General features: G+C 65.7%; 94 protein-coding genes (2 of these 94 running past the window's edge). 63 read left to right on the top strand and 31 right to left on the bottom strand.

Annotated features, from left to right (window positions below; genetic code table 11):
- The 10 genes from CV_RS13575 to accD all read left to right on the top strand — a co-directional run.
- Positions 1-109, top strand: the end of a protein-coding gene (locus tag CV_RS13575) for a DUF3955 domain-containing protein (protein WP_011136316.1). Its footprint begins 137 nt before the window's first position; 109 of the gene's 246 nt are visible here — the last part of the coding sequence; its start codon lies off the left edge, out of view; the stop codon is at positions 107-109.
- 487 nt (positions 110-596) lie between these two features.
- Positions 597-1,703: an aspartate-semialdehyde dehydrogenase gene (gene asd / locus CV_RS13570; protein WP_011136315.1), complete on the top strand. Its 1,107-nt coding sequence runs from the start codon at positions 597-599 to the stop codon at positions 1,701-1,703.
- Positions 1,704-1,832: 129 nt separating this feature from the next.
- Positions 1,833-2,843, top strand: a complete 1,011-nt coding sequence (locus CV_RS13565; protein WP_011136314.1) for an aspartate-semialdehyde dehydrogenase — start codon at positions 1,833-1,835, stop codon at positions 2,841-2,843.
- Between the two features lie 150 nt (positions 2,844-2,993).
- Complete coding sequence (locus CV_RS13560; RefSeq protein ID WP_011136313.1) at positions 2,994-5,261, top strand: FimV/HubP family polar landmark protein; 2,268 nt, start codon at positions 2,994-2,996, stop codon at positions 5,259-5,261.
- Positions 5,262-6,032: 771 nt separating this feature from the next.
- Entirely contained in the window at positions 6,033-8,495 is a 2,463-nt protein-coding gene (locus CV_RS22240) for a type IV pilus assembly protein FimV (protein WP_147296148.1), read from the top strand.
- A gap of 168 nt (positions 8,496-8,663) precedes the next feature.
- Entirely contained in the window at positions 8,664-9,452 is a 789-nt protein-coding gene (gene truA / locus CV_RS13550; RefSeq protein WP_011136311.1) for a tRNA pseudouridine(38-40) synthase TruA, read from the top strand.
- A gap of 34 nt (positions 9,453-9,486) precedes the next feature.
- On the top strand, positions 9,487-10,107 hold the full coding sequence (locus tag CV_RS13545; RefSeq protein WP_011136310.1) for a phosphoribosylanthranilate isomerase: 621 nt from the start codon (positions 9,487-9,489) through the stop codon (positions 10,105-10,107).
- Positions 10,094-11,296 carry a tryptophan synthase subunit beta gene (trpB, locus tag CV_RS13540; RefSeq protein ID WP_011136309.1) on the top strand — a complete coding sequence of 401 codons (1,203 nt, stop codon included), beginning with the start codon at positions 10,094-10,096 and terminating at the stop codon, positions 11,294-11,296. Before CV_RS13545 ends, trpB begins: the two co-directional genes overlap by 14 nt.
- Before the next feature lie 11 nt (positions 11,297-11,307).
- Positions 11,308-12,096, top strand: a complete 789-nt coding sequence (gene trpA, locus CV_RS13535) for a tryptophan synthase subunit alpha (RefSeq protein ID WP_011136308.1) — start codon at positions 11,308-11,310, stop codon at positions 12,094-12,096.
- A gap of 77 nt (positions 12,097-12,173) precedes the next feature.
- Complete coding sequence (gene accD, locus CV_RS13530; RefSeq protein WP_011136307.1) at positions 12,174-13,043, top strand: acetyl-CoA carboxylase, carboxyltransferase subunit beta; 870 nt, start codon at positions 12,174-12,176, stop codon at positions 13,041-13,043.
- A 45-nt stretch (positions 13,044-13,088) separates the two neighbouring features.
- On the opposite strand, the gene CV_RS13525 is transcribed toward accD, so the two are convergent.
- From CV_RS13525 to tsaD, 3 genes are all read right to left on the bottom strand, one after another.
- Positions 13,089-13,799 (bottom strand): substrate-binding periplasmic protein, encoded by a 711-nt coding sequence (locus CV_RS13525; RefSeq protein ID WP_043596305.1) that lies wholly within the window; start codon positions 13,797-13,799, stop codon positions 13,089-13,091.
- Between the two features lie 108 nt (positions 13,800-13,907).
- A complete protein-coding gene (locus CV_RS13520) occupies positions 13,908-15,812 on the bottom strand; it encodes an ATP-binding cassette domain-containing protein (protein WP_011136305.1) in 1,905 nt (634 codons plus the stop codon).
- Positions 15,813-15,858: 46 nt separating this feature from the next.
- Positions 15,859-16,884 carry a tRNA (adenosine(37)-N6)-threonylcarbamoyltransferase complex transferase subunit TsaD gene (gene tsaD / locus CV_RS13515; protein ID WP_011136304.1) on the bottom strand — a complete coding sequence of 342 codons (1,026 nt, stop codon included), beginning with the start codon at positions 16,882-16,884 and terminating at the stop codon, positions 15,859-15,861.
- A 116-nt stretch (positions 16,885-17,000) separates the two neighbouring features.
- On the opposite strand from tsaD, the gene CV_RS13510 reads away from it, so the two are divergent.
- The gene (locus CV_RS13510; protein ID WP_011136303.1) at positions 17,001-17,417 is read left to right on the top strand and encodes an OsmC family protein; all 417 of its coding nucleotides are present in this window, start codon (positions 17,001-17,003) and stop codon (positions 17,415-17,417) included.
- Between the two features lies 1 nt (position 17,418).
- Here the strand turns inward: CV_RS13510 and CV_RS13505 are convergent, their stop codons facing one another.
- Together CV_RS13505 and CV_RS13500 are read right to left on the bottom strand one after the other, a co-directional pair.
- Entirely contained in the window at positions 17,419-17,934 is a 516-nt protein-coding gene (locus tag CV_RS13505; RefSeq protein ID WP_011136302.1) for a NuoB/complex I 20 kDa subunit family protein, read from the bottom strand.
- A 43-nt stretch (positions 17,935-17,977) separates the two neighbouring features.
- Positions 17,978-18,880 carry a helix-turn-helix domain-containing protein gene (locus tag CV_RS13500; RefSeq protein WP_158303321.1) on the bottom strand — a complete coding sequence of 301 codons (903 nt, stop codon included), beginning with the start codon at positions 18,878-18,880 and terminating at the stop codon, positions 17,978-17,980.
- Positions 18,881-19,039: 159 nt separating this feature from the next.
- Between CV_RS13500 and CV_RS13495 the strand changes: the two genes are divergently transcribed.
- The 4 genes from CV_RS13495 to CV_RS13480 all read left to right on the top strand — a co-directional run bounded on the left by CV_RS13495 (position 19,040) and on the right by CV_RS13480 (position 22,166).
- On the top strand, positions 19,040-20,569 hold the full coding sequence (locus tag CV_RS13495; RefSeq protein ID WP_011136300.1) for a thioredoxin family protein: 1,530 nt from the start codon (positions 19,040-19,042) through the stop codon (positions 20,567-20,569).
- Positions 20,570-20,872: 303 nt separating this feature from the next.
- Complete coding sequence (gene arfB / locus CV_RS13490) at positions 20,873-21,280, top strand: alternative ribosome rescue aminoacyl-tRNA hydrolase ArfB (RefSeq protein ID WP_011136299.1); 408 nt, start codon at positions 20,873-20,875, stop codon at positions 21,278-21,280.
- Between the two features lie 62 nt (positions 21,281-21,342).
- The gene (locus CV_RS13485) at positions 21,343-21,546 is read left to right on the top strand and encodes a hypothetical protein (protein WP_043596301.1); all 204 of its coding nucleotides are present in this window, start codon (positions 21,343-21,345) and stop codon (positions 21,544-21,546) included.
- Complete coding sequence (locus CV_RS13480; RefSeq protein ID WP_011136298.1) at positions 21,543-22,166, top strand: 3'-5' exonuclease; 624 nt, start codon at positions 21,543-21,545, stop codon at positions 22,164-22,166. The genes CV_RS13485 and CV_RS13480 overlap by 4 nt, the downstream gene beginning before the upstream one ends.
- A gap of 41 nt (positions 22,167-22,207) precedes the next feature.
- On the opposite strand, the gene CV_RS13475 is transcribed toward CV_RS13480, so the two are convergent.
- Entirely contained in the window at positions 22,208-22,555 is a 348-nt protein-coding gene (locus CV_RS13475; protein ID WP_011136297.1) for a hypothetical protein, read from the bottom strand.
- Between the two features lie 214 nt (positions 22,556-22,769).
- On the opposite strand from CV_RS13475, the gene CV_RS13470 reads away from it, so the two are divergent.
- Complete coding sequence (locus CV_RS13470) at positions 22,770-23,540, top strand: class I SAM-dependent methyltransferase (RefSeq protein ID WP_011136296.1); 771 nt, start codon at positions 22,770-22,772, stop codon at positions 23,538-23,540.
- A gap of 164 nt (positions 23,541-23,704) precedes the next feature.
- Entirely contained in the window at positions 23,705-25,999 is a 2,295-nt protein-coding gene (locus CV_RS13465) for a heavy metal translocating P-type ATPase (protein WP_043596299.1), read from the top strand.
- Positions 26,000-26,050: 51 nt separating this feature from the next.
- Here CV_RS13465 and kdsA read toward each other — a convergent pair whose 3' ends face one another.
- Positions 26,051-26,899, bottom strand: a complete 849-nt coding sequence (gene kdsA / locus CV_RS13460; RefSeq protein WP_011136294.1) for a 3-deoxy-8-phosphooctulonate synthase — start codon at positions 26,897-26,899, stop codon at positions 26,051-26,053.
- Between the two features lie 101 nt (positions 26,900-27,000).
- On the bottom strand, positions 27,001-27,339 hold the full coding sequence (locus CV_RS13455) for a hypothetical protein (protein WP_011136293.1): 339 nt from the start codon (positions 27,337-27,339) through the stop codon (positions 27,001-27,003).
- A 131-nt stretch (positions 27,340-27,470) separates the two neighbouring features.
- On the opposite strand from CV_RS13455, the gene CV_RS13450 reads away from it, so the two are divergent.
- The gene (locus CV_RS13450; RefSeq protein ID WP_011136292.1) at positions 27,471-28,175 is read left to right on the top strand and encodes a glutathione binding-like protein; all 705 of its coding nucleotides are present in this window, start codon (positions 27,471-27,473) and stop codon (positions 28,173-28,175) included.
- A 26-nt stretch (positions 28,176-28,201) separates the two neighbouring features.
- Positions 28,202-28,816, top strand: coding sequence for a hypothetical protein (locus CV_RS22235; RefSeq protein WP_011136291.1), 615 nt, complete (start codon positions 28,202-28,204; stop codon positions 28,814-28,816).
- A gap of 39 nt (positions 28,817-28,855) precedes the next feature.
- Here CV_RS22235 and CV_RS13440 read toward each other — a convergent pair whose 3' ends face one another.
- The 5 genes from CV_RS13440 to CV_RS13420 are packed head-to-tail and all read right to left on the bottom strand — an operon-like array spanning position 28,856 to position 35,584.
- The gene (locus tag CV_RS13440) at positions 28,856-29,272 is read right to left on the bottom strand and encodes a hypothetical protein (protein ID WP_011136290.1); all 417 of its coding nucleotides are present in this window, start codon (positions 29,270-29,272) and stop codon (positions 28,856-28,858) included.
- A gap of 35 nt (positions 29,273-29,307) precedes the next feature.
- Positions 29,308-32,217 carry a bpX6 domain-containing protein gene (locus CV_RS13435; protein WP_052278836.1) on the bottom strand — a complete coding sequence of 970 codons (2,910 nt, stop codon included), beginning with the start codon at positions 32,215-32,217 and terminating at the stop codon, positions 29,308-29,310.
- Positions 32,210-33,982 carry a hypothetical protein gene (locus CV_RS13430; RefSeq protein ID WP_043596293.1) on the bottom strand — a complete coding sequence of 591 codons (1,773 nt, stop codon included), beginning with the start codon at positions 33,980-33,982 and terminating at the stop codon, positions 32,210-32,212. The genes CV_RS13435 and CV_RS13430 overlap by 8 nt, the downstream gene beginning before the upstream one ends.
- Positions 33,983-34,022: 40 nt before the next feature.
- Positions 34,023-34,472 (bottom strand): hypothetical protein, encoded by a 450-nt coding sequence (locus CV_RS13425; protein ID WP_011136286.1) that lies wholly within the window; start codon positions 34,470-34,472, stop codon positions 34,023-34,025.
- The gene (locus CV_RS13420; protein ID WP_011136285.1) at positions 34,469-35,584 is read right to left on the bottom strand and encodes an AAA family ATPase; all 1,116 of its coding nucleotides are present in this window, start codon (positions 35,582-35,584) and stop codon (positions 34,469-34,471) included. The genes CV_RS13425 and CV_RS13420 overlap by 4 nt, the downstream gene beginning before the upstream one ends.
- A gap of 344 nt (positions 35,585-35,928) precedes the next feature.
- Between CV_RS13420 and CV_RS13415 the strand changes: the two genes are divergently transcribed.
- A complete protein-coding gene (locus tag CV_RS13415) occupies positions 35,929-36,945 on the top strand; it encodes a glycosyl hydrolase family 18 protein (protein ID WP_043596291.1) in 1,017 nt (338 codons plus the stop codon).
- A 61-nt stretch (positions 36,946-37,006) separates the two neighbouring features.
- Here CV_RS13415 and CV_RS13410 read toward each other — a convergent pair whose 3' ends face one another.
- From CV_RS13410 to CV_RS13395, 4 genes are read right to left on the bottom strand one after another with little or no spacing between them, the layout of a single operon-like run.
- A complete protein-coding gene (locus CV_RS13410; protein ID WP_052278835.1) occupies positions 37,007-38,392 on the bottom strand; it encodes an efflux transporter outer membrane subunit in 1,386 nt (461 codons plus the stop codon).
- 5 nt (positions 38,393-38,397) lie between these two features.
- Entirely contained in the window at positions 38,398-41,502 is a 3,105-nt protein-coding gene (locus CV_RS13405) for a multidrug efflux RND transporter permease subunit (RefSeq protein WP_011136281.1), read from the bottom strand.
- Complete coding sequence (locus CV_RS13400; RefSeq protein ID WP_011136280.1) at positions 41,499-44,600, bottom strand: MdtB/MuxB family multidrug efflux RND transporter permease subunit; 3,102 nt, start codon at positions 44,598-44,600, stop codon at positions 41,499-41,501. Before CV_RS13400 ends, CV_RS13405 begins: the two co-directional genes overlap by 4 nt.
- A 15-nt stretch (positions 44,601-44,615) precedes the next feature.
- A complete protein-coding gene (locus CV_RS13395; protein WP_011136279.1) occupies positions 44,616-45,854 on the bottom strand; it encodes an MdtA/MuxA family multidrug efflux RND transporter periplasmic adaptor subunit in 1,239 nt (412 codons plus the stop codon).
- A 468-nt stretch (positions 45,855-46,322) separates the two neighbouring features.
- Between CV_RS13395 and CV_RS13390 the strand changes: the two genes are divergently transcribed.
- From CV_RS13390 to CV_RS13330, 13 genes are all read left to right on the top strand, one after another.
- Positions 46,323-48,182: a potassium transporter Kup gene (locus tag CV_RS13390; protein WP_227590040.1), complete on the top strand. Its 1,860-nt coding sequence runs from the start codon at positions 46,323-46,325 to the stop codon at positions 48,180-48,182.
- A gap of 248 nt (positions 48,183-48,430) precedes the next feature.
- The gene (locus CV_RS13385) at positions 48,431-49,957 is read left to right on the top strand and encodes an amino acid permease (RefSeq protein ID WP_011136277.1); all 1,527 of its coding nucleotides are present in this window, start codon (positions 48,431-48,433) and stop codon (positions 49,955-49,957) included.
- A 104-nt stretch (positions 49,958-50,061) separates the two neighbouring features.
- On the top strand, positions 50,062-50,763 hold the full coding sequence (locus CV_RS13380) for a MarC family protein (RefSeq protein WP_011136276.1): 702 nt from the start codon (positions 50,062-50,064) through the stop codon (positions 50,761-50,763).
- Between the two features lie 116 nt (positions 50,764-50,879).
- On the top strand, positions 50,880-52,013 hold the full coding sequence (gene yiaY / locus CV_RS13375; RefSeq protein ID WP_011136275.1) for an L-threonine dehydrogenase: 1,134 nt from the start codon (positions 50,880-50,882) through the stop codon (positions 52,011-52,013).
- A gap of 166 nt (positions 52,014-52,179) precedes the next feature.
- Entirely contained in the window at positions 52,180-52,563 is a 384-nt protein-coding gene (locus CV_RS22965; protein ID WP_011136274.1) for a DUF488 domain-containing protein, read from the top strand.
- Between the two features lie 74 nt (positions 52,564-52,637).
- Positions 52,638-53,081 (top strand): MarR family transcriptional regulator, encoded by a 444-nt coding sequence (locus CV_RS13365; protein WP_011136273.1) that lies wholly within the window; start codon positions 52,638-52,640, stop codon positions 53,079-53,081.
- Between the two features lie 163 nt (positions 53,082-53,244).
- Positions 53,245-54,429: an O-succinylhomoserine sulfhydrylase gene (locus CV_RS13360; RefSeq protein WP_011136272.1), complete on the top strand. Its 1,185-nt coding sequence runs from the start codon at positions 53,245-53,247 to the stop codon at positions 54,427-54,429.
- Between the two features lie 198 nt (positions 54,430-54,627).
- Positions 54,628-55,269: a TetR/AcrR family transcriptional regulator gene (locus CV_RS13355; protein WP_011136271.1), complete on the top strand. Its 642-nt coding sequence runs from the start codon at positions 54,628-54,630 to the stop codon at positions 55,267-55,269.
- 74 nt (positions 55,270-55,343) lie between these two features.
- Positions 55,344-57,797: an acyl-CoA dehydrogenase gene (locus CV_RS13350; protein WP_011136270.1), complete on the top strand. Its 2,454-nt coding sequence runs from the start codon at positions 55,344-55,346 to the stop codon at positions 57,795-57,797.
- Positions 57,798-57,910: 113 nt separating this feature from the next.
- Complete coding sequence (locus tag CV_RS13345) at positions 57,911-58,288, top strand: acyl-CoA thioesterase (protein ID WP_011136269.1); 378 nt, start codon at positions 57,911-57,913, stop codon at positions 58,286-58,288.
- Between the two features lie 177 nt (positions 58,289-58,465).
- Complete coding sequence (locus tag CV_RS13340; RefSeq protein ID WP_011136268.1) at positions 58,466-59,923, top strand: OmpP1/FadL family transporter; 1,458 nt, start codon at positions 58,466-58,468, stop codon at positions 59,921-59,923.
- Between the two features lie 421 nt (positions 59,924-60,344).
- Positions 60,345-62,720, top strand: a complete 2,376-nt coding sequence (locus tag CV_RS13335; protein ID WP_011136267.1) for a 3-hydroxyacyl-CoA dehydrogenase/enoyl-CoA hydratase family protein — start codon at positions 60,345-60,347, stop codon at positions 62,718-62,720.
- 194 nt (positions 62,721-62,914) lie between these two features.
- Positions 62,915-64,117, top strand: a complete 1,203-nt coding sequence (locus tag CV_RS13330; protein ID WP_011136266.1) for an acetyl-CoA C-acyltransferase — start codon at positions 62,915-62,917, stop codon at positions 64,115-64,117.
- A 164-nt stretch (positions 64,118-64,281) separates the two neighbouring features.
- Here the strand turns inward: CV_RS13330 and CV_RS13325 are convergent, their stop codons facing one another.
- From CV_RS13325 to CV_RS13315, 3 genes are all read right to left on the bottom strand, one after another.
- Positions 64,282-64,743, bottom strand: coding sequence for a hypothetical protein (locus tag CV_RS13325; RefSeq protein WP_011136265.1), 462 nt, complete (start codon positions 64,741-64,743; stop codon positions 64,282-64,284).
- Positions 64,740-66,542 carry a S8 family serine peptidase gene (locus CV_RS13320; protein ID WP_043596287.1) on the bottom strand — a complete coding sequence of 601 codons (1,803 nt, stop codon included), beginning with the start codon at positions 66,540-66,542 and terminating at the stop codon, positions 64,740-64,742. Before CV_RS13320 ends, CV_RS13325 begins: the two co-directional genes overlap by 4 nt.
- Positions 66,543-66,745: 203 nt before the next feature.
- Positions 66,746-68,203, bottom strand: coding sequence for a PilZ domain-containing protein (locus tag CV_RS13315; RefSeq protein WP_227590039.1), 1,458 nt, complete (start codon positions 68,201-68,203; stop codon positions 66,746-66,748).
- Between the two features lie 266 nt (positions 68,204-68,469).
- Between CV_RS13315 and CV_RS13310 the strand changes: the two genes are divergently transcribed.
- The 3 genes from CV_RS13310 to CV_RS13300 all read left to right on the top strand — a co-directional run bounded on the left by CV_RS13310 (position 68,470) and on the right by CV_RS13300 (position 72,612).
- Positions 68,470-70,599, top strand: a complete 2,130-nt coding sequence (locus tag CV_RS13310) for a patatin-like phospholipase family protein (RefSeq protein ID WP_158303320.1) — start codon at positions 68,470-68,472, stop codon at positions 70,597-70,599.
- 167 nt (positions 70,600-70,766) lie between these two features.
- The gene (locus CV_RS13305; protein WP_011136261.1) at positions 70,767-71,699 is read left to right on the top strand and encodes an esterase/lipase family protein; all 933 of its coding nucleotides are present in this window, start codon (positions 70,767-70,769) and stop codon (positions 71,697-71,699) included.
- Between the two features lies 1 nt (position 71,700).
- The gene (locus tag CV_RS13300; RefSeq protein ID WP_011136260.1) at positions 71,701-72,612 is read left to right on the top strand and encodes a lipase secretion chaperone; all 912 of its coding nucleotides are present in this window, start codon (positions 71,701-71,703) and stop codon (positions 72,610-72,612) included.
- Between the two features lie 60 nt (positions 72,613-72,672).
- On the opposite strand, the gene trpC is transcribed toward CV_RS13300, so the two are convergent.
- Entirely contained in the window at positions 72,673-73,470 is a 798-nt protein-coding gene (gene trpC, locus CV_RS13295) for an indole-3-glycerol phosphate synthase TrpC (protein WP_011136259.1), read from the bottom strand.
- Positions 73,471-73,624: 154 nt separating this feature from the next.
- Between trpC and CV_RS13290 the strand changes: the two genes are divergently transcribed.
- The 4 genes from CV_RS13290 to CV_RS13275 are packed head-to-tail and all read left to right on the top strand — an operon-like array spanning position 73,625 to position 76,754.
- Positions 73,625-74,809 (top strand): NnrS family protein, encoded by a 1,185-nt coding sequence (locus CV_RS13290; RefSeq protein ID WP_045050766.1) that lies wholly within the window; start codon positions 73,625-73,627, stop codon positions 74,807-74,809.
- A gap of 31 nt (positions 74,810-74,840) precedes the next feature.
- A complete protein-coding gene (locus CV_RS13285; RefSeq protein WP_043596282.1) occupies positions 74,841-75,272 on the top strand; it encodes a hemerythrin domain-containing protein in 432 nt (143 codons plus the stop codon).
- Positions 75,262-75,474: a DUF2249 domain-containing protein gene (locus CV_RS13280; protein WP_043596279.1), complete on the top strand. Its 213-nt coding sequence runs from the start codon at positions 75,262-75,264 to the stop codon at positions 75,472-75,474. Before CV_RS13285 ends, CV_RS13280 begins: the two co-directional genes overlap by 11 nt.
- A complete protein-coding gene (locus CV_RS13275) occupies positions 75,471-76,754 on the top strand; it encodes a hypothetical protein (protein ID WP_011136256.1) in 1,284 nt (427 codons plus the stop codon). Before CV_RS13280 ends, CV_RS13275 begins: the two co-directional genes overlap by 4 nt.
- Here CV_RS13275 and CV_RS13270 read toward each other — a convergent pair.
- Together CV_RS13270 and CV_RS13265 are read right to left on the bottom strand one after the other, a co-directional pair.
- The gene (locus CV_RS13270) at positions 76,730-77,425 is read right to left on the bottom strand and encodes a Crp/Fnr family transcriptional regulator (protein WP_011136255.1); all 696 of its coding nucleotides are present in this window, start codon (positions 77,423-77,425) and stop codon (positions 76,730-76,732) included. The two genes, CV_RS13275 and CV_RS13270, sit on opposite strands and share 25 nt — an antisense overlap.
- 181 nt (positions 77,426-77,606) lie before the next feature.
- Positions 77,607-78,365 carry an SDR family oxidoreductase gene (locus CV_RS13265; RefSeq protein WP_011136254.1) on the bottom strand — a complete coding sequence of 253 codons (759 nt, stop codon included), beginning with the start codon at positions 78,363-78,365 and terminating at the stop codon, positions 77,607-77,609.
- Between the two features lie 132 nt (positions 78,366-78,497).
- On the opposite strand from CV_RS13265, the gene CV_RS13260 reads away from it, so the two are divergent.
- The 6 genes from CV_RS13260 (at position 78,498) to CV_RS23820 (ending at position 85,473) form a co-directional block, all read left to right on the top strand.
- Positions 78,498-79,406 (top strand): LysR family transcriptional regulator, encoded by a 909-nt coding sequence (locus tag CV_RS13260; protein ID WP_011136253.1) that lies wholly within the window; start codon positions 78,498-78,500, stop codon positions 79,404-79,406.
- Between the two features lie 210 nt (positions 79,407-79,616).
- The gene (macA, locus tag CV_RS13255; RefSeq protein WP_052278911.1) at positions 79,617-80,729 is read left to right on the top strand and encodes a macrolide transporter subunit MacA; all 1,113 of its coding nucleotides are present in this window, start codon (positions 79,617-79,619) and stop codon (positions 80,727-80,729) included.
- Positions 80,726-82,660, top strand: coding sequence for a MacB family efflux pump subunit (locus CV_RS13250; protein WP_011136251.1), 1,935 nt, complete (start codon positions 80,726-80,728; stop codon positions 82,658-82,660). The genes macA and CV_RS13250 overlap by 4 nt, the downstream gene beginning before the upstream one ends.
- 3 nt (positions 82,661-82,663) lie before the next feature.
- On the top strand, positions 82,664-84,037 hold the full coding sequence (locus CV_RS13245; protein WP_080509023.1) for an efflux transporter outer membrane subunit: 1,374 nt from the start codon (positions 82,664-82,666) through the stop codon (positions 84,035-84,037).
- Between the two features lie 443 nt (positions 84,038-84,480).
- The gene (locus CV_RS13240; protein WP_011136249.1) at positions 84,481-85,218 is read left to right on the top strand and encodes a hypothetical protein; all 738 of its coding nucleotides are present in this window, start codon (positions 84,481-84,483) and stop codon (positions 85,216-85,218) included.
- A gap of 6 nt (positions 85,219-85,224) precedes the next feature.
- On the top strand, positions 85,225-85,473 hold the full coding sequence (locus CV_RS23820; protein WP_140411229.1) for a hypothetical protein: 249 nt from the start codon (positions 85,225-85,227) through the stop codon (positions 85,471-85,473).
- Between the two features lie 127 nt (positions 85,474-85,600).
- Here CV_RS23820 and CV_RS13230 read toward each other — a convergent pair whose 3' ends face one another.
- Together CV_RS13230 and CV_RS13225 are read right to left on the bottom strand one after the other, a co-directional pair.
- Entirely contained in the window at positions 85,601-86,101 is a 501-nt protein-coding gene (locus CV_RS13230; RefSeq protein ID WP_011136247.1) for a prolyl-tRNA synthetase associated domain-containing protein, read from the bottom strand.
- Positions 86,102-86,157: 56 nt separating this feature from the next.
- On the bottom strand, positions 86,158-86,721 hold the full coding sequence (locus tag CV_RS13225; RefSeq protein ID WP_011136246.1) for a TetR/AcrR family transcriptional regulator: 564 nt from the start codon (positions 86,719-86,721) through the stop codon (positions 86,158-86,160).
- An 89-nt stretch (positions 86,722-86,810) separates the two neighbouring features.
- Between CV_RS13225 and CV_RS13220 the strand changes: the two genes are divergently transcribed.
- From CV_RS13220 to CV_RS13200, 5 genes are all read left to right on the top strand, one after another.
- The gene (locus CV_RS13220) at positions 86,811-87,278 is read left to right on the top strand and encodes a DUF1348 family protein (protein ID WP_011136245.1); all 468 of its coding nucleotides are present in this window, start codon (positions 86,811-86,813) and stop codon (positions 87,276-87,278) included.
- A gap of 200 nt (positions 87,279-87,478) precedes the next feature.
- Positions 87,479-88,939 carry a TldD/PmbA family protein gene (locus tag CV_RS13215; protein WP_011136244.1) on the top strand — a complete coding sequence of 487 codons (1,461 nt, stop codon included), beginning with the start codon at positions 87,479-87,481 and terminating at the stop codon, positions 88,937-88,939.
- Positions 88,936-90,255, top strand: coding sequence for a TldD/PmbA family protein (locus CV_RS13210; protein ID WP_052278832.1), 1,320 nt, complete (start codon positions 88,936-88,938; stop codon positions 90,253-90,255). Before CV_RS13215 ends, CV_RS13210 begins: the two co-directional genes overlap by 4 nt.
- A gap of 375 nt (positions 90,256-90,630) precedes the next feature.
- The gene (locus tag CV_RS13205; protein ID WP_011136241.1) at positions 90,631-92,085 is read left to right on the top strand and encodes an aminoacyl-histidine dipeptidase; all 1,455 of its coding nucleotides are present in this window, start codon (positions 90,631-90,633) and stop codon (positions 92,083-92,085) included.
- Positions 92,086-92,196: 111 nt separating this feature from the next.
- On the top strand, positions 92,197-92,718 hold the full coding sequence (locus CV_RS13200; RefSeq protein WP_218567025.1) for a DUF2165 family protein: 522 nt from the start codon (positions 92,197-92,199) through the stop codon (positions 92,716-92,718).
- On the opposite strand, the gene CV_RS13195 is transcribed toward CV_RS13200, so the two are convergent.
- The 4 genes from CV_RS13195 to CV_RS13180 all read right to left on the bottom strand — a co-directional run bounded on the left by CV_RS13195 (position 92,700) and on the right by CV_RS13180 (position 96,325).
- A complete protein-coding gene (locus CV_RS13195; RefSeq protein ID WP_043596277.1) occupies positions 92,700-93,287 on the bottom strand; it encodes an ion channel in 588 nt (195 codons plus the stop codon). The two genes, CV_RS13200 and CV_RS13195, sit on opposite strands and share 19 nt — an antisense overlap.
- Complete coding sequence (dxs, locus tag CV_RS13190) at positions 93,287-95,137, bottom strand: 1-deoxy-D-xylulose-5-phosphate synthase (RefSeq protein WP_011136239.1); 1,851 nt, start codon at positions 95,135-95,137, stop codon at positions 93,287-93,289. The genes CV_RS13195 and dxs overlap by 1 nt, the downstream gene beginning before the upstream one ends.
- 68 nt (positions 95,138-95,205) lie before the next feature.
- On the bottom strand, positions 95,206-96,102 hold the full coding sequence (locus tag CV_RS13185) for a polyprenyl synthetase family protein (RefSeq protein ID WP_011136238.1): 897 nt from the start codon (positions 96,100-96,102) through the stop codon (positions 95,206-95,208).
- Positions 96,092-96,325, bottom strand: a complete 234-nt coding sequence (locus tag CV_RS13180) for an exodeoxyribonuclease VII small subunit (protein WP_011136237.1) — start codon at positions 96,323-96,325, stop codon at positions 96,092-96,094. Before CV_RS13180 ends, CV_RS13185 begins: the two co-directional genes overlap by 11 nt.
- Positions 96,326-96,477: 152 nt before the next feature.
- Here CV_RS13180 and CV_RS13175 point away from each other — a divergent pair, with 152 nt between their 5' ends.
- The 5 genes from CV_RS13175 (at position 96,478) to CV_RS13155 (ending at position 103,066) form a co-directional block, all read left to right on the top strand.
- The gene (locus CV_RS13175; RefSeq protein WP_011136236.1) at positions 96,478-97,314 is read left to right on the top strand and encodes an SDR family oxidoreductase; all 837 of its coding nucleotides are present in this window, start codon (positions 96,478-96,480) and stop codon (positions 97,312-97,314) included.
- Between the two features lie 179 nt (positions 97,315-97,493).
- A complete protein-coding gene (locus CV_RS13170) occupies positions 97,494-99,290 on the top strand; it encodes an ABC transporter substrate-binding protein (protein ID WP_011136235.1) in 1,797 nt (598 codons plus the stop codon).
- 51 nt (positions 99,291-99,341) lie between these two features.
- Complete coding sequence (locus tag CV_RS13165; protein ID WP_011136234.1) at positions 99,342-100,283, top strand: ABC transporter permease; 942 nt, start codon at positions 99,342-99,344, stop codon at positions 100,281-100,283.
- A gap of 13 nt (positions 100,284-100,296) precedes the next feature.
- Entirely contained in the window at positions 100,297-101,352 is a 1,056-nt protein-coding gene (locus CV_RS13160; protein ID WP_011136233.1) for an ABC transporter permease, read from the top strand.
- A gap of 10 nt (positions 101,353-101,362) precedes the next feature.
- Complete coding sequence (locus tag CV_RS13155; RefSeq protein ID WP_011136232.1) at positions 101,363-103,066, top strand: ABC transporter ATP-binding protein; 1,704 nt, start codon at positions 101,363-101,365, stop codon at positions 103,064-103,066.
- Positions 103,067-103,124: 58 nt separating this feature from the next.
- Here the strand turns inward: CV_RS13155 and CV_RS13150 are convergent, their stop codons facing one another.
- Together CV_RS13150 and CV_RS13145 are read right to left on the bottom strand one after the other, a co-directional pair.
- Entirely contained in the window at positions 103,125-103,499 is a 375-nt protein-coding gene (locus CV_RS13150; RefSeq protein ID WP_011136231.1) for a hypothetical protein, read from the bottom strand.
- 505 nt (positions 103,500-104,004) lie between these two features.
- Complete coding sequence (locus tag CV_RS13145) at positions 104,005-104,877, bottom strand: LysR family transcriptional regulator (RefSeq protein WP_011136229.1); 873 nt, start codon at positions 104,875-104,877, stop codon at positions 104,005-104,007.
- An 89-nt stretch (positions 104,878-104,966) separates the two neighbouring features.
- Between CV_RS13145 and CV_RS13140 the strand changes: the two genes are divergently transcribed.
- From CV_RS13140 to CV_RS13110, 7 genes are all read left to right on the top strand, one after another.
- On the top strand, positions 104,967-105,416 hold the full coding sequence (locus tag CV_RS13140; RefSeq protein ID WP_011136228.1) for a multidrug/biocide efflux PACE transporter: 450 nt from the start codon (positions 104,967-104,969) through the stop codon (positions 105,414-105,416).
- Between the two features lie 3 nt (positions 105,417-105,419).
- The gene (locus tag CV_RS13135) at positions 105,420-105,752 is read left to right on the top strand and encodes an SMR family transporter (protein ID WP_011136227.1); all 333 of its coding nucleotides are present in this window, start codon (positions 105,420-105,422) and stop codon (positions 105,750-105,752) included.
- A 292-nt stretch (positions 105,753-106,044) separates the two neighbouring features.
- Positions 106,045-106,803 (top strand): cellulose biosynthesis protein BcsQ, encoded by a 759-nt coding sequence (bcsQ, locus tag CV_RS13130; protein WP_011136226.1) that lies wholly within the window; start codon positions 106,045-106,047, stop codon positions 106,801-106,803.
- Entirely contained in the window at positions 106,800-109,358 is a 2,559-nt protein-coding gene (bcsA, locus tag CV_RS13125) for a UDP-forming cellulose synthase catalytic subunit (protein WP_011136225.1), read from the top strand. Before bcsQ ends, bcsA begins: the two co-directional genes overlap by 4 nt.
- Positions 109,359-109,360: 2 nt before the next feature.
- Positions 109,361-111,607 carry a cellulose biosynthesis cyclic di-GMP-binding regulatory protein BcsB gene (gene bcsB / locus CV_RS13120; RefSeq protein WP_080509021.1) on the top strand — a complete coding sequence of 749 codons (2,247 nt, stop codon included), beginning with the start codon at positions 109,361-109,363 and terminating at the stop codon, positions 111,605-111,607.
- Positions 111,607-112,755, top strand: coding sequence for a cellulose synthase complex periplasmic endoglucanase BcsZ (gene bcsZ, locus CV_RS13115; protein ID WP_011136223.1), 1,149 nt, complete (start codon positions 111,607-111,609; stop codon positions 112,753-112,755). The genes bcsB and bcsZ overlap by 1 nt, the downstream gene beginning before the upstream one ends.
- Positions 112,725-114,913 carry the 5' portion of a cellulose synthase subunit BcsC-related outer membrane protein gene (locus tag CV_RS13110; protein WP_043596272.1) on the top strand. 1,651 nt of this gene lie beyond the right edge of the window, so the window shows 2,189 of its 3,840 coding nt (coding positions 1-2,189); the start codon lies at positions 112,725-112,727; its stop codon lies beyond the right edge, outside the window. Before bcsZ ends, CV_RS13110 begins: the two co-directional genes overlap by 31 nt.

Raw genomic sequence — 114,913 nt, 5'->3', positions numbered from 1 at the left:
CGCCGGCGGCAGCTTTCTGATCGTCGCCAGCGCAGTGGTCGCCGCCGGCTATTTGATATGGCAAGGCTTGGCGGCCTGCTTTACCCGCAAGCGCAGGTTTTACCGCTAAGAATGGCTAACAAAATTCCTGATGCGGCGTTGCGCTGACTTGTCGTACTCAAGTACTGCCTGCGTCGGCGCGCCTTGCCTCAGCCGTAACACTGAGTTTTGTTAGCCACTCTTAAAGCGCGGCTGACGGTTTCCCCTGATGCCGTGCTTGCCTGGCCCGCTGCTTGGTCAAGCGGGGGGTGAGCCAGGCATGGCGCGGCATTGCCCAAGTCCCGGGCGCAATGCCGCCCAAACCTTGGTCCTCTGGGCGATGGCGGCGCCTGCCGGGCGCTTCCGGCATCCTTTGGCGCCGGTCTCAATGCCTGCCGGCAAGCCGTTCATCGCGGCTTAATCACTTGTTCTGCGGAACTTCACAATAAAAACGATTTACCCCATTGCCTGCCGTCGTGGCGCGCTGCACAATGGGGTAACAAAAATTTAACCGCCGCGCAGGCGTCAGCCGCGCGGCGGTCACGATTCGGACTTAGGACAGACTCGGGAGATTTCCAGTGAAAGTAGGCTTTGTAGGCTGGCGCGGCATGGTCGGTTCCGTGCTGATGCAGCGCATGCGCGAGGAAAACGATTTCGCGGCGATCGCGGAACCGGTGTTCTTCACCACCTCCAACGTCGGCGGCAAGGCGCCGGACATCGGCCGCGACGTGCCGCCGCTGAAAGACGCCGGCGACATCGACGAGCTGAAGGCGATGGACGTGATCGTCACCTGCCAGGGCGGCGATTACACCACCGAGGTGTACGGCAAGCTGCGCGCCGCCGGCTGGAAGGGCTACTGGATCGACGCGGCCTCCACGCTGCGGATGCAGGACGACGCCATCATCGTGCTGGACCCGGTCAACCGCGGGCTGATCGACCAGGGCCTGGCCAACGGCGTCAAGGACTACATTGGCGGCAACTGCACCAACTCCATCATGCTGATGGGCATGAACGGCCTGTTCCGCGAAGGCCTGGTCGACTGGGTGTCGTCCATGACCTACCAGGCGGCTTCCGGCGGCGGCGCCAACCATATGCGCGAACTGCTGAAGGGCATGGGCGCGATCCACTCCACCGTGGCCGAAGAGCTGGCCACGCCGTCGTCCGCCATCCTGGAAATCGACCGCAAGGTGGCCAAGGCCATCCGCGAGGACGTGCCGACCGAATATTTCGGCGCGCCGCTGGCCGGCGGCCTGATCCCCTGGATAGACAAGCAGCTGGACAACGGCCAGTCCAAGGAAGAGTGGAAGGGCCAGGCCGAGGTCAACAAGATTCTGGGCACTGCCAGCGTGGTGCCGGTGGATGGCCTGTGCGTGCGCATCGGCGCCATGCGCTGCCACAGCCTGGCGCTGACCGTGAAGCTGAAGCAGGATCTGCCGCTGTCCGAGATCGAAGCCATCATCAAGTCCGGCAACGACTGGGTGAAGTGGGTGCCGAACGAGCGCGAAATCTCGGTAAAGGAGCTGACCCCGGCCGCCATCACCGGCGGGCTGGAGGTGGGCGTCGGCCGCGTGCGCAAGCTGAACATGGGCGGCGAGTACCTGTCCGCCTTCGTGATCGGCGACCAGCTGTTGTGGGGCGCGGCCGAGCCGCTGCGCCGCATGCTGCGTATCCTGATCGAGCGCTGACGGGTAGAATAGGCGCCAGCCTGGGCCGGCATTGCCGGCCTCCACAGCATTCAAGGGCACTTCGGTGCCCTTTTCGCATTGCAATGCCGGCGGGGAGACGCCGCCGGCGGTAACGATAGGAACAAGATTATGTCGACTTCTCTGCAGATCGCCGTAGTGGGCGCCACCAGCCTGGTGGGCCAGGCCGTGCTGGAGCTGCTGGCCGAGCGCAATTTCCCGGCCGCCCGCGTGTTCGCGGTGGACAGCGCCGAGCAGAACGGCAGCACCGCCTCGCTGGGCAACCTGGAGCTGGACGTGCACCCGGTGGACGAGTTCAACTTCGAGAACGTCGGCCTGGCCATTTTCGCCGCCGGCGGCGACATCTCGCGCGAATACGTGCCGCAGGCGCGCGACGCCGGCGCGGCGGTGGTGGATTTCAGCTCCGCCTTCCGCAACGCCGCCGGCGTGCCGCTGGTGGCGCCGGCCATCAATGCCGCCGAACTGGAGGAGCTGGGCCGCGCGCCGCTGGTGGCGGTGCCCAATTGCACGGTGACGCCGCTGGCGCTGGCGCTGGCGCCGCTGGCGCCGCTGGGCATAGACCGGGTGACGGTGGCCACTTACCAGGCGGTATCCGGCAGCGGCCAGAAGGCGATGGAGGAGATGGCCGACCAGACCACCGCGCTGTTCTCCCAGCGCGACGCGGAAGCCAGCGTGTACGCCAAGCGCATCGCCTTCAACGTGCTGCCGCAGATCGGCGACGTGGACGACAACGGCGATTCGGAAGAGGAGCGCTCGGTGCGCGACGAAACCGCGCGCCTGCTGAAGCTGAAGCCGGAGCAGCTGGAAGTCACCTGCGCGCGGGTGCCGGTGTTCTTCGGCCATTCCTGGGCGGTTCAAGTCGAACTGCATAAGGAGTTTGACCTTGAACAAGCGCAAAAACGCCTGAAGGCGGCAGGATTGCAGGTGGTCGGCCGCGAGCAGCATGGCGGCTATGTGACGCCGATGGAGGCTACCGGCAACGAGATGGTGTGGGTCAGCCGCCTGCGCAAGCATGGCAAGGTGCTGAGCCTGTGGCTGTCCGCCGACAACGTCAAGGCCGGCGCCGCGCTGCATTGCGTGCGCATCGCGGAAATCCTGGCTGGACAAAGCGCGCTGATGTAAACGACGCGCACGGCATGCCAAGCCGGCATCTGTTGTGAAATCTGGCTAAACAACGTGCGAGGGCCTAAGATTGCAACAGTTGCACACTCGTCCCGCGGGGGGACGAGCGCCGATAACATCTGATAATGCGACAGTGCCGGAAGGTAGACAGTGAGAAATCAGGGAAAATTCAAGCTTGGCGTGCTGTTGATCGGCCTGGCGTACTCCGCGTGCGCCTGGGCCGGTTTGGGGAGGATTCATGTTCGCTCCAATCTGGGCGAACTGTTGAAGGCCGACATCGAAATGACCGGCGTGCAGCCGACGGAGCTGGATGCGGTCAGGGTGGGGCTGGCGGGTATCGAAACCTTCCAGGCTCTGAACGTCGATTACGCCAGCTCCCTGTCCTCGCTGCGCTTCGCGCTGAGTCCCAACACCCGCGGCGCGACGATACGCGTCAGCTCCACCCAACCCATCAACGATCCCTACCTGCGTTTCGTGGTCGAGGCCAAGGCGCCGTCCGGCCGCTCGGTCCGCGAATACACGGTGCTGCTCGATCCCGCCACCTACACGGCGCAGAACATCGTTCAGGATGTGCCGAGCTATGCCGACAGCGATCAGGCCAGTCGTTACCGCCAGGCCGAGCCGGCGAAGCTGGCGCCGGCCGCGCCGCGCGAACTGACGGTGCGCCAGGGCGCCACGCTGCGTTCGCTGGCGGCCAAGGTCAAGCCCAAGGGCGCGTCCCTGAGGCAGACCATGGCCGCGCTGGCGCAGGCGAATCCCGACGCTTTCGCCGATGGAGACGTCAACCATCCAAAACCCGGATCGAAGCTGCAGGTGCCGTCCGCGCGCAAGATGCGCGCCATGTCGGCGAGCCAGGTGGCCGGCATCCTGGGCGAGCCGGCTCCGGCGGCGCAAGCTGCGCCCGCCGGCGGCCAGTCCGGCGCGTCCGCAGCGGGCAAGGGCGGCGACGTGCTCAAGCTGGCGCCGGGAGACGGCGCGGACAATTCCAAGCTCAACGACCTGCAGCAGCAGATCAACGCCCGCGAAAAGGCCCTGCAGGACGCCACCACCCGCATCGCGGCGCTGGAACAGCAGCTGAAGGCGCTGCAAAGCAGCCTGCAGGCATCGGGCGCCAAGCTGGAGCCCATCGCCCAGGCCGCCGCGCCCGCGCCGTCCAGCTCGCCCGCCGCGGCGAGCGCGCCACATCCCGTGGCGGCGGCCAGCGCGCCCAAGCCGATGCCCAAGCCCGTTGAGAAGCCCCATCCCAAGCCGCCGGCGCATCCGGCGCCGCCGCCGGCCCCATCGTTGATGAGCAGAGTGTTGGGCTATCTGCCGCTTATCGGCGGCGGCGTGGCCGGGGTGGGTCTGCTGGCCTTGCTGGGGATCATGATCGCCAGGCGGCGCAACGCGGCGGCCGACGCCGCGGGCAGCGCCGCGCTCAGCCGCAATACGGTGGGCGGCCACGGCCCGAGCACCGTCGGCGGCAGCAATTCCTTCATGAGCAACTTCACGCAGGCGGCCGGCGCCATCGATGCGGCCGAAGTCGATCCGGTGGCGGAGGCGGAGGTCTACATCGCTTACGGCCGTGACCAGCAGGCGGAGGAAATCCTCAAGGACGCGCTGCAGAAGGACCCATCCCGCCACGAGGTCCGGATGAAATTGATGGAGGTGTACGCGGCGAGGCCGGATGTGGCCAGTTTCGAACGCCTGGCCAAGGAGATGCACGCCGCTTTCGACGGCAAGGGCGTGATGTGGGCCAAGGCGGCCGCCTTGGGCAGGGCCATCGATCCGAGCAACGCGCTGTATCAGATGCCGGAAGGCGACGCGGAGCCCTCGCCGTCTGCTGGCGGAGGCGAAGTGATCGATCTGGACCAGGAGCTGTTCGGCGAGGAAGCGCCCGCGCCGATCGAGGCGGCGCCTGCTCCGGCCGAACCAGCGCCGGCGCAGGAGCAAGAGGCCGACCCGCTTGCCGCATTGTTCGATACGCCGCCTGGAGGCGCCGGGACGGCGCCGGAAACCGAAGCCCATTCGCTGGATTTCGATCTGGACGCCATGCTGTCCGCCGAGACGGAAGCCGCGGAAGCCAAGGCCCCTGAGCCTGAAGCCAATATGCTGGACTTCGACTTCAACCTGGAAGCCGCGCCGGCGGAGGAGGCCAAGCCGGCCGAGTCGTCCGCCGGCGGCTTGGAGTCGCTGTACGAGGACATGCTGGCGGAAGAGCCGCAGGCGGCCGAGGCCCCTCCGGCCCCGCCCGAGGCGAAAGCCGATGGGGTATCGGTGATGGACGACCCATTGGCCACCAAGCTCGACTTGGCCAAGGTTTATCTGGATATGGGCGACCGCGAGGGCGCGAGGGAGGTTTTGCAGGATTTGCTGAGCGAGGCCAAGGGCGCGCTCAAGGACGAAGCCCAGGCGTTATTCGACAAGATCAGCACTTGAACGACTTTCTTCTCTAGCCGACAGGCCGCCCGCAGCTATTTGTCTCGGGCGGCTTTTTTGATGTCGGCGATTTCCCAGGCTGAATGGCGGGAGAATGCAGCGGGCCCAAACCATTCCCTGGCTTTATCATGCCGGGAATGGAATTTCCGTCGACTGGGCAGGGCGCATGCGTTTTCAGGCGCGATGCGCTAAAGCCGATCCATGCGGACTTGAGCTTGCGACAAACTGATTGTTTGGGTCGAGGCCCGCCGATTTTTTTCTGGCGGCAATGCGCCGTCCTGCCGAAACGGGAATTGGGATGCGCGGCGGATGCGGGCGAGTTTGAGTCCGGCATTGCGTTTCGCATGGGATTGTCAGGCGAAAGTGCTATAAGGTTTAATTATGCGTTTTTGCAGTATGCCGGCCGGCTTGTCTGGATGGAATTTCAGGGCGGGAAGCGGCGATTGTTTTTTTCGCGGCGCCAAGTTAGGGGCTGTTGAAGTTTGCTGAGCGGTCGCGCCGGGATGCGTTTTGCGGTGAATCGAGGCGTTTCGCGCGCCGCATAGTCATGCTCTGCCAGCGCGGAACAAGGAAGCGTCGTCGCGAAAAGCGCCCGGACCTGCGGGTTTGGCCGCTTTGGGACGGAAGCCGCGTTGCCCAGCCCTTGCATAGCATGGCTATGTGTCGGACTGTGCGCCTTGCTTCCGTCCCAAATCGGCGCAAACGCGATCCACTCACCAAACGTCAACAGCCCCTAGTATCATGCACGCATAAAGATTGGGAACATCAACGATGGCTGCAAATTTTCGCAAAACGGGTCTGGCGCTCTTGCTGGCAGGCATGGGCGGCATTTACTCGGCCCATGCCGGGCTGGGGCCCATACGCGTGATGTCTGCGGATGGGGAGTCGTTTTCCGCGGAGATACCGGTCGTCAACGAAAACATCGAAGACCTTGCCCAGGTCAATCTGGCCGACCGCAATGATTTCCCTCTGCTTTCCCCTTACAGCGGTTCCGCTCCGGTTCTGCATTTCAGCTTGGTGCGCACCAGCGACGGGCACATCAGCAAGGTGTTGGTGAAAGGCCCATCCAGTTTCGGCGAGCCTTTGTTGCGCTTCGCGGTAGAGGTGCGCTGGCCGGCCGGCAGCCTGGTGCGGGAGTTCGAGGTCGATTACAAGCGGGACGGCCCGCGCCGCAAGGATCCGCCGCCAGCGGGCGGCGATGACGGCAAACGCCATGCGGCGACGCCGGATCAGGGGACCAGGCTTGACGGCGCGGGGCTGGGCGACATCCGCGTCAGCTCCAGGCTGGGCGAGCGCTTGGCCGCGGAGTTGCCGTTGCTGGGCGGCGCTTTCGACAAATCAGAGCAGTTGCGCGTTTCCATCCTGCCGGACCCTTCGCAAGGCGCGGCGATGAAGGAGCAGCTGTCGCTGGTCGCGTCCATCACGCACCAGTTGGATCGCTCGACCGACGGGCGGAGAATGCTGTTGCTGTCGTCGTCTCAGCCCATTACCCAGGCCAGGTTGTCATTCAGGGTGGAAGTGGTCGCAGGAAACGTCCGCGCGCAGAAAACCTATAGTCTGGCGCTGGACGGCGCTGCGGCCCAAGGGTCGGAGCAGGCCCGGGCGGCGGCAAAGCCGGAGCCGAAGAGCGCGCCCCGGCAGGCCGCGGAGCATGCGCTCGACGGCAAGGTTTACCACGTGAACAAGGGCGATACCTTGTCGGCCATCGCCATGCGCGTGCGCGGGCATGCGCGCGGCGAGGACGTGGCGGGCAGGCTGCTGCGGGACAATCCGGATGCGTTCATCCGGGGAGATGCCAACCGATTGCTGGCGGGGGCGGAGTTGCGTTATCCGGCATCCTGGGCCATGCGCGATGCCGTCGATCGCGAAGAGGGCGGCAGGCCGGAAGCGGCAGCCAAACCGGGCAGCATGGCCAAACTGTTGGCAGAAGGGCATCAGGCCGACCAGGCGAAGTCCGCTTCTTCCCGGACGGAGGCGCATCCTGAGGCCAAGCCCGCAGCGGCGCCTGCGGTCAAGCCCGAAGCCAAGGCGGTTGCGAAGCCGGCCGTCAAGGCCGCATCGTCTCCGGCGGCGCTGGCGGCAGAGCGCCGCATGCGCGACCTGTTGATGAAGCAGGACCAGGCGCTGAAGCAGACGGAACAGCGGGCGAAGGCGCTGGAAGAGCAGATTCGCGCGTTGCAGCAGACCAAGAGCAAGCCTGAGGCGGACGAGGCGCCGGCATCGCCGACGGCGCGCAAGCAGGAGGCGGATGTGTCCGCCAAGCCCGCCCCCGCCGAGCCCAAGCCGGCGATCGCCAAGCCGGAAGCTCCTGCGGCGAAGCGGGAAGAGCATCCTTCCCCGCCGGTCGGGTTCATGCCGGCGGCATCCGCGCCTCAAGCGCCGCCGCAGCTGGCCCAGCCTGTCGAGCGCAAGCCAGAGCCGGCCGCGCAGGCGAAGCCACAAGCGGAGCGCGGCGTGGCGGCAGAAGCGATGGCGGCCTTGAGCGATCGGGATGTGCTGATCAAGCTGGGCGGGGCCGCCGCCGCGTTGGGGCTGGTGGCATTGCTGTTGATGCGCCGCCGGCGCGCGGCAGCGGAGGGCGGGGAGTCGGCAGGCCACGCAGATGGTGGCGATCAGTCGGCTACGATGCAGCTGAAGCCGTTGACCTCGTTGATGAGCTCCTTGAAAAAGGGCGAGGGCATAGATTTGGACTCCGTCGACGTGATGGCGGAAGTGGAGGTTTACCTGGCGTATGGTCGCCAAGACCAGGCCCTGCTGATCCTGCGCGAGGGCCTGGACAAGGAGCCCCAGCGGCAGGACCTGCGCTACAAGCTGCTTGAGGTGCTGGCGTCGCAGTCTGACAAGGCCGCGTTCATCGAGGAGGCCGCCACGGCCAAGCGCATGTTCGGCAAGGACAGCACCATGTGGCAACGCGTCTGCGAGCTGGGCCGCGCCGCAGCGCCCGACCATCCGCTATTCGAGCGGGAGGCCGGCGCGGAGCCTCCGAGCGCGTCGCTGACGGCCGCCGCGCCAGAGCCTCGCCCGGCGGTGAGCGCGCCGCCGCCGGGACCGGCCGCCGCGCCGGCTCCGCCGTCAGTCCCACCCGCGGACCCAGCGCCTGCCGCTCCGCCTGCCGCGGCATCGGCGGTGGTGGAGGAGGATGCCGAGAAAATGGAGCTGGCCAAGCTTTACATGGAGATGGGCGACAAGGAAACCGCCGAGCTGCTGATGCGGGAGGCCCAGCACGGCCGATAGGCGCGGCGAGGCGAGCGGCGAATGGCACCGGTTTTCAACCGGTGCCATTTGTTTTTGTATTGCGGCCAAGCGTGTGGCGCAAACCGGGCAGGATAGGATAAAGTGGGGTTTTATCGCCCTGGCGGGGTTTTGTCCTGCAAGGGGCTTGCAATGAATGGATGAGTGGGTATGAGAATCGCGCTCGGCATTGAGTATGACGGTCGGGCGTTCGCCGGCTGGCAGAGTCAGCCGCACGGCAACACGGTACAGGACAGGCTGAACAGGGCGCTGGGGCAGATCGCCGGCAACCGCGATGTGGTCACCCACGCCGCCGGCCGCACCGATGCCGGCGTGCATGCCGCGATGCAGGTGGTTCACTTCGATACCGACGCATCCCGTCCGCTCAACGCCTGGGTGAGAGGCGTGAACGCCTTGCTGCCGCCGGAAGTGGCCGTGGTATGGGCGCGAGAGGTCGGGGACGATTTCCATGCCCGGTTTTCCGCGTTTTCCCGCAGCTACAGCTATTTTCTGCTGACCCACCCGGTCCGCTCCTGCCTGTTGGCGGGGAAGGTGGGCTGGTATCACCAGGCGCTGGATGTGGCGGCGATGAGGGAGGCGGCGGCCGGGCTGCTGGGGCGGCACGACTTTTCCAGTTTCCGCGCGTCGGAATGCCAGGCCAAGTCGCCGGTCAAGGATTTGCAGCGGCTGGACATCATCGAGGCGGATGGCTTGCTGCGCTTCGATCTGCACGCCGACGCCTTTCTGCATCACATGGTGCGCAATATCGTCGGCGCCCTGCTGTACGTCGGCAAGGGCGCGCTGAGCCCCGCCGACATGCAGTCGCTGCTGGCGGCGCGGGACCGCACCAGCGCGCCGCCCACCTTCATGCCGGACGGGCTGTATCTGACCGGCGTCGGTTATCCGGATGAGTTTTCCCTGCCGTCCCGCTGCGAGGCGGCGCGGCTCAGATTGCGCTGAAATGCAACGCTTTATAGGGCGAACATAGAAAATCGTGGTCAGAATCAAAGTTTGTGGCATCACCAGGCCGGAAGACGGCGCAGAGGCGGCCCGCTTGGGCGCGGACGCCGTCGGGCTGGTGTTTTACGGCAAGAGCCCCCGCAACGTGTCCATAGAGCAGGCGCGCGCGGTGATCGCCGCGCTGCCGCCTTTCGTCAGCGTGGTGGCCCTGTTCGTCAACCCGGAGCGCGAGTGGGTGGAGCAGGTGCTGGCGGGCTGCGCCGTAGACGTGCTGCAATTCCACGGCGAAGAGAGCGCCGAGTTCTGCCGCTCTTTCCACCGGCCCTATCTGAAGGCCGTCAGGGTGAGGCCGGGCGTGGATCTGCTGGAATCGGCGCGTCGCTATCCGGATGCGCGCGGCCTGTTGACCGACGCCTTCGTCGAAGGGGCCCACGGCGGCACCGGCACCACCTTCGACTGGGCGCTATTGCCGCACGATTTGCCGCTGCCGCTGATTTTGTCCGGCGGCCTGGACGAAAAGAACATCGCCGAAGCCGTGCGCCGGGTGAGGCCGGCCGCGGTTGACGTCTCCAGCGGAGTGGAGGCGGGCAAGGGAATCAAAGACGCCGCCAGGATGGCGGCCTTCATATCAGGAGCAAGACATGGATCGGTATGATTTTCCGGATGCGCAGGGCCATTTCGGCCCTTACGGCGGGGTCTACGTCGCCGAAACCTTGATGGTGGCGCTGGACCAGCTGAAAGAAGAGTACGCCCGAGTGAAGGCCGATCCGACGTTCTGGCAGGAGTTCCATCATGAACTCAAGCACTATGTCGGCCGGCCCAGCCCGGTCTACCATGCCAAGCGCTGGTCCGAGCAGCTGGGCGGCGCGCAGATCTGGTTCAAGCGCGAAGACCTGAACCACACCGGCGCCCACAAGATCAACAACGCCATCGGCCAGGCGCTGCTGGCCCGCCGCATGGGCAAGAAGCGGGTGATCGCCGAGACCGGCGCCGGCCAGCACGGCGTGGCCACCGCCACCGTCGCCGCGCGCTACGGCATGGAGTGCGTGGTGTACATGGGCGCGGAAGACGTGAAGCGCCAGTCGCCGAATGTGTTCCGCATGAAGCTCCTGGGCGCCACCGTGGTGCCGGTGGAGTCCGGCTCCAAGACGCTGAAGGACGCGCTGAACGAAGCGATGCGCGACTGGGTGACGAATGTCGATTCCACCTTCTACATTCTCGGCACCGCCGCCGGCCCGCATCCTTATCCGATGCTGGTGCGCGATTTCGTATCGGTGATCGGCGCGGAATCCAAGATCCAGATGCCGGAAGCGATAGGCCGCCAGCCCGATGTGGTGGTGGCTTGCGTGGGCGGCGGCTCCAACGCGATCGGCATGTTCCATCCTTACATCGAGGTGCCGGGCGTGCGCATGGTGGGCGTGGAGGCGGGCGGCCACGGCGTCGCCAGCGGCAAGCACGCCGCGCCGATTTCCTCCGGCGCGCCGGTGGGTGTGCTGCACGGCTCCAAGAGTTATCTGATGCAGGACGCGGACGGCCAGATCGTGGAGACCCACTCGGTGTCCGCAGGCCTCGATTACCCCGGCGTGGGGCCCGAGCACTGCCATCTGAAGGACATCGGCCGCGCGGAATACGTGTCGATCGACGATGACGAAGCGCTGCGCGCTTTCCACGACTGCTGTCATCTGGAAGGCATCATCCCGGCGCTGGAGTCCAGCCACGCGCTGGCCTGGGCCGCCAAGGTGGCGCCGAGCATGGGCAAGGATCAGGTGATCCTGGTCAATCTGTCCGGCCGCGGCGACAAGGACATCAATACCGTTGCCGGCTTGGCCGGCATCACGCTGTGAAGGGGGCGAGAATGTCACGCATTGCTAACTGTTTTGCCGAGCTCGCGGGCAAGAAAGCCCTGATCCCGTTCATCACCGCCGGCGATCCGCATCCTGGCTTGACCGTGTCGCTGATGCACGGCCTGGTGGACGGCGGCGCCGACATCATCGAGTTGGGCGTGCCGTTTTCCGACCCGATGGCCGACGGCCCGGTGATCCAGCGCGCGTCCGAGCGCGCGCTCAAGCACAAGGTCGGTCTGCGCCACGTGCTGGAGATGGTGGCCGAGTTCCGTCGCGACAACGCAACGACGCCCGTGGTGCTGATGGGTTACCTGAATCCGCTGTGCGCGATGGGCTATACCGAATTTGCCAGCCGCGCCAAGGCGGCCGGCGTGGATGGCGTGCTGACGGTGGATTGTCCGCCGGAAGAGGCCGCCGAGCTTGAGTCCGCGCTGGACGCCCACGGCCTGGACACCGTGTTCCTGGTGGCGCCGACCACGCCGCCGTCGCGGGTGGCGGAAATCGCCAAATTGGCGCGCGGATACGTCTATTATGTGTCGCTGAAAGGCGTGACCGGCGCCGGACATCTGGACATTGAGGATGTAGCGCGTAAAATTGCTGCCCTCAGACAACAATTGCCGCTGCCGATAGGCGTGGGTTTCGGGATTCGCGACGCCGCGACTGCCAAGGCCATCGCGGCCGCCGCCGACGCGGTGGTGGTGGGCAGCAGGCTGGTGCAGGAAATTGAGGCGGCGACACCCGAAACTGCCAGAGAGCAGTTAACTCGTCTGGTGGCCGAATTGAAGGCCGCCATCCGCTAGAACACAGACGGGGGCGCAGCGCCCCCGTCGCAATGTGGCCGGAATGATATCCGGCCACCCAGATTCAAGGAGTCAGCATGAGCTGGTTGAACAAGCTCCTCCCGCCGAAGATCAAGCGCGAGAACCGCGCCGACAAGCCTTCAGCGGTGCCCGAAGGGCTTTGGAGCAAGTGCCCGGAATGCGAAGCGGTACTGTATTACACCGACTTGGAAAACAATCTCCAGGTATGCCCGAAGTGCGGCCATCATCATCCTCTGACGGCGCGCCAGCGCCTGAACCTGCTGCTGGACGAGGAAGGCCGGCGCGAAGTGGGCGAGGAAGTGAGGCCGGTGGACATCCTGAAGTTCAAGGACAGCAAGAAATACCCGGATCGGCTGACGGCGGCCAAGAGCGACACCGGCGAGGACGACGCGCTGGTGGTGATGCAGGGCAGCATCCATTCGCTGCCGGTGGTAGTGGCGGCGTTCGAATTCAAGTTCATCGGCGGCTCGATGGGCTCCGTGGTCGGCGAGCGCTTCGTGCGCGGCGTGCGCGCGGCGGTGGAGGCCAAGGCCCCGTTCGTCTGCGTGGCGGCTTCCGGCGGCGCGCGGATGCAGGAAGGCCTGAATTCGCTGATGCAAATGGCCAAGACCAGCGCCGCGCTGCAATTGCTGACCGAACACAAGCTGCCGTTCATCTCGGTGCTGACCGATCCGACCATGGGCGGTGTGTCCGCTTCGTTCGCCTTCCTGGGCGACGTGGTGATGGCCGAGCCCAAGGCCCGCATCGGCTTCGCCGGCGCCCGGGTGATCGAGCAGACCGTGCGCGAGACGCTGCCGGAAGGCTTCCAGCGCGCCGAATTCCTGCTGGACAAGGGCGCGGTGGACATGGTGGTGGACCGGCGCGAGTTGAAGCGCAAGATCGCCGGCATGATCACGCTGCTGATGAAGGAACCGGCCGTGGTTTGATCGGTTCGGCCCGGATCATGAAAGCGCCGCCTTCGGGCGGCGTTTTCATTTGGATCGGCAGCCCTGCAGCGCGTTGTTGAACTGGGTCAGGAACTGCGGGTCTTCGCGAGAGAGAAATGCCTTGCCGAAGTAGACGCCCATCGGCAGCGCCTCGGCCAATTCGCTGCGCAGCTCGGCCTGCAGGCCCAGCCGGGCGATCAGCGCGTCCACCGCATAGGCGTTGCCCAGCACGGCGTCGACGCGGCGCGATTGCAGCATGCGCAGCAGCTGTTCGCTGTTGCCCGGCGTGGAGGTCAGCTGGTAGCCATGGTCGCGCAGCCAGACGTCCATGTTCGAGCCGTTGAAGGCCGCGATGCGCGCCTGGCGCTTGAACTCCGGGCTGGAGGGCGACAGCGGGCTGGATTTCAGCAGGTACCAGCGGCGCTCATATGGCAGCAGCGCGCCGGAGAGAACGGCGTAACCGTCCCGCTCTTCGGATGGGGTGGCGGCGAAAAAGCCATCGAATTGCTGGCGCTGTACCAGCCATTGGGCGCGCGGCCATGGCAGGAAGTCCAGGGTGTAGGGACGCTGCAGTTTTTTCAGCGCGCAATCGACGATGCGCACCGCCAATCCATCCGCCTGGCCGTTGTCGCGGGTGAAGGAAAGCGGAGGCTGCTGGTGGGTGGCGAGACGGATGGGATCCGCCGGAAAGGCGCAGGACGCGGCCAGCAGTAGCATGCTGGCCTGCAGGAGCTTGTGCGTGGTCGCATGCGGCATGATGGGTTCCGGTTGGCGGGCGGGCCCGTCTTCTTCTTTAGCGTAAGAAGATGGCGGCGGAGATTGCAAGCCATTTCTCTCTCCGCCATCACCCATCGCATGCGGCGCTCAGTCGGCCTGAGCCAGCGCTTCCAGCTGCTCCTGCACTTCCATCCATTCCTCTTCGACGATTTCCAGCCGGCTGGCGACTTCGCCCTGGCGTTTCACGCTGTCGGCCAGCTTCTGGCGGTTGGCATCGTCGTAGGCCTCGCTGGAGGACATGAAGGCTTCCAGCTCGGCTTTCTCGTCGCTCAGCTTGTTCATTTCCTGCTCCAGCTTGGACAGGCGGGTTTGCAAGGGCTTGCGTTGCTTGGCCAATTGCTGGCGAGCCTCTGCCTCCTGGCGCTTCTGTTCCTTGCGGTTGACGCCCTGGGCGTCGCCGTCGGACGGTTTGCCGCCTTCCGCCAGTTGGGCGATGCGCCATTGGCGGTAGTCTTCCAGGTCGCCGTCGAAGGGCTGCACCTTGCCGCCGCTGACCAGCCAGAACACGTCGGTGGTGGACTCCAGCAGGCTGCGGTCGTGGGAGACCACGATCAGCGCGCCGGTGAAGTCCTGCAGCGCCAGCGTCAGCGCGTGGCGCATTTCCAGGTCCAGGTGGTTGGTCGGTTCGTCCAGCAGCAGCAGGTTGGGTTTCTGCCACACGATCATGGCCAGCGCGAGGCGGGCCTTCTCGCCGCCGGACATCGGGCCGACCGGGTCGGTGGCGGCGTCGCCGCGGAAGTTGAAGCCGCCGAGGAAACTCCTGAGCTCCAGTTCGCGCGTGGTCGGCGCCAGGCGCTGCATGTGCTGCAGGGGGCTTTCATCCGGGCGCAGCGTCTCCAGCGTGTGCTGGGCGAAATAGCCTATCTTCAGCATCTGCGCGTTGATGCGCTCGCCGGCTTGCGGCGCGAGGTCGCCGGACAGCAGCTTGACCAGCGTCGACTTGCCGGCGCCGTTGACGCCCAACAGGCCGATGCGCGCGCCGGCTTCCACCGACAGGCTGATGCCGGACAGGATGGTCTTGTCGCCGTAGCCGGCGTCGGCCTTGTCCAGCTTCAGCAAGGGATTGGGCAGGTGCTCGGGGCTGTCGAAATGGAAGTCGAACGGCGAAGCGATGTGGGCCGGCGCGATCCGTTCCAGCTTCTCCAGCGCCTTGACCCGGCTCTGCGCCTGGCGCGCCTTGCTGGCCTTGGCCTTGAAGCGGTTGATGAACGATTCCAGGTGGGCGATCTGGCGCTGCTGCTTTTCGTATTCGCCTTGCTGGCGCGCCAGCTTCTCGGCGCGCATGACTTCGAACTGGCTGTAGTTGCCGGTGTACAGCGTCAGCGTCTGGCTGGCCACTTCGACGATGTGGCTGCAGATGGCGTCCAGGAAATCGCGGTCGTGCGAGATCACCAGCAGGGTGCCGGGATAGGCCTTCAGCCAGTCCTCCAGCCACAGCACCGTTTCCAGGTCCAGGTGGTTGGTCGGCTCGTCCAGCAGCAGCAGGTCGGAGCGGCACATCAGCGCCTGGGCCAGGTTCAGGCGCATGCGCCAGCCGCCGGAGAAGCTGGCCACCGGGCGCTGCTGGGCGGCCTCGTCGAAGCCCAGGCCGGTCAACAGCTTGCCGGCGCGCGCCGGGGCGGAGTAGGCGTCGATATTGGCCAGCTCGCCGTGCAGATGGCCGATGGCGTTGCCGTCATGCTTGTCTTCCGCGTCGGCCAGCTGCGACTCCAGCGCGCGCAGCTCCTTGTCGCCGTCCAGCACGTAGTCGAGCGCGCTGCGTTCCAGCGCCGGCGTTTCCTGCGCCACGTGGGCGACGGTCCAGTTGGGCGGCAGCAGCATGTCGCCGCCGTCGGCGTGCAACTCGCCCAGCAGCATGGCGAACAGGCTGGACTTGCCGACGCCGTTGGCGCCGGTCAGGCCGGCCTTGTAGCCGGGATTCAGCGTCAGGTTGGCGCCGATCAGCAATTCCTTCAGGCCGCGGCGCAGGCTCAGATTTTTCAGTTGGATCATATTGATTTTCTGGCCGCGCGGCCCGGGACCGGCGGCATGGATGCGTTTATACTGCCGGCAGGCTGGACAAATCCCAGCGCGGCTTGATGGTGAAGCCGCCGGCCGGCTCCGCGAATTTCAGGCGCATGGCGCCGGCGAAGGCGATCATCGCGCCGTTGTCGGTGCACAGCGCCAAGGGCGGGTAGAACACGTCGAAACGCTTGCGCGCGGCGGCGTCGTTGAGCGCGGCGCGCAGCTGCTTGTTGGCGCCGACGCCGCCGGCCACCACCAGCCGCTTCATGCCGGCCTGCCTCATCGCGGCGAGGGACTTTTTCACCAGCACCTCTACGATGGCTTCCTGGAAGGCGCGGCAGATATCCATCCGCGTCTGTTCGTCCAGCTCGCCCTGCGCGGACTCCTGCTGGCGCACCAGCGTCAGCACCGCCGTCTTCAGGCCGGAGAAGCTCATGTCCAGATTGCCTGAGTGCAGCATGGGCCGCGGCAGCGTGAAGCGGTCCGGGCTGCCGGATTCCGCCAGCCTGGACAGCAGCGGGCCGCCAGGGTAGGGCAGGCCCAGCAGCTTGGCGGTTTTGTCGAAGGCCTCGCCGGCGGCGTCGTCCACGGTCTCGCCGAGGATTTCGTAGTCGCCGACGCCGCGCACCGCCATCAACTGGGTGTGTCCGCCGGAAACCAGCAGCGCCAGGAAGGGGAATTCCGGCTTGGGATCGGCCAGCAGCGGCGACAGCAGATGGCCTTCCAGGTGGTGTACCGGGATGACGGGAATATTCAGGCCGAAGGCCAGCGCATTGGCCATGCTGGCGCCCACCATCAGCGCGCCGCCCAGGCCAGGGCCCTGGGTGTAGGCGATGGCGTCCAGATCGGCGAGTTTCTTGCCCGCCTCGGAGAGGCAGGCTTCGGTCAGCGGGATGGCGCGGCGGATGTGGTCGCGGCTGGCCAGCTCGGGCACCACGCCGCCGTACTCGGCGTGCATCGCCATTTGAGTATGCAGCTGATGGGCCAGCAGGCCGCGTTCGGTGTCGTACAGCGCGACGCCGGTTTCGTCGCAGGAGGATTCAATGCCAAGTACCAGCATGGGTGCAGCTCGGATATAACGGGACAATCTTTCTATTCTACCGGTGAATCTTTGTCCGCCCAAATCGGCAGTGTTAGTCTGATGAACATTTTTGATCAAAAAAGGGGAGCAGGACGATGCAGGCGAGGCTGAAATGGGTGGACGGCGTGTGTTTCATGGGCGAAACCGGCAGCGGCCACGCGGTGGTGATGGACGGCGCGCCGGAGGGCGGCGGCCGCAACTTGGGGCCGCGGCCGATGGAGCTGGTGCTGCTGGGTACCGCCGGCTGCACCAGCTACGACGTGATCACCATCCTGAAGAAGTCCCGCCAGGATGTGCGCGATTGCTGGGTGGACATCCAGGCCGACCGCGCCGACGCCGATCCCAAGGTATTCACCCGCATCCATTTCCATTTCGTGGTGGTCGGGCGAGAGTTGAAGCCGGACGCGGTGGAGCGGGCGATCAAGCTGTCGGCGGAGAAATACTGTTCCGCGTCCATTATGCTGGCCAAGACCGCCGACATCACCCACGATTTCGAGCTGCGCGAAGACTGATTCAGTTAGGCTGCCGGTTTGGCGAGCGGTCCAGCAGCTCGCGCCGGCTGGCGGTGTCGTCGCGGCGTATCTTGGCCTGCAGCTGCATCAGGCCGTACAGCAGCGCCTCGGCGGTGGGCGGGCAGCCGGGCACGTAGACGTCCACCGGCACGATGCGGTCGCAGCCGCGCACCACCGCGTAGCTGTAATGGTAGTAGCCGCCGCCGTTGGCGCAGGAGCCCATCGACAGCACGTAGCGCGGCTCCGACATCTGGTCGTAGACCTTGCGCATCGCCGGCGCCATCTTGTTGGTCAGCGTGCCGGCCACGATCATCAGGTCGGCCTGGCGCGGCGTGGCGCGCGGTATCCAGCCGAAGCGGTCCATGTCGTAGCGCGCGGCCGCCGCGTGCATCATTTCCACCGCGCAGCAGGCGAGGCCGAACGACAGATACCACAAGCTGCCGCTCTGGGCCCTGCCGAACAGGCCGTCTAGGGTGGTGAGCAGGAATCCGTCTTTTTCCAGGGAGGGGCTGTCCATCTAAGGTCTCCATTACGCAACGGACCCATGCTGCGCCACTTGCTCAGAAGGCGTCTTGCACCGAGACGACATCCCCTGTGTCTTCTACCCGCATTTCCCGCAGACCGGCGTCCACGCTGTCCATCACCAGCCGTTTCTCGCGCGCGTCGTAGCGCAGCAGATCCAGTTCGGAGCGTTGAGCAGCGTGGAGGCCCAGCGCGAACTCGCGGGGCGTGAAGCCGGACAGCAGCTTGAAATCGCGGCTCAGGTGCGCCTGGTCGAAGTAGCCGCACGCTTGCGCCAGATCGGCCAGAGAGCCTGCCCGGTCCAGGATCATTTCGCTCATCGCCCGCATGAAACGCGCCATGCGGCGCATGTCGCGCAGAGGCTGGCCGTAGCGGGCGAGGAAGCGCCGCTCGAATTGGCGCACGCTCAGGCCAGACTGTTCCGCCAGCGTGAGGCCATCCAGAAACAGGGAAGCGGCTGGTAGTCGCCAGTCGTCCAGGCCGCTGCGCGCTTCCCGCCGCGCCAGCCGGCCCATCATCCACGACGACATCGCCTCCATCCACTGCGCGGGGCCATCGCGCAGGCGCAGGCTGTCGAACAGCTTTTCCTCTTCCTCCCGGCCGATCAGCGCCTCCAGCGGCCAGATCCGGTCGGTCAGTTCATGGCTGGCAATGCCGAATATGGTTTGCAGCTGGCCGATGCACAGTGGCGCGCTGACAAACACCGTGCCGGGATCGATGCGCAGGCTCAACGGGCGGGATAGCATGCCGACGGCGAAACTGCGCGGCGAGTCCATGCGTTCCTCGCCGCGTTCGGCATGTGTGGTGCCGTCCAGCAATGCGCCGATGTAGGGAAAAGGCATGGCGGGCATCCGCAGCACGCCACCGTCGGCATCCTCGATGTGGAAGTAACGGACGATGCCGCTCAACGATAGCGGCGGCGGCAGGATCAGGCGGCTCATGGCCATCGATGATAGAAGAGCCGCGTTCGGAATGCCATCGGTATCGTCTGGCGCCTTTTGCAGCGGCGCTGCTAAGCAAATCGCCAGCCTGTCTTTATGCTTCGTGAATATTCGGTGTAGCATGGAGCCACGCATACAAAGACAGAAAGAGGCAGAGACATGAAGCGAACCTTGTTGGCGATGGCCCTGGCGCTGGCCGGTTTGATGCCGCTCGCGCATGCGGATGTCAGCGACGGCCACGCTTTGCCGCCGGGCATCAGCTGGCAGCAGGGCGATGTGCCGGCGGCGTTCGCCCGCGCGAAGGCGGAGAACAAGCCGGTGTTCCTGTACTGGGGCGCGGTATGGTGCCCGCCATGCAACCAGGTGAAGTCCACCATCTTCAATCGTCCGGACTTCATCGCCGCCACCCGCCAGTTCGTGCCGGTTTACCTGGACGGCGACAGCGAGAATGCGCAGCAGCTGGGCGAAAAATTCAAGGTGCGAGGCTACCCGACCATGATCCTGTTCCGTCCGGACGGCGCCGAGATCACCCGCCTGCCGGGCGAGGTGGATCCGGAACGTTACCTGCGCACGCTGCAGCTGGGACTGACCGCGGTGAAGCCGGTCAAGGCGCTGTTGTCCGACGCCTTGGCCGGCAACACGCTGGCGGCGGCCGACTGGCAGTTGCTGGCCGATTACGCCTGGGATGTGGACCGCGGCCAGCTGTTGCCGGAGAAGGACGTGCCCGCCACCCTGGCGCAATTGGCGGAGCGTGTGCCAGCCGAGCCGGCCGCGGTCGCGACCCGGTTGCAACTGAAGGCGCTGGCCGCCCAGGCAGGAGAGAAGGCGCCGCCGGCGTTCGACAAGCGCCAGGCGCGCGGGCGCCTGTTGCGGGTATTGGCCGATGACAAGCTGAGCCGCGCCAACGCCGACGTGGTCATTTACGCCGCAAGCGACGCGCTGAAGCTGCTGGGCGACGACGCGGCGCTGCGCCAGGCTTTCGACGCCCAGCTGAAGAAGCTGGAGGCCGATTCGACCTTGTCCTGGAGCGACAGGCTGGGCGCGGCCTCCACGCTGCTGTCCCTGTACAAGCAGCAGCATCCCAAGCAGCCGTTGCCGGCCGGGTTGGTGGCCGACGTGAAAGCCAAGGCGGCGGAGGCCGACAAGGCCAGCGCCAACCCTTATCAGCGCCAGGCGGTGATCACCGCCGCCGGCGAGCTGCTGTCCGACGCCGGCCTGCTGGACGAATCCGACACCCTGCTGAAGGGCGAGCTGAAAACCTCGCACGCCCCGTATTACCATATGCTGATCCTGGCCTCCAACGCCAAGGAGCGCGGCGACAAGGCCGCCGCGCTGGACTGGTACCAGAAGGCCTACCAGGCGTCGGAAGGGCAGGCTACCCGCTTGCAGTGGGGCGCTAGCTACGTCAGCAACGCGGTGGAGCTGGCGCCGCAGGACGCTGGCCGGATCGAGCTTGCGGCCAGCGAGGTGTTCGCCGACGCGGGCAAGTCGGGCAGCGCCTTCTACGAACGCAGCCGCCGCTCGCTGGAAAAGGTGGCCGGCCGGCTCAAGACCTGGAACCAGGACGGCAAGCACGCGGACGCCGTCGGCAGGCTGGCCGGTCAACTGAATGGCGTATGCGAGAAGCTGTCTGCCGAGGATGCGCAGAAACCGGTGTGCGACGGCCTGGTGAAGGAACTGAAGTCTTGATCGGCTCGGCCTGATCGAGACCCGCCCGCCCGCCAGCCCGGCGCGGCGGGTCTCGCCGTTTTCAGCCGGCCGGCAGGGTGCAGCGGCACCAGCGCTTCGCGGCCGGGCCTCTCCGACCCCGGCGAGGCGCCATGCGAAACCGGATCGCCGGCGCGATGGCCAGCATCGGCGCGGCGCGCGCCAACGCGCTCCGTTCCGCCTGCAGCGCGCGGTTCGCAGGCTTGGCGCTTGATGCGGACAGGCCGCGCGGACCATGGAGTCCGCGCGGTTTATAATGCTTGTTTCGCAACGATTGTTTCAGCCATGCCGCCTTCCCTGTATCTGGTCAAAGAGGACGAGGTGACGTTCACCGCGATGCGCGCCCAGGGCGCCGGCGGCCAGAACGTCAACAAGGTCTCGTCCGCCGTCCACCTGCGTTTCGACATCGCGGCTTCGTCGCTGCCGGCCTGGCTGCGCGAACGGCTGCTGGGCCTGAGCGACCAGCGGCTGAGCAAGGACGGCGTGCTGGTGATCAAGGCGCAGCAGCATCGCACCCAGGAGCAGAACCGCGCGGACGCGATCGATCGGCTGCAGGCGCTGGTAGACGCCGTCAGCCACACGCCCAAGACGCGCCGCGCCACCAAGCCGACTTATGGCTCGAAGCAGCGCCGACTGGAGGGGAAGTCAAGGCGCTCGGCGGTGAAATCGCTGCGCGGACGCGTCGGCGATTAGCCTTGGGAACCGAAGCCGCGTACAATGCGCGGCTTTATCGCAAGTAATTGAAGGGAAAGGCCATGGCCCGGAAACAGCAGGAACAACTGGACGAGGAGACGCTGGCGCTGCTGGCCTGGTGCGCGGAAGTGGAAACCCATCTGGTCGCCGCCGGCGCCACCGTGGCCGAAGCGCAGGAGCATATCGAGGATCAGGCCGAGTGGTACACCGACCAGTTCTTCGAAGGCCTGACGCCGGAAGAGGCGGCCAAGGCCGCGCTGGCATGAGACAGCGCGTCGCCGTCATCGACTTCGAAACCAACGGCGCGACGCCGGGCGGCGACTGCCGCGCCACCGAGATCGGCGTGGCGATGGTGGAGGACGGACGCGTGGTCGACCGTTTCCACAGCCTGATGAACGCCGGCGTCTGGGTGCCGCCGATGATAGAGCGGCTGACCGGCATCAGCAACGCGATGCTGAAAGACGCGCCGCCGGCGGAGCGGGTGATGCGGGACGCTGCCCATTTCGTCGGCGACGCCCCGCTGGCCGCGCACAACGCCGGCTTCGACCGCAAGTTCTGGGACTACGAACTGGGCTTGCTTGGCCTGTCGCGCCGACAGGATTTCGCCTGCACGCTGCTGCTGTCGCGCCGCCTGCTGCCGCAGGCGCCGGACCACAAGCTGGGCACGCTGGCGCGCTGGGCCGGCCTGCCCGACACCGGGCGCGCCCACCGCGCGATGGCCGACGCTGAAATGGCGGCCCAACTGATGCTGTTGCTTGGCGATACGCTGAGCCGGCAGTTCCATCTGGCGGACATCGACCACGCCTTGCTGTGCAAGCTGCAGAAGGTGACGGCAGCCAAGGTCAAACCCTATTTGCGCGAGTTGCAGGCCGCAACCGCGGCATGAAAAAGCGGAAGCCTGGGCTTCCGCTTTTGCTTTGCGGCGGGTCATTTTTCCTGCGGCGTGATGACCTGGACCACATAGGCATAGGGCCCGTTCGGCGGGCGTTGCGCGATATAGGCGCAATACCAGTTGGAGCCCCAGGGCAGGCCGGTGTCCCATGGCGTGTTGGGCGCGTCGTCCCAGGTCCATTTCTTGGTCTGATCCTGCGGATTGGACGGGAAGTGGGTGCCGTCGTAGACGTGGATCTGGCCCTGCTGGGCGCGGAACGGAGCGGTGCTGCTCCATCTGAGCCAGAGATTGCCGTGTTGCTGGAACGCGGTCAGCGTCCAGGCGTAGCTCTTGGTGGCCGTCGCTTCCGCGATGGCGGCCTCGGTTTCGGTGGCAGTGGACATATTGCCCTCCGGAAGTATTTGGGAAGATGATGGGCGGCGAGGGTCAGTCTTCGAAATCGCCGAATAGGCGATGGGGGCGAGCCAGGCGGTACGGCCGGCAGGGTAGGGTGCCGCCCTGGTCCATATTAGATATCGCGAAGCGCATTAAAAATACGTACCAATACTGTATTTGTTGAAATAATTTCACGCGCTGCTGCAAGGCGACGAGGGAAATATGGATGCATTGCATGGCAAGGCGCGGGACGGATTTTCCCGGGAGGCGCAGGCCTATGAGCGCGGCCGGCCGGAGTACGCGCCGGAGTTGGCGGACTGGCTGAGGCGCCAACTGGGATTGAACGACAGGGCGATCGCGCTGGATCTGGGCGCGGGCACCGGCAAGTTCAGCCGCCTGCTGGCGACGGTGGCAGGCGAAACGTTGGCGGTGGAGCCGGTGGAAGCGATGCGCGCCCAGTTGCAGGCCCGCCTGCCGAGCTTGCGGGCGCTGCCGGGAACGGCGGAAGCGATTCCGCTGCCGGATGCGTCGGTGGACGCCGTGACCTGCGCGCAGGCCTTCCACTGGTTCGCCAACGAGCGCGCGCTGAGCGAGATCCACCGGGTGCTGAAGCCGGGCGGCCGACTGGGCTTGGTATGGAATGTGCGCGACGAGTCCTGCGGCTGGGTGGCGCAGATCAGCGCGCTGCTGGCGCCGTATGAGGGGTATACGCCGCGCTTCCACTCCGGAGAATGGCGCAGGCCGTTCGAAACCGCCGGCTATTTCGCCGCGCCGGCGTTGACGGCGCTGCCGCACCGCCATGTCGGCCCGCCGGAGCGGGTGATCATCGACCGTTTTCTATCCGTCAGCTTCATCGCCGCGCTGCCGGACGATGAAAAACGGCGTTTCGCCGAAGCCCTGCGCCGCCTGATCGCCACCCATCCCGATTTGCGCGGCCGGGACGTGGTGGCCTTCCCCTATCGGACCGAAGCATACCGCTGCGTCCGGCGTTAATGCTTGGCGCGGTTCTCGGTACTCCGGAGCCGGGCCGGCGATGGTTTCGCTCGCGTTGGCGGAGCCGCTCCTGTTTCCGGCAGAGGGCTGCCGCGCCGCCAGCAGAACGCTCGCGGTGGTGTACATTCCGAACAGGGAGCCGGATTGGCATGGGGGGCGTTGCGATGTCACGTCGGGATTTGCCGTGGAATGTGGCGCTGTTGGCCATGCCCGCCGCGGCCCTGCTGTTTGCGCTGATCCGCCAGACATGGGGCGGCGGGGAAGGCGCGTCGCTGTTGCTGTTGTTATCCTCGCTGCCCATGCTGGGCGTGCTGCTGCTCGACGCCGCTCGGGCCTTGAGGCGGCGGCAGATCGGCGTGGATGTGCTGGCCGTGCTGTCCATCGCGGTGGCCATCGCGCTGGACGAGCAGGCGACCGCGGCCGTCATCGCCGCGATGGCCGCGACAGGGCGTTTGCTTGACGCTTTCGCGGCGGGCAAGGCGGCGCGGGAAATGGCGGCCTTGCTGCAGCGCGCGCCGCGCCTGGCCCACCGGCTGGACGGCGAGGCGCTGAGCACGGTGGCGATAGAGGACATCCGCCCCGGAGACGCGCTGCTGGTCATGCAGGGGGAGATGGTGCCGGTCGACGGGCCGCTGGACAGCGGCGAGGCGGCGCTGGACGAATCGCCGTTGACCGGCGAGTCCCTGCCGGTGAGGATGGTGGCCGGCGGATGGCTGCGCAGCGGCGCCATCAACGCCGGCGAGACGCTGCGCATGATCGCGGCCCGCCGGGCTGAGGACAGCACTTTCAACGGCATCGTCAAGCTGGTGGGGCAAGCCGCCTCCAGCAAGGCGCCGGCGTCGCGCCTGGCCGACCGTTACGCCTTGGGATTCACTCCCGCGGCCTTGGCGCTCGCGGCGCTGGCCTGGTGGGCGAGCGGCGATCCGACGCGCGGCCTGGCGGTGCTGGTGGTGGCCACGCCTTGCCCCTTGCTGCTGGCGGTGCCGGTCGCCTTGATGTCGGGCATTTCCAATTGCGCAGGGCGCGGCGTGCTGGTCAAAGGCGGCCATGCGCTGGAGGCGCTGGCCGCGGCGGATGTGCTGTTCTTCGACAAGACCGGCACGCTGACCGGCGGCCAGGCGGCGCTGACCGACGTCCGCGCCTATGGCGCGCGCGAAGCCGGCGCCTTGCTGCGCTTTGCCGCCGCGCTGGACCAGATGTCCTGCCATGTCTTGGCCGCGGCCATTTTGAGAGCGGCGCATGAGCGCGGCAGCGGTCCGCTGCCCTTGCCGCAACAGGTCGAGGAGCAGCCCGGCGCCGGGATCCGCGGCGTGGTGGAGGGGCGGCGCGTGGCGATCGGCACGGCGCAATATGTCTTGCTCCACGCGGCGGCGGAGCCGTGGCTGCTCGAGGAGGAAAGGCGGATGGCCACGGAGGGCGCTTCCGCGGTCTTCGTCGCCGTGGATGGACGGCTGGAGGGCGTGCTGGAACTGTCCGACCAGCTGCGGCTGGAAACGCCGCGGGCTTTGAGGCTGTTGCGCCGCGCCGGCGTGAGGCGGATGGTGATGCTGACCGGGGACCGGCGCGAGGTGGCCGAGTCCATAGGCGGCGGCATAGGCGTGGACGAAGTGCATGCGGAGCTGTCGCCGGCCGACAAGCTGGAACGCGTCGTCCAGGCGTCCCGCGAGCGGCAGCGCAGCGTGATGGTGGGAGACGGCGTCAACGATGCGCCGGCCTTGGCCGCCGCCGGAGTCGGCGTGGCGATGGGCGCCCGCGGTTCGGCCGCCGCGGCGGAAAGCGCCGACATCGTGCTGTTGGCGGATCGACTGGACAAATTGGCGGAGGCGAAGATGGTGGCCGTCGCCGCGCTGCGGCTGGCCGCGCAAAGTGCCGCCTTGGGCATGGGCCTGTCTCTGCTGGCCATGCTGTGCGCGGCGGCCGGTTATTTGCCGCCGCTGGAGGGGGCCTTGCTGCAGGAGGCGATAGACGTGGCGGCCATCGCGAACGCCTTGCGCGCGCTGGGCGTCCGCCCCTTGCGGGGGCAGGGCAAGACTTTGCCGGAGGCGAAGCTGAGCGCCTTGCGCGAAGAACACAGGCTGCTCGAGCCCTTGTTGGCCAAGCTGTCGGATCTGGCCAGATCGCTGCCGTCCATGGCGGCCGAATCCAGGCTGGGCGCGATGGATGAGTTGGACGCTTGGCTGCGGCTGGAACTGTTGCCGCATGAAGAGGCCGATGAGCGCGCGCTGTATCCCGCAGTCTCGCCGCTACTGGGCGGCGATGACCCCTTGGCCGCGCTGAGCCGCAGCCACCAAGAAATCTTCCGCGGCATCCACAGGCTGGCGCGTTTGTTCGCCCAGCACAGGGACGCGCCGTCGGAGCCGGGCATCCAGGACATCCAGCAGGCGCTTTACGGCCTGGAGGCGGTGCTCAGACTGCATTTCGCCCAGGAGGACGAGCTGTTCAACAGCCTGAGCGCTTGAACCCGCGCCGGGCGGACTGGTCCGCCGCGGCGAGGCGCATGGCCGCCGGGCTCAGTCTATCTGCAGCGGGGCGAAGGACTTGACCAGATCGTCGATGGCCTTGACTTGGGCCAGGAAGGGCTCCAGCTGCGCCAGCGGCAGCGCGCTGGGACCGTCGCACTTGGCCTCGGCCGGATTCGGGTGGGCCTCCAGGAACAGGCCGGCCAAACCCACCGCCATGCCGGCGCGCGCCAGCTCCGCCACCTGGGCGCGGCGGCCGCCGGAAGCGGCGGCGCCGGATTCGCGCTGCTGCAGCGAGTGGGTGACGTCGAAGATCACCGGGCGGTTGCCGCTGACTTTCTTCATCACGCCGAAGCCCAGCATGTCCACCACCAGGTTGTCGTAGCCGAGGCAGGTGCCGCGGTCGCACAGGATCAGCTGCTCGTTGCCGGCTTCGACGAACTTTTCCACCACGTTCTGAATCTGGGCCGGGCTCATGAACTGCGGCTTCTTGATGTTGACGGCGCGGCCGGTCTTGGCCAGCGCTTCCACCAGGTCGGTCTGACGGGCGAGGAAGGCCGGCAGCTGCACCACGTCGGCCACTTCGGCCACCGGCGCGGCCTGCCACGGCTCGTGCACGTCGGTGATCACCGGCACGCCGAACGTATCTTTCACCGCCTGCAGGATCTTCATGCCTTCTTCCAGGCCCGGGCCGCGGTAAGAATGGATCGACGAGCGGTTGGCCTTGTCGAAGCTGCCCTTGAACACGTAGGGGATGCCCAGCTTCTGGGTGACGCGGACGTATTCCTCGGCGGCGCGCAGCGCCAGGTCGCGGGATTCCAGCACATTGATGCCGCCGAACAGCGTGAACGGCGCTTCGTTGCCGACGGTGACGGACGGGGAAAGAGTGACGTTGATCAAGGGATTCTTCCTGTATGCGTGCGCGGCCGGGCGGAACGCCGCGGCCGGATTGAGCAAAGCGACATGATATACCCGCGGCGCGGCGCGGACCATCCCGGCGCTCAGGCGCCGCCCTGCGCCACCACCTCGGGAACCGTGTCGCGCGAGCGGACGCAGGCGTCGACCGAGCCGGCGACGCCGTTGTGCTTCAGGCTCGCGCACCATTTCCTTTTCAGCTGCAGATTGATCGCGCAGGCGTTGGTTGCGGGTTTGCCGGGCTCTTTCGCGGTAGAGAAAATGCAGGTCTGCATCTTGGGGCTTTCGATCTCGTCCGTTTCGTAGCGCTGCTGGCAGATGGCGATGGCCCAGTGCATCGGTTCGCCTGGCGCGTTGGCGGGGCAGGCGGCCCTGGCCGGCAGGCTGGTTGAGGCAAGGGCGAGGGCGGCGAGGAGGCTGCGCATGGTCTGATTCCGGCTGCGGCTAAGGATGATCAAGGGCGGGATCCTAGCATGGCCGGGTTTGCGCCGCGAGAGACGGCGAAATGCCGGGCGGGTATAGTGGGCGTTTTGCCGCTCACCAGAAAGATCACGCCATGGCAGACCTGTCCGCCTTTCCCATTACCGGCAAGTGGCCGGCCCAACACCCCGACCGCCTGCAGCTTTACTCGCTGCCGACGCCCAATGGCGTCAAGGTTTCCATCATGCTGGAGGAAACCGGCTTGCCCTACGAGGCGCACTTGGTCAGTTTCGAGAGCAACGACCAGCTGTCGCCGGCATTCCTGTCGCTGAACCCGAACAATAAAATCCCGGCCATCCTCGATCCGAACGGCCCGGACGGCAAGCCGCTGGCGCTGTTCGAGTCCGGCGCCATCCTGATCTACCTGGCCGACAAGACCGGCCAGTTGCTGCCCAAGAGCCCGGCCGCGCGCTACGAGGCCATCCAGTGGCTGATGTTCCAGATGGGCGGCGTGGGGCCGATGTTCGGCCAGCTTGGCTTCTTCCATAAGTTCGCCGGCAAGGACTACGAGGACAAGCGCCCGCGCGACCGTTATGTCGCAGAATCGCGCCGCTTGCTGCAGGTGCTGGAGGGACGGATGGCCGGCCGCGCCTGGATCATGGGCGACGAGTACACCATCGCCGACATCGCCATCTGGCCGTGGGTACGCAACCTGGTCGGTTTCTACGGCGCCGGAGAACTGGTGGGCTTCGATGACTTTCCCAACATCCAGCGCGTTGTGCAGGCCTTTGCCGAGCGGCCGGCGGTGGCGCGCGGCCTGGCGATACCGGCGCGGGACTGAGGCCGGAGAGCGAGCAAGGAGTGGCGATGAAATTCGGATATTTCGCGGCGCTGGCCGCATTCTGCTGCGCCGCCGCGCAGGCGGCGGAGCCATCCAAAGCCCAGATCGTCCGCTGGCTGGGCGAGGTCGGCAAGGTGGAGCTGGGCGATGTCTATTCGCTGGCGCTGAAAGGCGGCGAGAAGGCCTACCTGGCATCGGCGGGTTTTCCGGATCAGGGACGCAACTTCATGCAAGGCTATGTCCTGGCGCGTCCCGCGCTCGGCAAAGCCGTCGTGCTCAAGGACTTCGGCGGGCAAAGCAGCGATGTGACGGTGCTGTCTCACGATAGCCGCAGGGGTTATATGGTGATTCTGGGCAGTTCGGGCTCCGGCCAGGGCAGCTCCAGCGCGGTGTACAGCGTGGTGTTGTTCGATGGCTGGCGCGCCAGGGTGCTGTTCAAGGCGGAAGAGGGGGACAACTTCGGCGACTGCGGGGAAGGGGGAAAGGCCTGCGAGGGCAGCCAGGTGTTTCTGAACCCGCTGGCGGGGCCTGGCGATCAGCCCCGGCTGGCGGTGACCACCGTCCGCTACGCTGGGCCCGACGAGCATCGGATCAAAACCAGCGTCAGCTCGAAGGTGGTCACGCTGTCTTATCCGAAGTGAGGCCGACGGGGCGGGCGCCCGGCCCCGCCTTCCGCGACTTCAGCGCAACGCGCCGCGCTTCACGTGCGGCTCGCGCATGCTGCCGCTGTCTATCTTCCAGCCGCCGCCCTGCTTGACCACCACGTAGCGGGCCTTTTCCTCGCCGCCCTTGGGATGGGGCTTGGCCTGCTCGTCGGACGGGCGGGTCGGATCCAGCTGATAGCGGACCACGAATTCGCAGCGGCGCGGGCCGCATTGCTGCGGCTGCACGCCGTAGCCGGTGATCAGCGTCACCATGTCCCAGCCCGGCTCGTCCTGGTAGTTGGCGAAGTAGCGGGCGGCCGGGTATTCCTGCAGCCGCATGCCGGCGGCGTCCTTGGCCAGATAGTTTTCCAGCATGGCCTGCGGCGCGCCGGCCGCCGAGGCGATCGGGGCGGCCAGCGCCAGGCAGAGCAGGGGGATGCTTGCGTTCATCATCAAATATTCCTTGTCATCGTTATGAGGCAGAGCCATCAGGCTATGGTGAGCATGCTGGCGTAGCAGCGTTCCATGTCCATGATCGCGACCCGGCCGAAGCGGTCGAACATCAGCCAGCAGTCGCCGTACATTTTGGTCCAGACGAAGACGCCGGCCGGCCAGGAGAAAGCGATGTCCGGATACGATTCGCCGTCGCGGGCCAGTACCACGCAGCTATCGCTCTCCTGTCGCAGCGATACCGCCAGCCCCGCTCGGCCCAGGGTGACGTTGATCGCGGCTCCGGACATCTGGGGCGGCAGCGCCAGGCCATGCTCCTTTTCCTTGCCGGGGCGCTGGCTGACCAGCCAGGGGCTGTCCTTCTCGTCCCACGCCATCCAGAAGTAGCGGTAGCCGCCCCAGCGCGAAGGAATGACCGATACTTCGGTATTCTTTTCCAGCGCCGGCACATGGCCGCGTGACGCCAGCCGCCGGCCGGGCAGGCTGTATTGCCACAACAGCATTTTATTGTCGGGATCGACCAGCTCGTACTGCTCGCAAGACGGGCTGCGCAGAATGCGGACCGCGCGTCCCGGCAGCTTGTCTATCTGCCACAGCACGCGGCCGAGTCCGTGGCCGGTGTCCAGTATCCGGATCGCGTCGCCCTGGCCGACCGTCCAGCCGACGCCGTCGAAGCTGGCGGCGTAGCAATCGACGGCGATGGCGCCCAGGTCGCGCTGTTCGCGCGTCACCAGGTCCAGCCGCTGCACGCACAGCATCTCGCCGCGGTGGATCGCGGCAAGGGCGACCTGGCCGCTGTCGGCCAGTACGATATTATCCGCCGGCGCGGAGAAACGATGCAGAACCTTGCCTCTGTCGTCGCGCAGGGTGACGCCGGCCTCGCCTTGCGCGACCAGCAGGCGCAGGTCGGGCAGCAAGGCGATGTCGCTTACCGCCTGGCCGCCGGCGGCGGGGACGGATATCCAGGACACCTCCTTTTTGTCGGCGAAGGGGTTGGGTTTGGGCGATGGCAGCTTGCCGGGCAGATCCGCGCGCAGCAGGGGATCCTGGGCGATGTCCAGCAGGCCTTGCAGCTGCTGAGTGCCGAGCCGGCCCATGCCTTTGTCCTGGTCGACCAGCCAGGCGTTGAACAAGGCGCGCGCCAGCAGGCGGGTTTCATCGTTATGGCTGTCCAGCGCCAGCAAGGCGTGGGCGATCGCCGCGCGCTCCGTCCCGCGGGCGTCGTCGTCGCGTATCGCCAGGATGCGCGCCTCCTGGCTGTCCAGCGAGTCCGGCAACAGCCGGGCGCGCTTGACCACGGCCTCTGCGGCCAGGCTGCCGCCGGCCTCTTCCGCGCGCAGCAGCCATTCGGTCGCGCGTTCGCGCATCGACGCTATCGGCCAGATCGCCTGCGCCGCGTCCAGCCAGCGGCCCTGGTCGACCAGGGCCTGCGCCCATTCTTCGCGCAATTGGCGCGCCGCCACCGGCCAGCGGGATTCCAGCAAGGCGATGGCCTCGGCGAAGGTGCCGTCGCGTCTCGCCACCGCCATCGCCCGCGGCAGATCGCCGGCCTGGCACATCAGGCGCACGATCAAAGAGGCTTCCATGTCCCAGAGCAGGGCCAACTCCGCGGCCTGGCTGTAGCGCTCATGCTTCTCCAGGTAATGGATCGCCTCGGCGTGGGATTGCAGCAGCTCGGCCAGCACGAATATCGCCTGCTCGACATTGCCTTCCCGGTCCAGCTTTTCGAAGGTCTTGCGGTACAGCTGGCGCAGGTGGCGGTTGAGGTCTTCGCCCAGATCGATCGAGGGTCCGGCGGCGTCGTTTCTCATCCCCAGCTTCAAGTCACGGCGGGCATGGGGCAGGCCGAAGGCCTGGCCGGCGCTGCCGCCTTCGCCTCCCAGCGGAATGGCGTGGCGCAAGGCATCCTGCAGGCGGCCGTTTTCGAACATCTCCAGCATCTGCCGCATATAGGCGGCCTGGCGACGGCCCAGGATGCCGGACAGATGGCTGGTCATCGCCGCGCGGGCCAGCCAGTCGCGCCAGGCCTGGGGCAGCACGCGCTCCACGCTTCGCCGCGCGGGAATCAGCGCCTGGGCGATGGCGCCCGGCTTGCTTGTTTTCCGGGTTCCGCCAGCCTGCTTCGGGCTGGATGGCTGGGATGGAACGGATGTCTTCCGCGGGGCGGATTCCTGTCTGTTTTGCCATGAGCGGACGGCCAGCGCGATCAGCATCAGCCAGGGGAAAAAGTGGGCGCCGCCGGAAGATGGGCCGGATCCTGTGGACGAGGGTCCGCCATCGCCGCCGGAGGAGGCGATGAAGGCGCCCAGCGCCAGGCAGGCGCCGAGCACGGCAAGCGCGATCAGCGGTTTGCGCCAGGCGGGCGCCTTGGCCGTGGCGGCCGACGGCGTAGCGCGCCCTGCTTGCAGGGCGCTGAGAAACTGCTTTTGCTCGTGGCTGGCGGCGGGGATCCGCTCGCCCAACAGCTGTCGTATGCCCTGCGTGGTGGGGGCCAACGGTTGTTCCTGCGCGGCTTCGGCGATGTGGCAATCGTACATCGCGTGGATGGCGGGCGCGGACACGTCCAGCCATTCGCCAGGCTTGAGAACCTCGGCGTCCGCCAGCCTCAGTGCCTGCACCTTGCCGCCCCGGACCAGCCACAGGTCGGCCGCGGGCAGTTTTTCATATTCGTCGGCCGCTATCCGCGCCGAGCACAGGGTGCGGCCCAGCTTTTGCAATGGCCAGCCGGGCAGGCGTTCGCAATCCTGCTCCATGGGCGCGGCGTAGCGCAGCAGATCGCCTTCCGGAAAGCGGTAGGCGGCGGCGCCCGCGTGCCAGTTGGCCAGGATGCGAAGCCGGCGTTCGGACTCGCCGTACCGGTCGGCGGGCAACCAGAGGCCGGACAGCCATGCGCGGCCGCTCAGCACCGGCTGGCGTATTTCGGAGCCTAAGGAGAGGTTTTCAGTCATGTGCTTTGCCTGCGGCCTGGTTTTGCAGATGGAGAACCACGGCGCGGGCGGCCAGGGAGTACACGATCAACTCTCTTTGTTCGGTCAGCAGCGCGATGCCGGCGCAGGAGGGCGTATAGCTGAGCCGGGCGATCGGCGACGCAGTCCCGTACAACGGCAGGATCTTGTCTTCGTCCAGCAGGGCGATCTGATTCTGCTTGTCGTGGACCAGCAGCAAGCGCGGCTTGTCGGTCAATTGCACGCCTATCGCGCGCCAGCCTGCGGGAAGCAGGCATTCCCGGCCATCCGGCGCGCCGCCGCCGCTGCCGGCGTGTAGCCGCCAGCTTTCCCGCTCGCCGCCGCGCAGCAGGACCGCGCAGGCGAAGCGCCGGTCTTGCGGCAGCCCGTGCAGCAACACTCGACTATAGGTGTCGGCCGCGATGCCGGGGGCGACTTCCACCGCCTTCTGGTCGTGATCGGCGCCCAGCCAGCCTAGACGGAGCTGGCCGTTCTGCTGGCGGGCGTATAGCAGGGAGGCGCCGTCTATCTGGCAGAGGGCCTGCACGCCGCCGCATTGTTGGCGCATGGGGGCGGTTCCGGCAGCGCCCCCGCTTTCCCAATAGACAAGATTGCCGTTCAAGTCGCGCAAATACAGCCTGCCGCCGGATTTGCCGGGCAGCCAGGCGGCATCCAGCAAGGTGGAGGATCCCGGGGAAGCATGGAATTCGGCCTGCTGCGGCAGCGGCACCTTGCCTATGCGCGGGAACTGCAGGCAGCTCAGCTGGGCGCCGCGCTGAACCACGGCGCCCAGGGTCTTGGCCGTGAATGCCCGCGCCAGCAGGGTGCTGGCCCTGTGCCATTGCAGCTGGCGCGCCTTCTGTTTCGATGTTTGTCCCGGTTTGTCCACCGGCAGCATCAGTGCCGCGTAGCCGCCCTGAAGCGAGACGGCGACATGGCGGCCATTGGGAGACAGCAGCGGCGCGTGACGCAGGGAAAAGCGCCGCGTCTCTGTCCGCACGGTAGCCTGGCCGGCTTGGAAGCGCCCCTGCAGCAGCGCGAGGCCGGCATCGCCGGACGGCAGCGGCAGCTTTAGCGCGCGCTCGCCGCGGCGATCGCGGATGGCGACGCGCAACGCGTCGCCGCGCAGCGTGGGCGCGATGTCGGCCTGGTGGGTGAACTGCGGCGCCAGCAGGCCTTGCTGGTCCAGGGGGTAGCCTACCAGCCAGCACTCGTCGGCGGCGGGCCGCGTAGACAGATCGTCGAGCCACGCCTGGTACAGCTGGGCGTTGAAATTGCGGTAGGCGCGGGCACGCAGCAGCTGTTTCAGCGCATCGGGCGCGGCACCTTGCCGCCATTCGCCCGGCGCCTGCAGGCTGCCCCAATGGAATTCGCCGCCGGCGGCCCTGGCGCGGTGATCGAGCAGGATGCACAGCGCCAGATGGGCCAGCCTGGGCGCGCCCAGCTGCCAGCTGCCGGCATGGAACAGCGCGACGATGCGCCGGTCGGCCTGGCGTTCGCGCGGGGCGGGCGACAGGAATAGATGTTCGCCGCTGGCGGCGCGGCGCAGGAATTCGTCGGGGACTTCGTCGGCCAGCAGCCATTCCGACGCCAGCAGGCGTTGGTAGGAGCCGCGGCGGCGCAAGTCGTCCAGGCCTTGCGCGGCCAGCTCGTCGCCGCGGCTGGCGTCATGGTGGACGCCCAGCGCCGGGGCGAGGCGTCGCAGTAGCTCGCCCAGCTCGGTGGCGAGCTCGGCGGAAAAGCCGTTCAGGCAGTCATGCCATGGCATGAGCGCTTCGGGTAATCGCATAAGTATGGTCAGCCGGAGTTCAGGAGCGGTATGCGCCGCTCCAGCGGCGGCGGATGTCGGCCAGCAAGTCGTCGCCGGCCGGCCATTGCCGGTTCAAGGGAATGATGAGCGCGGGTTGGCGCCAGAGCAGCATCGGCCAGACCGGGGAGCGGATGTTCAGCGCAGTGGCCAGCGCGTCGGTGGAAACGTCCGGCTGCCACTTGGTCGGCAGCCACAGCTGTCGGACCGAGTCATCGGGACGGGCGTATTCGACGCTCTCGACCCAGGGCAGCGCGTGTTCCGGACCCAGCGCCACCAGCAGGCCTTCGCCTGCGCTCAGCATCAGCGCGCTGCGTCGTTCGGCAGGCATGGTTTCCAGCCGTTTCAGCAGGCGCTCCGCGGCATCGCCGAAGGCGACCGCCGCCTGCGGGGCGGCAATGTCGCTTTCCGGAACGGGCTGCCAATGCCAAGCGATGGCGGAGCCGCTCATGCGGGCTCCGCCAGGCGCGCAGCCAGTTTTTCGCGCGAAGCGGCCAGCTCGTCCGGCATGCCATCGGCGCTGAAGTTGGCGTCGATCTCGCGCAGCAGGGCTTCGATGGACGATAGGTCTGTCTCCGCGTCCAGCGCGCATTGCGCGTTTTCCAGCAGGCGCTGGACGCGGGACAGCGGCTGCACGGCCGCGGTTTCCACCGCGCTGGCCAGCACGCCATTGGCGCAAGCCGCCAACTGCTCGCGCAATATTTCGCGGGCGTGCTGCTGGGCTTCCTGGGTTGGCAGCGCGTACAGCAGCGGCCACAGGTCGGAGGCGTCGGCGCGCATGCGTCCGGCGAGCGCGGCGGCGGCGGCGACCAGGCGCTGGGATTTGACGATGCGCCGGTCGGACAAGCTGATGCCGGCGCCGCGCAATTGGCGGATAGCCTGCGCCAGCATGGGGCGGACCGCGCGCATGTCCACTTCGCGCGCCGCCTGGCACAGCAGATCGATGTCCGCCAGGCTGATCTCGCTTGCCGCCGGGGCCTGTTCGGCTTGCCAGCCGCCCTCCAGCATCGCTTCCAGCTGATGATCAGCCGTGGCTTCGATGAAGGCGTGCAGCAGGAAGCGGTCGCCAAAGGCCGCCAGCGAGGCATCGTCGGGCAAACCGTTGGCCGCGCCTATGCAAACGCGCAGCGGGCAATGCAGCTGGGTGTGGCCGCGGCGGAAGCGGCGCTCGTTCAGAATGCCCAGCAGGGTGTTGAGGATGGCGGTGGAGCCGAGGAAAACCTCGTCTAGGAAGGCGACTTCAGCCTCCGGCAGCATGCCGGTGGTATCGGTTTCCACTGTGCCTTCGCGCAGCTTGCGCAGGTCTACCGCGCCGAACAGCTCGGAAGGTTCGGTGTAGCGGCCAAGCAGGTATTCGAAGTAACGGCCGCCCATCGCTTGGGCGACCCGGCGCACGACGGCGCTTTTGGCTGTGCCGGGCGGGCCTATTACCAGCAGGTGCTCCTGGGCCACGGCGGCGAGGATGATCAATTCTGCGAGTTGCTCCCTGCCGACCAGCCCTTGGGTAGCGGAGCGGATGGCGGAGCGGACTTGAGCGGATGCGTGCTGCAGCTGCGAATTCATGATGTTGGCGTGAAGTGTGGATCGGGAGATTATAGAGAAGGGGATGGATTGTTAACAATTGTAATATTGGCAATAGTGCCAAATCGGTGGGCGGTCTTCTTGTATTCCGAGATGGAGTTTTTCAATGTATTTGAATATTGGGCGAGGAATTGCAAAATAGGTGTGTACAGGGGAATAAATTGCGCGTTTGCTGATTTGTTTGGGCAAGTCTGTCGATTTTTTATTCCGCATTGTTTTGATACGCAGCAGGGAGGTATGGATGGCGGCTGCGCTCCCGGTTATAACGGCGGTCATATGCCCTGGCGAAATTTGGCTGCGGCATTTTGACGAATAGAGAGCATCCGATGAAAAAAACGATATCCATCCTGCTGGCCGGCCTGGCGCTGGCGGCAAGCCAGGCGCAGGCCGGGCCCATGGTTCTGGCTTATTATTCCGGCTATGCCGGCAATTACGCCGCGCTGACCCGGTACGCCGCCAGCTTCAATGCCGTCGCTGTCGACTTTTACAACATCACCGCCCAGGGCGCGGTGACGGGCAACGGCGATCCGGCGCCGAACGACGCCATCTCTTTCCTGCTCGGCAGGAAGATTCCCGCCTACGGCTGCGTGTCGAATGTCGACGGCAACGGCAATTGGAGCGCCGACATCGCCCACGCGGTATCGACCTCGGCGCAGAGCCAGGCGGTGGCCAACCTGGTGAAGTTCGCCCAGGACAAGCGCTTCTCCGGCATCAACGTGGATTTCGAGGCGGTGGCGCAGGGCGACCGCAACAACTTCAGCCACTTCATCCAGGTTCTGGGCCGGGCATTGCACGCCAAGGGCCTGAAGCTGATCGTCAGCGTGCCGGCCTTTTCCGCCAAAGACGAAAACCATCCGGCCAATTACGGCTACGATCTGCGCGCCTTGGGCGCGGCGGCCGACTACCTGCAGATCATGAGCTACGACGAGGCGATTCCGGCCTGGGATCCGGGGCCGGTGGCCGGCTCGGACTGGATGGAGGATGACCTGGACTATGCGGTGGAGCGGGTGCCGGCGGCCAAGATACTGAACGGCATTCCAGCCTACGGCTACGATTGGAAGCGGCCTGGCGACGGCGGCATGCTGTACTGGAAGGATACGCAGGCCTTGATCGCCCGCTACGGCGCGCAGCCGCGCTACGACGCCGGCACCCATTCCCTGACTTTCAACTACGGCGCGGCCGATGGCAGCCGCCACACGGTGTGGACCGAAAACGCGCGCAGCGTGGCGCTGAAGGCCAGCCTGGTGAACGCCTACGGCCTGGGCGGCACATCCTTGTACGCGCTGGGGATGGAGGATGACGCGTTCTGGGCGGCGGTGAAACAGGGCCTGGCGCAGCGCTAGCCGGCTTCCGGCGATAAAAAAACCGGGCGCAGGCCCGGTTTTGTCTTGGCGGGTTTGCGGTTTACCAGCGGCCGCCGAGCGCGGCGATCAGCGCCACGCTGCCGGCGTACTGGCGGTTCACCACGTTCCACAGATTGTTCTCGGCGGCGATGCGGGCATTCTGCGCCGACAGCACGTTCAGGTAGGCGACGGTTCCAGCCTGGTATTGGTTCATCGCGATGGTTTCCGCCCGTTTGGCCGCCGCCAGCGCCGCCGTCTGCATGCCGGACTCCTCCTTCAGCAGGCTTTGCGCGGACAGATTGTCTTCGACGCCTTGCAGCGCCGCCAGCACGGTCTGGCGGTAGCTGGCCACGCTGGCGTCGTAGTTGGCGATCGCCTGCTCGGTCTGGGCGCGGCGCAGGCCGGCGTCGAACAGCGTCAGCGCCAGCGACGGGCCGACCGACCAGATGCGGTTGGGCAGCGTCACCCAGTCGGCGAAGGTGGAGCCGCGGTAGCCGCCGCTGGCGCCCAGCGTCAGCGTGGGGAAGAAGGCGGCTTTGGCGATGCCGATCTGGGCATTGGCGACCGCCATATTCCGTTCCGCCGCGGCCACGTCCGGCCGGCGCTCCAGCAGCGCCGAGGGGATGCCGGCCGGAATCTGCGGCAGGTGCGGCGTCTCGGCGGCCGGCGGCAGCGAGAAGCTGGCCGGCGCCTGGCCGAGCTGGGCGGCGATCGCGTGCTCCAGCTGGGCGCGGGTCAGCTGCTTGTCCACCACCGAGGCCTGCGCGGCGTGCCACTGGCTTTCCGCCGAGGCCACAGCCTCGTCGCCGACGATGCCGGCGGCGAACTGGTTGCGGGTCAGCTTCAGCGCCTCGCCCAGCGCTTTCTCGCTGTCGCGCAGATTGGCCAGTTGCCTGTCGGCCACCACCAGTTGCAGGTAGGCCGTGGCGAGCTGGGCCTGGCTGCTCAATCGAATGGCGGCCAGCTGGGCCTCGGAGGCCTGCTGCTTGGCCTTGCCGGCCTCCACTTCGCGCCGCACCGCGCCCCACAGATCCACTTCCCAGCTGGCGGACAGGCCCAGGTTGTAACTGGTGGCCGCGCCGTCGCCCGGCGCGCTCACGCCATGGCTCCGGGACGCGTTGGCCGACAGCGACGGGAACAGGCCGGCTTGTGCCTGGCGCAGCTGGGCCTGGGCCGCGCGGTACTGCGCCTCGGCCTGGGAGATGGTGGGGCTCTGCTGGTTCAGCGTGTCCATCAGGCGGTTCAGCGTCGGGTCCTGGAACACCGTCCACCAGTCGCCGCGCGGCATCGCGTCCTGCGGCTCGGCGCTCTTCCAGCGGCCGTCCTCCTTGAATTGGGCGGGAATGTCGAGCTTGGGCCTGGCGTAGTCCGGGCCGATCGCGCAGCCGGCCAGCGCCAGCGCCGCCAGCGCGGCGCATAGTTTCTGCGGCGTTGTTGTTCTATTCATGGCAATCATTCCTCTTTGCCGGCGGCCAAGGCCGGGCCGCGGCCGCCGCGCCACTTCAGGCACCACAGGCGGAAGCGGTCCAGGTACAGGTAGACGATGGGGGTGGTGTACAGCGTCAGCAGCTGGCTGAGCAGCAGGCCGCCGACGATGGAGATGCCCAGCGGGGTACGCATCTCGGCGCCGTCTCCGCGGCCCAGCGCCAGCGGCAACGCGCCGAACAGGGCGGCCATCGTGGTCATCATGATGGGGCGGAAGCGCAGCAGGCAGGCCTGCAGGATGGCTTCCTGCGGCGGCAGACCCTGCTCGCGCTCCGCCGTGAGCGCGAAATCTATCATCATGATGGCGTTTTTCTTGACGATGCCGATCAAGAGCAGGATGCCGATCAGCGCGATGATGTTGAACTCGCCGCCGGTGGCCATCAGCGCCAACAGCGCGCCGACGCCGGCGGAGGGCAGGGTGGAGAGGATGGTGATCGGGTGCACCACGCTCTCGTACAGCATGCCCAGCACGATGTACACCGCCACCAGGGCCGCCAGGATCAGCACCGGCTGGCTGTCCAGCGAAGCCTGGAACGACTTGGCTGTGCCCTGGAAGCTGGCGTGGATGCCGCTGGGCAGGCCGATGTCGGCGATGGCCGCGTCTATCGCCTGGGTGGCGTCGGACAGCGAGTAGCCGGGCGGCAGGTTGAAGGAGATGGTGGTGGCCGCGAACTGGCTCTGGTGGTTGACCGACAGCGCGGCATGGGTCGGTTGCCAGCTGGCGAAGGCCGACAGCGGCGTCGGCTGGCCGCCCGGCGTCTGCAGATAGATGTCGCGCAGGCCTTCAGGGCCCTGCCAGTACTGCGGCGCCACTTCCAGCACCACGTGGTACTGGTTGAGCGGATTGTAGATGGTGGAGACCTGGCGCTGGCCGAAAGCGTCGTTCAGCACCGAGTCCACCTGGGCCTGGGTCAGCCCCAGCCGCGCCATCGCCGCGCGGTCGAAGGCGAGCGTGGTTTGCAGGCCCTTCACCTCCTGGTCGTTGTTGAGGTCGGCCAGGAAGGGAATCTTGCTCATCGCCAGCTGCACCTTGGGCGTCCATTCGCGCAGCTCGTTCAGGTCGTCGCCCTGCAGCGTGTACTGGTATTGCGCGTTGCTGGAGCGGCTGCCGATGCGGATGTCCTGCACCGATTGCAGGAACAGCTGGGCGCCGGGCTCGCCGGACAGTTTCTTGCGCAGCCGGGCGATCACCTGATCTGCGTTTTCCTTGCGTTCGGCCAGCGGCTTCAGGCTGACGAACATATTGGCGCTGTTGCGCTGGCCGCCGCCGGTGAAGCCCACCACCTTGTCCACCGCCGGATCGGCGCCGACCACGTTGATGAAGCGCTGCAGCTTGCCCTGCATCGCCTGGAAGGAGATGCTCTGGTCGGCCTTGATCATGCCGGTCAGGCGGCCGGTGTCCTGTTGCGGGAAGAAACCCTTGGCAATCACCGTGTACAGGAACACGTTCAGCGCGATGGTGGCGCCGAGCACGGCCATCATCAGCCGGCCGTGGCGCAGCGCCCAGGACAGCGAGCGGCGGTAGCCGTTCAGCATCGCGTCGAAGGCGCGCTCGCTCCATTGGAACAGCTTGCCCGGAGCCTTGTGCGCGTCGTGCGTCTTCAGCCAGCGCGCGCACAGCATGGGCGTGGTGGTCAGCGACACCAGCAGCGACACCATGATGGCCACCGACAGCGTGACCGCGAATTCGCGGAACAGCCGGCCGATGATGCCGCCCATCAGCAGGATGGGAATGAACACCGCGATCAGCGAGATGCTCATCGACAGCACGGTGAAGCCGACCTCGCGCGCGCCGCGCAGCGCCGCCTGGAACGGCTGCATGCCATTCTCGATATGGCGGGAGATGTTCTCCAGCACCACGATGGTGTCGTCCACGACGAAGCCGGTGGCGATGGTCAGCGCCATCAGGCTGAGGTTGTTCAGCGAAAAGCCGGCCAGGTACATGATGGCGAAGGTGCCCACCAGCGACACCGGCACGGTGATGGCCGGGATGGCGGTGGCGCGGCCGTTGCGCAGGAACAGGAACACCACCAGGATCACCAGCGCGATCGAGATCGCCAGCGAGCGCTCTACTTCGGACAGCGAGGCGCGGATGGTGGGCGTGCGGTCCATCACCTGGTTGATCTTGATCGACGGCGGGATCGACGCCTGCAACTGCGGCAGCATCGCCTTCACCCGATCGACGGTTTCGATGATGTTGGCGCCGGGCTGGCGGAACAGGATCAGCATCACCGCCGGCTGCTTGCCCAGCATGCCGGCGTTGCGCAGGTCCACCACCGAATCCTTGACCTCGGCCACGTCCGAGATGCGCACCGCGCTGCCGTTCTTGTAGCTGACGATCAGCGGCAGGTAGTCGCTGGCCTTGCCGGCCTGGTCGTTGGCCTGCACCTGCCAGTGGCGCTCGTCGTTTTCCAGGAAACCCTTGGGCCGGTTGGCGTTGGTGCTGGTGATGGCGGCGCGCACCGTCTCCATGCCGATGCCGTAATGGTTCAGCTGCGTCGGGTTCATTTCCACCCGCACCGCCGGCTGCGCGCCGCCGCCGATGATCACGTTGCCGATGCCGTCCACCTGCGACAGTTTCTGCCCCAGGATGGAGTCGGCCGCGTCGTACATCTGGCCGCGGCTCAGGGTGTCCGAGGTCAGCGCCAGGATCATGATGGGCGCGTCGGCCGGGTTCACCTTGCGGTAGGTCGGGTTGGACGGCATGCCGGTGGGCAGCAGCGAGCGGGCGGCGTTGATGGCGGCCTGCACGTCGCGCGCGGCGCCGTTGATGTCGCGGTCCAGGTCGAACTGCAGCGTGACGTTGGTGGAGCCCAGCGAGCTGGTCGACGTCATCTCGGTGACGCCGGCGATGCGGCCCAGCGCGCGCTCCAGCGGCGTGGCCACCGTGGCCGCCATCGTTTCCGGGCTGGCGCCGGGCAGCTTGGCCGACACCGAGATGGTGGGGAAGTCCACCTGCGGCAGCGGCGACACCGGCAGCAGCTTGAAGGCGATGGCGCCGGCCAGCAGGATGGCCAGCGTCAGCAGCGTGGTGGCCACCGGGCGGCGGATGAAGGGGGCGGACGGAATCATGCGTCCACCTCTTCCGCAAGCTCGGGCTTGTCCTTGCGGCCGAAGCGCCGCGCCAGCCGGTCGAAGGCCAGGTAGATCACCGGGGTGGTGAACAGCGTCAGCACCTGGCTGACCATCAGGCCGCCCACCATGGTGATGCCCAGCGGCTGGCGCAGCTCCGAGCCCATGCCGCCGCCCATCATCAGCGGCAGCGCGCCCAAGAGCGCCGCCATCGTGGTCATCAGGATGGGGCGGAAGCGCAGCAGACAGGCCTGGTAGATGGCTTCGCGCGGCGCCATGCCCTGTTCGCGCTCGGCCTCCAGCGCGAAGTCTATCATCATGATGGCGTTCTTCTTCACGATGCCGATCAGGAGGATGATGCCGATGATGGCGATCACCGACAGGTCGGTGCCGGACACCATCAGCGCCAGCAGCGCGCCGATGCCGGCCGAGGGCAGGGTGGAGAGAATCGTGATCGGATGGATATAGCTCTCGTACAGCACGCCCAGCACGATGTACATGGTGACGATGGCGGCCAGGATCAGCCACAGCGTGTTGGACAGCGACGCCTGGAAGGCCATGGCCGCGCCCTGGAACTTGGTGTCCATGCTGGCCGGCAGGCCCAGCTCGGCTTCGGCCTGGCGGATGGCGTCCACCGCCTCGCCCAGCGACGCGCCAGCTTTCAGGTTGAAGGAAATGGTGGCGGTGGGGAATTGGCCCAGGTGGTTGATCGCCAGCGAGGTCGGACGCTCCTCTATGCTGGCCACCGCGTTCAGCGGCACCGGTCCGCCGCTGGCGGTGGGCACGTAGATGCCCTTCAGCGACAGCGGATCGCGCTGGTGGTCCTTGTCCACCTCCAGCACCACGCGGTACTGGTTGGTCTGGGTGAAGATGGTGGAGATCAGCCGCTGGCCGAAGGCGTCGTACAGCGCGTTGTCGATCGCGGCGGTGGTGACGCCCAGGCGGGAGGCGACGTCGCGGTTGATGTTGACGTAGGCTTGCAGGCCCTTGTCCTGCAGGTCGCTGGCGACGTCGGCCAGCGCTGGCTCTTGCTGCAGCCGGCGCACCAGCTTGGGCACCCAGGTCGACAGATCGTCCTGGCTGGTGGCCTGCAGCGTGAACTGGTATTGGGTGCGGCTGACGCGGGCGTCGATGGTCAGGTCCTGCACCGCCTGCAGGTACAGCGACATGCCCGGCACGTCGCCGGCGCGCTGCTGCAGCCGCGCGAGCACGGTGCGGATGTCGTCGCGCTCTCCCTTGGGCTTGAGGTTGATCAGCAGGCGGCCGCTGTTCAGCGTGGCGTTGGTGCCGTCGACGCCGATGAAGGAAGACAGGCTGTCCACCGCCGGGTCTTTCAGCAGCGCCTCGGCCAATTTTTCCTGACGGTCGGCCATCGCGCTGAAGGAGATGGACTGCGACGCCTCGCTGATGCCTTGTATCGCGCCGGTGTCCTGCAGCGGGAAGAAGCCCTTGGGCACCCAGACATACAGCGCCGCGGTCAGCGCCACGGTGCCGACCGCCACCAGCAGGGTGGTCTTCTGCCTGTCCAGCACCCAGGCCAGCATCTTGCCGTAGCCGGCGATGATGTCGTCGAAGAACTTGCCGCTGGCGTGGTAGAAGCGGCCCTGCTTTTCCTCTGGCACGTGCTTGAGCAACCGCGCGCACATCATCGGCGTCAGCGTCAGCGAGATGAAGGCGGAGATCAGGATGGACACCGCCAGCGTGATGGCGAATTCGCGGAACAGCCGGCCCACCACGTCGCCCATGAACAGCAGCGGGATCAGCACCGCGATCAGCGAGATGGTCAGCGAGATGATGGTGAAGCCGATCTGTTTGGAGCCCTTCAGCGCCGCCTCCAGCGGCTTGTCGCCTTCCTCGATGTAGCGGGCGATGTTCTCTATCATCACGATGGCGTCGTCGACGACGAAGCCGGTGGCGATGGTCAGCGCCATCAACGTCAGGTTGTTGATGGAAAAGCCGGTCAGGTACATCACGCCGAAGGTGCCCACCAGCGACAGCGGCACCGCCACCGCCGGAATGATGGTGGCCGGCACGTTGCGCAGGAAGACGAAGATCACCATCACCACCAGCGCGATGGCCAGCATCAGCTCGAACTCCACGTCCTCCACCGAGGCGCGGATGGTCACGGTGCGGTCGCTCAGCACGTGCACGTCCACCGAGCCGGGCAGCGTGCCCTGCAACTGCGGCAGCAGCGACTTGATGCGGTTGGTCACCTGGATCACGTTGGCGCCGGGCTGACGCTGAACGTTGAGTATGATGGACGGCGTGGTGCCGGACCAGGCGGCCAGCCGGGTGTTCTCGGCCGATTCCACCACCTTGGCCACGTCCCTGAGGTAGACCGGCGCGCCGTTCTGGTAGGCGATGATGACGTTCTTGTACTCGTCCGCGGACTGCAGCTGGTCGTTGCCGTCCACGGTGGAGGCCTGGCTCGGGCCGTCGAAGCTGCCCTTGGCCTGGTTGACGTTGGCGCTGGCGATGGCGGTGCGGATGTCCTCCAGCGTCAGCCCGCGCGAGGCCAGCGCCTTGGGATTGCTCTGGATGCGCACGGCCGGGCGCTGGCCGCCGCTGATGCTGACTAGGCCGACACCCTGCACCTGCGACAGCTTTTGCGCCAGACGGGTGTCCACCATGTCCTCAAGCTTGGTCAGCGGCATGGTGGGCGAACTGACGGCGATGGTCAGGATGGGCGTATCGGCCGGGTTGACCTTGTTGTAGACCGGCGGGCTGGGCAGGTCGGACGGCAGCAGGTTGCCGGCGGCGTTGATCGCCGCCTGCACTTCCTGCTCAGCGACGTCCAGCGTCAGGTCCAGGCTGAACTGCAGCGTGATCACCGAGGCGCCGCCGGAGCTGGACGACGACATCTGCGACAGGCCCGGCATCTGGCCGAACTGGCGCTCCAGCGGGGCGGTGACCGACGAGGTCATCACGTCGGGACTGGCGCCGGGGTAGAGCGTCACCACCTGGATGGTCGGGTAATCGACTTCCGGCAGCGCCGATACCGGCAGCATCCGCCAGGCCACCAGGCCGGTCAGCAGGATGGCCACCATCAGCAAGGTGGTGGCCACCGGCCGCATAATGAACGGACGGGAGGGATTCATGCTGTGTCCTTCCGCTTAATGGGCCGCCGAGGCGTGCTGCTTGCCGCCGCGCGGCTTGTGCCCCTTGGCTTCGCCTGCGGCGGCCGAGGCGGCTTCGCGCGCCTGGGCGGCGCGGTCTATCACTTTGACCTTGGCGCCGTCGCGCAGCTTGTCCACGCCGTCTATCACCACCTGCTGGCCCGGTCGCAAGCCTTCCTCGATGATGGTGTTGCCGCCGGACACCGGGCCGGTCTTGACCTTGGCGATGCTGACCATGGAATCTGCGCCGACGGTGTAGACGTAGTTGCCCATCTTGCCCAGCTGCACCGCGGCGGTGGGGACTACCACCGCGTCCTTGCGCACGCCCAGCTGCAGGTTGACGTTGACGAACTGGTTGGGGAACAGCTGCTGCTGCTCATTGGCGAATGTCGCCTTGATATTGATGGTGCCGGTGCTGGTGTTCAACTGGTTGTCCAGCGCCAGCAGCTTGCCGTCGGCCAGTTTGTGGCGGTTGTCGCGGTCCCAGGCTTCCACCTTGAGCGTCTTGTTGTCGCGCGCGGCCTGCAGCACCGGGCTCAGGCTGACCTCGGGGATCGCGAAGGTGACGTTGATCGGCTGCGTCTGGGTGATGGTGACCAGGCCGTTGGCGTCGCTGGCATGGACGATGTTGCCCGGGTCCACCTGGCGCAGGCCGACGCGGCCGGAGATCGGCGCCGTGACGCGGGTGTAGTCGACGTTGACGCGGGCGGCTGCGACGGCGCCCTGGTCGACCTTGACCGTGCCCTGGTACTGGCGCACCAGCGCCTGCTGGGTGTCGACCTGTTGCTTGGCGATGGAGTTCTGGCTGGCCAGCTGCTGGTAGCGGGCCAGGTCCAGCCTGGCGTTCTCCAGCAGCGCCTGGTCGCGCAGCAGCTGGCCTTCGGCCTGAGTCAGCGCGGCCTGGTAGGAGCGGGCGTCCAGCTCAGCCAGCAACTGGCCTTGCTTGACCTGTTGGCCTTCGGTGAAATGAACCTTTTCCAATTGTCCGTCGACGCGGCTGCGCACGGTCACGGTATAGGCGGAGGTGACGGTGCCCAGCGCGTTCAGCTGCAGCGGCGCGTCCATGGCCTGCACGGCCGCCACGCCCACCGCCATCGGCGCGGCGCCCTTGTTCCTGGCCGCGGCTTCCTTGGCACTCTGGCTATGCTGGTGCCACCACCAGCCGCCGCCCAGCGCGGCAAGCAGGATGAGTATCAAGGGCAGGCGTTTGGATTTGACTGGCGCGGCGGTCGACATGCGGAGAGCTCCGGGCTGCTGGTTGTTGTTGTGTGGCAAAGCATGACATTTTTACATGCTTTGTGCTGCGGCGATGCGGAAAAACAGCGATTTAGTGCTGACTACGCATGCTTAAGAGTGAACGCATTGTATTAGCTTGGTTTGAGCGGGAAATGGCTTTGTGTTGTGAAATGTTAATGAAAAAAGAGTGTTTGATTTTTATGTTAAAAAGGAGCGGAAAGCCGATGCCGTAAGGCTTTGGCGCGGATGGCTTTCCTGTGGCGCCGGCACTCGCGCGTGGGAGGCGGCGTTTTTACCATTTATTTACACAAGGCCGGCCGGATCTCTATCCGCATTTTATTTCCCAGCACCTAGCATGCCTGGCGAAGCGTCAATTATTTGGACGAGAAACCATAAGGAGCAGGGATGTCTGCGGGATACAGAAGCATGGCGATATCGGCGTCGGATCGAGAACGCGGGCAGCAATCGATGGCGATGCTGGTCCTGGCCGCGCTGGGCGTGGTGTACGGCGACCTGGGCACCAGCCCGCTGTACGCGCTGCAGGAGGCCTTCAACGGCGATCACGGCGTGAGGCCGACGCCGGACAATGTGGTCGGGGTGGTGTCGCTGTTCCTGTGGTCGCTGATCCTGATGGTCAGCGTCAAATACGTGATGGTGCTGATGCGGGCCGACAACAAGGGCGAGGGCGGCATCCTGGCGTTGTTGGCCCAGATCACCGGCGGGCGAAGCGGGGATGGCCGCCGCGTCGCCGTCGGCTGGGTGCTGCTGGGCCTGGCCGGCGCGGCGATGCTGTACGGCGACGGCGTGATCACGCCGGCGGTATCGGTGTTGAGCGCGATGGAGGGGCTGCAGGTGGCGACCCCGGCTTTGGCGGCCTACGTGGTGCCCGCCACCGTCGTCATTCTGGCCATGCTGTTCATGATCCAGCCTTTCGGTTCCGGCCGGGTCGGCGCGGCCTTCGGCCCGATACTGGCGGCGTGGTTCGTGGCGATCGCCGCGCTGGGACTGGCCCAGCTGTGGCGGAACCCGGCCATCCTGCAGGCGGTCAACCCCTGGCACGGCATCGCCTATTTCCAGCGCAACGGTTTCGCCGGCTTTGTCTCGCTGGGCGCGGTGGTGCTGTGCCTGACCGGCGCGGAGGCGCTGTACGCCGACATGGGCCACTTCGGCGCGCGGCCGATACGGCTGGCCTGGTACGGCCTGGCGCTGCCGGCGCTGATTCTGAGCTATCTGGGGCAGGGCGCCTTGCTGCTCGCGCATCCGCAGCTGTCCGGCAGGCCTTTCTATTCGATGGTGCCGGAGTGGGGGCTGTTACCGATGGTGGCGCTGTCCACGCTGGCCACTATCGTCGCCTCGCAGGCATTGATCACGGCGGTGTTCTCGCTGACCCACCAGTCGGCGCAGCTGGGTTTCTTTCCCCGGGTCAAGGTGCTGCATACCTCGGGCAGCCACAAGGGGCAGATCTACCTGCCGCTGCTGAACTGGACGCTGATGCTGGCCACGATCGCGGTGGTGCTGGGCTTTCGCGAGTCGGGCAAGCTGGCAGCCGCTTTCGGCCTGGCGGTCTCCACCACCATGGCCATCACCACTGTGCTGTTCGCGGTGCTGGCGCGCCGCCGTTGGCATTGGCCGTGGTGGGCGGTGGCGCTGGTGGCGGGCAGCTTGTTCGCGATCGACCTGGCGTTCTGGCTGGCCAATGCGCTCAAGTTTCTCGACGGCGGCTGGCTGCCGCTGCTGCTGGGCCTGGCGGTATTCTGCGTGATGGGATGCTGGTTCGGCGGACGGCGCTTGCAGATGAGGGAAAGCCGCGGCCGCCAGCTGCCGCTGGAGGCGCTGCTCTCCAGCCTGGGCATGAATCCGGTGGCGCGGATTCCAGGCGTCGGCGTGTTCCTGTCCGAGCGCGCGGACGGCACGCCGCTGGTGCTGCTGCACCACCTGAAGCACAACCAGGCACTGCACGAAACCGCGATCCTGCTGACGCTGCAGATGCTGGACGTGCCGCGCGCGGCGGGCGAGCGGGTGTCGGCGCAGTGGCTGGGGCAAGGCATGGCCAGGGTGACGGCGCGCTACGGCTATATGGAAGAGCCGGACGTGCCGGAGGCGATGGCGCGGGCGGCGGAGGCGCTGGGTTTGCCGCCGCTGGAGCCGTTGAGCACCAGCTACTATCTGGGGCGGCAGACGCTGGTGGCCGCGCCGGGCAGCGGCGGCTTGAAGCGCTGGCTGGTGGGCGTCTTCGCCTTTCTCAGGCAGAACGAGCGCAGCGCGACGCTGTATTTCGGCCTGCCGCCCAACCGGGTGGTGGAGCTGGGCGCGCGCATCGAACTGTAGCGTGTCGGCCTCATGACATTGCCGATCAGGCGCGGGAGGCCGCTGCGGCGGCTTCGCCTTGCCTGTGCTGGCTTTTACTTTCATTTCCGAACATGACATCTTCGTTTTTTGCGCAAATCGCCTAATCCGGACTAGGCAATGCCGGCGATCGATGTCATTCTTTGCCGCTTTGATTGTCCCGAGCCCGGCGAACCGCCCGGGCGGCGCCGGCTCAGGCCCGCGCGGCAGAACAACAGAGTGAGTTGGATATGAGCAAGAAACAAGACGCGCCGGAGCTGCGGCGCTCGCTGCAGGCTCGACACCTGTCGATGATCGCCATCGGCGGCTCGATCGGCACCGGCCTGTTCCTGGCGTCCGGCGCCACCATCTCGGGCGCGGGCGCCGGCGGCGCGCTGCTGGCCTACGCGCTGGTCGGCCTGATGGTGTACTTCCTGATGACCAGCCTGGGCGAAATGGCCGCCTTCATGCCGGTGTCCGGCTCCTTCCAGGCCTACGGCTCGCGTTTCGTCGATCCGGCCTTCGGCTTCGCGCAGGGCTGGAACTACTGGTACAACTGGGCGATCACCGTCGCGGTGGAACTGGCCGCGGCCGCCATCATCATGAACTACTGGTATCCCGGGATACCGGGCGTGGTGTGGAGCGGGGGCTTCCTGGCCATCATCTTCGCGCTCAACTATTTCTCGGTGAAGGGCTTCGGCGAGGCCGAGTTCTGGTGCTCGATGCTGAAGGTGGCCACCATCATCGCCTTCATCGTCATCGGCTTCCTGATGATTCTGGGCATCATGACCGAGCCGAACCCGAGCCGCATCGCGCCGGGTCTGCAAGTGATGATGCAGGGCGAGGGGCCCTTCGTCGGCGGCCTGGCGGCCTTCGTCGGCGTGGCCATGGTGGTGGGCTTCTCCTTCCAGGGCACCGAGCTGATCGGCGTCGCCGCGGGCGAGTCGGCCAACCCCGGCCGCACCATTCCGCGCGCCGTGCGCCAGATCTTCTGGCGCATCCTGATGTTCTACATGCTGTCCATCCTGATCATCGGTCTGATCCTGCCGCACAACGATCCGTCGCTGCTGAAGAACGACATGAAGGATGTCGGCGCCAGCCCGTTCACGCTGGTGTTCAACCGCGCCGGCCTCGCTTTCGCCGCCAGTCTGATGAACGCGGTGATCCTGTCCGCCATCCTGTCGGCCGGCAACTCCGGCATGTACGCGTCCACCCGCATGCTGTACGCGATGGCCAAGAACGGCATGGCGCCCAAGGTTTTCGGCAAGCTGACCGACAACGGCGTGCCGCGCAACGCGCTGTACGCCACCACGCTGGTGGCCTGCCTGTGCTTCCTGACGTCGTTGTTCCAGAGCAACGCTGTCTACATGTGGCTGTTGAACTCGTCCGGCATGACCGGCTTCATCGCCTGGCTGGGCGTGGCGATCAGCCATTACCGCTTCCGCCGCGCCTACGTGAAGCAGGGCTACAGCCTGGACGACCTGCCGTACAAGGCCAAATGGTTCCCGCTGGGCCCGCTGTTCGCCTTCGCGCTGTGCCTGCTGATCATGCTGGGCCAGAACTACACCGCCTTCACCGCCGCCAAGGTGGATTGGAACGGCGTCATCGCCACCTATCTGGGCATTCCGCTGTTCCTGGCGCTGTGGTGGGGCTACCGCGTCAAGCACAATACCCGCATGGTGCCCTTGGAAAAGGTGGAACTGGCGGAGGCGCATCGCAACGCCTTGATGCAGCGAGAGGAAAATCGCGGCGGCAAGCCCGCCGCCGCCCAGGCCTGAGCGGGCTGGAAAAATGGTTGACCAAGCCCGCTGGCAAGCGGGCTTTTTTTATGGTTTCATCCGCTATCCTGACAACATTTTAAACCTTCCAGGCGGGGTGCCGTATGCAGTTGCTGTCCACCTTCATTACCAAGTTTTTGTTCGTGATGGCGGCGCTGTTGCCGATCATGAATCCGCCCGGCCTGGTGCCCATCTTCATCTCGATGACGGCACGCAACACGCCGCAGCAGCGGCGCTACCTGGCGCGGCGCATCGCGATCTATTGCGCGCTGCTGCTGGTGGGCAGCATGTTCGTCGGCGGCTACGTGCTGTCCTTCTTCGGCGTGTCGCTGCCGGTGGTGCAGATGTCCGGCGGCTTGCTGATCACCTTCGCCGCCTGGCGCATGCTGAACGACACGCCGGCCGAGTCCAGCCAGCCGTCCGCCGAGCAGGCCAGGGTGGACAGCCAGGCCGAGCTCAAGCAGCGCGCCTTCTATCCGTTGACCTTTCCGCTGACCGTGGGGCCGGGCTCGGTGTCGGTGGCCATCACCATCGGCGCCACGCTGACCGGCAGCGGCAAGGGGCTGGTGCGCTTCGTGATCAGCCCGATCGCCGGACTATCGGCGGTGCTGGTGGGCAGCACCCTGGTCTACCTGTGCTACGCCAACGCCGACAAGCTGCTGCGCTATCTGGGCCAGACCGGCTCCGTGGTGTTCCTGCGGCTGTCCGCCTTCATTCTGCTGTGCCTGGGCGTGCAGATCATGTGGGACGGCTTCGGCGAGCTGGCCAGCCAGTGGCTGCGGGACAACGCCGGGCTGCTGCATTGAGCGCCATGCCATGCGTTTGCCGCTTGGCCGGCATTTATTGACTTGAGGCAAAGTTGACGGGAGGAGGAGAAGGCGGCAGACTGTGTTCAATGGGAATCCACCGACTGGAGACGGATATGAGCACAAGCGCTTTCTTCATCCCCTCGCTGAACCTGATGGGCGCGGGCTGTCTGCAACAGGCCGTCGACGCGATGCGCGGCCACGGTTTCCGCCGCGCGCTGATCGTCACCGACCAGGGCCTGGTCAAGGCCGGCCTGGCCGCCAAGGTGGCCGACATGCTGGGCAAGGCCGACATCGAACCGGTGATCTTCGACGGCGTCCATCCCAATCCCAGCTGCGCCAATGTCAACGCCGGTCTGGCGCTGCTCAAGGAAAAGCAGTGCGACGTGGTGGTGTCGCTGGGCGGCGGCTCGCCGCACGACTGCGCCAAAGGCATCGCGCTGGTGGCGGTGAACGGCGGCAAGATCCAGGACTACGAGGGCGTGGACAAGTCGGCCAAGCCGCAGCTGCCGCTGGTGGCGATCAACACCACCGCAGGCACCGCGTCCGAAATGACCCGCTTCTGCATCATCACCGACGAGTCGCGCCATATCAAGATGGCCATCGTCGACAAGCACACCACGCCCATCCTGTCGGTCAACGATCCGGAAACCATGGCCGGCATGCCGGCCTCGCTGACCGCCGCCACCGGCATGGACGCGCTGACCCACGCGGTGGAAGCCTATGTGTCCACTATCGCCACCCCCATCACCGACGCCTGCGCCTTGAAGGCGGTGGAACTGATCGCCGGCTTCCTGCGCCGCGCGGTGAAGGACGGCAAGGACATGGAAGCGCGCGAGCAAATGGCTTACGCCCAGTTCCTGGCCGGCATGGCCTTCAACAACGCCTCGCTGGGCTATGTGCACGCGATGGCGCACCAGCTGGGCGGCTTCTACGACCTGCCGCACGGCGTGTGCAACGCGGTGCTGCTGCCGCATGTGCAGGCCTTCAACGCAGCCTCGGCCGGAGAGCGGCTGGGCGACGTGGCCATCGCGCTGGGCGAGAAGACACGCAGCGCCCAGGCGGCCATCGCGGCGATCAAGCGCCTGGCGGCGGATGTCGGCATTCCGGCAGGCTTGAGGGAGCTGGGCGTCAAGGAGGCGGATATCCCGACGCTGGCGGACAACGCGCTGAAGGATGCCTGCGGTTTCACCAATCCGCGCAAGGGCAGCCATGAGGATGTCTGCGCGATCTTCCGCGCCGCGATGTAGCGGGAGCGGGAAGGCGGCGCGGCGGATGTCACCCATCCGCCGCGCAGGGATAAATTTTTTTGCCGTCATATATCGCACTGCGATATTTTAATTAAAAGCTAAATTAGGCGATAGGCGCCGGAGGGGCTGATTTGCGCGTGCGAACACAGGACAGGAGTGAATGATCATGGCAATCGAAATACGCTTGGAACGGGTAGAGGGGTGCAGAAAGCCGCCGGCAGGCGCTTTCCTGGTAGACGGCAAGTGGCCGCGCGGTTTGCCGCGCTCGGCGCTTGCGGCTGGGCATTGGCTGCCTAGGGTGATGCCGACCGAGGAACTGGTGGCGTGGATGCGCCTGCAGCCCTTGCGCTGGTCGACCTTCTGCGATATCTACTGGGCGGATATGAGCAATAATCCGGCGCGTTGGAAGCCCTTGCTGGACGCGATGGAGCTGGGCGGGCTGGTGCTGCTGCATAGCGGAGAGGCGGACGAACGCAGCCCGGTGCGCGCCCTGGCCGACTTTCTGCTGGCGCGCTACCGCGAGCGTCATGCCGAAGGCGCGGAGGCGTGAACGGCATGGCCGTCGGCGATTGGCCGGCGATGCGTTAGACTGCGGCGCAGGATACACCGCATAGAAGCGATGGCATGAGTTTGAACAAGGAAGATTTTGAACGGCTGGCGGATTTCCGCTACCGGCTGCGCCGCTTTTTGCGGTTCAGCGAGGACCTGGCGCAGGATAACGGCATCACCCCGCTGCAGTACCTGCTGCTGCTGCAATTGAAAGGCTATCCGGGCCGCAGCTGGGCGACGGTGGCGGAACTGGCGGAGCGGCTGCAGTCCCATCATCACAGCGTGGTGGGGCTGGTCAGCCGCTGCGAGGGGCAAATGCTGGTGCGGCGCCAGCCGGGGCGCGAGGACAGGCGCTGCGTGGAAGTGCATCTGCAGCCCAAGGGCGAGGAGCTGGTGGCGCGGCTGGCCGGCGCGCACCGCGACGAGCTGATCGCGCTGCAGCAGGCCGGCGGCCATCTGTCGCTGGACCTGCTGCTGCAGACCAAGCTGCAATTACAGCTGCCGGAGGAGCTGGGCTAGGCTTGGTGACGCTCGTCCAGGCGCCGCGGCTGGGTCGCCTGGGCAAATAGCGCGGCGCGTTGTTGCATATGGCTTGACGGCATTTAGTAAACGCGGCGTTTTCAGGCAAGATGTCGGGATGCGGTCCGCCCGAGGGCGGACGAGAAAGAAAGAGAGAATCATCATGGCATCCGACGCGCCGCATCTTCCGCTGCACCCTGAAACCCTGGCCATCCGGGCCGGGTTGGAAACCAGCCAGTTCAACGAGCACAGCCAGGGCCTGTTCCTGACGTCCAGCTTCACCTACGAATCGGCCGCGCAGGCGGCGGCGATGTTCCTGGGCGAGATCGACGGCTACACCTATTCCCGCTTCACCAATCCGACCGTCGCCGCGTTCCAGCATAGGCTGGCGCAGATGGAGGGCGGGGAGCGCGCCATCGCCACCGCCACCGGCATGGCGGCGATCCAGGCCATCATGATGACTTTGCTGCAGGCTGGCGACCACATCGTGTCGTCGCAAAGCCTGTTCGGCTCCACCACCAATCTGTTCGCCAACCAGTTGGCCAAGTTCGCCGTGGCCACCGACTTCGTCGACGCGCGCGACCTGTCCGCCTGGCGGGAGGCGCTGCGGCCGAACACCAAGCTGCTGTTCCTGGAGACGCCGTCCAATCCCTTGACCGAAGTGGCCGACATCGCGGCCATCGCCGACATCGCCCACGCGCATGGCGCGCTGCTGGTGGTGGACAACAGCTTCTGTTCGCCGGCCTTGCAGCAGCCGTTGAAACTGGGCGCCGATCTGGTCATGCATTCCGCCACCAAGTTCATCGACGGCCATGGCCGGGTGATGGGCGGGGCGGTGGTCGGCAGCGACAAGCTGGTCGAGCAGGTCTATTTGCACGTGCGCGCCGCCGGTCCCTCGCTGGCGCCGTTCAATGCCTGGACGCTGCTGTCCGGTTTGGAGACGCTGCACCTGCGGATGGAGAAGCACAGCGCCAACGCGCTGGAGCTGGCGCGCTGGCTGGAGGCGCAGCCCAATGTGGAGCGCGTCTATTACCCGGGCCTGGAGAGCCACCCCCAGCACGAGCTGGCGCTGCGCCAGCAGAAGAGCGGCGGAGCGGTGGTGTCCTTCGTGGTCAAGGGCGGCCGCAAGGCCGCGTGGAAAGTGGTGGACGCGGTCAGGGTGATCTCGCGCACCGCCAATCTGGGCGATGTGAAAACCACCCTCACTCATCCGGCCAGCACCACCCACGCCCGCGTGACGCAGGAGGCGCGCGAGCGCGCCGGCATCGTCGAGGGGCTGTTGCGCGTCAGCGTCGGCCTGGAAAATGTACGGGACCTTCAACAAGATCTGTTGCGGGGCCTTGACTAAGCCCTTTTAACGCGTGTTTCATTCAAACGGCAGTCTAAAATACGGACTGCCGTTTTTCGTGTGCCCTGAGCGGTGGATGGCGAGGCAAGAGGGACATGCCTTGACATCGATCAAGTTAAAACGTAAGTTTGAAACGCTTGTTCGAAAGCTGAGATGAGCAAGACCAAATCACAAAACACAACAAAGGCTCTGGAGATCATGGAGGGCAACCGTCCCGATACCGCAACCCGCATCCTGGACGTCGCTGAGCGTCTGTTCGTGGAGCACGGCTTCGAGGCGACGTCTCTGCGCATGATCACCCAGCAGGCCGAGGTGAATCTGGCCGCGGTGAACTATCACTTCGGCTCCAAGGATGCGTTGTTCGAATCCGTGTTTCTGCGCAGGCTGGCGCCCTTGCTGGAAGATTGCCTGGCGGAACTGGATACGCTGGAGGCGCGGGAAGGCGTCCTGCCGCTGGAGCAGCTGGTGCTGTCGTTCATACGGCCCTGTCTGGCTCTGTCCAAGGACCCGTCGCGCGGCGGCGCCATGTTCGTGCGCCTGCTGTCGCGGACCCTGGTGGAAAACCACCGCCTGCTGCGCGAGACCATCTCGCAGCAGTACAGCGTGTTCGTGCAGCGCTATACCAGCGCCTTCCAACGGGCGCTGCCGCACCTGGAGTCGGAGCAGCTCGCCTGGCGCATGCACCTCGCCTTCAGCGTCATGTTCAACGCCTTCGCCGGCAACGATGTGCTGAAAATCTTCACGCGCAGCCAGATCGTTACCGCCAGGGATCCGGACATGATCGTCAAATATCTGGTGCCTTTCGTGATTGCCGGTCTGGTCGCGCCCGTCGAAAGCTGATTCCGCATCGCCCGCCAATTACAACAGCAAGGCGGCGCATGCGGAACTGAGGGGTCAACACGAGGGTAAACACAATGATTGCTGCCGTTCTTCTGGTCGTGCTGCTCGGCGCGCTGGCTTACTTCGCCGCGCCGGTGCTGGTCTGGACCGTGGGTGTCGCCGCCTGGCTCGCCGCGCTCCAGTTCGTATTCCACTGTCCGCTGCCTGTCGCCGCCTGGGCGGTTTTCGCCGCGGTCGCCGCGGTGCTCAACATCGTGCCGCTGCGCCGCGCCGTATTTACCGGCCCGGTATTCGGCGTGTTCAAGAAAATCACGCCTGCGATGTCGCAGACCGAGCAGGAGGCCATCAACGCCGGCACGGTGTGGTGGGACCGCGACCTGTTCTCCGGCAAGCCGGATTACCAGCGCCTGCTGTCTTTTCCGGATCCCAAGCTGTCTCCGGAAGAGCAGGCCTTCATCGACGGTCCGACCGAGCAGCTGTGCGGCATGATCGACGACTGGAAGATCACCCACGAGCTGAAGGATCTGCCGCCGGAAGTTTGGCAGTTCATCAAGGATCATGGCTTCCTGGGCATGATCGTCAAGAAGAAGTACGGCGGCCTGGAGTTCTCCAACTACGCGCACGCCAAGGTGGTGACCAAGATCGCCACCCGCGGCGGCACGGCTGCCGTGTCGGTGATGGTGCCCAACTCGCTCGGACCGGGCGAGCTGCTGCAGCATTACGGCACCGAGGAGCAGAAGGACTACTACCTGCCGCGCCTGGCCAAGGGCGTGGAAGTGCCGTGCTTCGCGCTGACCAGCCCGTATGCCGGCTCCGACGCCGGCGCCATCCCGGACTACGGCGTGGTCTGCCGCGGCTCCTACACCCATCCACGCACCGGCGAACGTTTCGAGAACGTGCTGGGCGTGCGCATCAGCTGGGAGAAGCGCTGGATCACGCTGGCTCCGGTGGCCACCATTCTGGGTCTGGCGTTCAAGATGTACGACCCTGAGCATCTGCTGGGCGACAAGGAAGACATCGGCATCACCTGCGCGCTGGTGCCGACGGAGCACGAGGGCGTCGAAATCGGCCGCCGCCACTTCCCGGGCGGCTCCGCCTTCATGAACGGCCCCACCTGGGGCAAGGATGTGTTCATTCCGCTGGACTGGATCATCGGCGGCCGCGACTACGCCGGCCAAGGCTGGCGCATGCTGGTGGAATGCCTGTCGGTCGGCCGCTGCATCTCGCTGCCGGCGATGTCCGTGGCCTGCGGCAAGCTGACCACCTGGACCACGGGCGCCTACGCCCGCATCCGCGACCAGTTCGGCCTGCCTATCGGCAAGTTCGAGGGCGTGGACGAGGCGATGGCCCGCATCGGCGGCTATACCTACCAGATGGAGGCGTCGCAGGACCTGGCCTTGACCGGCCTGGACAACGGCGAGAAGCCGTCGGTGCTGTCCGCCATCCTGAAGTACCACAACACCGAGCGCATGCGCAAAACGCTGAACGACGCGATGGACGTGCATGGCGGCAAGGCCGTGGTGCTGGGTCCGCGCAACTACCTGGCGCGCGGCTACCAGGCGATCCCGATCGGCATCACCGTGGAAGGCGCCAACATCCTGACCCGTTCGATGATCATCTACGGCCAGGGCGCGATCCGCTGCCACCCGTTCGTGCTGCGCGAGATGAAGTCGGCGATGGCCAACGACGGCGCCGAGTTCGACAAGGCGATTACCGGCCACATCAACTTCGTGATCAGCAATTTCGTGCGCTCGCTGTGGCTGGGCCTGACCGGCGCCTGCCTCGCGTCCAGCCCCAGGGGCGGCGCCACCGCGGCCTACTACAAGCGCGTCACCCGCTTGTCCAGCGCCTTCGCGCTGCTGTCCGACATGGCCATGTTCAGCCTGGGCGGCTCGCTGAAGTTCCGGGAGAAGCTGTCCGCCCGCCTGGGCGACATGCTGTCCGGCCTGTACATCGCCACCGCGTCGCTGAAGCGCTTCGAGCGCGACGGCGCGCCCAAGGAAGACATCGCCGTGATGAGCTGGGCGGTGGAGAACGCGCTGTACGACGTGCAGGTGGCGATGGACGGCTTCCTGGCCAACCTGCCCAGCCGCGGCCTGGCCTGGATTCTGCGCCGCGTGATCTTCCCGTGGGGCCTGACGCTGAAGCCGGCGTCCGACCGCACCGGCACCAAGGTGGCCCGCGCCATGATGGAGCCGGGCGCCACCCGCGAGCGCCTGACCCGCGGCATGTACGTGCCTAAGTCCGAGGCGGATCCGGTCGGCGTGCTGGACCACGCCTTGCAAGCCATCCTGGCCACCGAGCCGGTGGAGCAGAAGCTGCGCAAGCTGGCGCGCGACGGCAAGTTCAAGTCCATCACCGCGCGCGAGCGCCTGGCGGAGGCCTTGCAGACCGGCCTGATCAACCAGGAAGAATTCGACGCCGTCACCCGAGCCCGCAAGCTGAAGCGCGACGTGATCATGGTGGACGACTTCGACAAGAAGCTGGAGCAGCATGACGACAAATTGCTGCAGCGCCTGATTTTCTAATTCGGGCAACGTGGTACCATGCGCCGGATGCCGCATGCATCCGGCGTTGAGCAAAGCGGCCGCGTCCAGCGCGGCTGTTTTTCTCAGCGCCAGGCTTTTTCAAGGGGTAGGGAATGGAACAGCAGGAACACCGGACGCCGGTATTGCGGGTGCGCGCCTTGCCCACCAGCACCAACGCTTACGGCCGGGTGCAGGCGGGCTGGCTGATGAGCCAGATCGACATGGCCGGCAGCCTGGATGCCGAGCGTTTGTCCCGCGGGCCGGTGACGACCGTGGCGGTCAACGCTTTTCAGTTCGCCGCGCCCATCCTGCTGGGCGACGTGGTGGACATGTACGTGGAGCGCCTGCGCATCGGCCAGAAATCGATCACGCTGAAGATTTCCGTCGAGGCCGAGCGCATGGACGGCTCGCACGTGCGCATCACGGAAGTGATCGCGACTTTCGTCGCGGTCGACGCCGAAGGCAAGTCCAGATTGCTGGGCGACGCCTAGTCCAAATGTGAGGCCTGCAACAAATTGTTGTGGAAATGTTGCATTAAACGAACGTTTGGAACAAAAGCTCTGATATCTGGTTGGATTGCTCTAATTCTCTGGTAGCATCGGCGATGATTCGGTCAATGACCGAGTCATCGTTAATGAAAATATCCAAGCTACAAAAGAGAGGGAAGCATGAAGCTCAAGCATCTCAGCCTGTCCGTGATGATCATGGGCACCGCGCTCGGTCTGGCATCGACTCAGGCCGCGGCCTCGGGTTATCAGTTCGGCTCGCAGAGCGTCTCCGGCCAGGGCACCGCGCACGCGAACGGCGCCGAAGCCAATGATCCTTCCACCATCTTCACCAACCCGGCCGGCCTGTCCCGGCTGGACGGCACCCAGCTCGTGATCGGCGGCACCCTGGTGGTGCCGCATTCCGAATACACCGACAACGGCTCCAGGAACGTGCTGGGCCAGCCCACCGGCGGCGGCAACGGCGGCACCTTCGCGCCTAAGGCCGTGGCCGCGCCGACTTTCTACCTGTCGCACAAGATCAACGACAAGATCACCGCCGGCATCGGCATGTACGTGCCTTACGGCGCCAAGCTGGACTACGGCTTCGACTGGGCCGGCCGCTACGCACTGAAGAGCGTCAACCTGCAGTCGCTGAACATCAACCCGTCCATTTCCTTCAAGCTGGATGAGCGCCACTCCTTCGGCTTCGGCGTGTCCGCCCAGTATATGGATGCGACGCTGGAGCAGATGGCGGATGCAACGTCTGGGTTGGCATTGAGTGTTGCAAAGGGCCTGCCTGGCGGAGTTACTCCCGGCAACATCGCTACTGCTATGGGCATGCTGAAGGCCGCAGGAGTAAGGGGGGATGGCCTCGCGCACGTAGAGGGTAATGATTGGGGCTTTGGCTGGAATGTCGGTTATATGTTCCAACTGGACGAAAATACCCGCTTTGGTTTGGCTTACCGTTCCAGTATCAAGCAGAAGTTGACGGGTAGTTCGACTTGGACTTTTAACAATGTGACCGGCAGCATGGTTCCATTCGGCATTCCACTGTCTGCCGCCGCCGCTGCCAAGGCAAAGCACCCGAATGCATCTGCCTCTGTTGATGTGACCACCCCGGAAACCGTGTCCGCCAACTTCTTCCATCAGTTGAACCCGAAAGTGGCGCTGATGGCCGACGCCACCTGGGTGCGCAACTCGCAGCTGCAGCAGATCGACATCAAGCAATACAGCACGCCGGCTCAGGGCGATCTGATACTGCACCAGAACTGGAAGGACACCTGGCGCCTGTCGTTCGGCTCCAACTACCAGCTGAACGATGCCTGGATGCTGCGCGGCGGCGTGGCCTGGGAGCAGTCGCCGGTGCAGTCGGACGACCAGCGCCATCCGGCTCTGCCGGACAGCGACCGCCTCTGGCTGTCGTTGGGCGCCAACTACAAGATCAACAAGCAGAGCTCGATCGACCTGGCCTACAGCTTCATCGACTTCAAGAACGCCAACGTCAACTACACCGATTCCTGCAATCCGACCGGTCAAAAGGCTGATGGCTCTCTGTGCACCGGCAACGGCGGCACGGTCAAGGGCAGCTACAAGACTTATCTGCAGCTGATCGGCGTGCAATACAACTACCGTTTCTAAGCGGCTGCATGCCGGCATGAAAATGATTCGGGGCGGATGCGCAGGCGTCCGCCCCGTTTGTTTTGGGCTGCCGGCAGAGGGTGTTGCGCTTGCGCCAGCGCCGCATGCGATTTTTTTGCAAAACCTGCTTTGATTTTGCCCAAAATGGGTTAGACTAATCCGACATAAAAGCGAGTGTTTGATATTTTATCTGCATCCGCGACATGGCCGCCGTCGGCGCGTGCAAAACGCCGGTTGCGGTTGCGGCCGGAACAATAGAGATTATCCCCGGTCGTTTCTATCAAGCAGTACCCGCCAGCGCCGCGCCAGCCCCTGCCGGCGCGGGCAATGGGCAAGGACGATTTCAACGCCCGTCCTTGAAGCAAGCAGGACAGGTTGAGAGGGGCCTGTCTCATGTGTGTTTCAACAAAACGAGGAAACCATGTCTCAAACCAAATTCAATGTACGCAAGGTTGCCGTGCTCGGTGCCGGCGTGATGGGGGCGCAGATCGCCGCCCACCTGGTGAACGCCAAGGTACCGACCATTCTGTTCGACCTGCCGGCCAAGGAAGGCGACAAGAACGGCATCGCGCTGAAGGCTATTGACGGTCTCAAGAAGCTGAAACCCTCTCCGCTGGCCGGCAGCGACGTGGTCGCCCACATCCAGCCCGCCAACTACGACGACCACCTGCACCTGCTGAAAGACTGCGACCTGGTGATCGAAGCCATCGCCGAGCGCATGGACTGGAAAGTGGACCTGTACCACAAGGTGGCGCCGCACCTGGGCGAGCACACCATCTTCGCCACCAACACCTCCGGCCTGTCGATCAACAAGCTGGCCGAAGGCTGCCCGGACGCGGTGCGTCCGCGCTTCTGCGGCGTGCACTTCTTCAACCCGCCGCGCTACATGCACCTGGTTGAAATCATCCCTTGCGTGACCTCCGACGCCCATATCCTGGACAACCTGGAACGCTTCCTGGTGTCCACGCTGGGCAAGGGCGTGGTGCGCGCCAAGGACACCCCGAACTTCGTCGCCAACCGCATCGGCGTATTCTCGATGCTGGCCACCATCGCCAACGCCGCCAAATACGGCATCCGCTTCGACGTGGTGGACGACCTGACCGGCCCGCGCCTGGGTCGTCCGAAGTCCGCCACCTTCCGCACCGCCGACGTGGTGGGCCTGGATACCTTCGCCCACGTGGTGAAGACCATGCAGGACACGCTGCCGCAAGACCCGTGGCATAGCCTGTTCGCCACCCCGGACTGGATGCAGCAACTGATCGCCAATGGCGCGCTGGGCGCCAAGACCAAGGCCGGCATCTACAAGAAAGACGGCAAGCGCATGCTGGTGCTGGATCCTGCCAAGGGCGAATATGTCGGCTCCGGCGAGAAGGGCGACGATGCGGTCAAGGACATCCTGAAGATCGCCAATCCGGCGGAGAAATTCCAGAAGCTGCGCGAGAGCGAGCATCCGCAAGCGCAGTTCCTGTGGGCATGTTTCCGCGACGTGTTCCACTACATCTCCTTCCATCTGGCCGACATCGCCAACTGCGCCCGCGATGTGGACTTCGCCATCCGCTGGGGCTTCGGCTGGTCTGCCGGCCCGTTCGAGACCTGGCAGGCTGCCGGCTGGCAGCAGGTAGCCAAGTGGCTGCAGGAAGACATCGCCGCGGGCAAGAGCCTGGCCAAGGCCGAGCTGCCAGCCTGGGTGCTGGAAGGCGACCGCGCCGGCGTGCATTTCGCCGACGGCTCCTACAACGCCGGCGACAAGAAGCTGGTAGGCCGTTCCGCGCTGGATGTGTACCAGCGCCAGCTGGCGCCGGCCAAGGTGCTGGGCGAGAAGATCGAACAACTGGGCGAAACCGTGTTCGAGAACGAGGGCGTGCGCGCCTTCACCACCGGCGACGAGGTGCTGGTGGTGTCGTTCAAGTCCAAGGCCCACGCCATCGGCCCGGCCGTGCTGGACGGCCTGAACACCGCGTTGGACATCGCCGAGGACCGTTTCAAGGGCCTGGTGATCTGGCAGACCGAGGAGCCGTTCTCCGTCGGCGCCGACCTGCAGGCGATGATGCCGGCCTTCATGATGGGCGACTGGGGCGCGATCGAGGCGACGCTGAGCCGCTTCCAGGCGACCGCGCTGCGCCTGCGCTACAGCCAGATCCCGACCATCGCCGCGACCCAGGGCTATGTGTTCGGCGGCGGCTGCGAGTTCGCCATGCACTGCGACAAGACCGTGGCCGCGCTGGAATCCTACGTCGGCCTGGTGGAAGTCGGCGTCGGCCTGCTGCCGGGCGGCGGCGGCTGCAAGGAGTTCGCGCTGCGCGCCTCGCAAGAGTCCAAGGGCGACTTGCTGGCCGCGTTGAAGGACTACTTCATGAGCATCGCCACCGCCAAGGTCGCCACCAGCGGCGTGGAAGCGCAGGAGCTGGGCTTCTTCAAGAAGGGCGACGCCGTGGTGTTCAACGCCTACGAGCTCTTGTATGTCGCCAAGCAGCAGGCGCTGGCGCTGGCCGAATCCGGCTACCGTCCGCCACTGAAGGTGAAGGGCTTCCCGGTGGCGGGCCGCTCCGGCGCCGCGTCCATCAAGGGCCAACTGGTGAACATGCTGGAAGGCAACTTCATCAGCCAGCACGACTTCTTCATCGCCTCGCAGATCGCCGACGTGATGACCGGCGGCGACGTGGAAGCCGGCACCCTGGTCAACGAGCAATGGATTCTGGACCTGGAGCGCAAGGCCTTCATGACCCTGCTGAAGAACTCCAAGACCCAGGACCGCATCGCCAACATGCTGACCACCGGCAAGCCGCTGCGCAACTAAGTACTTGGGGATGATTCTGCTGCGCGCGCCGATCTCGAATGCTGCGATGCTCGCCGTACCGCATGTACGGTTGCGCTTCTCGCTTCGACCTCGGCCCGCTCGCGACGAATCCTCCCGCAAGTACGGCCAATAGCCAGATGACAGGCCGCTTGATCGCCGTAGAGGCGATCAAGCGGCCGACAGGAGAATCGAAAATGAGCAAACAAGTACAAGAAGCTTACATCGTCGCCGCCACCCGCACCCCGGTGGGCAAGGCGCCGCGCGGCATGATGCGCCATGTGCGCCCGGACGACATGCTGGCGCATGTGATCACCGGCGCGCTGGCCCAGGTGCCGAGCCTGGATCCCAAGCTGATTTCCGACTGCGTGGTGGGTTGCGCCTTCCCGGAGGCGGAGCAGGGCCTGAACATGGCGCGCATCGGCGTGCTGCTGGCCGGCCTGCCCAATACCGTGGGCGGCATCACCATCAACCGCTACTGCTCGTCCGGCATCAACGCGGTGCAGATGGCGGCCGACCGCATCCGCCTGGGTGAAGCCGACGTGGTGATCGCGGCCGGTTCCGAATCGATGTCGCTGGTGCCGATGATGGGCAACAAGGTGTCGCTGAACCCGGAAATCTTCGCCAAGGACGAGAACTACGGCATCGCCTACGGCATGGGCCTGACCGCTGAAAAAGTGGCGCAGCAATGGGGCGTGTCGCGCGAGGATCAGGACGCGTTCGCGGTGGAGTCGCACCGCCGCGCGCTGGCCGCGATCGACGGCGGCAAGTTCAAGAACGAGATCACTCCGCTGGAAGTGACCTACCGCACGCCGAATCTGGAAACCGGCGAAGTGGTGGTGAAGAAGCGCGTGCTGGACACCGACGAAGGCCCGCGCCGCGAAACCACGCTGGAAGGCCTGGCCAAGCTGAAGACCGTGTTCGACGCCAAGGGCTCCGTCACCGCCGGCAACTCTTCGCAGATGTCCGACGGCGCCGGCGCGGTGATCCTGGTGTCCGAACGCGTGCTGAAGGAGTTCAACCTCACGCCGCTGGCCCGCTACGTGACCTTCTCGGTCAAGGGCGTGCCGCCGGAGATCATGGGCATCGGCCCCAAGGAAGCCATCCCGGCCGCGCTGGCCCAGGCCGGCCTGAAGCAGGATGACCTGAAGTGGATCGAACTGAACGAAGCCTTCGCCGCCCAGGCGCTGGCCGTGATCCGCGATCTGAACCTGGACACGTCCAAGGTGAACCCGCACGGCGGCGCCATCGCCCTGGGCCACCCGCTGGGCGCGACCGGCGCCATCCGCACCGCCACCCTGGTGCACGGCATGCGCGACGCCGGCCTGAAGGGCCACGGCATGGTGACGATGTGCATCGGCACCGGCATGGGCGCGGCAGGCATCATCGAGGTGCTGTAATCCGGCTGGTCCGCCATCGCTTGGAACAAACGCCACGGCTTCGCGCCGTGGCGTTTTTCATGGCGCCGGCCGAGCGGGCGCTGGCGATCTTCGGGAGCGGAGAGTACAGGAAAGCAAAACGGCCCCGGGCATCGCCGGGGCCGTTTCCTGGCCGGAAGCGGGTCTTACTCGATTTGCTTGTCGTTGCTGGCCAGCTCCAGCTGCGCCTTCTTCACCCGCTTGTCGGCGGACAGCTTCTGCTGCAGCGCCAGCAGGTCAGCCTGAGCCGGGGTGGTGAACACCACCACGCTGGCGGTGCGGTAGCGCACGATCAGGTTGTGATCGCGCGCGACGGCGGCCTCATCCTGCGGCGAGGCCAGCTGCACCAGCACGGTGCCGCTGACGACGGACGGCACCAGCTGCTTCGGCGCCTGCACCACGTCGCCGCGCTTCAGCGCGGGCGCAACGGCGCCGGCGCTGCGGGCGGATACGCCGAACTTGGATTGCGGCGTCTGCTTGTAATAGGTCTTGCCGTTGATTACCACAGCTTGTCCTGCCGGCTGGGCCAGGAAGGCGGGCTCGGCGGCCTGGCTGTGGACGGCCAGGGTCAGCAGGGCGAGGGGAATGAGTCGGATGATGGCTTTCATGCTGCGCTCCGGTGGCCGAAGAAGCGGATCGACCACGATTTCAGTTTACCTTCCGCGTTAGGCAGGGAATAGACGGTGTTGGCGCCGGTGTTGCGATTGCGGATCACGTATTGGTACTGGCCGCCATTGGTGTCGATCACGCGCAGCCGCCACTGGCCCTTGGCCTGTTCGCCGTAGAACTGATTGGACAGCAGGCGCTGCTGGTTGAGGCCATAGGTTTCGCCAACCAGGGAGGTGCGCGGAGACAGCAGCACCGAGCGGGTGCCGGACGGGGAGATCAGTTCCACCGCCAGATCGTTGGCGCGGCCGTGTTCGGCATCGACCAGGATCTGGACGGCTTCCACGGTCAGGTCTGCCGGCTGGTTGTACACGCTTTCCACGCCTTTTTCATCGGCGTCGGGAATGGCGGTCTGGGCGGATACGGTTTCCCAGCGGGTCTTTTGCAGCGGCGGCAGCGGCTTGTTGTAGAACAAAGCCTTTTCCACCGCTTTGTCGATATTGATCAGACCAAAGCCGTAGAACGGGTGGAAGGGCAGGCCGGCGGCATTCTTCTGCCAGCCGGGGATCGCCTGGTAGCTGTGCGCGCCGCCGTTCTTGTCCTTGAAGGCGAGCGTCACGCCCGGATTCGCCGCGTCAACCTGGCGAGCGGTGGTGATCAGGATGTGGCGCACGTCGCGGGCGGACAGGGCGGGGTTGGCCGACATCACGACGGCGAAGGAGCCGGAGGTGGACGGCGCCGCGGACGAGGTGCCGTTCATGACGCCGTTGTAGTCGCAGTTCGGGTCCAGCGCGGTGCCGCCGTGCAGGCCGTTGGCGGTGTTGCCGGTGACGTTGTAGCCGCGGGCGCAGCCGGACAGGTCGGTGGTGACCATGGCCGGGGAGTCGGTGCCGTATTCGCCGCCTGGCGCGGTGAGCAGCACGTTGGCGCCGACCGACGAGTACGAGGAGCGCACGCCGTCCGCGTTCAGCGCCGATACCACCACGTTCCAGTAGTTGTTGTTGTCGGAAGTCAGGTTGGAGTCCTGTATCGGCAGGCCGTTATTGCCCTGATAACCGAGCAGGGACTCGGTCTGGTTCAGGCGGAAGGAGTTGTAGGCATTACCGGCCGATTTGACGAAGACCGCGCCGCGCCCCCAGTGGCTGTTGCGGCTGATGTCCTCGTAGGTTTCCTCCTCGGTCTTCAGCTCGATGTCCTGATCCGGATTGGCGGGAACCGAGGTGATGGTGGAGGAGCCGTAACTCTGGTTGAAGACCCGGGCGTCGGTGAAGGCTTCCAGCGGACCGCCATTGGGTTTCTTGCCGTGGGCCAGCAACCAGCCGTCCAGCGTTTGGTTCAGCAGCCAGTTGAAGCCTTTCAGGCCGGCGGAAGGCGCGATGCCGCGGCCGCCTATGCCGTTGAAGGCCACCGCGGCGGCGATGCCCGCCACGGCGGTGCCGTGGCCATTGTCACCGGAGGGGCTCGGGTCATTGCTGCCGTCCACCAGGTTTTTGGAGCCGGGCACGATGTTGGCCGCCAGATCGGGGTGCTTGATCTCCAGGCCGTCGTCGATCACGGCGATGGTGGTGCCGAGTCCGCGGATGCCGCGCAGATGGGTGAACGCGAGGTTGAGATCGACGCCCTTGACGCCGCCGCGCTTGGAGAAGGCAGTCTGGCCGGTGTTCTTCAGATGCCATTGTTGATTGGCCAGTGGGTCGCCCGGCAGCAGCGGGACGCTGCGATCCGGCGCGGACGGGGCGGCATGGCTGGCCAGCGAGGCCAGCGCCAGCATGACGGCGCTGCTGGTGATGCGAACGTGCATGATTGAGATCCTCTATTTTGCCTTTGTGTTTTGCGGATGTGACCGCCAGAGGATCATATGTGTTAATTTTTATTGCGCAAATATCTTTTTGTCATATTGTGTCCGCGCGCAAGAATTTGCAGTTCCCTGTATCAGGGATAGGGCGGCGACTGTTTGGCTGCGCGGAGGAAAAGCCGCCGGTTCGCGGGGAACCGGCGTCTGGATCAGTCCATCTTGGACAGGGTGTCGAAGTTGCTGTGGCTGCAGTCTTCGAACTCTTGCTGAGGGTCTTTGAGTTTGATCTGGTAGGATTTGCCTTGCGCGCTCAGCACCAGTTGCTTGTCGCCCGCCAGCAGGGTCTTGGGCATCAGGAACCAGCGCTGGCCCTTGCGCGAGTTGGGTTGCGTGATGTAGATCGCGGAGAAGGGCGGACTGTCCGGCTGGGCAGGGTCGAGCAGGGAGACGCCGACGGGCGTCTGGCCCAGTATCTCGATGCCCACCTTGGTGCCGTTGTTCTGCCGCAGGATGCGCCGTATCACGCCAAGGAGCAGGGGATGGGTCTCGGTCTTGATCAGGATCAGCCGGCCTATCGCCAACTGGTCTATGGTCTTGCCGACAAAGGTGAGCCCCATGCCGGTGCTGCTGATGTCGTTGATCCGCCACTCGTCGGCGCGGTCGTTTTCCAGCCCGCCTACATCCTGCACCTTGATGTGGAAGGCCACCCGCTCGAAGCCTATCGATACCTGGGCGCTGGACGAATGCAGCGAGCGCTCCGACTTGCGCAGCGATTTGCCGCCGTCGTTGGACCAGCGCACCGCCAGCTTCTCGCACAGCGCCGACCACTCCTCGCGTTCCAGTTCGCAGCCCAGGGCGGCGATCTGTGAGGGGATGCGGTTGTCGAGGTCGAACATCAGGTCGGCGAGGCGAGTGGTGATTTCGTAGGAAGACCAGTATCGATGCCACTTGCCGGCCATGCCGCGCAGCATCGGTTGCGGCGGCTCGGGCATCGACAGGTTGTAGACGAAAATCGGCGTTTCGGCCGGAGGCTGCTTGTCCAGCGGTATGTGCTGGCAGAGCAGCATCAGCAGCTGGTCCACCGCGACGATTTCCTTGTGCAGCATGTTCTCGGTCTGGGCCAGATGCAGCATGCCGGCCTGGATCAGCAGGTGCTCGCAGCTGACCTCCTGGCGGGAGTCCGGATACAGCAGGATGGATGAGCGGGCGAAGCCCGCGTCCTCGGCATAGGTGTAGAAGCGAAAGCCTTGCTGCCAGGCGTTGCCTTCCGGCTTCAGGTAGCGCAGCGCGTTCCAGGCCAGCAAGCGCATCTGATGATGCAGCCCTCGCGTGGCCACCAGTTGCAGTTCCGTTTCCCCCGCCTGATTGGGCGAGCCCCGATGCATCCGCAGGCAGATCTGGTAGGCGCTGGCCAATTCATGCCAGTACGCGAGAATGGTGGGCAGGTAGCCTTTGCTGCCGCCCTTGGAATGGAGATAATCCTGGCACAGCTGGTGATGGATGCCTGCGGCCTTGTCGTCGACGTAGAGCAGCGTCTTGACGCGCTCCTTCAACGACATCTCGGTATCCGCGTTGATCTTGGATACGGCCTTGATGATTTCCACCAAGGCGGTAAAGTATTCAGCCTGCGGCAGATCGCGTACCAGCAGGGTTGCGGATTGCGCCACGCCGGAGGCCGGCGTGTTTTTGCTGAGAAGTGAGCTGACTAGAGATTTGAAGTCAAACATTGAACCGGGCTTCGAGATATGGGATTTATGTTCTCACTTATATGTCACTCTATCTTACGTCACGCATTGATGCTGGTGAAACCATAATCGCAAATTTATCAGGCATGCCAAAAAGCAAGTTTTTTCCCCATCGTCGTCTAATTCTGACCCTCTGCGCGGCCGGACTGTTTGTTTCGACAGCGGCGTCGGCCGATGGCGCGGCGCAAGTGCCTGAAGGCGTTGGCGTTGTTCTCGGCGGCGGCGGCGCGCGCGGCTTCGCTCACCTGGGGGTTTTGAAGGAACTGGAGCGGCTGCGGATACCGGTCGCGTGCATCGCCGGCACCAGCGCCGGCGCGCTGATCGGTGGCATTTACGCCAACGGACTGCCGCTGGACGAGATGGAGCGCGAGTTCAACGCCGCCGACTGGGACCAGATGCTGTCCGGCAAGCCGGCGCGCGCCGACATTCCCTATGACCGCAAGCGCAACGACTACCAGAATTACCTGGACGTCAGTTTCGGCCTCAAGGGCGGCGCGCTGCGGGTGCCGCGCAGCGCGATCAACTCCCAGGGCATCGAGCTCTACATCCACAAGCTGACCCGCGACCGCGACATCGATAATTTCGACAAGCTGCCCATCCCCTTCCGGGCGGTGGCCGCCGACTTGCTGACCGGCGATGCGGTGGTGTTCGGCAAGGGATCGCTGGCGCGCGCGCTGCGGGCCAGCATGGCGGTTCCGGGAGTGTTCGACCTGGTGGAGGACGACGGCAAGCTGCTGGTCGACGGCGCCATCGCCCGCAATGTTCCTGTGCAGGAAGTGAAAGGGCGCTGCGCCGAGCACGTGATCGTGGTGGATGTGGGAACGCCTTTGTTGAAGGCGGACGAGATCCATAGCCTGTTCGACGTGGTGGACCAGAGTTCCAATCTGGCGGTGATGCGCAATGTGCAAGAGCAGATGAAGCTGCTGGACAGGCGCGATATCGTGATCCGGCCCGATCTGAACGGCTACACCACGGCCTCGTTCGGCGACCATATGGCGATTGTCGAGCGCGGCGCCGAGGCGGCGCGCAAGATGGCCAAGCAGTTGTCGTCGTATTCCGTCCCCGAGGCGGAATACCAGGCCTGGAAAAACAAGCTGGGCCGGCCGCGCTACCCGCTGTTGGATGAGGTCCGGGTGGAAGGAAAGGATGGCGACTTCACCAAGGTATCCTCGTTGCAGCAATCGCTGGCCTTTCCATCCGGCCCGATACCGGTCGGCGAGGCCCGCAGACGCTTGGCCGAGATCTTCACCGGAGGCGAGTACGACAAGCTCGGCTACCGCGTGGACAGCGTCTCCGGACGCAACGCGATGGTGGTGATGCCGGTGGAGCGCAGCATAGGCCAGAACACGCTGCACTTCGGACTCAACCTCAGCAGCGACACGCCGGGAAGCAGCAGCTTCACGCTTCGCGCCGCGCACGAGTGGACGTCGTTGAACGCCGCCGGCGGGTCCTGGCGGAACGATGCGGCGATCGGCGACGACAAGGCGATCAAGACCGAGCTGTACCAGCCGCTGTGGCGCGGCAGTCCGATGTTTGCCGCCGCTTCGCTGGGATATCAGCAAAAGCCGTTCAGGGTGTTCAATGAAGACCATACGGTGTTGGCCACTTTCAACAACAGCATCTTCGAGACGCAGCTGAATGCGGGCGTGACGCTGGGCAAATACGGCGAATGGCGTTTTGGCCTCTATCGGCAGGATAACGATTTCACCTTGTCGCAAGGGGATCCGGACCCTGGCGTCAATACCCGTTTCCGCGATGTCGGCGTGCAAACCCGCCTGGTGGTGGATCAGTTCGACAATCCGCGCTGGCCGCGCGCCGGCTATTACTTCAACGGCAAGCTGGGCGCGGGCTTGCCCGGCCTGGGCAGCGAGGTGAACCAGAAGTTCTACGACTTTACCGGCGAGCTTGCCCACACGTATGGCGACTTCACCGCGCGCTTCACGGCCAAGGCCAAAGGCAATATTGATGTCCGGTCGGATACCTTTGTGCCGCAGCAGCTCGGTGGGTTCCTGAACTTGACCGGCTACCAGAGCGGCGAGCTGTTGGCCAGTGAAGTCGCGTTGGCGCGGCTGATGGTGTACTGGCGGGCGGCATCGCTGCCGGCCGTGCTCGGCTCAGGCGTGTATGCCGGGGTCTCGTTGGAGGCCGGACGCTTGTGGGGCGAAGACTTTTCCAGTTTGCCGCAGACCCATCGCTGGATCCCGGCCGGATCGGTTTTCCTGAGCGCCGACACCATCCTCGGGCCGTTCTTCGTCGGCGTGGGCAGCGCGCAGGGCGGCAGGCTGACGGGCTACATTTACCTGGGTGTCGATTATTGATCCGGTCGCCCGCGCGGTTGTCGCGCGGGCGACCTGTCCTTAGGTATGGATTCGTTCAGTCAATAGGACAAACGTTTGAATTAAGTCTGGATTTTGCCAGTGTCATGATCTATCCCGATATGGGCCGCCGCCTGGCGGTCCGAAATCACGACATAACGGGAGAGATAATGAAACAGCTGTTGTCACGCACTGCCTGCCTGCTTGCCTTGTTGCTGCTGCCGTTCGCCGCGGCCCACGCGTCTTCCGGCTATACCCAGACCCGCTATCCCATCGTGTTGGTGCACGGCCTGTTCGGCTTCGGCCAGGTGCTGGGCGTCGATTACTTCTACCGCGTGCCCGCGGCCCTGAAGGAAGACGGCGCGCAGGTGTTCGTGGCCGAAGTGTCCGCCACCGGCAGCAACGAGACGCGCGGCGAACAGCTGTTGCAGCAGGTGCGGCGCATTCTGGCCATCACCGGTGCGCAGAAAGTCAATCTGATCGGCCACAGCCAGGGCGCGCCCACCGCGCGCTACGTGGCGGGCGTGCGTCCGGACCTGGTGGCTTCGGTCACCACCGTCGGCGGCGTCAACAAGGGCTCGGTCGTGGCCGACATCGTCCGCGGCGTTGCGCCTCCGGGATCGGTCAGCGAGGCCGTGGCCGCGGCCGTGACGGGCGCGTTCGTCAAGGTGCTCGCCTTCTTCTCCGGCACAGGCGATCTGCCGCAACAGCCGATCGACGCGCTCAACTCGCTGACCACCGCCGGCTCGCTGGCGTTCAGCGCCAAGTTCCCGGGCGGCGTGCCGGCTTCGGCCTGCGGCGAGGGCGATTACGAGGCCAACGGCGTGCGTTATTACTCGTGGACCGGCGCCGCCACCACCACCAACATCCTGGACCCGTTGACCGTGCCGATGGGCGCGCTGGGCCTGGCTTTCGGCTCCACGCCGTCGGATGGCCTGGTCGGCGTGTGCTCCGCCCACCTGGGGCAGGTGATCCGCGACGACTACAAGATGAACCACGTCAACGAGATCAACCAGAGCTTCGGCCTGGTCAGCCTGTTCGAGGTCAGTCCGGTTTCTCTGTATCGCCAGCAGGCCAACCGGCTGAAGAACGCGGGGCTGTAAGATGCGCGGCCTCGGCTTGACGCTGGCGGCGGCTTGCGCCGCCTGGCTGGCCTGGTGGGCCTGGCCGGACGGCGCCCACTCCGAAGCCGCCGCTGCCCGGCAGGCCGCGCGCGGCGGTTTCGCCCCGTCGCTGATCGGCACCCGTCCGGACGGCGCCGCCGCCGAAGCGGACGGCAAGCTGGTGGTCGACCAGCAGTTGCGCCAGCTGTTTGACTATTATCTGGCCACGCTGGGGGAGCGCGACCTGGCCGTCATCCGGACGGAGCTGCAGGGGCAATTGAAGCGGTCGCTGAAAAATGGGCCGTTGGCTCAAGCCATGGGTCTGTTCGACCGTTACGTCGGCTACAAGCGCTCGCTGGCCGGCAAGGCGGCCGCCGCCGCCACGGATCTGTCGCATCGGCTGGAGCTGGTGCAGGCCGCTAGGCGGCAGTATTTCAGCCAGGCGGAACTGGACGGCTTGTTCGGCGACGAGGACCGCTATGACAACTTCACCGCCAGGCGGCTGGCGATCGAGGCCAATCCGGCCTTGAGCGTCGATGAAAAGCGGCGCAGGGTCGCGCAACTGGAGCAACAGCTGCCGCCCGGCTTGCGCGCCGCGCGCGAAGAGCCGGTCAAGCACCTGGCGCTGGCCGATGCCGAGGCGCGGTTGCGGCAGGGCGGGGGCGGAGAGCAGCAACTGTACCAGCTGCGGGCCGGCATGGTCGGCCAGGCGGCGGCGGACAGGCTGGGCGAGCTGGATCGGGAGCAAGCCGCCTGGCAGAACAGGGTGGACGACTTCAAGCGGGAGCGGACGGCCATCCTCGCCGATGGCGGGCTGAGCGCCCAGCAGCGGCAGCAGGCGCTCGCCCGGCTGCAGGCGCAGCGGTTTTCTCAACAGGAGTCGCTGCGGCTGCCGGCTTATCTGTCCAACTGAGCCATGCCGAAATGAAACAGGCGCCATTGCGGCGCCTGTTTTTCATGGGGCGGCTTCGCGTCAGGATTGGGCGAAGAACAGGCGGCTCAGCGCCTCGCCCGGTTCGGCCTCGCGCATGAAGGCCTCGCCGACCAGGAAGGTATGCACGCCGCTGGCCTGCATCAGCCGCACATCCTCCACCGTGGCGATGCCGCTCTCGGTGACGGCGATGCGGCCGTCGGTGATGCGCGGCAGCAGCTTCAGCGTGGTGGCCAGGCTGACTTCGAACGTGCGCAGGTTGCGGTTGTTGACGCCGACCAGCTCGGTCTTCAATTGCAGCGCGGCGTCCAGTTCTTCTTCGTTGTGGACTTCCACCAGCACCGCCATGCCCAGCTCGTTCGCCAGCGCTTCCAGCGCTTTCATCTTGGGCAGCTCGAGCGCGGCGGCGATCAGCAGGATGCAGTCGGCCCCCATCGCGCGGGCTTCGTACACCTGGTATTCGTCGACGATGAAGTCCTTGCGCAGCGCCGGCAGATGGCAGGCGGCGCGGGCGTCTTCCAGGTAGCGGGCATCGCCCTGGAAATACTGGCGGTCGGTCAGCACCGACAGGCAGGCGGCGCCGTGGGCCGCGTAGCTCTCGGCGATGGCGGCGGGCTGGAAATCCTCGCGGATCACGCCCTTGCTCGGGCTGGCCTTCTTGACTTCGGCGATGACGGCGGCCTTGCCCAGCGCGTGTTTGGCGCGCAGGGCGGCGACGAAGTCGCGGCGGTCGCCGCGCGCCTCGGCGTCGGCGCGAACCGCGGCCAGCGGCCGGCTGGCCAGCGCGGCGGCGATTTCCTGATGCTTGGTGGCGATGATGGTGTTGAGAATGTCGGACATGCTGGCTTCTATGTTGACACAACGAATGGGCCATCATGCAGAACATCCGGCGGGATGGCAAGCGCAGGCGCTTTCCGGATGCTTGATTCAAATCATTCTCGTTTCCCCTCCCGGGCCGGATACTGCGGGCACCCCCACCCGTCGGAGTTTCGCCATGGCGCGCGCTCATCCTTTCTTTTCCGCCCCGCACCGGGCGGCTTTCCTGCCAGGCATGCTGCTGGCCATTCTGCTGCTGGCGGCGTGGAGCGCCGAGCTGGCCGCGCGCCTGTTCGGCCTTGGCTTGCCCTTGGCGCTGCCGGCCATGCTGGCTCATGGCTTCCTGATGCTGTTCGGCTTCTTCCCCTTGTTCATGGCCGGCTTTCTGTTCACCGCCGGGCCGCGTTGGCTGAACGTGCCGCCGCCTGGCCGTGGGGCTTATCTGCTGGTGCCGGCGCTGCTGGTTGCGGGGTTGTTGACGTGGCTGATCGGCGCGGCGGTCGGCGGTGCCTGGCTGCTGGCCGGCCATCTGGTCTACAGCCTGGGCTTTCTCGGCCTGGCCGGCGGCTTCGCCCGCTTGTTGCTGGCGAGTCCCGCGCCGGACCGGCGCCATGCTTGGGCGGTGCTGTCGGCTTTCGGCATCGGCGTCCTGGCGCTCGCCGCCGCCGGCTATTGGCTGTTGAGCGGCGATGTCCGCGGCTGGCTATGGATGCGGGATCTGGCGCTGTGGGGCTTTCTGCTGCCGGTGTTTCTGACCGTGTGCCACCGCATGTTGCCTTTTTTCTCCGCCAATGCGCTGGCGCCGTACCAGCCGTGGCGTCCCTGGTGGCTGCTGGCGGCGATGCTGGGCGGCTCGCTGGGCCACGGCCTGTTGTCCATCGCCGGCTGGCCGTCCTGGGGGCTGGACCTATGCCTGGCCGCGCTGTTTGGCTACACCAGCTGGCGCTGGCGGCTGCTGGCTTCGCTGCGGGTGAGGCTGCTGGCCATGCTGCATCTGTCCTTCGCCTGGCTGGCCGCCGGCTTCGCGCTGTACGCCTGGCAAGGCGCGTTCGGCGGCCTGGCCTGGGCCCCCTTGCATGCGATCTCGGTCGGCTTTTTTCTGACCATGCTGATCGCCTTCGTGTCCCGGGTGTCGCTCGGCCATTCCGGGCAGGCGCTCGAAGCCGGCCGGATGCTGTGGGGCCTGTATCTGGCCGCGCAGTGGCTGGCGCTGGCGCGGGTGGCGGCCGACTTGCTGCCGATAGCCTGGCGCGGCGGCATGTACGGCCTGGCCGCGCTGGGCTGGCTGCTGACCCTGTCGCTGTGGGGCGGCCGCTTCCTGCCTGTTTACCTGCGGCCGCGCGCCGACGGCAAGGATGGTTGAGCGGACCCGAATTTCAAACTGGAGAACATCAATGAACGCATCCGAAATATTGATCGGCCAGCATCGCGATTGCGACGCCCGCTTCGCCGATGCCGAGCAGGCCGCGCGCGCGCACGACTGGCCCGCCGCCGAGGCGGCCTTCGCGGCCATGCGCGGCGAGATGGAAGACCATTTCCGGCTGGAGGAGGACAGGCTGTTTCCCGCCTTCGAGCAGGCCAGCGGCATGCGCGCCGGCCCGACCGCGGTGATGCGCGCCGAGCACGCGCAGATGCGGCAGCTGCTGGACGGCATGGCGCAGGCGCTGGCCGCGCGCGACGGCGACGGCTTTCTGGCCGAGGCCGACACGCTGCTGATCCTGACCCAGCAGCACAATATGAAAGAGGAGAACATCCTGTATCCGATGTGCGAGCGCAGCGTGCCGGACCTGCCGCGCCTGCTGCAAGGGGCCGGACATGCCGCTTGACCTGCGCGCGCTGCCGCCGCCCGAGCCCATGGACATCGTGTTGCACCAGGCCGAGCAACTGGCGGCCGGCCAGTCGGTCCGTTTCGTGCTGCCGCATTTTCCGACTCCGCTGCTGCCCTTGCTGGACCGCATGGCCGGCGTGGCCTACCGCTTCGAGCTGTCCGGCGACGGCGGGGTGCTGCTGATCCTGGAGCGGACGTGACGCCGGGCTGGCCGTCCTACGACCGGGCGCCGCCGCTCAGCCTGCCCCTGGCTTTCCTGCTGGCGTCGCCATGCTGGCTGTTCATCGCCGGGCTGTGCCTGGCGCAGGCGGGGCCGGGGCCGCTGGACCGCTTCGATCCCGTGGCGCTGGCCGCCGCGCATCTGCTGGCGTTGGGCGTGCTCGGCAACGCGATGTGCGGCGCCGCCTTGCAGATTCTGGCGGTGGTGGCCGGCGTCGCCTTTTCCCGTCCCCGCCTGTTGCTGCACCTGTTGTTCTGGCCGTTGCAGCTGGGCTGCGGCTTGCTGGCCGCGGCTTTTCTCTATGGTTTCCTGCCTATGCTGTTGCTGCCGGCCGCGGCGCTGCTTGCCTGGTCGCTGCTGATGTTCGCCGGTTTCGGCCTGCATGGCGTCGCGAAGAGCCCGGCGCGCGACGCGACTACCCGCGGCATGGCGTCGGCCCTGGCCGCGCTGGCGGCGGCGGCCGCGCTCGGCGTCTCGCTGGCGGGCAGCTTGGGCGCCGGCTGGCCGCTGCCGTGGAAAACCTTGCTGGACTGGCATGTCTTGTGGGCGCTGGGCGGATGGCTGCTGGGCCTGATCATGGCGGTGGCAGCCACGGTGGTGCCGATGTTCCAGATCACGCCGGCCTATCCGGCCTGCTGGATGCGCCGGGCGGCTGCGCTGTGGCCGTCGGCGTTATTGGTCTCGGGCCTGGGATGGCAGCTGACGGGAAGCTGGCTGGCCTGGGGGCCGGCCGTGGCCGCGGCGCTGGCGTTCGCCGCGATGACCTGGCGCTTGCAGCTGCGCAGCCGGCGTCCCGGCGATTGCGGGCGGCGTTTCTGGCAGATGGCGATGGCGGCGCTGACGCTGGGATTGTTTGCCGCCTGGGTGGCGGAGAGACAGTCCTGGGCGGGCTGGGCCGTGCTGAGCGGCTGGCTGCTGCTGTTCGGGCTGGGCGTTTGCGCGGTGCTGGGCATGCTTTACAAAATATTGCCCTTCCTGCTGTGGCTGGATCTGCAGCGCCGGGCGCCGCCCGGCGCGCGGGCGCCGGCCACGCTGGCCCTGCTGCCGGAGGCCGCGCAACGACGCTGCCTGTGCGCGTGCGCCGCATGCCTGGCGCTGGGCTGCGCCATGGCGCCAGGGGGCTTGCCGGCACTCGCGGCTGGCGCCGCGGTATGCGCGCTGGCGGTGCTGGCGGCGGCGGACGCGGCCGGGGCGGTATGGCGCTACCGCGCCTGCATCCGCGGATGGCGCGTTGCTCAGGCGGGCGGCGTCATGCCGTAGTCGGCCAGCGCGGCGGGGTCGAGCAGGGCGATGTCGCGGCCGTCCACTTCGACCAGGCCGGCCTTGCTCAGCTGCTGCAGCACGCGGGAGAAGGTTTCCGGCGTCAGGTTCAGCCGCGAGGCGATCAGGTTCTTGTTCGCTTCCAGCGTCAGCACCGCTTTCCCACCGGTTGGAGCGCCGTCCATTTGTTGCAGCAAGTAGCCGATCACGCGCTGCAGCGCGGTTTCCACCGAGTAGCGCTCCACGTCCCGCACCATGCCATGCAGGCGCAGCGACATGCCGGCCAGCATGTTGCGCGCGAAGCCCGGATCTTCTCCCAGCGCCTGGAACACGCCGGCGGCGCCGATGTGCAGCAGCAGGCTATCTTCCAGCAGTTGGGCCAGCACCGGGTAGGGTTTGCCCAGGAACATCACCGCTTCGGCGAAGCTCTGGCCGGGGTGGATGATCTCCACGACCTTTTCCACGCCTTGGGGAGAGGGGATGGCCAGCTTCACCTTGCCGTACACCACCACGTACATCCCGTCGCAATCGTCGCCGCGCTGGAACAACAGCTGTCCCTTGTCGCCGCGCTGGGGGCGGACATGGGGTTCCAGCGCGGCCAGCTGCGGGTCCGAAAGCCGCTGGAACAAGGGTTGGTGGCGCAAATGCTGGATGATGTCGATCTGGGACATGGCGCGGTCTTGGGGGTTGGCGTGACGATTGCTGATGCTAACCCAATTATTAGCAAAGCGCGATATTGAGCGTCCGGCAGGTTGCCCAAACTTGGATGCCAGATGAAATGGATAGGCGCGCCGCTTCTCGCGCGGCGAGAAAAGGCCGCCGTGTGGGCGGCCTTGCCGGTATGGCGATGGCTTAGCGGGACACGAAGCCGCCGTTGATGAAGAGGGTCTGCGCGGTGGTCCAGCGGTTTTCCGGCGAGACCAGATGCTTGACCAGCGGCACCAGGTCGGCCACCTGGCCCAGCTCGCCGTTGATGCTGGCGCGCTTCAGGTAGGCGACGGCTTCCGGTGTTTCCGCGGCGTAGAAGAATTCCGTATCCATCGGGCCGGGGGCGACCACGTTGACGGTGACGCCGCGGTGGCCGATTTCCTTGGCCAGCGCGCGGGTGAAGTCCTCCAGCGGCGCCTTGCTGCCGGCGTAGGCGCCGTAGTGGCCGGTGGTGGCGGCCAGCAGCGAGGTGCCGACGCTGACGATGCGGCCGTTGTCGCGGATGCGGCGGCCGGCTTCCTGCAGCGCGAAGAACGCGGCCTTGGTGTTCAGCGCGAAGATGGCGTCGAATTCTTCCTCGCTGACCTCGGTGATCGCCTTCTTCACCATCATGCCGGCGGTGTTGATCAGGATGTCCAGATGGCCGAAGCGCTCCTCCACCGCGTCGAACAGGCGGCGCACTTCCGCCACCTTGGTGACGTCGGCCTGCACCGCGAAGGCCTGGCCGCCGGCGGCCAGGATCGCGGCGGCGGCTTCTTCCGCCCCGGCGCGGGAGCCGGCGCTGTGGTAGTGGATGGCGACGGCGGCGCCGTCCGCGGCCAGCGCTGCGGCGAAGGCGCGGCCCATATTGCGCGATGCGCCGATGATCAGTGCGACTTGTCCTGCAAGATTGGCTTGGCTCATATCAGTTCTCCGTTGGGTTCGCCGCTGGCGCGGCCTGCAGTTGACGCTTTGCAGTGTATTGCCGGGTTTAATCCGGATAAACGGCGCTTTATTGTTTACACTATCCAGAAAAACTGACTAATTGGAGCGGGCATGGATAGAGTCCAAGCGATGCGAGTGTTCGTCGCCGTCGTCGACTGCGGCGGTTTCACCCGTGCGGCGCAACAGCTGCAGTTGCCGCGCGCCACGGTGTCCAGCGCGGTGCAGCAGTTGGAGGCGCAACTGGGCGCGCGGTTATTGCACCGGACCACGCGGCGGGTGCAGCTGACCCTGGACGGCGGCACTTTCTACGAGCGCTGCCAGCAGCTGCTGGCGGATTTCGACGAGCTGGAGTCCTTGTTCAGCCAACAGGGCGCCAGTCCGCGCGGCAAGCTGCGCATAGACGTGCCGGGACCAATCGGCCGGCAGGTGCTGGCGCCGGCGTTGCCGGAATTCTTCCGGCTGTATCCCGGCATCGAACTGGAGCTGGGCGTGACCGACCGGCCGGTGGACTTGATCCAGGAAGGGGTCGATTGCGTGATCCGGGTCGGGGCGCTGGCGGAGTCGCGGCTGGTGGCGCGGCGGATCGGCATGCTGCCGCAGGGCAATTACGCCAGCCCGGATTATCTGGCCGCTTTCGGCGCGCCGGCTTCGCCGGACGCGCTGGCCGGCCATCGCGCGGTCAACTACGCGTCGCCGTCCACCGGCAAGGTGTTTGCCTGGGAATATCTGCAAGACGGCGAGCGGCGCGAGCTGGCGTTGCAGTCCCTGGTCAGCGTCAACCAGGTGGAAAGCTATATCGCTTGCGCGCTGGCGGGACTGGGCATGATCCAGCTGCCGCGCTACGACGCCGAACCGCATGTCGCGGCCGGGGCGTTGGTGGAGGTGCTGGCCGATTGGCCGCCGCCGGCGATGCCGGTGTCGGTGCTGTATCCGCACCGGCGCCATCTGTCGCGGCGAGTGCAGGTGTTCGTCGAGTGGGCAGGCGCGTTGCTGCGCGAACGCTTGCGGCTGGGGGCGTGAGCGCGTCGCTACGATCGCTCTGAAAAAGATAGCAAGTGGAACTGTTTTGTAAATTCATTGCCATAACAGCTTATTTTTGTAAATAACTTGTTGGCAATGATGCGGTTAAGGCAATGGTTTGGCATTTTCTTGCTTCCCGCGCGCGGACTGGCCGCCTTGTGGCGGCGCTTCCGGCGTCGGGGATTCGGCAAGCGGCCGTGGCGCAACGCCATGGCTTTGTTGGCGGTTCTGGCATTGGCGGCTTGGGGCGCGCATCGGGGACTGGCGGAGGATCCGCCGCCGCCGGTGCTGACCGCCAAGGTGGAGCGCGGCGAGCTGGAGGATCTGGTGCTGGCCAGCGGCATGATCCAGGCGCTGCGGCAGGTTGACGTCGGCGCCCAGACCAATGGCCAGCTGAAGTCGCTGAAAGTGGAGGCCGGCGACAAGGTGAAACAGGGGCAGCTGCTGGCCGAGATCGATCCGGAAGACAGCCTGAACGCTTTGCGCGCCGCCGAGGCCTCGCTGGACGCGCGCATCGCCCAGCGCCAGGCCAAGCAGGCTTCGCTGCGCCAGGCCGAGCAGGAACTGGCGCGCCAGCGCCGCATGCATGCGGAGGGCTCCACCTCGGACAAGGACCTGCTGGCGGCCGACACCAGCTACCGGACGCTGAAGGCAGGGCTGGCCGAGCTGCAGGCGCAGATTCGCCAGGACGAGTCGCAGCGGGACAGCAAGCGCACCCTGCTGGGCTATACCCGCATCTTGGCGCCGATGGACGGCGAAGTGCTCGAAATCGTCACCCAGCAGGGACAGACGGTGATCGCCACCCAGACGGCGCCGGTGATCCTGAAACTGGCGGACCTGAGCAAGGTGACGGTGCGCGCCGACGTGGCCGAGGCCGACGTGATCCGCATCCAGGCCGGCCTGCCGGTGTACTTCACCGTGCTGGGCGCGCCGGACAAGCGCTACTGGGGCAAGCTGCGGGCGATTCTGCCGATGCCGGAGAAGATCAACAACGCGATGTTCTACAAGGCCTTGTTCGATGTGCCCAATCCTGACGGCAAGCTGCGCGTCAACATGACCACCCAGGTCAGCATCGTGCTTTCCCGCGTGGACAAGGCGCTGAGCATTCCCTTGTCCGCCTTGGGCGCGGCCGGCAAGGACGGCCGCCACGCGGTGAAGGTGAAGGGCAAGGACGGCAGGCTGCAGGAGCGTCGGGTCCGCATCGGCCTGAAGACGTCCACCCGGGTCCAGGTGCTGGATGGGCTGAAGGCGGGCGAGCAGGTGGTGACCGGCGAGCAAGGCGACAAGCCCGAAGAGGGCGGCGCCGTGGTGATCGGCGCATGAGCGGGGCGGGTCTCGAGCTTGACGGCGTCTGGCGGCGTTTCCCGTCCGGCGAGGACGAGGTGGCGGTGCTGAAGAACGTGACGCTGAGCATCGCCCCTGGCGAGATGGTGGCCATCGTCGGCGCGTCCGGCTCCGGCAAGTCCACGCTGATGAACATCCTCGGGTGCCTGGACCAACCTTCCGTGGGACGCTACCGGGTGGCGGGACAGGACGCGGGCTGCCTGGACGGAGACCAGCTGGCCGCGCTCCGGCGCGGGCATTTCGGCTTCATCTTCCAGCGCTACCACCTGCTGCCGCATTTGTCGGCCTTGGACAATGTCGCCATGCCGGCCGTTTACGCAGGCATGGCGCTTCATCAGCGGCGAGAGCGGGCCCGGGCGCTGCTGGCCCGGCTGGGGCTGGCGGGCAAGGAGCACCATCGGCCCGGACAGTTGTCCGGCGGCCAGCAGCAGCGGGTGTCGATCGCCCGCGCGCTGATGAACGGCGGCCGCATCATCCTGGCGGACGAGCCGACCGGCGCGCTGGACAGCCACAGCGGCGAGGAAGTGATGCGCATCCTGAAGGAGCTGAACGCCGCCGGCCACACCGTGATCATCGTCACCCACGATCCCGCCATCGCCGCCCAGACCGAGCGCGTGATCGAAATCCGCGACGGCGAGATCTTGCGCGACAGCGGCGCGCCTGCGCGGGAGGCCGCCTCGCAGGCGACGGAAGCGCAGCCCGATGGCGGCCCCTTGCTGCGCGAGCGGCTGGCGGAAGCGTTCAAGATGGCGATGCTGGCCATGTCGGCCAATCGCTTGCGCACCGCGCTGACCATGCTGGGCATCGTCATCGGCATCGCCTCGGTGGTGTCGGTCATCGCCATCGGAGAAGGATCGCGCGACTACGTGCTCAAGGGCATCCGCGAGATGGGCACCCAGACCATCACCGTGTTCCGCGGCAAGGACTGGGGGGACGACAAGGCCGACGGGGTGCGCACCTTCCTGCCCGGCGATGTCGCCGCGCTGGAGGGCGAAGGCTATGTCGACAGCGTGACGCCGGAAACCGCCCAGGCGCAGCGCATCCGCTACCGCAATGTGGACGTCAACGCCTCGGTCATCGGCGTCGGCCGCGATTTCTTCCGCGTGCAGGGCATGAAATTGGCCGAAGGCCAAAGCTTCAGCCGCGACGATATCCACTTTCAGCGGCAGGTGGTGGTGCTGGACAAGAATTCGCGCCGCAAGCTGTTCGGCGATGGCGAGGCCGTGGGCCGGGTGATCCTGGTGGGCATGGTGCCGGCCACGGTGATAGGCGTGGTGGCCCAGCGGGACAGGGGATTCGGCGGCAATTCGCTGCAGATGTGGATGCCGTACTCCACCGCTGCCAGCCGCTTGTTCGGCCAGCAGCATTTCGACCGCTTCGTGATCCGGGTAAAGGATGGGCAACCGACCAAGCTGGCGGAAAAGGCCATCGGCGCGCTGCTGACCCAGCGGCATGGCGGCAAGGATTTCTTCACTTACAACATGGATGAAATTTTGAAAACGGTGGAAAGCTCCAGCCGCGCGCTGTCGCTGCTGCTGGCGCTGGTCGCGGTGATCTCGCTGGTGGTGGGCGGCATCGGCGTGATGAACATCATGCTGGTATCGGTGACCGAACGCACCCGCGAGATCGGCATCCGCATGGCGGTGGGCGCGCGCCAGGGCGACGTGCTGCAGCAGTTCCTGACCGAGGCAGTGCTGGTCTGCCTGGTCGGCGGCGCCATCGGCGTGGCGTTGTCCTATGGCGTCAGCTTCGTGTTTTCGCTGTTCGTCACGGAGTGGAAGATGTCGCTGTCGCCGCCGGTGATCGCGCTGGCGGTGGCCTGCTCGTCGCTGATCGGCGTGCTGTTCGGCTTCCTGCCGGCGCGCAATGCCGCCAAGTTGAACCCGATAGACGCGCTGGCCAGGGAGTAGGAAATGGACATGCTCAAGACATGGCCGTGGCTGGCGCTGGCCCTGCTGTTGGCGGGCTGCCAGGCCACGCCGTATCAGCGCCAAGCTTTGCAGACGCCGGCGCAGTGGACGAAGCAGGGCGAAGCGGATCAGGACATGGGCCGCGAGGCCTGGTGGGGCGGTTTCGGCGATCCGGCGCTGCTGGAGGTGCTGCAGCGGGCGCGCAAGCGCAATCCCGACCTGGAAATCGCGCTGCTGAAGCTGCGCAAGGCACAACTGGAGGCCGGCCTGGCGGATGGCGACGCGCGGCCGACGCTGAGCGGCTCGCTGTCGGGCAATCGCATCCGTTCGCTGGATGGCGGCGGCTGGTCCCGCAGCCACAGCGAGGGCCTGAAGGTGGCGTATGAGGTGGATTTGTGGGGGCGGGTGGATGCCGCTCGCCGCGCGGCGGGGGAAGCTTTCGTCGCCAGCCGCTATGACCAGATCAGCGCGGGTTTGTTGTCCGACAGTACCGCCGCCGGTTTGTACTGGGACATCGCCGCCGGTAAGGCCAAACTGATTCTGGGTCAAGCAGCGTTGGTCGATGCAGGTCGCGCGCAAGCGCTGGCTCGGTCCAAATGGAAAGCGGGCGCTTTGGCTGAGCAAGATGTAACGCAGGCGGATAATGCGGCATTGGAGCAACGCGCCAATCTATTGAGCCTGCGCGAGCAGTTGCGCAAGAAAGAAAATGCGCTGGCCTTGCTGTTGGATGGGCCGCCAGGCGCCGCTCTGCCGGATATTCAGCCGCTGGTTGCGCGTCCTGGAATGCCCAACGTTGCCGCAGGCCAACCAGGAGAGCTACTGCGGCGGCGGCCAGATTTGCAGGCGGCGGAGGCACGGCTGCGCGGCAAATTGGCGGATGTGGACCAGCAACGCGCCAATTTCTTCCCGCGTTTTAATCTGGGTGGTGACTTGAGCCGTAGCGCAGCGGTCTCCGGTGAACAACTGGGGTTTGGGGCTACGCTGACGCTACCTTTTCTCAATTGGCGGCAGTTGAACCTGAAGTTGAAGTCCAGCGAGGTAGAGTATCAGCTGGCGGAGGTTGAGTTTCGCAAGACGCTTTATATCGCTTATCGGGAAGTGGAGGATGGCCTGTATGAGTGGCGCAGGCTAGGAGAAAGCGCGGCTTTGCAGGATGAGGCAGTCGTCCTGGCTGGACGGAATGCCACGCTGGCGGAGAGCCGCTATAGGGGCGGAGAGGCGGACATGCAGTCGTGGCTGGATGCAGAGCGTGGAAAGCGCGAGGCCGAGGGGAAACGGTTGGAGTTGAGCCTGGAGCGGCTGAAAAATCTGGCGGTTCTGTATAAAGCGCTTGGCGGCGGTGCCGTCGAGGCAGGCGTTGGTGGGGGATGGGAGTAACAGTTGCTCTGGGTTGAGGAGCGATCAGGCCATCTTTTGGAGTTTCAGTGATTTATGAGAGAGGGGTGGAGGCCTTGCACGTGTTGCTGAGCGTGAGATTAGCAAAAGCTGCCGGGTTGAATTTTTATGATAAGCACATTTTTTTGAAATTAAATGCTGTTATAATTTGCTGTGTTGATTTATTGTTTCCATTTCTTGATTTAAGTATTTATACGTAATTTGGATTTGTACAGAGTTGTTTACAATTCGAGCGCTTCATTTAACAAAAAAGCAATATTGTACGCTACTCCTGGCGTTCGATTAGTCGGTTAGTCAAATTGCTCTATATTTTTTAGTTTAATAGTATTTTTCTATTGAGCGCCTTCATTTGACCCTTCTATTGTGAATTGCTGGTGAGACGTCGGCGATATGCGAATCAGGACTTGGAAGGCGGTTGAACGTTGATGGTTAAATCCAAAGTGTTATGTGGTTTGTTGTCCTTTTCGATTGTTGTTTCTTCGCTGAGTGGATGTGCGACAGCTAACGTGCCTTCGCAAAAGGACGCCAATAAAAGCAAGATAGATTCCATTAAAACAGTTGATATCTATTACCATAAAACAGATTATGCGGTGATGGACCTGGGTGGCTCTGGCATGTCAGGGCTTGGCGGGATGTTTGGGGTTGTCGGTTTGCTTGCCTCGCTTGGCGCTCATGCTGCAAGTAAGCTGACAGCCTCAGATCGAGCAGATGTTCGAAGCCATGAGTTCTCGGAGCTGATGCGAGCCCATGAAAGCGACATTGACCAAGACCAGGCTAGCAAGCTGGCTGAGTTCGTTGCCTCGACTGGCCGTAAGGTTAAGTTGGTGGAAATTGATAGGCCCCTTGGCGAGAAGCTCGTGTGGAAGCCCGCCGCCAGCGATTCCAAAGAGGAGGGCAGCGCAGCTCTTCTGTTGAGAACATCGTTGGGCTATGGTGCGGAGTCTATGACCTCTTCTTATAAGCCTGTGGTTGTGACTGAATATGTATTGCAGACGGGAAATGGCGATATTTTGGTCGAAGGGAAGGAAACTTTGTGGGGCGATGGTCCAACCTATATGACTTACGATGGGTTGAAAAAATCATATGATGCAGTGCATGTTGCATTGAAAACAGACTCTTTATCCGTTGCTCAGAAGATTTTTCATGCCACGCTAGAGAAGTAATTCTTCATGTTAGAGCAGGTCCGCCGAGTGCGGGCCTGCTCTGTTTTTATCAAAATATTATTTATTTTCAGCGGGCAGTGGTTTGACCTGTTGTCTGGAATGATCTATGTCGTCGGTTTTATGTTTGATCGGGATTTTCTCTATTTTTGTCATCCAGATTCTTCTTTTTTTCTCTGCTCTTGCAGAGTCAAAGGGAAAGGCTGTGCTGTGTTTGGTTTTTCCGTTATATCTTTTCTATTTTGCCAAGAAAAATAAAGAAGCTGGGCGCTTATTGGTGCCGCTGTATCTCGCGGTTGGGCTATTTGCGATCGGAGTCGTGATTTCATAGCCCAGGTGTGGCAAAGCCTAGGGCTGTCCCTACTCTAGTTTCGCGTTCTATCCCTTAGTGGATCGGTTTTTGCGGCACCGCGATCACGCGCGGCGTGTGGCCGGTGTGCGCCAGCAGCCGCGCCAGGTCTTCCAACGGCACGCTCAGCGTCGCGGTATTGACCAGGGGGTGGCAGAGTATCGCCTCCCGCGTCCACAGCGCCTCGTCCACCACCACTTCCACCTGTTGCTCGCGGTCGTTGACCGCGGCCAGCAGCGTCACCGATCCAGGTTCCAATCCCAGGTATTTCTTCAGGCGTTCCGGCGAGGCGAAGCGCAGGCCCTTGGCTTCCAGCGCCTCGCCCAGTGCCTTGATGTCCACGCCGGCGTCGGCCGGCACCGCCACCAGAAAGTGGCGGCGGCCCTTGGCGTCGCACAGGAACAGATTTTTGCATTCCGCGCCGGGCAAGTCCGGTATCAGCCGCGCGGCTTCCTCGCAGGTGTAGACAGGCGGATGTTCGAAGCGTTGATAGCGGACCTGCTGCTCGTCCAGCAGGCGGTACAGCGCGTGTTCCATGGTTTGGCCTCCGGCATTCGATTTCACTCGAAACTATCACGGCAGGCGCGCCCGCGTCATCCCGCCAGTCTTGCGATCAAACCTTCCAGCGCGTGAAGCGCGGCATCTGGCCGACCGTCCATCTGCGCGCGCGCGATGGCGCCGTCGGCGGCCAGCGCCAGCATCTCGGCCAGGCTTTCCCGGTCCGGGCCGGCGGGCAGCGATTCGGCTATCGCCTGCCGCATCTCGGCCTTGTGACGGCGCGCGGCGTCCGCCACCGCCGGCTCGGCCGGCATCTCGCCCACGCCGTTGATGAAGGCGCAGCCGCGAAAGCCGTCCGAATCGAACCATTCCTCCAGCGCCAGCGCCAATGCCGCCGGGCCGGCGGACGCGTGGCGAGACAGCGCGTCGCGGAACCATGCCATCCACAAGCCGTGGCGTTGTTCCAGATAGTCCAGAATGAGGTCGTTCTTGCTGGGAAAGTGGCGGTAGAAAGTCACCTTGGTGACGCCGGATTCGGCGATCAGCCGGTCAATGCCGGTGGCGCGCAAGCCTTCCCGATAGAACAGACGGTGGGCGGTGGCGAGAATGCGGTCGCGGGCGGATAGCGCGGCGATGTTGGCGGCGGGAATCGTTTTCATATCGCCATTGTAGACAGATTTGTCTACTTGGGTCTAGACTGGTTTGCATGTAGACAATTCTGTCTACTTAACTTGAAAAGGAAACCATTATGGAAACCCGTCCTCCGCTGCCGCCGTTTACCCGCGAAACTGCGATCGAAAAAATCCGCCTGGCCGAAGACGGCTGGAACAGCCGCGACCCGGCGCGCGTGGCGCAGGCCTACAGCCTGGACACCCGTTGGCGCAACCGCGTCGATTTTCCGCGCGGCCGGGCCGAGGCGCAGGCCATGCTGGCGCGCAAGTGGAAGCGAGAGCTGGACTACCGGCTGATCAAGGAATTGTGGGCGTTCGACGGCAATCGCATTGCGGTGCGTTTCGCCTACGAATGGCGAGACGATGCCGGCCAGTGGTACCGCAGCTATGGCAACGAGAACTGGGAATTCGGCGTCGACGGCTTGATGATCGATCGCCATGCCAGCATCAACGACATGCCTATCGCCGAGTCCGAACGCAAATTCTTTTGGCCGCTGGGGCGGCGGCCGGACGATCATCCCGGGCTCAGCGAACTGGGGATGTAGGAAAGGCCCGGGCGCCGGCCATGCCTGGCGCGAATCGGCCGCTTGTGTAGCCTGGCTCAAGCCCGGTTTGGCGTGAGGCCTGCAAGCCGGTCGCGGAGAAGCTTGCAGGCGCGGATGGACAACAGTAGGTCGATCTGATTAGTATGAATGCTGTTGACATTTTTTCGGGCGGCTCAGCCGCCCTATCCGGAGCCTTGACCATGCTTGAAACCATCCGGCGGCGCTTTCGGGCGCTGCAGCCGCAGGCGGATTTCTGTTCGCTGCGTTACGTGGAGGAAGACAACGAGCGGCTGAGCGTGCGCCAGGGGCAGCAGCAGCCCCTCGTTCGCCGCCATGACCGCGGCGCGATGATCATTGTGCTGGATGGCGGCGGCTACGGCTACGCGGCGACAGCGGATCTGAGCGAGGCGGGGCTGCGCGCCGCATTCGAGCGCGCGCGGGAGTGGGCGCGGGCCACGACGGGCCGGGGCGTGTTCGATTATCGCCAGATCCGGCTGCCGAGTCCGACTGGCCGCTACCAGGGGCCGGGATGCGACGGCGAGGCCGAATGGCCGCGCGCGACGATGCTGGACCTGCTGCTGAGCGAGTCTGCGGCGGCCAAGGGCGGCGATGACCGCGTGGTGGATTGGTCGGCCGGCTTGTGGCGGCAGGACATCCGCCAGCTGTACCTGACGTCCGACGGCGGCGAGGTGGAACAGCGGATGCGCGCGCTGACGCCGTCGCTGGTGGTGACGGCATTCGACAAGGGGCTGGTGCAGACCCGCAGCCTGGGTGGGCAGTACGGCGGCCTCGGCCGCCAGGGCGGCCTGGAGCTGGTCGCCGAGGCGGGCTTGCGCGGCGCGGGCCGGCGCGTCGCGGACGAGGCGCTGCAGTTGCTGGCCGCGCCCAATTGCCCAAGCGGCAAGATGGACCTGTTGCTGATGCCGGAGCAGATGATGCTGCAGATCCACGAAAGCATCGGCCACCCGCTGGAACTGGACCGCATTCTGGGCGACGAGCGGAATATGGCCGGCACCAGTTTCGTCACGCTGGACATGTTCGGCAGCTACCGCTATGGCTCCGACTTGCTCAACGTTACCTTCGATCCGCTGCAGCGCAATGAGCTGGCCAGCTATGGCTGGGACGACGACGGCAAAGAGGCCGACAAGGTATGGCTGATCCGCGACGGCATGCTGGAACGCCCATTGGGAGGGGAAATCTCCTCGGCCCGCGCGCGCCTGAACGGTTTCGCGCTGGAGGGCGTGGCCAATAGCCGCGCCTGCAATTGGAACCGCGCGCCGATAGACCGCATGGCCAACCTCAACGTGGAGCCCGGCGACAAGACTTTCGATCAGTTGGTGGCCGGCATCGAGCATGGCGTGCTGATGCAGACCAACGTCAGCTGGTCGATCGACGATTCGCGCAACAAATTCCAGTTCGGCTGCGAATGGGGGCAGTTGATCGAAAACGGCCAGCTGAAGGGCGTGGTGCGCAATCCCAATTACCGAGGCATTTCCGCCAGCTTCTGGCGTTCGTTGAAGGCGGTGGGCGACGCCAGCACCTTCACGGTGATGGGCACGCCATATTGCGGCAAGGGAGAGCCGAATCAGGTGGTGCGGGTGGGACACGCCTCGCCCGCCTGCGTGTTTGGCGAAGTGGACGTATTCGGAGGGGCGGCATGATGCGGGCGCATTTGCAAAGACTGGCGGCGGCGTTGAGCGGCCTGTTGCGGGAGAGCGAGGGATTCACGCTTTGGCTGGAGGCGGAACGCACCGATTTCGTTCGTTTCAACCATGGCAAGGTGCGTCAGGCCGGCGAAGTGAAACAGGCTTATCTGGACCTGAGGCTGATCCGCGGCAAGCGCCAGGCCACGCAGCAGCTGTCGCTGAGCGGCGGGGATGAGGATCTGGCGCTGGTCGAGGCCTCGCTGCCGGCGTTGCGCGCGGCGCTGGAGCAGGTGCAGGACGATCCCTTCTTGTTGCTGAACCAGCGGCCGAGCAGCACCGAGCGGATTGCCGACGGCGCGCTGCCGCCGGCGGAGAGCATGGTCGCCGACATTCTCGCCGCCGCGGAAGGGCTGGATCTGGTGGGCATCCTGGCCTGCGGCGAGATGAGTTTCGGCTTCGCTAATCACCTTGGCCAATTCAACTGGCAGCAGAGCGAAAGCTGGAATTTCGACTGGAGCCTGTACTCGCACGGCGACAAGGCGGTGAAGCGCAGCCAGGCGGGAAGCGCCTGGGATGCGGGCGTGATCCGGCGCGGCATCGCGGAGGCCGCCGAACAACTGGCCTTGCTGAAGCTGCCGCTGAAAACGCTGGCGCCGGGCGAGTATCGCGCCTACTTCACGCCCACTGCGCTGGGCGGCCTGCTGTCCATGCTGAACTGGGGCGGCCTGTCGGAGAAAGAGGTCCGCGCCAAGCGCAGCCCGCTGTTGAAGCTGGCCGCCGGCGAGGCCAGGCTGTCGCCTCGTGTCAGCTTGGCGGAAGCGGCCGGGGAGGGGCTGTCGCCGTTGTTCCAGGCGGAAGGCTTCATCCGGCCGGACCGGGTGGAGCTGATCGCCGCGGGAGAGCACCGCAACAGCCTGATCGGCCCGCGCAGCGCGCGGGAGTTCGGTCTGGAGCCGAATGCCGGCGGCGACGAGTATGCGGAATCGATGCAACTGGCGGCGGGCGAGCTGCCGCGCGATCAGGCGCTGCAAGCGCTGGGAACCGGCGTCTATCTGTCCAACCTGTGGTATCTGAACTTCTCCGACCGTTCCGCTTGCCGCATCACCGGCATGACGCGTTTCGCCTGCTTTTGGGTAGAGGATGGCCGGATCGTCGCGCCGCTGGGCGTGATGCGCTTCGACGACAGCCTGTACAGCGTGCTGGGCGAGCAGCTGGAAGCCTTGACCGCCGAGCGCGAGCTGTTGGTGGACACGGCCAGTTATAGCGGCCGGGCCACGCAGAGCAAGCTGCTGCCCGGCGCGCTGGTCAAGTCGCTGCGCTTCAGTTTGTAGGCGAGGCGGGCGGGGCGAGAAGGAGGCGGGTCTCGCCCCGGCTGTTTGCTGTTGGCCTCAATGTATGCGGTTTTTACATGGTTGATGTGTTTGGCATGGCTGGGCATTGGAACAATATGCTCAATGTCCGCGATGTTTTGGCCGCGAAACTTTGCGACAGGCCATGCGCGAGCGGCATGCTTTCTCTTCATCGCGCATGGTGTAGAATGATCGCATTGCGAACTACGAAAACCTGTCCGGCAATGCGTTGAACGCCGGACTTTGCATGTTGACGTGGCGTCATATATTTCCAGCCTTCGCCGCAATGGCGGATGTTGTACCCGGCGGTGCGGCCAACCGTGAGCCTCGCCGCGACACCGAATCAAGGAATGCGTTGTGACCGATATCGCCAAGCTCGAACCGACCGCTGTCTGGGAACATTTCCAAACCCTGTGCGACATTCCGCGCCCGTCCAAGCATGAGGAACAAGTGCGCGACTACATGAAAGGCTGGGCGGAACTGCGCGGCCTGGAAACCGTGGTCGACAAGGTCGGCAACCTGATCATCCGCAAGCCGGCCACGCCGGGCTACGAAGATCGCGCCGGCGTGGTGCTGCAGGGCCATCTGGACATGGTGTGCCAGGCCAATAGCGGCACCGAACACGACTTCTTCAAGGATCCTATCCGTCCGGTATTGAAGGATGGCTGGCTGGTGGCCGAAAACACTACGCTGGGCGCCGACAACGGTATCGGCGTGGCGCTGGGCATGGCGGTGCTGTCCGGCGACGACGTTGCCCATGGCCCGGTGGAAGTGCTGCTCACGCTGGATGAAGAAGCCGGCATGGGCGGCGCGCTGGGCCTGGAAACCGGCTTGCTGCGCGGCCAGTACCTGATCAACATCGATACCGAGGAGTGGGGCGAGTTCTACATGGGCTGCGCCGGCGGCGTGGACGTCAACGTCACCCGCGAATACGCCGTTGAGGCGGTTCCGGCCGGCTTCCAGACCGCCAGCCTGACCATCAAGGGCTTGAAGGGCGGCCACTCCGGCGCCGACATCCACCTGGGCCGCGGCAACGCCAACAAGATCCTGATCCGCCTGCTTCGCGAACTGGAAGCCGAAACCGAGTTGCGCCTGTCCTCGCTGCAGGGCGGCACCGCCCGCAACGCGCTGTCGCGCGAAGCCTTCGCCGTGGTGGCTTACCCGACTGCCGACGCCGCCAAGGTGGCGGCCAAGCTGGACGCGTTCCAGGCGCTGATGCGCTTCGAGTTGGCCGGCGTCGACGAAGGCGTGTCCGTTCTGTCCGAGGCGGCCCCCGCCGCCGGCGTGCTGGCGCGCGCCGACCAGGATGTGATCCTGGCCGCGCTGCATGCGGCGCCGCATGGCGTCAAACGCATGAGTCAGCGCGTGGAGGGGGTGGTGGAAACCTCGAACAACCTGGGGGTGGTCAGCGTGGCGGACGGCAAGGTGTTCGCCAACCTGATGGTGCGCTCGCTGCTGGATTCCGGCACCTGGATGCTGGCGCGCGAAGCGGAAAGCCTGTTCAAGCTGGCGGCGTTCAAGGTGGAGATGGAAGGCGGATACCCGGGCTGGGCGCCGAATCCGCAGTCCAAGCTGCTGGCTTTGTTCAAGGATGTGTACCGCCGGGAGTTCGGCGCCGAGGCCGAGGTGCAGGTGATCCACGCCGGTCTGGAATGCGGCATCCTGGGCTCCAAGTATCCGAACCTGGACATGGTGTCATTCGGCCCGAACATCCGCGGCGCGCACGCGCCCGGCGAACGCGTCGAAGTGGAGTCGGTCGGCAAGGCCTGGCAGTTGCTGCAGGCGGTGCTGAAGGCGATTCCGGCGCGTTGAGCGGTTTCACCCGAAGATGAAGAACGGTCTGGCTTTGCCAGGCCGTTTTTTTATTTCGGCCGCGGGCTGATCATGGCAAGCTGCGGGTTTGCCAAAATTCTGGAGAAATCCGTGACAAAAGAACAATTGACTATCCATCTGCGCATCCAGTACTTGTGCAAGGCCGTGTTGGCCTTGTCCATCGGCGCGTTCGGCTTGCTGGTGGCGAGCGGAAATATCATCGATTACGACTCCAACTGGCAATTCGTCCGCCACGTGCTGTCGATGGATGCCTTGGAGCCTTGGTTCAATGGCGCGGCCTTGGAGGGCAGGGCAGTGCGCGATCCGTTCGGGCAGCAACTGGCTTATTTCGCCATCATTGTCGGCGAAATGGCTTGCGGGCTGTTATGCATGGCGGGCGGGGTCGGCATGCTGAGGGCGGCGGCCGGCCGCGACGGCCTGGCCTGGGGCAAGAGCCTGTTCACACTGGGCGCGCTGGTCGCCGTGCTGGTCTGGTATTTCGGCTTCGCGGTGGTGGGCGGCGAGTATTTCGCGATGTGGGCCAGCAAGTGGAATGGCCAGATGAAGGCATACGCCTTCGTCGGCTTCATCCTGCTCAGCCTGGTTTACATCCGTCAGCGGGAGGAGGCCTGATCGCCGGCGTTCCGCGGCCCCTGGCCGGAAAAGTGGCGGCCGAAGCCTATGATCACCAGCGCGCTGGTGAAGATGATCTGCAGGTCGGCCAGCAGCCGCACCGGCCAGTAGGTGGGGTACATGTCGCCATAGCCGACGGTGGCGGCGGTGGCGATGGACAGGTGGAAGCAGTCCAGGAACAGCAGGGCGGCGTGGCTGTAGAAACCGGGCAACGGATTGCCTTGGCGGTCGTACAGCGGCGTCATGCCGTGGAAGGCGCTGCCGCCGCTCAGGAGCAGCGCGAACAGGTAGTACACGACGGCGAACTGCAATACCAGGCCGATGTAGAGGCCGATCAGATCGCCCAGCTGGCGTTGGCGCGGCCGCCGCAGGATATGGCGGCCGGTGCGCCACAGCGGCCAGAAGAACACCGCCCACGCCAGCCATTGCTCGCCCTGGCGCGGCAGCAGGGCGTGCAGGTCCGCGCCGCGCCACAGCCAGGTGAACAGCGCGGCGCAAACCAGCGACAGCGCGGTCTCCGCGTGCAGCTGCAGCCGGGTTTCCAGACTGGGGAGCGGCAGCGAGGCCATCAGCCGGCCAGGCGCTCGCGTATGCTTTTCTCGATGCCGGCGGCGTCCAGGCCGCACAGCGACAGCAGCAGCGCCGGATCGCCGTGCTCGACGTAGTCGTCCGGCAGGCCCAGGTGCAGCGTCGGCACCGCCAGTCCCATCGCCTGCAGCGCTTCGCCGCAGCCGGAGCCCGCGCCGCCCATCACCACGTTTTCCTCCACGGTGACGATCAGCTCGTGGGTCTGCGCCAGCTTGCGGATCAGCTCGGCGTCCAGCGGCTTGACGAAGCGCATGTCGGCGACGGTGGCGTCCAGCGCTTCGGCGGCGGCCAGGGCGGGATGCACCATGCTGCCGAAAGCCAGGATGGCGACCTGCTTGCCCCGGCGGCGGACCACGCCCTTGCCGATGGGCAGCGCCGCCATCTGCTGCTGGATTTCCGCGCCCGGGCCGGTGCCGCGCGGGTAGCGGACGGCGGTCGGGGTATCGAGCTGGAAGGCGGTGTACAGCAACTGGCGGCACTCGTTTTCGTCCGACGGCGCCATCACCGTCATATTGGGGATGCAGCGCAGGTAGCTGAGGTCGAAGGCGCCGGCGTGGGTGGGGCCGTCGGCGCCGACCAGGCCGGCGCGGTCCAGCGCGAACATCACCGGCAGGTTCTGCAGCGCCACGTCGTGGATCAGTTGGTCGTAGCCGCGTTGCAGGAAGGTGGAGTAGATCGCCACCACCGGCTTCAGGCCGTCGCAGGCCATGCCGCCGGCGAAGGTCACCGCGTGCTGCTCGGCGATGGCCACGTCGTAGTAGCGGTCCGGGTGCTCCTTCTCGAAGCGTACCATGCCCGAGCCTTCGCGCATCGCCGGGGTGATGCCCACCAGGCGCTTGTCCAGCTTGGCCATGTCGCACAGCCAGTCGCCGAACACCTGGGTGTATTGCGGCTTGCCGGCGCCGCCCTTGCCGCTGGCGAGGCCGTTGGCGGGGTCGAACTTGGTGACGCCGTGGTATTTGACCGGATCGTTCTCGGCCAGCTTGTAGCCCTGGCCCTTCTTGGTGACGATGTGCAGGAACTGCGGGCCTTTCAGGCTGCGGATGTTCTTCAGCGTATCCACCAGCACGTCCACATCGTGGCCGTCGATCGGACCGATGTAGTTGAAGCCGAACTCCTCGAACAGCGTGCCCGGGGTGAAGAAGCCCTTGACGTGCTCTTCCACCTTGCTGGCGATCTCCTTCAGCGGCGGGGCGATGCCCAGCACCTTGCTGGAGCCCTCGCGCATCGCCGCGTAGAAGCGGCCGGACATCAGCTTGGCCAGGTAGTTGTTCAACGCGCCGACATTGGGCGAGATCGACATGTCGTTGTCGTTGAGGATCACCAAGAGGTCGGTGTCCATCGCGCCGGCGTTGTTCAGCGCCTCGAAGGCCTGGCCGGCGGTCATCGCGCCGTCGCCGATGATGGCCACGCTCTTGCGGTCCACGCCCAGCGTCTTGGCCGCCACCGCCATGCCCAGGGCCGCGCCGATGGAGGTGGACGAATGGCCGACGCCGAAGGTGTCGTATTCGGATTCCTCGCGCTTGGGGAAGCCGGCCAGGCCGTTGTGCTGGCGCATGGTGTGCATGCGCTCGCGGCGGCCGGTCAGGATCTTGTGCGGGTAGGTCTGGTGGCCTACGTCCCACACCAGGCGGTCGTGCGGAGTGTCGAACACGTAGTGCAGGGCGATGGTCAGCTCGATGCTGCCCAGATTGGACGCGAAGTGGCCGCCGGTCTTGCTGACCGACTCCACCAGGAATTCGCGCAGTTCGCCCGCCAGCTGCGGCAGCTGGGTGCGGGGCAGCAGCCGCAGGTCGGCGGGGCTGTTTATGTTTTCAAGCAGCGGATACATTGTTGTGGTTCTGCAGTGAGAGGGCTCGCCGGGCGGTGGTCCGTCCTGATGGTTTCTCCACGAGCGGTTCAAAACGAGCGGGCGACGATGTAGTCGGCCAGTTGTTTCAGGCGGTCGGCCTGCGGGCCGAAGCCCTCCAGCGCGGCGAAGGCCTGGTCGTGCAAATCCTTCGCCATCCGCTTGGCTTCGGCGAGGCCCAGCAGGCTGACGTAGGTGGGTTTGTCGTTGGCGGCGTCCTTGCCGGCGGTCTTGCCCAGCGTCGCGGTGTCCGCCTCGCAGTCCAGAATGTCGTCCACCACCTGGAAGGCCAGGCCGATGCGCTTGGCGAAGGCGTCGAGCGCCTCCTTCTCTGCGGCGGACAGCTCGCGGCCCGCCATGGAACCCGCCAACACCGCGGCGCGGATCAGCGCGCCGGTCTTCAGCATGTGCATGAATTCCAGCTCCGGCAGCGTCAGCGGCAGGCCGACGCTGGCCAGGTCTATCGCCTGGCCGCCCGCCATGCCGGCGTGGCCGGCGGCGTGGGCCAGCGCGCGGACCATTTCCAGCTGGCTGGCCGGCGCGATGTCCGGCATGGGCTGGGAGATCAGCTCGAAGGCGCGGGTCTGCAGCGCGTCGCCGACCAGGAGCGCGGTGGCGTCATCGTAGGCGATGTGACAGGTGGGCTTGCCGCGGCGCAGCACGTCGTTGTCCATGCAGGGCATGTCGTCGTGGACCAGCGAGTAAGCATGGACCATTTCCAGCGCCGCGCCGATGCGGGCCAGATTGTCCGCTTGCGCGCCGACCAGCTCGCCGGCGGCGAACACCAGCAGCGGGCGCACGCGCTTGCCGCCCTCCAGCGTCGCGTAGCGCATCGCTTCATGGAGCCGTTGCGGGGCGCAGTCAGCCGACGGCAGCAACTTTTCCAGCGCCTGTTCCATGTATTGCTGGATGGAGGTCATCCAGCCGATGAAGCTTTCATTGGCCATTGGGCAGATCCAGCGTCTTCAGTTCGTTGTTTTCCAGGATTTTCAGCTGCTGTTCCGCGTCGGCCAGCTTGCCCTGGCAGAACTTGATCAATTCGGTGCCTTGCTTGTAGGAGGCAAGGGCTGTTTCCAGCGGCATGTCGCCGCTGTCCATCGCCTGGATGATGTCCTCCAGCTGGGCCAGCGCGGTTTCGAAGCTGGCCGGCGCTTTGGCGGCTTTTGCCATGGCGGTATTCCTCGTGCGTGTCAGGCCGACATTCTAGTCCAATTCCGAGCAAAAACGACAGCCTTCCGGTCCTCCTATCTTCATATCGGGCGGTTCCGGCGCGGCGACGAATGGTGTAGGGTGGCGACTCCCTATCTTCCCCGAGGCCCGACATGACCGAAACCGTCCGCACCATCCTGATCACCGGCTGCTCCAGCGGCATCGGCTATCACACGGCCAAGTGGTTCCGCGAGAAAGGTTGGAGGGTGTTCGCCAGCTGCCGCAGGCAGGAGGACGTCGAGCGGCTGCTGGCGGAAGGCTTCGAGAGCCTGCGGCTGGACGTGGACGACGCCGCTTCGATCCGCGCGGCGCTGGACGAGGTGCTGGCCCGGACCGGCGGCCGGCTCGACGCGCTGTTCAACAATGCCGGCTTCGGCCAGCCCGGCGCGGTGGAAGACATCTCGCGCCAGGCGATGCGCGAGCAGTTCGAGACGAATCTGTTCGGTCCGTGGGAGCTGAGCAATGCCGTGATGAAAACGATGCGCGCGCAAGGCCATGGCCGCATCGTCTACAACAGCTCCATCCTCGGCTTCGCCGCGATGCGCTGGCGCGGCGCCTACAACGCCAGCAAGTTCGCGATGGAAGGCCTGTGCGACACGCTGCGCCAGGAGCTGCACGGCACCGACATCCACGTGTCGCTGGTGGAGCCGGGCCCGATAGAGAGCCGCTTCCGCCCCAATGCGCTGGCGAAGTTTTTGAAGAACGTCGACATCGACGGCAGCGTGCATCGCGACAATTACCAGCAGCAGCTGGAAAGGCTGAAGAAAGAGGGCCACGCCGCGCCGTTCACGCTGCCGGCTACGGCGGTTGCGGAGGCGGTGTGGCGAGCCGTCACCAGCCGCCGGCCGCGCGCCCGCTACCGCGTGACCTTTCCCACCAAACTGTTCTGGTTCCTGCGTCGTTTCCTGCCGCAGCGCTGGTACGACGGTACCTGCCGGAGTGTGGCGTGAGGCGTCTAAGGCCTTAATTGAATTTTCCTGATGCCATCTTGATATTTTTTTGTTGACCCGCGTAGCGAATTGGCTTTACATTCATTCGCGCTTGTCATGGCTGCAGCAGTTGGCGATGGCGGGCGCAAAGAATAAAGCGGGCCGCGAAGGCCCCGCGCTACGAAGGAGAACAATTCAAGATGACGCACCTGAAATGGCTGCCCATGCTGGTACTGGGCGGCTCGCTCGCGCTGTCCGCTCACGCAGCCGACCCTAACAAAGTGCTCCGGGTGTCGATCCCCGCGCCGGAAACCGGTTTCGACCCCGGCAAGGTCAACGATGTGTATTCGATCGGCGTGATCGAGAACATTTTCGAACCGCTGCTGAAATACGATTACCTGGCCCGGCCGCTGAAAATGAAGCCCAACACCGCGGCGGCGATGCCAGAAATATCCGCCGATGGCCGCGTTTACACGATACGGATCCGGCCCGGCATCTATTTCGCCGACGATCCGGTGTTCAAGGGCAAGAAGCGCGAGCTGACTGCCGAAGACTACGCCTACTCCTTCAAGCGCTTCGCCGATCCTGTCGTCAACTCGCCGGTTTCCAATATGATGACGGACTGGGTGCTGGGCCTGGCGGAAGCCGGCAAGCGCGCAAGCAAGACCGGCAAGTTCGATTATGCGGCGCCGATTCCCGGCATCCAGGTGCTGGATCGCTACACCTTGCGGCTGACGCTGACCAAGACCAACTTCATTTTCCAGTACACGCTGGCGGCCAAGCAGTTCGGCGCCGTCGCTCGCGAGGCGATTGAGGCTTACAGCAAGGACACCATGTCCCATCCTGTCGGCACCGGTCCCTTCATGCTGAAAGAGTGGAAGCAGGGCAGCAAGATCGTGCTGGTGGCCAATCCGGGCTACCGCAAGGTGGTGTTCGACGGAGAGCCGGGCGCCGATCCTCAGGATCAGGCAATCGCCAGGGACATGGCCGGCAAGACCCTGCCTGCGGTCGGTCGGGTGGAAATCCGTGTGATCGAGGAAGATCAGCCGCGCTGGCTGTCTTTTCTGAACAAGCAGCTGGATGTGGTGGCGGTGCCCAAGGCCGCGATGAAGACGGCGCTGCATGTGACGGACAACGATCCCTTCCAGACCTCGTTGAATCCGGTGCTGGCTAAGCGGGGCATCAGGTTGTCGCATGTGCTGAATCTGGACGTGACCTACGCCTATTTCAACATGCTGGACCCCGTTGTCGGTGGCTATGGCAAGGACAAGATCGCGCTGCGCCGCGCGATCGCGCTGGCATATCCGCTGAAGCAAGAGGTGGTGCCTCTCATTTACGGCAACCAGGCGGTGCCGATGCAGGGCGCGGTGTCGACCGGCATGTCCGGCTCCAGCCCGGGCTTCCGTGGCGAGGTCAAATATGATCCAGCGCTGGGCAACGCCTTGCTTGACCAGTTTGGCTACAAGATCGGGCCAGATGGCTATCGCACGCTGCCTAACGGCAAGCCCTTGCTGATTACGCAGGCGACCCAGGCCTCGGCTTTGGACAAACAGTTCAACCAGATCTGGCAGAAGACATTCGACAGTCTCAAGATCCGGGTGAATTTCAAGGTGGCCAAGTGGAACGAGAACCTGAAGAGCGCCTATGGCCACAAGCTGCAGATGTGGAGTCTGGGCGGGACGGCTTCGATGCCGGACGGCGACGACACCATGATTGAGCTGTGGACCGACAGCATCGCCAGCGGCAGCAATTTGTCCGCCTTCAGCCGGCCCAAGTTCGACCAACTGTTCGAGGCATCGCGCCTGATGCCAAACGGGCCGGAACGCGAAGCCAAGTTCGAGCAGATGAACCGGGTGGTGGCGGCCTATCAGCCCTATGTCTTGGGCGTGACCCGCTTCACCAACTCTTTGGCCCATGGCTATGTGCTCGGTTACAAGCCACACCCGATCTATACGATCGGCGGCTTCTGGCGCTACGTCGACATCGCCCGGCATTGAGTCCCATCTAGTTCGTTTCCGCCGGATGGCCGGACGGAGCAAGGAAAAAACATGTTCGCATTCATCATTCGCCGGCTCTGGCAGATGATCCCCACCATGCTGGGCGTCATGCTGCTGGTGTTCGTGCTGTTCAACTGGGTGGGCGGCGACCCCACCTTCATTCTGGAAGGCAAGCGCCTGACGCCGGAGATGCTGGCCAATATCCGCGTGCAGCTGGGCCTGGACAAGAGCCTGCCGGAGCAGTTCCTGCTGTTCGTCAAGCAGGTGTTCACTTACGACTTCGGCAATTCCTGGGCCACGCAGCAATCGGTTTCCGGCACATTGGCCAACCGCGTCGGCCCGTCGCTGACCTTGGCCGGCAGTCTGCTTGTGCTGGAGCTGCTGACCGCGCTGCCCATTGCCGTCGCCGTCGCTTATTTCCGCGGCACGCTGACCGACCGCCTGGTCACCATGATCTGCACGGTGGCGATGTCGGTGAGCTCCCTGGTCTACATCATCGTCGGCCAATACCAGCTTGCTTTCGTGATGGACCTGTTCCCGGTGATGGGCTGGGACGACAACAGCCTGGCCACCAATTTGCTGGTCTACCTGCCGCTGCCGCTGATCCTGGGCATTCTGGTGGCGCTGGCGCCCAGCGTGCGCTTCTACCGCAGCTTTGTGGTGGAAGAGCTGAACCACGACTACGTGCGCACCGCGCGCGCCAAGGGCCTGTCCGAGCCCAAGGTGCTGTTCAAGCACGTGCTGCGCAACGCGCTGATCCCGGTCGTCACCAACATCACCATGTCGCTGCCTTTCCTGATGCTGGGCTCCATGCTGCTGGAGCGTTTCTTCGGCATTCCCGGCATGGGCAACGAGCTGCTGAACGCGGTGGATAAGAGCGACTTCCCGGTGATCAAGGCGATCACCATCACTATCGCCGCCGCGGCCATGGTGTTCAACCTGCTGGCGGATGTCCTGTACAAGTGGATCGATCCGCGCGTCCAGCTGAAGTAAGGGGAGAGAGACGATGACGACATTGCAGAATACCGCCGGCGCCGCGCCGGCCGCCGTCCCGTCCCGCAGCCTGTGGGCGCTGGGCTGGCAACGCTTGAAGCGCGACCGCATCGGTTTCGCGTGCTTGTGGATTGTAACCGGCTTCATGCTGCTGGCCTTGTGCAGCTGGGTCGGCCTGATCGGCCGCGGTTGGAATGCCGAGGTGGCAGTGTCCTACGCGCCGCCTACTTTCCTGTATCAGCAGGCGCATGATGCTGCCCAGACCTCTGGCGCGAAAAAAGCCGAGACGGTCACGGGAACCGGCCTGCGTCCTGAGGAAGACCCGATCTGGGCGGAAACCCAGGCGGCGATGAAGAACCGCGACAAGTACGTGGTGCCGGAAGTGAAGAAGGCGGAGTCGCTGACGTTCGGCGCGGACATCCGCGGCCGCGACATCCTGGACAAGGTGGTCAAGGGCACGTCCACTTCATTGTTCGTCGGCTTCTTCGGCGCCTTGCTGTCGGTGGTGATCGGCGCGTCGCTGGGCGCTTGCGCCGGTTTCCTCGGCCGCAAGATCGATGATTTCCTGATGTGGTTCTACAACGTATTCACCGCCATGCCGGACATGCTGCTGTTGCTGGCTTTCGCCGCGGTGGCCGGCCGCGGCCTGGGCACGGTGATCCTGGTGCTGTCGCTGACCAGCTGGCCCGGCACTTTCCGCCTGGTGCGCGCCGAATTCATCAAGCTGCGCTCGCGCGAATTCGTGCAGGCGGCGGACGCCATCGGCGCCAGCAGCGCGCGCCGGATGTTCGTTCACATCCTGCCGAATGTCTCCCACCTGCTCTTGGTGCAGTTTTCCTTGCTGATGGTGGGCCTGATCAAGTACGAGGTGATCCTGTCCTTCCTGGGCTTCGGCGTGGATGTGCGCCAGGTCAGCTGGGGCTCGATGCTGTCCGAGGTGCCGGAAGAGCTGATGCAGGGCTACTGGTGGCAGTTGGCGATGGTGGTGGTGTTCATGTCGCTGCTGGTCACGGCCTTCAGCATGCTGACCGATTCCCTGCGCGACGCGCTGGACCCCAAGGTAAAGTGAGGATCACACCATGAGCAATAACAAAACCCTGCTTTCGGTGCGCAACCTGCGGGTGCGTTTCCGCCAGGAGGACGGCGGCCGCTTCGAGGCGCTGAAGGGCGTCAGTTTCGACATCCCGGCCCACCGCACGGTGGCGCTGGTCGGCGAATCGGGTTCCGGCAAATCGGTGACGTCGATGGCCATCATGCAGCTGCTGCCGCCGCAATCGAGCGAGATCGATCCGGCGTCGGAACTGCGCTTCGACGGCCGCGACCTGCTGAAGCTGAGCGCGGCCGAGCTGCGCCGGCTGCGCGGCAAAGACATCGCGATGATTTTCCAGGAGCCGATGAGCTCCTTGAACCCGGTGTTCACCGTCGGCGAGCAGATCGTCGAGACGCTGACGCTGCACGCCGGGCTGAGCCGCGGCGCGGCGTGGAAGCGGGCGGTGGAGCTGCTGCGCGAGGTGGGTCTGCCGGAGCCGGAGAAGCGGGTGAAGAGCTACCCGCACGAACTGTCCGGCGGCCAGCAGCAGCGGGTGATGATCGCCATCGCCATCGCCTGCGAGCCCAAGCTGTTGATCGCCGACGAGCCGACCACCGCGCTGGATGTCACGATTCAGAAGCAGATCCTGCAGCTGATCGCCGATCTGCAGAAGAAGCACGGTATGTCGGTGCTGTTCATCACCCACGACCTGGGGGTGGTGGGCGAGTTCGCCGACGAGGTGATCGTGATGCGCCACGGCGTGATCCGCGAGCAGGGCACGGTGAAGCAGATTTTCGAAGATCCGCAGGACGCCTACACCAAGGCGCTGCTGTCGTGCCGGCCGCACCTGGACCGCCGCCCGGAGCGGCTGGCGGTGATCGACGACTTCCTGCAGCCGGGCGGCTACGTGGAGCCGGCGGAGCGGGCGCGCGGCTACGCGGCCGGCGACGAGATCATTCTGGACGTGCAGGGGCTGTGCAAGAGCTTCGACATCCGCGAAGGCCTGTTTGGCAAGCGCCAGTTCCACGCGGTGCGGGACGTGTCGTTCAAGCTGGCGCGCGGCAAGACGCTGGGCATCGTCGGCGAGTCGGGCTCGGGCAAGACCACGGTGGGGCTGACGCTGGTGCGGCTGCACCAGGCGACGGCGGGCAAGGCCTTGTTCCACGGCCAGGACCTGATCGGCATGAGCGCCAAGGCCTTCCACGCCTACAAGAAGCGGATCCAGATCATCTTCCAGAACCCGTACGCGTCGCTGAACCCGCGCTTCACGGTGGAGCAGATCCTGACCGAGCCGATGCTGCTGCACGGCATTGGCCAGGACGCCGGCCAGCGGCGCCGGCTGGCGCAGGACCTGCTGGACAAGGTGGGGCTGCCGGCGGGCGCGTTGGCCAAGTACCCGCACGAGTTCTCCGGCGGCCAGCGGCAGCGGATCGCGATCGCGCGCTGCCTGACCTTGAAGCCGGAAGTGCTGATCTGCGACGAATCGGTGTCGGCTTTGGACGTGTCGGTGCAGGCGCAGGTGCTGAACCTGCTGCAGGACCTGCAGGACGAGTACAAGCTGTCCTACCTGTTCATTTCGCACGATCTGGCGGTGGTGAAGCACATCTCGGACCAGGTGCTGGTGATGAACAAGGGCCAGGTGGTGGAGCAGGCGGACGCGGACGTGATCTACCGCGAGCCGAAGGACGGCTACACCAAGAAGCTGCTGGGGGCGATCCCGCAGGGATGGAACCCGGCCCTGGCGCTGGCGTAGCGCTTCGGACGCCGCGACAGGACAAGCCGGCCCGGGCGGGCCGGCTTTTGTTTGCGCCTCAATTGTCGGCGAAATCCATGGTCATGCTCCATGGCGTCTGCTGGCCGATGGAGTAGGCGATCTTGGCTTCGCCGCCGCCATCGGTCACGTCCAGCAGGCCGCTGTCTTCGTTCTGGCCTATGGTCAGCTGGTAGAAGCCGTCGCCGCCGTAATCGTAATCGGGGCCGTCGGCGAAGATCACGCCCATCATGTACGCGTTGCCGGCGCCGATCCAGTCCACGCTGATCCGGGCCGCGCGGTCTGGCTCCAGCGCGTAGCCGCGCCGCAGCGGCTTGTCTTCCAGCAGCAGCTCCTGATCGTCCCAGTTCGGATCGCTGTCGATGTAGAGGTTGCGGCTGGAGTGATTCTTCACGGTTACGGTAGTTAAGCTCATCTGCTTTCTCCTCGTGGCGGGCTGCGCTACTGATACAAGATCGTGAACGGGTCTCGCAAACGGACGCCTCGCTAGGATAGGCGGGATGTAGGGACGAGTCGGCTGATTCCATCCTTTTAGACAGGCGTGCCGGCGCAAACCATGCGAGATGGCGGTGAGTTCTGGATGGATCATGGAGGACGGAGCGGGATTGCCAGGAGGATCAAATGATGAGGTGGATGAGGATGGCGGGCATCTGCATGGCGTGCCCGTGCGCGGCGCAGGCTACGGAGAGACCGGCCTCGCCTGGCGGCGCTTATGGCTTCGACGGGTAAGGCAATACCCCTTGCCGCAGGATCAGCAAGGTGGATTTGCGGCGTTTGCAATCCTGCGAAGGCGGTGGAAGCGGTTTCGACGGTTTTGTCCGCCCGCTGCGGACCTGTCGCCATGGCAATGAGTGGCGGATTGACGCCGACAAGGCGCAAAGCCGCGGAGCGGGGGAGACGATGGAGGCCGTCTTGATCGTTTAGCGCTGCTCCGCTCCATCGGTTAGCTGTTGCAGCAGCCATCCCGCCGCCGCGCCCAGCGGCTTGTTGGCCGCCCATACCAGGTCCACCGGCATCCGTTTGGGCCAGCCGGCCACATCCAGCTGCTTCAGCTCGCCGCCGCCGAAGCTGTGCACCAGCCAGCAGGGCAGCTCGGCCCAGCCCACCCCTAGCCGAGCCATGTCCAGCAGCATCAGATAGCTGGGCGCGTACCATTGCCGCTGGCCGGAATCGGCAGGCGTCTTGTCGCTGTAGGTATTGAGCCTGAGCTGGCGGTGCTGGTCCAGCTGCTGTTCGTCGATGCGGTCCATGCCGGCCAGCGGGTGGCGATGGGCGGCGTACAGCGCCAGCTCGCTGGCTTCGCGCTGGCGCTGGTGGCGGACATCGGGCGGATAGCTGTCCATCGCGCCGACCAGGCCCAGTTGCGCGCGGCCGGACAGGATCAGGTCCAGCACGTCCTCTTGCTCGCCGACCAGGCATTCCAGCTCCAGCAAGGGATAGCGTTCTTCCAGCCGGCAGGCGACGCTTTCCAGCGTGCGCGACTGGAAAGTGTCGGACAGCACGATGGTGAGGCGGGTTTCCACGCCGGCGTTCAGCTGGGCGGCCTGCCTGCGCAGATCCTGGCTGGCGGCCATGATCTGCCGCGCTTGGGGCAACAGCAGCCGCCCGGCGGGCGTCAGGGTGGGCGCGCGGGTGCCCCGGTCGAACAGGCTGCTTCCCAAGTCGATTTCCAGGTTGGCGATGGCCTCGCTGATGGTGGACTGGCTCTTGCCCAGGCGCCTTGCGGCAGCGGAGAAAGAGCCGAGGTCGGCGGCGTAGACGAAGGCGGAGAGGGTGTCGATTGAGGTAGTCATATCGGTTTAACCGATGGTTGGTATTTTTATAGTATCCGAAAATCCAATCATAATGCCAGGCATTGAACTTCAGCAGTCGGGAGAGATCGATGCAAGCGACAAACAAAAAACTGGGCGAGCGGGTATTGCACGCGGTGCTGTACGAAGCGTGCGCAATGGCCCTGCTGGTGCCGCTGGCGGCGCTGGCATTGCAAAAGAACATGCTGCACATGGGCGCATTGGCCTTGATGATGTCGACGGCTGCCATGCTGTGGAACATGGTGTTCAATGCCTTGTTCGAACGCATCGAGCGCTATTTTTGCTGGCAGCGCACCGTTGCGGTCCGTTGCCTGCACGCGCTGGGCTTCGAGGGCGGTCTGGTGGTGCTGCTGGTGCCGCTGGCCGCCTGGTGGCTGGACAGCAGTTACTGGCAGGCCTTCTTGCTGGATCTGGGGTTCTTCGCCTTTTTCCTGCCTTATACCTATGTGTTCAACTGGCTGTACGACCACCTGCGCGAGCGTCTGATCGCCCGCCGGAGTCTGGCGGCCGCAGTGGAGTGATGGATGAAAGTCTGGCTGTTCCTGATGGGGGCCATCCTGTCCGAAGTGGTGGCCACCTCCGCGCTGAAGGCCTCCGACGGTTTTACCCGGCTGTGGCCGTCGTTGTTGACCGCCGGCGGCTACGTGCTGGCCTTCTACCTGTTGTCCCAGACACTGCGCCACATTCCGGTGGGCATCGCCTACGCGCTGTGGTCGGGCATCGGCATCGTGTTGGTGTCGCTGATCGCCTGGCTGCTGTACGGCCAGAAGCTGGATCTGGCTGCGGTGGCGGGCATGGGCTTGATCATCGCCGGCGTGGCGGTGATCAATCTGTTTTCGCATAGCGCCGCGCACTGACAATTTCCCATTGGCTTAAAAGATTTTGCAGATGCCCGTTTCATGTGCCATCATGAATTGATTTTGTTTGTTTTGTTATAACACAAATCACAATTTCTAAATATTGATGTCGGGGCGGGTCTGTATCGCACGCTGGCGGCCGCATGGCTGCCAGGCAAGCCTGGGAAGGCTTGGCCATTCCACCGGGAGGTGCGCGTGGATGGGCTGGCCCCGACGATCGACCGGTTCCGTATCCGAGCCGCCGACATAGGTTTGCGCGCCGCATGGACTCGCCTGTCACATGAGGGCAGGTATGGCTATTTTGTCCATTTGCGGAGTCCGAGGGGGGAGCGGCGCGACAGCGCTAGCCGCCGCCATTGCCTGGTATCGTGAAGAGCAGGCCCAGCCGACGCTGGCAATCGACCTGTGCCCGCAGAACTTGCTACGTCTGCACTTCGGCGTGCCGTGGAGCGAGCAGGGAGGCTGGCGCGCCAGCCTGCATGCGGGCTGCGACTGGACGGAGTCCGCCTGGCGGATAGGAAGCGGCCACCTGGCGCTGGTTCCGCATGGGACCTGCGCAGCCAGGGGGCCGGAACCGGACGCGGGCTGGCTGAGCGCGGAACTGGGCAAGCTGGAGAGGCCGGCGGGCGATCTGGTGCTGCTGGACACGCCGTCATGGGCCGGTCGCTGCCGCGACCAGGCATGGACCGCCGCCAGCCATGTGCTGGCGGTGTTGACGGCGGATTCCGTCAACTGCGTTCTGGCCGTCCGTCTGGAAGCGGAGCTGATGGCGCGCGGTGTGCCCCGCGACGGCATATTGTTCGCGATCAGCCAGTTCGACCCGGCGCGCAAGCTGGACCGGGACGTCGAGCGCGTGCTGCGCAGAACGCTGGGAAGCCGGCTGGCTCCGCGGCCGGTGACGCGTGACGAAGCGGTGCGCGAGGCCCTCGCCGCGGGCCTGCCGGTATCGGTGTTCGCGCCGGAAAGCCAGGCGGTCGACGATCTGCGGCAACTGGCGGTGTGGCTGGCGGTGAAGCTGAGGCGCGCCGAGCCGGAGGGCCGGGCTCCATGAGCCGCGCTCGTTGGGCCGCGTGGGCGGTTCGCTGCGGGCTTCTTCACCGAGCGGACCGGCCGGCTGTCGGGTTGGCTCTGCTATCCCTGCTGTTCGTGACGCCTGACAACGGTTGGGAAGCTTGGGGCCGCCGCCAGAAAGGCTGTTTCCCCCATGTCGACTTCTCCCATCCGGGCCCCGCCGACGCGTTGCGCATCCCGTTGCAGCTTTTATGGTTGGCGCTGGTGCGGCCGCCATCCGCGCGGGGCGGGGTATCGACTGCCTGGCGTGAGCTGCGGAGGCGCGCGGCGCGCGCGCGGTCCGCGTTGCGCGCCCATCGGGCGCGGTTGGCGGCTCGGCATCTGGCCTGGCTTGTCCCGGAACGATTGAACCGCGCCTCAGCGCGCGTGGCCGGCAACGCCGCCTGGCAGAGCGCCGCGCTGCGCTATGCCTGCGGCCTGGTGGCGATGGCGCTGGTGGCGGTTTGCGTCACCACCCCGTTCGACGACGCGTCGCAGGCCTTGTTCTTCGCGGCGCTGCTGTTGATCGCGCTATGGGTGAACCGCGTTCCCGGACAGGCGTGCACGCTGATGCTGATGGTGTTTTCCATGGTGATGTCCACCCGTTACATCTGGTGGCGGGCCACCAGCACCATCAACGACGATACTTGGCTGAACCTCGCTTTCGGCCTGATGCTGCTGGCTGCCGAGATCTTCGCCTGGATCGTGTTGTCGCTGGGCTTTTTCCAGTCGTCCTGGGCGCTCAAGCGCCGGGTCGCGCCGTTGCCCGATGACCGCGCCCTGTGGCCTGCGGTGGATGTGTTCATTCCGATCTACAACGAGCCCTTGCGGGTGCTGAGGCCGACCGTGATGTCGGCGCTGGAAATGGACTGGCCGCCCGACAAGCTGCGCGTCCACATCCTGGACGACGGCTGCCGCGAGGAGGTGCGCGAATTCGCCGCCGGGATCGGGGCCGGCTATATCACCAGGCCGGTGCACAAGCACGCGAAGGCGGGCAACATCAACCACGCTCTGACGGTGACCTCCGCCGGCTTCATCGCCGTCTTCGACTGCGACCACATTCCCACCCGTTCCTTCCTGCGGTCCACGATGGGCGGCTTCCTGAGCGACGGCAAGCTTGCCCTGGTGCAGACGCCTCACCATTTCTTTTCCGCCGACCCGTTCGAACGCAACCTGGAAACCCACGGCAAAATGCCGAACGAGGGCGAACTGTTCTACGGCCGGGTGCAGGATGGCAACGATTTATGGAACGCGACCTTCTTCTGCGGTTCCTGCGCGGTGCTGCGGCGGTCTCATCTGGTAGAGGCGGGCGGCATCGCGGTGGACACCGTCACCGAAGACGCGCACACCTCGCTCAGGCTGCACCGGCTCGGCTACCGTTCCGCCTACATCAACGTGGTGCAGGCGGCGGGCCTGGCCACCGAGAGCCTGTCCGCCCACATCGGCCAGCGCATACGCTGGGCGCGCGGCATGGCGCAGATTTTCCGCAGCGACAATCCCGTGCTCGGCAAGGGGCTGACCCTGCCGCAGCGTTTCTGCTACCTGAACGCGATGCTGCATTTCCTGAATGGCGCGCCCCGGCTGATCTTCCTGACCGCGCCCATGGTCTTCCTGATCTTCCATGTCTACACCATCTATGCGCAGGCGCTGAGCATCGTGCTGTACGTGGTGCCGCACATGGCGTTCTCGGTGCTGGCCAATTCGCGGCTGAACGGACGGTTCCGCCGCTCATTCTGGGGCGAAGTCTACGAGACGGTGCTGGCCTGGTACATCGTGATCCCGACCACGGCCGCGCTGTTGTTCCCCGGTCTGGGCACGTTCAATGTCACCGCCAAGGGCGGCGTGATGGACGAAGATTTCGTCGACTGGCGCATTGCCAAACCCTATCTGGTCCTGCTGGGCTTCAACTTGCTGGGCATAGGCTTCGGCGCTTGGCGGATGGCGGCGGGCCCGCATTTCGAGATGGGCACCGCCGTCATCAACATGCTCTGGGCGGGCTACAACGCCATGCTGCTGGGCGTGGCGCTGGCGGTCGCGCGCGAGCTGCGCCAGGTGCGCGCCGCCCATCGGGTGCGCGCCAGCCGGCAGGCCGCGCTGCATCTCCCGGATGGCCGGGTTCACCGCTGCCGGATGCTTGACTATTCCGAGGGCGGCATGGCCCTGCAACTGGCGCGGGAGCCCAGGTCCGGCATGGATGGCGATGCCGAATTGACGGTGTCGCTGCGTCAGGACGGGCGCAGCTACGCCTTCCCCTGCCGGATGGCGTTTTCCAGCGGCGACAGGGTGAGCGTGCGGTTCCCCGACTTGACCTTGGCGCAGCGGAGCGAACTGATGCAGTGCACTTTCGGCCGGCCCGACGCCTGGGCCGAGAGGGAGACGCGCAAGCGGGAGCGCAATCCGCTGGGCAGCGCGCTGGATATTTTCCACTTGGGATGGCTGGGTCTGAAGGGCTTGTGGCTGCTTGCGGCATCCAGCCTTGGCATCGGGCGCCGGCCCGCTTCTGTGCTGTGGCTGCTGAGCCTGCTGCCCAGGCAGCCCATATCGATTCGGGACTGAACATGATCAACGGAACAGGGAAGTGGTTATGGGTGTGGGCGCTGTGCCTGCTGACGCTGTTTTGCCAGGCCGCGCCTGCCACGGAGTCCGCCGCTGCGCCATCGTCTCAACTGGCGAGCGTCCGGACGTTGAGCTTCAGGCAGATGGGCGCCGGTTCGGCGCTCAGGCTGCGGGGCGGCAACGCCATCGCCACCATAGGCTTCGGCAGCCGCGCCGACGAGCTGGTCACCTCGCTGACGCTGAAACTGCGCTACATCTATTCGCCGGCGATGTTGACCGACCTGTCTCATGTCCAGGTGATCGTCAACGATCAGGTGGTTGCCGTCCTGCCTTTCGCCAAGGATCAGGGCGGCCGGGCTCAGGAGGCGTCGCTGACGCTGGATCCGCGGCTGCTCACCAGCTTCAACCGCATACAGTTCCGCTTGATCGGCCATTACACGCTGCGCTGCGAGGATGAGACCAACAGCAGCATCTGGGCGGAAATCAGCAACGGCAGCGAGATCCAGATGACGACGCAGGCCTTGTCGATGGCCAACGACCTCGTGTACTTCCCCGAGCCCTTTTTCTATGCGCTCGACTACTCGCAGCTGGAGTTGCCCATGGTGTTCGCCGGCCGGCCGTCGATGGGCGTGCTGCAGGCCGCCGGCGAGCTCGCCTCCTGGTTCGGCGCGCTGTCCGGCTGGCGCGGCGCGCGCTTCCCCGCGGTGCTGGACGGCATGCCGCCTCCGCGCCACGCCATCGTTTTCGCCGCCAATGGCCAGCGGCCCGGGTTCCTGAAGGGCCTGCCGCCGGTGTCGGCGCCGATGATCGCCGTGATGTCCCATCCCTCCCGGCCGGAGTTCAAGCTGCTGGTGCTGATGGGCCGGGACGACCAGGACCTGCAGCAGGCCGCGCGCGCGCTGGTGCTGGGACAGGCTGGCATGAGCGGCGACATGGTCCGGGTGGGGCAGGTGAGGCTGGTGGCGCCGCGCAAGCCCTACGACGCGCCCAACTGGGTCCGCTCCGACGGTCCGACGCGGCTGGGCAGCCTGGCCGCGCGCAAGGAGGACCTGCAAGTGTCCGGAGTGCAGCTTGCGCCGATAAGGGTGGCTTTCCGCGTGCCGGGCGACCTGTTCACCTGGGGTAGCCGCGGCATTCCGCTCAATCTGAAATTCCGTTACACGGGCCCCCAGGCCAACAATGGCTCGCGGCTCAGCATAGGCGTCAACGACTTTTTCGTTCAGAGCCTGAGTTTGAGCGCCAACGGCATTGGCGGCGCTCAAGCCGGCATGCGGATGCCGGTGTTGGAGAATGGCCTGCTGACCAGCGTGGACCGGGTCCTGCTGCCGCCGTTCCGGGTCGGCAGCCGCAACGAGCTGGAGTTCCAGTACAGCTTCGCCAGCGAGAAGCAGGGGGAATGCGCGAGCGGCGCGCTGGACAGTTTCCATGGCGAGGTCGATCCGGATTCGACGATGGATTTCAGCAAGTACCCGCACTACGCGCAAATGCCCAATCTCAGTCTGTTCGCGACGTCGGGCTATCCATTCACCCGGCTGGCCGACCTGGCCGAGACCGCGCTCGTCCTGCCCGCGCGGCCGCAAACCTCGGACATCAACGTCTTTCTGACGGTGATGGGGCGGATGGGCGCTTCCACCGGCTTTCCTGCGCTGCGCTACCGGCTGGTGAGCGAGGACGACGTGGACCGCGTCAACAATGCCGACCTGCTGGTGATCGGCGATTCCCGTGAGCTCAAGTTGCTGCGCGCTTGGCGCGACAAGCTGCCCGCCTTGCTGGAGGGCGATTTCCGCCAGGTGGGAAATGGCGGGGCCGCCGCGAAGGATGATGGGGCGGCGCTGCTGCCGGGGGCTACGCTCCATCAGGCCAACGGCCGGGCAGACTTTTCCGCGCGCGGACGGGTGGGCGCCTTGCTGGGGCTGGAATCGCCTCTGGCGCCGGGCCGCAGCGCCGTGATCATCACGGCCAGCGAGGCCGATGCGATGGCTGGCGTGGCTTCGGCGCTGATCGACGACGCCGCGCTGTCCCAGATGTCCGGCAGCGTGGTGCTGATGCGCGGCGGCACGATAGACAGCCAGCTGCTGGGGCCGGTCTACCATGTCGGCAGCCTGCCGCCATGGGACTGGGCGTGGTTGCTCCTGTCGGGCCACCCGCTGCTGCTTGCCATGCTGACGGCGTTGGCGGTGCTGCTCCTGGCCTTCGTCATCCTGCGCATCCTCCGGATACTGGCGGCGCGCCGGCTGAGGGAGTCCTGATGTCGGCCGTTTCCATCCCGCTGTTCGCGGCGTTGCTGCTGGACGCGCTGCCGGCATTGGCGGCCCCCTGCGATGGCTGGCCGGACTGGCAGGCGTTCCTGAAGAACTATGTTTCCGGCGACGGCAGGGTGGTGGATCGCAGCCAGGACGCCAGGCCCACCACCTCGGAAGGCCAAAGCTACGCCTTGTTCTTCGCATTGGCGGCCAACGACCGGCCGGCGTTCGACCGACTGCTGGCCTGGACCCGCGACAATCTGGCCGACGGCGATCTGGGCGCGCGCCTGCCGGCCTGGTTGTGGGGGCGGGGGCAGGACGGCGGATGGAAGGTATTGGACGACAACAGCGCGTCGGATTCCGACATGTGGCTCGCTTACGACCTGCTGGAGGCTGGGCGGTTGTGGCGCGAGCCGAGCTATGCGGCGCAGGGCAGGCAGCTGGCGCTCCGGATCCTGAGGGAAGAAACCGCCGACCTGCCCGGACTGGGCCTGACGCTGCTGCCCGGCAAGGATGGCTTCTTGTTTTCCGACGGCGGTGCCCGGCTCAATCCCAGTTACCTGCCGCCGCAGCTGCTGGCCCGTTTCGCCTACGGCTTGCCTGATTCCGACTGGGCGAAGCTGCCGAGCGGCAGCGAACGCGTGCTGCTGGACGGCGCGCCGGCAGGCTTCGCGCCCGACTGGCTGAGACTTCAGCCGGGCAAGGGGCTGCAGCCGGACGCGGACAGCAAGGCGAAGGGCGGCTACAGCGCCATCCGCGTCTACCTGTGGGCGGGCATGCTTGCGCCGTCCGCGCCGCTGCGCGCCGCGCTGCTGGCCAGGTACAAACCCATGGCGCGCTGGGTGGCGCGGGAGGGCGCGCCTCCCGAACAGGTGGACACCCGCAATGGCAAGGCGCAGGGAAGGGCTCCGACGGGGTTTTCCTTCGCCTTGCTGCCCTTCTTGCAGGCACAGGGCGAAACGGAAGCGCTGCGGGCTCTGCTGCAGAGGCTGCGGGCCATGCCGCGAGACGATCGCGCCGATGCCTATTACGACCAGGTATTGAGGCTGTTCGGCCTGGGCTGGCTGCAGGGGCGCTTTCGTTTCGAGCGCAATGGCAAGTTGCTGCCCGCATGGGAGGGGAAATGTTCCGCATCGCTTCCTGTATCGCGCTGAGCCTGCTGCTTGCGCCCGCGCGGGGCGCGGAGACGGCCGATCCCGCGCAGGCATTGCTGGAGCAGGCCAGGCAATGGCAGTTCCTGGAGCGGCCTCTGGATGGACAGCATGCGCTGGACCAGCTGCTCCGCATCGCCCAGCCTGCCTCGAACCTGCATGCGGAGGCGCTGACGCTGCAGGCCTTGGGCCAGCTGCAATCGCGGCAGACCGAGCAGGCGCGGCGGACGCTGGCCCGCCTGCGCGCGCAGCATCCCGGTTATGCCGGCATCGCCAGGGTGGAACGCATGTTCAGGCTGCGCGGCGCGGACAGCGCCGCGCTGCTGCGCGCGCGGGCCCTGTTCCAGGCTGGCCGGGCGCAAGAGGCGTATGCCGCTTTCGACAAACTTTACCAGGGCAGCCCGCCCGAGGGGCCGTTGGCGTTGGAATATTGGCAAGTCGTCGCCAGGTTGCCGGGCGATGGCTGGAGCCGCGCGCAGACCGAGTTGAAACGATTGCGGGCCGCGCATCCGACCAGCCATCGGGTCCGGGCGGTGCTGGCGAGCATCTATCTGCTGCATCCGCCGCTTCCGCAGGCGGTGCTGGACGAATTGCAGGATCTCAGCGGCTTCGACGACAGCCGCGGCGAGGCGATGGCGCTGTGGCGGCGAGCCTTGCTGCAGGAGGGCGGCAACCCGCCGCAGGCCAGTTACCGGCAGTATTTGCAGCGCGCGCCGGACGATCAGACAGTGAGAAGCCGGATGGCGGAGTCTGACGCCAGGCAGCGGCGGCAGCGCGAACAGCTGGCCGACCCCGGCTACCGGGCGCTGCTGGCTGCGGGCAGGCAGCTGGACGCCAACCAGCTGGGCGCGGCCGAGCAGAGCCTGCGGCTCGCCGCCGCCCGATATGGGCGTGATCCGCAATACCTGCGCAGCCTGGGTCGATTGCGGGAGAAGCAGGGCCGTTACGCCGACGCGGCGGAAGCCTACCGCCGTGGACAGGCGTTGGGCGGGGACGACTGGCGTCAGCGCCTGGCCGACGCGCGCTTCGGAGAAGCGCTGGCCGGCGCCCGCGAGGCGATGGACAGGCAGGACTGGCCGCAGGCCCGGGCGTGGATAGAGTCGGCCAGGCAGCTGCGCGCGGACGACGCCGACGTGCTGCTGGCGGAAGCGGATTGGCAGGCGGCGCAACGCAATCTGCCCGCCGCGCGCGACTATTACTGGCTGGCGTTGCGCCGCAAGCCGGACAGCGGGCGGGCCCTGGGCGGGCTGACGGCCCTGTATCTGGAGCAGGGCAAGTACGAAGATGCCGACCATCTGCTGGCCGCGATGCCGATGAAGCAGCGCGCGGCGCTGGGAGACGCCTACCGCAGCGCCGAGGCGCAGGCGGCACGCGCCAGGGGCGATGCCTTGCGGGACAAGGGGCAGACCGAACAAGCGGTACCGTATCTGCGCCAAGCGGTAAGCCTGCAGCCGCGCAACCCCTGGAACCGTTACGCGCTGGCCGGCGCCTTGCTGGCGGCCGGACAGGGCGCGGAGGGCAAGGCCTTGCTGGGCGAGCTGGCGGACGAACCGTCCGCCGATCCGGACAGCCTCTACGCCTATGCCTTGTTTCTGTCCAGCCGCGGCGAGGGTCCGGCCGCGCTGGCCGCGCTGGAGAAGATACCCGAGGCATCCCGCACGCCGGGCATGGCGGCGCTGCAGCGACGCGCCTGGCTCAAGCAGACGCTGGCGCTCGCCGACGCCGAATCGGCGCGCGGAGAAGGCTGGCGGGCGCGGCGGCGGCTGGAGGAGGCTGAGGCCCGCCTGGCCGGCGACGGGGCGCTGCTCGCCGATGTGGCCCGGGCCTGGCAGCGGATGGGCGATCCCGACCGCGCCAGGACGCTGATGCGGGACGCATGCCTGGCGCAACCGACCGCGGACAACGAGCTTGCCTACGCCGGCCTGCTGCTGGATCAGAAGCGGCTGGCCGAGGCGGAGCCGGCGCTGGCCGCCTTGGCGCGGAACGGACAGAGGCTGAGCGCCGGGCAGCGGCAAACGCTCAAGGACCTGCTGGCCGGCCAGGCGCTGATCCGGGCGGAACAGGCGCGCGCCGCGGGGCAGCCGCGCCAGGCCGACGACATTCTCAGGCAAGCCGCCCTGGCCGCGCCGGACAATCCGCGGCTGCTGCGCGCGCTGGCCGA

The organism is Chromobacterium violaceum ATCC 12472 (assembly GCF_000007705.1).
In the GTDB taxonomy this organism is placed as follows: domain Bacteria; phylum Pseudomonadota; class Gammaproteobacteria; order Burkholderiales; family Chromobacteriaceae; genus Chromobacterium; species Chromobacterium violaceum.
Note: the sequence above shows the minus strand (reverse complement) of the source record. Positions and strands in the feature narration are given on the sequence as shown.

What these genes read in the sequence shown, in the direction of transcription:
- macA (WP_052278911.1), top strand. Translation starts at nt 79,617, where the DNA reads ATGGCTTTGTTGGCGGTTCTGGCATTGGCGGCTTGGGGCGCGCATCGG.
- bcsZ (WP_011136223.1), top strand. Translation starts at nt 111,607, where the DNA reads ATGTCGGCCGTTTCCATCCCGCTGTTCGCGGCGTTGCTGCTGGACGCG.
- CV_RS13145 (WP_011136229.1), bottom strand. Translation starts at nt 104,877, where the DNA reads ATGACTACCTCAATCGACACCCTCTCCGCCTTCGTCTACGCCGCCGAC.
- CV_RS13360 (WP_011136272.1), top strand. Translation starts at nt 53,245, where the DNA reads ATGGCATCCGACGCGCCGCATCTTCCGCTGCACCCTGAAACCCTGGCC.
- CV_RS13170 (WP_011136235.1), top strand. Translation starts at nt 97,494, where the DNA reads ATGACGCACCTGAAATGGCTGCCCATGCTGGTACTGGGCGGCTCGCTC.
- CV_RS13210 (WP_052278832.1), top strand. Translation starts at nt 88,936, where the DNA reads ATGATGCGGGCGCATTTGCAAAGACTGGCGGCGGCGTTGAGCGGCCTG.
- CV_RS13440 (WP_011136290.1), bottom strand. Translation starts at nt 29,272, where the DNA reads ATGATGAACGCAAGCATCCCCCTGCTCTGCCTGGCGCTGGCCGCCCCG.
- trpB (WP_011136309.1), top strand. Translation starts at nt 10,094, where the DNA reads ATGGATCGGTATGATTTTCCGGATGCGCAGGGCCATTTCGGCCCTTAC.
- CV_RS13500 (WP_158303321.1), bottom strand. Translation starts at nt 18,880, where the DNA reads ATGAGCCGCCTGATCCTGCCGCCGCCGCTATCGTTGAGCGGCATCGTC.
- bcsQ (WP_011136226.1), top strand. Translation starts at nt 106,045, where the DNA reads ATGGCTATTTTGTCCATTTGCGGAGTCCGAGGGGGGAGCGGCGCGACA.
- CV_RS13140 (WP_011136228.1), top strand. Translation starts at nt 104,967, where the DNA reads ATGCAAGCGACAAACAAAAAACTGGGCGAGCGGGTATTGCACGCGGTG.
- CV_RS13290 (WP_045050766.1), top strand. Translation starts at nt 73,625, where the DNA reads ATGGCGCGCGCTCATCCTTTCTTTTCCGCCCCGCACCGGGCGGCTTTC.
- CV_RS22965 (WP_011136274.1), top strand. Translation starts at nt 52,180, where the DNA reads ATGGCAATCGAAATACGCTTGGAACGGGTAGAGGGGTGCAGAAAGCCG.
- CV_RS13485 (WP_043596301.1), top strand. Translation starts at nt 21,343, where the DNA reads ATGGCCCGGAAACAGCAGGAACAACTGGACGAGGAGACGCTGGCGCTG.
- CV_RS13365 (WP_011136273.1), top strand. Translation starts at nt 52,638, where the DNA reads ATGAGTTTGAACAAGGAAGATTTTGAACGGCTGGCGGATTTCCGCTAC.
- trpC (WP_011136259.1), bottom strand. Translation starts at nt 73,470, where the DNA reads ATGTCCGACATTCTCAACACCATCATCGCCACCAAGCATCAGGAAATC.
- CV_RS13215 (WP_011136244.1), top strand. Translation starts at nt 87,479, where the DNA reads ATGCTTGAAACCATCCGGCGGCGCTTTCGGGCGCTGCAGCCGCAGGCG.
- CV_RS13525 (WP_043596305.1), bottom strand. Translation starts at nt 13,799, where the DNA reads ATGCCGCATGCGACCACGCACAAGCTCCTGCAGGCCAGCATGCTACTG.
- CV_RS13280 (WP_043596279.1), top strand. Translation starts at nt 75,262, where the DNA reads ATGCCGCTTGACCTGCGCGCGCTGCCGCCGCCCGAGCCCATGGACATC.
- CV_RS13510 (WP_011136303.1), top strand. Translation starts at nt 17,001, where the DNA reads ATGCAGGCGAGGCTGAAATGGGTGGACGGCGTGTGTTTCATGGGCGAA.
- CV_RS13405 (WP_011136281.1), bottom strand. Translation starts at nt 41,502, where the DNA reads ATGATTCCGTCCGCCCCCTTCATCCGCCGCCCGGTGGCCACCACGCTG.
- CV_RS13390 (WP_227590040.1), top strand. Translation starts at nt 46,323, where the DNA reads ATGGCGATGCTGGTCCTGGCCGCGCTGGGCGTGGTGTACGGCGACCTG.
- CV_RS13220 (WP_011136245.1), top strand. Translation starts at nt 86,811, where the DNA reads ATGGAAACCCGTCCTCCGCTGCCGCCGTTTACCCGCGAAACTGCGATC.
- CV_RS13350 (WP_011136270.1), top strand. Translation starts at nt 55,344, where the DNA reads ATGATTGCTGCCGTTCTTCTGGTCGTGCTGCTCGGCGCGCTGGCTTAC.
- CV_RS13435 (WP_052278836.1), bottom strand. Translation starts at nt 32,217, where the DNA reads ATGACTGAAAACCTCTCCTTAGGCTCCGAAATACGCCAGCCGGTGCTG.
- CV_RS13300 (WP_011136260.1), top strand. Translation starts at nt 71,701, where the DNA reads ATGCGCGGCCTCGGCTTGACGCTGGCGGCGGCTTGCGCCGCCTGGCTG.
- CV_RS13225 (WP_011136246.1), bottom strand. Translation starts at nt 86,721, where the DNA reads ATGAAAACGATTCCCGCCGCCAACATCGCCGCGCTATCCGCCCGCGAC.
- CV_RS13285 (WP_043596282.1), top strand. Translation starts at nt 74,841, where the DNA reads ATGAACGCATCCGAAATATTGATCGGCCAGCATCGCGATTGCGACGCC.
- trpA (WP_011136308.1), top strand. Translation starts at nt 11,308, where the DNA reads ATGTCACGCATTGCTAACTGTTTTGCCGAGCTCGCGGGCAAGAAAGCC.
- yiaY (WP_011136275.1), top strand. Translation starts at nt 50,880, where the DNA reads ATGAGCACAAGCGCTTTCTTCATCCCCTCGCTGAACCTGATGGGCGCG.
- arfB (WP_011136299.1), top strand. Translation starts at nt 20,873, where the DNA reads ATGCCGCCTTCCCTGTATCTGGTCAAAGAGGACGAGGTGACGTTCACC.
- CV_RS13455 (WP_011136293.1), bottom strand. Translation starts at nt 27,339, where the DNA reads ATGCGCAGCCTCCTCGCCGCCCTCGCCCTTGCCTCAACCAGCCTGCCG.
- CV_RS22235 (WP_011136291.1), top strand. Translation starts at nt 28,202, where the DNA reads ATGAAATTCGGATATTTCGCGGCGCTGGCCGCATTCTGCTGCGCCGCC.
- CV_RS13450 (WP_011136292.1), top strand. Translation starts at nt 27,471, where the DNA reads ATGGCAGACCTGTCCGCCTTTCCCATTACCGGCAAGTGGCCGGCCCAA.
- CV_RS13260 (WP_011136253.1), top strand. Translation starts at nt 78,498, where the DNA reads ATGGATAGAGTCCAAGCGATGCGAGTGTTCGTCGCCGTCGTCGACTGC.
- CV_RS13265 (WP_011136254.1), bottom strand. Translation starts at nt 78,365, where the DNA reads ATGAGCCAAGCCAATCTTGCAGGACAAGTCGCACTGATCATCGGCGCA.
- CV_RS13320 (WP_043596287.1), bottom strand. Translation starts at nt 66,542, where the DNA reads ATGCACGTTCGCATCACCAGCAGCGCCGTCATGCTGGCGCTGGCCTCG.
- CV_RS13165 (WP_011136234.1), top strand. Translation starts at nt 99,342, where the DNA reads ATGTTCGCATTCATCATTCGCCGGCTCTGGCAGATGATCCCCACCATG.
- tsaD (WP_011136304.1), bottom strand. Translation starts at nt 16,884, where the DNA reads ATGCTGGTACTTGGCATTGAATCCTCCTGCGACGAAACCGGCGTCGCG.
- truA (WP_011136311.1), top strand. Translation starts at nt 8,664, where the DNA reads ATGAGAATCGCGCTCGGCATTGAGTATGACGGTCGGGCGTTCGCCGGC.
- CV_RS13195 (WP_043596277.1), bottom strand. Translation starts at nt 93,287, where the DNA reads ATGGCCTCGCTGCCGCTCCCCAGTCTGGAAACCCGGCTGCAGCTGCAC.
- CV_RS13180 (WP_011136237.1), bottom strand. Translation starts at nt 96,325, where the DNA reads ATGGCAAAAGCCGCCAAAGCGCCGGCCAGCTTCGAAACCGCGCTGGCC.
- CV_RS13425 (WP_011136286.1), bottom strand. Translation starts at nt 34,472, where the DNA reads ATGAGCGGCTCCGCCATCGCTTGGCATTGGCAGCCCGTTCCGGAAAGC.
- CV_RS13505 (WP_011136302.1), bottom strand. Translation starts at nt 17,934, where the DNA reads ATGGACAGCCCCTCCCTGGAAAAAGACGGATTCCTGCTCACCACCCTA.
- CV_RS13340 (WP_011136268.1), top strand. Translation starts at nt 58,466, where the DNA reads ATGAAGCTCAAGCATCTCAGCCTGTCCGTGATGATCATGGGCACCGCG.
- CV_RS22240 (WP_147296148.1), top strand. Translation starts at nt 6,033, where the DNA reads ATGGCTGCAAATTTTCGCAAAACGGGTCTGGCGCTCTTGCTGGCAGGC.
- CV_RS13325 (WP_011136265.1), bottom strand. Translation starts at nt 64,743, where the DNA reads ATGAAAGCCATCATCCGACTCATTCCCCTCGCCCTGCTGACCCTGGCC.
- CV_RS13245 (WP_080509023.1), top strand. Translation starts at nt 82,664, where the DNA reads ATGGACATGCTCAAGACATGGCCGTGGCTGGCGCTGGCCCTGCTGTTG.
- CV_RS13415 (WP_043596291.1), top strand. Translation starts at nt 35,929, where the DNA reads ATGAAAAAAACGATATCCATCCTGCTGGCCGGCCTGGCGCTGGCGGCA.
- CV_RS13475 (WP_011136297.1), bottom strand. Translation starts at nt 22,555, where the DNA reads ATGTCCACTGCCACCGAAACCGAGGCCGCCATCGCGGAAGCGACGGCC.
- CV_RS13330 (WP_011136266.1), top strand. Translation starts at nt 62,915, where the DNA reads ATGAGCAAACAAGTACAAGAAGCTTACATCGTCGCCGCCACCCGCACC.
- CV_RS13155 (WP_011136232.1), top strand. Translation starts at nt 101,363, where the DNA reads ATGAGCAATAACAAAACCCTGCTTTCGGTGCGCAACCTGCGGGTGCGT.
- CV_RS13385 (WP_011136277.1), top strand. Translation starts at nt 48,431, where the DNA reads ATGAGCAAGAAACAAGACGCGCCGGAGCTGCGGCGCTCGCTGCAGGCT.
- CV_RS13230 (WP_011136247.1), bottom strand. Translation starts at nt 86,101, where the DNA reads ATGGAACACGCGCTGTACCGCCTGCTGGACGAGCAGCAGGTCCGCTAT.
- CV_RS13175 (WP_011136236.1), top strand. Translation starts at nt 96,478, where the DNA reads ATGACCGAAACCGTCCGCACCATCCTGATCACCGGCTGCTCCAGCGGC.
- CV_RS13480 (WP_011136298.1), top strand. Translation starts at nt 21,543, where the DNA reads ATGAGACAGCGCGTCGCCGTCATCGACTTCGAAACCAACGGCGCGACG.
- CV_RS13240 (WP_011136249.1), top strand. Translation starts at nt 84,481, where the DNA reads ATGGTTAAATCCAAAGTGTTATGTGGTTTGTTGTCCTTTTCGATTGTT.
- bcsB (WP_080509021.1), top strand. Translation starts at nt 109,361, where the DNA reads ATGATCAACGGAACAGGGAAGTGGTTATGGGTGTGGGCGCTGTGCCTG.
- CV_RS13160 (WP_011136233.1), top strand. Translation starts at nt 100,297, where the DNA reads ATGACGACATTGCAGAATACCGCCGGCGCCGCGCCGGCCGCCGTCCCG.
- CV_RS13420 (WP_011136285.1), bottom strand. Translation starts at nt 35,584, where the DNA reads ATGAATTCGCAGCTGCAGCACGCATCCGCTCAAGTCCGCTCCGCCATC.
- CV_RS13150 (WP_011136231.1), bottom strand. Translation starts at nt 103,499, where the DNA reads ATGAGCTTAACTACCGTAACCGTGAAGAATCACTCCAGCCGCAACCTC.
- CV_RS13355 (WP_011136271.1), top strand. Translation starts at nt 54,628, where the DNA reads ATGGAGGGCAACCGTCCCGATACCGCAACCCGCATCCTGGACGTCGCT.
- CV_RS23820 (WP_140411229.1), top strand. Translation starts at nt 85,225, where the DNA reads ATGTTAGAGCAGGTCCGCCGAGTGCGGGCCTGCTCTGTTTTTATCAAA.
- CV_RS13410 (WP_052278835.1), bottom strand. Translation starts at nt 38,392, where the DNA reads ATGAATAGAACAACAACGCCGCAGAAACTATGCGCCGCGCTGGCGGCG.
- dxs (WP_011136239.1), bottom strand. Translation starts at nt 95,137, where the DNA reads ATGTATCCGCTGCTTGAAAACATAAACAGCCCCGCCGACCTGCGGCTG.
- CV_RS13520 (WP_011136305.1), bottom strand. Translation starts at nt 15,812, where the DNA reads ATGATCCAACTGAAAAATCTGAGCCTGCGCCGCGGCCTGAAGGAATTG.
- CV_RS13185 (WP_011136238.1), bottom strand. Translation starts at nt 96,102, where the DNA reads ATGGCCAATGAAAGCTTCATCGGCTGGATGACCTCCATCCAGCAATAC.
- CV_RS13395 (WP_011136279.1), bottom strand. Translation starts at nt 45,854, where the DNA reads ATGTCGACCGCCGCGCCAGTCAAATCCAAACGCCTGCCCTTGATACTC.
- CV_RS13135 (WP_011136227.1), top strand. Translation starts at nt 105,420, where the DNA reads ATGAAAGTCTGGCTGTTCCTGATGGGGGCCATCCTGTCCGAAGTGGTG.
- CV_RS13345 (WP_011136269.1), top strand. Translation starts at nt 57,911, where the DNA reads ATGGAACAGCAGGAACACCGGACGCCGGTATTGCGGGTGCGCGCCTTG.
- accD (WP_011136307.1), top strand. Translation starts at nt 12,174, where the DNA reads ATGAGCTGGTTGAACAAGCTCCTCCCGCCGAAGATCAAGCGCGAGAAC.
- CV_RS13495 (WP_011136300.1), top strand. Translation starts at nt 19,040, where the DNA reads ATGAAGCGAACCTTGTTGGCGATGGCCCTGGCGCTGGCCGGTTTGATG.
- CV_RS13470 (WP_011136296.1), top strand. Translation starts at nt 22,770, where the DNA reads ATGGATGCATTGCATGGCAAGGCGCGGGACGGATTTTCCCGGGAGGCG.
- CV_RS13250 (WP_011136251.1), top strand. Translation starts at nt 80,726, where the DNA reads ATGAGCGGGGCGGGTCTCGAGCTTGACGGCGTCTGGCGGCGTTTCCCG.
- CV_RS13380 (WP_011136276.1), top strand. Translation starts at nt 50,062, where the DNA reads ATGCAGTTGCTGTCCACCTTCATTACCAAGTTTTTGTTCGTGATGGCG.
- CV_RS13335 (WP_011136267.1), top strand. Translation starts at nt 60,345, where the DNA reads ATGTCTCAAACCAAATTCAATGTACGCAAGGTTGCCGTGCTCGGTGCC.
- CV_RS13465 (WP_043596299.1), top strand. Translation starts at nt 23,705, where the DNA reads ATGTCACGTCGGGATTTGCCGTGGAATGTGGCGCTGTTGGCCATGCCC.
- CV_RS13400 (WP_011136280.1), bottom strand. Translation starts at nt 44,600, where the DNA reads ATGAATCCCTCCCGTCCGTTCATTATGCGGCCGGTGGCCACCACCTTG.
- CV_RS13565 (WP_011136314.1), top strand. Translation starts at nt 1,833, where the DNA reads ATGTCGACTTCTCTGCAGATCGCCGTAGTGGGCGCCACCAGCCTGGTG.
- bcsA (WP_011136225.1), top strand. Translation starts at nt 106,800, where the DNA reads ATGAGCCGCGCTCGTTGGGCCGCGTGGGCGGTTCGCTGCGGGCTTCTT.
- CV_RS13270 (WP_011136255.1), bottom strand. Translation starts at nt 77,425, where the DNA reads ATGTCCCAGATCGACATCATCCAGCATTTGCGCCACCAACCCTTGTTC.
- CV_RS13430 (WP_043596293.1), bottom strand. Translation starts at nt 33,982, where the DNA reads ATGCCATGGCATGACTGCCTGAACGGCTTTTCCGCCGAGCTCGCCACC.
- CV_RS13305 (WP_011136261.1), top strand. Translation starts at nt 70,767, where the DNA reads ATGAAACAGCTGTTGTCACGCACTGCCTGCCTGCTTGCCTTGTTGCTG.